90 protein-coding genes, 8 tRNA genes and 1 riboswitch (1 of these 99 cut by a window edge) are annotated in these 92,008 nt (G+C 64.8%); of the genes, 62 read left to right on the top strand and 36 right to left on the bottom strand.

Features of this window, described 5'->3' with window-relative positions; all coding sequences use genetic code 11:
• Positions 1-133 carry the final stretch of a GFA family protein gene (locus ACY34H_RS14970; RefSeq protein WP_464978266.1) on the top strand. Its footprint begins 281 nt before the window's first position, so 133 of the gene's 414 nt are visible here — the last part of the coding sequence; its start codon lies beyond the left edge, outside the window; the stop codon is at positions 131-133.
• A gap of 7 nt (positions 134-140) precedes the next feature.
• Here the strand turns inward: ACY34H_RS14970 and ACY34H_RS14975 are convergent, their stop codons facing one another.
• The 6 genes from ACY34H_RS14975 to ompR form a co-directional block, all read right to left on the bottom strand.
• On the bottom strand, positions 141-1,463 hold the full coding sequence (locus ACY34H_RS14975) for an RNA polymerase sigma factor (protein WP_464978267.1): 1,323 nt from the start codon (positions 1,461-1,463) through the stop codon (positions 141-143).
• Positions 1,460-2,176: a YciI family protein gene (locus ACY34H_RS14980; protein WP_464978268.1), complete on the bottom strand. Its 717-nt coding sequence runs from the start codon at positions 2,174-2,176 to the stop codon at positions 1,460-1,462. Before ACY34H_RS14980 ends, ACY34H_RS14975 begins: the two co-directional genes overlap by 4 nt.
• 27 nt (positions 2,177-2,203) lie before the next feature.
• Complete coding sequence (locus tag ACY34H_RS14985) at positions 2,204-2,626, bottom strand: YciI family protein (RefSeq protein ID WP_464978269.1); 423 nt, start codon at positions 2,624-2,626, stop codon at positions 2,204-2,206.
• A gap of 24 nt (positions 2,627-2,650) precedes the next feature.
• On the bottom strand, positions 2,651-3,136 hold the full coding sequence (locus tag ACY34H_RS14990) for a VOC family protein (RefSeq protein ID WP_464978270.1): 486 nt from the start codon (positions 3,134-3,136) through the stop codon (positions 2,651-2,653).
• A 193-nt stretch (positions 3,137-3,329) separates the two neighbouring features.
• Positions 3,330-4,649, bottom strand: a complete 1,320-nt coding sequence (locus tag ACY34H_RS14995) for an ATP-binding protein (RefSeq protein ID WP_464978271.1) — start codon at positions 4,647-4,649, stop codon at positions 3,330-3,332.
• A gap of 43 nt (positions 4,650-4,692) precedes the next feature.
• Positions 4,693-5,394 carry an osmolarity response regulator transcription factor OmpR gene (gene ompR / locus ACY34H_RS15000; protein WP_464978349.1) on the bottom strand — a complete coding sequence of 234 codons (702 nt, stop codon included), beginning with the start codon at positions 5,392-5,394 and terminating at the stop codon, positions 4,693-4,695.
• 264 nt (positions 5,395-5,658) lie between these two features.
• Between ompR and ACY34H_RS15005 the strand changes: the two genes are divergently transcribed.
• Together ACY34H_RS15005 and ACY34H_RS15010 are read left to right on the top strand one after the other, a co-directional pair.
• Positions 5,659-6,027 carry a hypothetical protein gene (locus ACY34H_RS15005; protein WP_464978272.1) on the top strand — a complete coding sequence of 123 codons (369 nt, stop codon included), beginning with the start codon at positions 5,659-5,661 and terminating at the stop codon, positions 6,025-6,027.
• 359 nt (positions 6,028-6,386) lie between these two features.
• Entirely contained in the window at positions 6,387-6,953 is a 567-nt protein-coding gene (locus ACY34H_RS15010) for a chemotaxis protein CheW (RefSeq protein ID WP_464978273.1), read from the top strand.
• Between the two features lie 83 nt (positions 6,954-7,036).
• On the opposite strand, the gene ACY34H_RS15015 is transcribed toward ACY34H_RS15010, so the two are convergent.
• The 9 genes from ACY34H_RS15015 to ACY34H_RS15055 form a co-directional block, all read right to left on the bottom strand.
• A complete protein-coding gene (locus ACY34H_RS15015) occupies positions 7,037-9,037 on the bottom strand; it encodes an ATP-binding cassette domain-containing protein (RefSeq protein WP_464978274.1) in 2,001 nt (666 codons plus the stop codon).
• Positions 9,038-9,040: 3 nt separating this feature from the next.
• Positions 9,041-9,925 carry a 50S ribosomal protein L3 N(5)-glutamine methyltransferase gene (gene prmB, locus ACY34H_RS15020; protein WP_464978275.1) on the bottom strand — a complete coding sequence of 295 codons (885 nt, stop codon included), beginning with the start codon at positions 9,923-9,925 and terminating at the stop codon, positions 9,041-9,043.
• Between the two features lie 39 nt (positions 9,926-9,964).
• A complete protein-coding gene (dapE, locus tag ACY34H_RS15025) occupies positions 9,965-11,098 on the bottom strand; it encodes a succinyl-diaminopimelate desuccinylase (protein ID WP_464978276.1) in 1,134 nt (377 codons plus the stop codon).
• Positions 11,095-11,454, bottom strand: coding sequence for an ArsC family reductase (locus tag ACY34H_RS15030; RefSeq protein ID WP_464978277.1), 360 nt, complete (start codon positions 11,452-11,454; stop codon positions 11,095-11,097). The genes dapE and ACY34H_RS15030 overlap by 4 nt, the downstream gene beginning before the upstream one ends.
• 98 nt (positions 11,455-11,552) lie before the next feature.
• Positions 11,553-12,689 carry a PilT/PilU family type 4a pilus ATPase gene (locus ACY34H_RS15035; protein ID WP_464978350.1) on the bottom strand — a complete coding sequence of 379 codons (1,137 nt, stop codon included), beginning with the start codon at positions 12,687-12,689 and terminating at the stop codon, positions 11,553-11,555.
• A gap of 147 nt (positions 12,690-12,836) precedes the next feature.
• Entirely contained in the window at positions 12,837-13,664 is an 828-nt protein-coding gene (gene dapD, locus ACY34H_RS15040; protein WP_464978278.1) for a 2,3,4,5-tetrahydropyridine-2,6-dicarboxylate N-succinyltransferase, read from the bottom strand.
• Positions 13,661-14,887 carry a succinyldiaminopimelate transaminase gene (dapC, locus tag ACY34H_RS15045; protein ID WP_464978279.1) on the bottom strand — a complete coding sequence of 409 codons (1,227 nt, stop codon included), beginning with the start codon at positions 14,885-14,887 and terminating at the stop codon, positions 13,661-13,663. The genes dapD and dapC overlap by 4 nt, the downstream gene beginning before the upstream one ends.
• Before the next feature lie 66 nt (positions 14,888-14,953).
• Positions 14,954-15,715, bottom strand: a complete 762-nt coding sequence (locus ACY34H_RS15050) for a Mut7-C RNAse domain-containing protein (RefSeq protein ID WP_464978280.1) — start codon at positions 15,713-15,715, stop codon at positions 14,954-14,956.
• 8 nt (positions 15,716-15,723) lie between these two features.
• Positions 15,724-16,125, bottom strand: a complete 402-nt coding sequence (locus tag ACY34H_RS15055; RefSeq protein ID WP_464978281.1) for a MerR family transcriptional regulator — start codon at positions 16,123-16,125, stop codon at positions 15,724-15,726.
• Between the two features lie 79 nt (positions 16,126-16,204).
• On the opposite strand from ACY34H_RS15055, the gene ACY34H_RS15060 reads away from it, so the two are divergent.
• The 9 genes from ACY34H_RS15060 to ACY34H_RS15100 all read left to right on the top strand — a co-directional run bounded on the left by ACY34H_RS15060 (position 16,205) and on the right by ACY34H_RS15100 (position 24,984).
• Positions 16,205-16,615, top strand: coding sequence for a hypothetical protein (locus tag ACY34H_RS15060; protein ID WP_464978282.1), 411 nt, complete (start codon positions 16,205-16,207; stop codon positions 16,613-16,615).
• A gap of 45 nt (positions 16,616-16,660) precedes the next feature.
• Positions 16,661-17,050, top strand: coding sequence for a VOC family protein (locus tag ACY34H_RS15065; protein WP_464978283.1), 390 nt, complete (start codon positions 16,661-16,663; stop codon positions 17,048-17,050).
• Positions 17,051-17,133: 83 nt separating this feature from the next.
• Entirely contained in the window at positions 17,134-18,387 is a 1,254-nt protein-coding gene (locus tag ACY34H_RS15070) for a DEAD/DEAH box helicase (RefSeq protein WP_464978284.1), read from the top strand.
• A 453-nt stretch (positions 18,388-18,840) separates the two neighbouring features.
• The gene (locus ACY34H_RS15075) at positions 18,841-19,845 is read left to right on the top strand and encodes an ABC transporter substrate-binding protein (RefSeq protein ID WP_464978285.1); all 1,005 of its coding nucleotides are present in this window, start codon (positions 18,841-18,843) and stop codon (positions 19,843-19,845) included.
• Between the two features lie 91 nt (positions 19,846-19,936).
• The gene (locus tag ACY34H_RS15080; protein ID WP_464978286.1) at positions 19,937-20,965 is read left to right on the top strand and encodes an aromatic ring-hydroxylating dioxygenase subunit alpha; all 1,029 of its coding nucleotides are present in this window, start codon (positions 19,937-19,939) and stop codon (positions 20,963-20,965) included.
• The gene (locus ACY34H_RS15085) at positions 20,965-21,789 is read left to right on the top strand and encodes an ABC transporter ATP-binding protein (RefSeq protein ID WP_464978351.1); all 825 of its coding nucleotides are present in this window, start codon (positions 20,965-20,967) and stop codon (positions 21,787-21,789) included. The genes ACY34H_RS15080 and ACY34H_RS15085 overlap by 1 nt, the downstream gene beginning before the upstream one ends.
• A gap of 12 nt (positions 21,790-21,801) precedes the next feature.
• The gene (locus ACY34H_RS15090; protein WP_464978287.1) at positions 21,802-22,596 is read left to right on the top strand and encodes an ABC transporter permease; all 795 of its coding nucleotides are present in this window, start codon (positions 21,802-21,804) and stop codon (positions 22,594-22,596) included.
• A gap of 2 nt (positions 22,597-22,598) precedes the next feature.
• Positions 22,599-23,561, top strand: a complete 963-nt coding sequence (locus tag ACY34H_RS15095) for a PDR/VanB family oxidoreductase (RefSeq protein WP_464978288.1) — start codon at positions 22,599-22,601, stop codon at positions 23,559-23,561.
• 13 nt (positions 23,562-23,574) lie between these two features.
• Positions 23,575-24,984 carry an amidohydrolase family protein gene (locus tag ACY34H_RS15100; protein WP_464978289.1) on the top strand — a complete coding sequence of 470 codons (1,410 nt, stop codon included), beginning with the start codon at positions 23,575-23,577 and terminating at the stop codon, positions 24,982-24,984.
• A gap of 235 nt (positions 24,985-25,219) precedes the next feature.
• On the opposite strand, the gene ACY34H_RS15105 is transcribed toward ACY34H_RS15100, so the two are convergent.
• From ACY34H_RS15105 to ACY34H_RS15120, 4 genes are read right to left on the bottom strand one after another with little or no spacing between them, the layout of a single operon-like run.
• On the bottom strand, positions 25,220-25,879 hold the full coding sequence (locus tag ACY34H_RS15105; protein WP_464978290.1) for a hypothetical protein: 660 nt from the start codon (positions 25,877-25,879) through the stop codon (positions 25,220-25,222).
• Complete coding sequence (locus ACY34H_RS15110; RefSeq protein WP_464978291.1) at positions 25,876-26,844, bottom strand: MlaD family protein; 969 nt, start codon at positions 26,842-26,844, stop codon at positions 25,876-25,878. Before ACY34H_RS15110 ends, ACY34H_RS15105 begins: the two co-directional genes overlap by 4 nt.
• A 17-nt stretch (positions 26,845-26,861) precedes the next feature.
• Positions 26,862-27,695 (bottom strand): MlaE family ABC transporter permease, encoded by an 834-nt coding sequence (locus ACY34H_RS15115; protein ID WP_464978292.1) that lies wholly within the window; start codon positions 27,693-27,695, stop codon positions 26,862-26,864.
• A gap of 29 nt (positions 27,696-27,724) precedes the next feature.
• A complete protein-coding gene (locus tag ACY34H_RS15120) occupies positions 27,725-28,585 on the bottom strand; it encodes a LysR family transcriptional regulator (protein ID WP_464978293.1) in 861 nt (286 codons plus the stop codon).
• Between the two features lie 104 nt (positions 28,586-28,689).
• On the opposite strand from ACY34H_RS15120, the gene ACY34H_RS15125 reads away from it, so the two are divergent.
• The gene (locus tag ACY34H_RS15125) at positions 28,690-30,045 is read left to right on the top strand and encodes an MFS transporter (RefSeq protein WP_464978294.1); all 1,356 of its coding nucleotides are present in this window, start codon (positions 28,690-28,692) and stop codon (positions 30,043-30,045) included.
• Between the two features lie 8 nt (positions 30,046-30,053).
• Here the strand turns inward: ACY34H_RS15125 and ribB are convergent, their stop codons facing one another.
• Positions 30,054-30,701, bottom strand: a complete 648-nt coding sequence (gene ribB / locus ACY34H_RS15130; RefSeq protein ID WP_464978295.1) for a 3,4-dihydroxy-2-butanone-4-phosphate synthase — start codon at positions 30,699-30,701, stop codon at positions 30,054-30,056.
• Between the two features lie 110 nt (positions 30,702-30,811).
• A riboswitch (FMN riboswitch) is annotated at positions 30,812-30,962 on the bottom strand.
• Between the two features lie 105 nt (positions 30,963-31,067).
• Between ribB and ACY34H_RS15135 the strand changes: the two genes are divergently transcribed.
• The 4 genes from ACY34H_RS15135 (at position 31,068) to ACY34H_RS15150 (ending at position 36,850) form a co-directional block, all read left to right on the top strand.
• Positions 31,068-33,887, top strand: coding sequence for a M16 family metallopeptidase (locus tag ACY34H_RS15135; RefSeq protein WP_464978296.1), 2,820 nt, complete (start codon positions 31,068-31,070; stop codon positions 33,885-33,887).
• 376 nt (positions 33,888-34,263) lie between these two features.
• Positions 34,264-34,539, top strand: a complete 276-nt coding sequence (locus tag ACY34H_RS15140; RefSeq protein ID WP_464978297.1) for a hypothetical protein — start codon at positions 34,264-34,266, stop codon at positions 34,537-34,539.
• A 153-nt stretch (positions 34,540-34,692) separates the two neighbouring features.
• Complete coding sequence (locus tag ACY34H_RS15145; RefSeq protein WP_464978298.1) at positions 34,693-35,226, top strand: SRPBCC family protein; 534 nt, start codon at positions 34,693-34,695, stop codon at positions 35,224-35,226.
• Between the two features lie 55 nt (positions 35,227-35,281).
• Positions 35,282-36,850: an FGGY-family carbohydrate kinase gene (locus ACY34H_RS15150; protein WP_464978299.1), complete on the top strand. Its 1,569-nt coding sequence runs from the start codon at positions 35,282-35,284 to the stop codon at positions 36,848-36,850.
• Between the two features lie 192 nt (positions 36,851-37,042).
• On the opposite strand, the gene tssK is transcribed toward ACY34H_RS15150, so the two are convergent.
• Positions 37,043-38,410 carry a type VI secretion system baseplate subunit TssK gene (gene tssK / locus ACY34H_RS15155; RefSeq protein ID WP_464978300.1) on the bottom strand — a complete coding sequence of 456 codons (1,368 nt, stop codon included), beginning with the start codon at positions 38,408-38,410 and terminating at the stop codon, positions 37,043-37,045.
• Between the two features lie 187 nt (positions 38,411-38,597).
• Between tssK and ACY34H_RS15160 the strand changes: the two genes are divergently transcribed.
• The 4 genes from ACY34H_RS15160 (at position 38,598) to ACY34H_RS15175 (ending at position 40,794) form a co-directional block, all read left to right on the top strand.
• A complete protein-coding gene (locus tag ACY34H_RS15160; RefSeq protein ID WP_464978301.1) occupies positions 38,598-39,296 on the top strand; it encodes a type VI secretion system baseplate subunit TssF in 699 nt (232 codons plus the stop codon).
• A gap of 50 nt (positions 39,297-39,346) precedes the next feature.
• Positions 39,347-39,487: a hypothetical protein gene (locus tag ACY34H_RS15165; RefSeq protein ID WP_464978302.1), complete on the top strand. Its 141-nt coding sequence runs from the start codon at positions 39,347-39,349 to the stop codon at positions 39,485-39,487.
• A 150-nt stretch (positions 39,488-39,637) separates the two neighbouring features.
• On the top strand, positions 39,638-39,916 hold the full coding sequence (locus tag ACY34H_RS15170) for a hypothetical protein (protein WP_464978303.1): 279 nt from the start codon (positions 39,638-39,640) through the stop codon (positions 39,914-39,916).
• Between the two features lie 191 nt (positions 39,917-40,107).
• Positions 40,108-40,794: a penicillin-insensitive murein endopeptidase gene (locus ACY34H_RS15175; protein WP_464978304.1), complete on the top strand. Its 687-nt coding sequence runs from the start codon at positions 40,108-40,110 to the stop codon at positions 40,792-40,794.
• A 22-nt stretch (positions 40,795-40,816) separates the two neighbouring features.
• Here the strand turns inward: ACY34H_RS15175 and ACY34H_RS15180 are convergent, their stop codons facing one another.
• The 3 genes from ACY34H_RS15180 to ACY34H_RS15190 all read right to left on the bottom strand — a co-directional run bounded on the left by ACY34H_RS15180 (position 40,817) and on the right by ACY34H_RS15190 (position 43,636).
• Positions 40,817-42,010 carry an aminotransferase-like domain-containing protein gene (locus ACY34H_RS15180; RefSeq protein ID WP_464978305.1) on the bottom strand — a complete coding sequence of 398 codons (1,194 nt, stop codon included), beginning with the start codon at positions 42,008-42,010 and terminating at the stop codon, positions 40,817-40,819.
• Positions 42,011-42,125: 115 nt separating this feature from the next.
• Complete coding sequence (locus ACY34H_RS15185) at positions 42,126-42,587, bottom strand: RidA family protein (protein WP_464978306.1); 462 nt, start codon at positions 42,585-42,587, stop codon at positions 42,126-42,128.
• Between the two features lie 92 nt (positions 42,588-42,679).
• A complete protein-coding gene (locus ACY34H_RS15190) occupies positions 42,680-43,636 on the bottom strand; it encodes a DMT family transporter (protein ID WP_464978307.1) in 957 nt (318 codons plus the stop codon).
• A 219-nt stretch (positions 43,637-43,855) separates the two neighbouring features.
• Here ACY34H_RS15190 and ACY34H_RS15195 point away from each other — a divergent pair, with 219 nt between their 5' ends.
• A complete protein-coding gene (locus ACY34H_RS15195; RefSeq protein ID WP_464978308.1) occupies positions 43,856-45,397 on the top strand; it encodes an aminotransferase-like domain-containing protein in 1,542 nt (513 codons plus the stop codon).
• 69 nt (positions 45,398-45,466) lie between these two features.
• Complete coding sequence (htpG, locus tag ACY34H_RS15200; protein ID WP_464978309.1) at positions 45,467-47,374, top strand: molecular chaperone HtpG; 1,908 nt, start codon at positions 45,467-45,469, stop codon at positions 47,372-47,374.
• 265 nt (positions 47,375-47,639) lie between these two features.
• Here the strand turns inward: htpG and ACY34H_RS15205 are convergent, their stop codons facing one another.
• Entirely contained in the window at positions 47,640-48,245 is a 606-nt protein-coding gene (locus ACY34H_RS15205; protein WP_464978310.1) for a CHRD domain-containing protein, read from the bottom strand.
• Between the two features lie 248 nt (positions 48,246-48,493).
• Here ACY34H_RS15205 and ACY34H_RS15210 point away from each other — a divergent pair, with 248 nt between their 5' ends.
• Positions 48,494-50,092 (top strand): response regulator, encoded by a 1,599-nt coding sequence (locus ACY34H_RS15210; protein WP_464978311.1) that lies wholly within the window; start codon positions 48,494-48,496, stop codon positions 50,090-50,092.
• A 22-nt stretch (positions 50,093-50,114) separates the two neighbouring features.
• On the opposite strand, the gene ACY34H_RS15215 is transcribed toward ACY34H_RS15210, so the two are convergent.
• From ACY34H_RS15215 to kynU, 5 genes are all read right to left on the bottom strand, one after another.
• Positions 50,115-50,573 (bottom strand): response regulator, encoded by a 459-nt coding sequence (locus ACY34H_RS15215; protein WP_464978312.1) that lies wholly within the window; start codon positions 50,571-50,573, stop codon positions 50,115-50,117.
• Complete coding sequence (locus ACY34H_RS15220) at positions 50,567-52,801, bottom strand: ATP-binding protein (protein ID WP_464978313.1); 2,235 nt, start codon at positions 52,799-52,801, stop codon at positions 50,567-50,569. Before ACY34H_RS15220 ends, ACY34H_RS15215 begins: the two co-directional genes overlap by 7 nt.
• 57 nt (positions 52,802-52,858) lie before the next feature.
• On the bottom strand, positions 52,859-53,530 hold the full coding sequence (locus ACY34H_RS15225) for a ribonuclease T2 family protein (RefSeq protein WP_464978314.1): 672 nt from the start codon (positions 53,528-53,530) through the stop codon (positions 52,859-52,861).
• Between the two features lie 73 nt (positions 53,531-53,603).
• Positions 53,604-54,479 carry a tryptophan 2,3-dioxygenase gene (gene kynA / locus ACY34H_RS15230; protein WP_464978315.1) on the bottom strand — a complete coding sequence of 292 codons (876 nt, stop codon included), beginning with the start codon at positions 54,477-54,479 and terminating at the stop codon, positions 53,604-53,606.
• An 11-nt stretch (positions 54,480-54,490) separates the two neighbouring features.
• Entirely contained in the window at positions 54,491-55,735 is a 1,245-nt protein-coding gene (gene kynU / locus ACY34H_RS15235; RefSeq protein WP_464978316.1) for a kynureninase, read from the bottom strand.
• Between the two features lie 599 nt (positions 55,736-56,334).
• Here kynU and flhD point away from each other — a divergent pair.
• The 16 genes from flhD to ACY34H_RS15315 all read left to right on the top strand — a co-directional run bounded on the left by flhD (position 56,335) and on the right by ACY34H_RS15315 (position 70,888).
• A complete protein-coding gene (gene flhD, locus ACY34H_RS15240) occupies positions 56,335-56,652 on the top strand; it encodes a flagellar transcriptional regulator FlhD (RefSeq protein ID WP_131144806.1) in 318 nt (105 codons plus the stop codon).
• Positions 56,653-56,690: 38 nt separating this feature from the next.
• On the top strand, positions 56,691-57,242 hold the full coding sequence (flhC, locus tag ACY34H_RS15245; RefSeq protein WP_464978317.1) for a flagellar transcriptional regulator FlhC: 552 nt from the start codon (positions 56,691-56,693) through the stop codon (positions 57,240-57,242).
• A gap of 40 nt (positions 57,243-57,282) precedes the next feature.
• Positions 57,283-58,047, top strand: a complete 765-nt coding sequence (locus tag ACY34H_RS15250; RefSeq protein ID WP_464978318.1) for an SAM-dependent methyltransferase — start codon at positions 57,283-57,285, stop codon at positions 58,045-58,047.
• Between the two features lie 112 nt (positions 58,048-58,159).
• Entirely contained in the window at positions 58,160-59,020 is an 861-nt protein-coding gene (gene motA / locus ACY34H_RS15255; RefSeq protein ID WP_137313846.1) for a flagellar motor stator protein MotA, read from the top strand.
• A 37-nt stretch (positions 59,021-59,057) separates the two neighbouring features.
• Positions 59,058-60,002, top strand: coding sequence for a flagellar motor protein MotB (motB, locus tag ACY34H_RS15260; protein WP_464978319.1), 945 nt, complete (start codon positions 59,058-59,060; stop codon positions 60,000-60,002).
• Between the two features lie 77 nt (positions 60,003-60,079).
• Positions 60,080-60,628, top strand: coding sequence for a chemotaxis protein (locus tag ACY34H_RS15265; protein WP_131144811.1), 549 nt, complete (start codon positions 60,080-60,082; stop codon positions 60,626-60,628).
• A gap of 104 nt (positions 60,629-60,732) precedes the next feature.
• On the top strand, positions 60,733-61,098 hold the full coding sequence (locus ACY34H_RS15270; RefSeq protein ID WP_131144812.1) for a response regulator: 366 nt from the start codon (positions 60,733-60,735) through the stop codon (positions 61,096-61,098).
• A 46-nt stretch (positions 61,099-61,144) separates the two neighbouring features.
• On the top strand, positions 61,145-63,364 hold the full coding sequence (cheA, locus tag ACY34H_RS15275) for a chemotaxis protein CheA (protein WP_464978320.1): 2,220 nt from the start codon (positions 61,145-61,147) through the stop codon (positions 63,362-63,364).
• Positions 63,365-63,448: 84 nt separating this feature from the next.
• Positions 63,449-63,931 (top strand): chemotaxis protein CheW, encoded by a 483-nt coding sequence (locus tag ACY34H_RS15280; RefSeq protein ID WP_464978321.1) that lies wholly within the window; start codon positions 63,449-63,451, stop codon positions 63,929-63,931.
• A gap of 86 nt (positions 63,932-64,017) precedes the next feature.
• Positions 64,018-65,766: a methyl-accepting chemotaxis protein gene (locus tag ACY34H_RS15285; RefSeq protein ID WP_464978322.1), complete on the top strand. Its 1,749-nt coding sequence runs from the start codon at positions 64,018-64,020 to the stop codon at positions 65,764-65,766.
• Between the two features lie 13 nt (positions 65,767-65,779).
• Complete coding sequence (locus tag ACY34H_RS15290; RefSeq protein ID WP_464978323.1) at positions 65,780-66,640, top strand: CheR family methyltransferase; 861 nt, start codon at positions 65,780-65,782, stop codon at positions 66,638-66,640.
• 27 nt (positions 66,641-66,667) lie between these two features.
• Complete coding sequence (gene cheD / locus ACY34H_RS15295) at positions 66,668-67,267, top strand: chemoreceptor glutamine deamidase CheD (RefSeq protein WP_464978352.1); 600 nt, start codon at positions 66,668-66,670, stop codon at positions 67,265-67,267.
• Positions 67,268-67,291: 24 nt separating this feature from the next.
• Positions 67,292-68,362, top strand: a complete 1,071-nt coding sequence (locus ACY34H_RS15300; RefSeq protein WP_464978324.1) for a protein-glutamate methylesterase/protein-glutamine glutaminase — start codon at positions 67,292-67,294, stop codon at positions 68,360-68,362.
• A 233-nt stretch (positions 68,363-68,595) separates the two neighbouring features.
• Positions 68,596-68,985 (top strand): chemotaxis response regulator CheY, encoded by a 390-nt coding sequence (gene cheY / locus ACY34H_RS15305; protein ID WP_131144818.1) that lies wholly within the window; start codon positions 68,596-68,598, stop codon positions 68,983-68,985.
• 4 nt (positions 68,986-68,989) lie between these two features.
• On the top strand, positions 68,990-69,643 hold the full coding sequence (cheZ, locus tag ACY34H_RS15310) for a protein phosphatase CheZ (protein ID WP_464978325.1): 654 nt from the start codon (positions 68,990-68,992) through the stop codon (positions 69,641-69,643).
• 36 nt (positions 69,644-69,679) lie between these two features.
• Positions 69,680-70,888, top strand: coding sequence for an EAL and HDOD domain-containing protein (locus tag ACY34H_RS15315; protein ID WP_464978326.1), 1,209 nt, complete (start codon positions 69,680-69,682; stop codon positions 70,886-70,888).
• Between the two features lie 118 nt (positions 70,889-71,006).
• On the opposite strand, the gene panC is transcribed toward ACY34H_RS15315, so the two are convergent.
• From panC to ACY34H_RS15330, 3 genes are read right to left on the bottom strand one after another with little or no spacing between them, the layout of a single operon-like run.
• Positions 71,007-71,846, bottom strand: a complete 840-nt coding sequence (gene panC, locus ACY34H_RS15320; RefSeq protein WP_464978327.1) for a pantoate--beta-alanine ligase — start codon at positions 71,844-71,846, stop codon at positions 71,007-71,009.
• A gap of 50 nt (positions 71,847-71,896) precedes the next feature.
• Positions 71,897-72,787 carry a segregation and condensation protein A gene (locus ACY34H_RS15325; protein ID WP_464978328.1) on the bottom strand — a complete coding sequence of 297 codons (891 nt, stop codon included), beginning with the start codon at positions 72,785-72,787 and terminating at the stop codon, positions 71,897-71,899.
• 18 nt (positions 72,788-72,805) lie between these two features.
• A complete protein-coding gene (locus ACY34H_RS15330; protein ID WP_464978329.1) occupies positions 72,806-73,018 on the bottom strand; it encodes a DUF3460 family protein in 213 nt (70 codons plus the stop codon).
• Between the two features lie 132 nt (positions 73,019-73,150).
• Here ACY34H_RS15330 and ACY34H_RS15335 point away from each other — a divergent pair, with 132 nt between their 5' ends.
• Positions 73,151-74,056 (top strand): DMT family transporter, encoded by a 906-nt coding sequence (locus tag ACY34H_RS15335; RefSeq protein WP_464978353.1) that lies wholly within the window; start codon positions 73,151-73,153, stop codon positions 74,054-74,056.
• A 61-nt stretch (positions 74,057-74,117) separates the two neighbouring features.
• The gene (locus tag ACY34H_RS15340; protein WP_464978330.1) at positions 74,118-74,255 is read left to right on the top strand and encodes a hypothetical protein; all 138 of its coding nucleotides are present in this window, start codon (positions 74,118-74,120) and stop codon (positions 74,253-74,255) included.
• Between the two features lie 193 nt (positions 74,256-74,448).
• Here the strand turns inward: ACY34H_RS15340 and ACY34H_RS15345 are convergent, their stop codons facing one another.
• Together ACY34H_RS15345 and metG are read right to left on the bottom strand one after the other, a co-directional pair.
• Positions 74,449-74,925 (bottom strand): GNAT family N-acetyltransferase, encoded by a 477-nt coding sequence (locus ACY34H_RS15345; protein ID WP_464978331.1) that lies wholly within the window; start codon positions 74,923-74,925, stop codon positions 74,449-74,451.
• Between the two features lie 18 nt (positions 74,926-74,943).
• Entirely contained in the window at positions 74,944-77,091 is a 2,148-nt protein-coding gene (gene metG, locus ACY34H_RS15350) for a methionine--tRNA ligase (protein ID WP_464978354.1), read from the bottom strand.
• A 125-nt stretch (positions 77,092-77,216) separates the two neighbouring features.
• Here metG and apbC point away from each other — a divergent pair, with 125 nt between their 5' ends.
• From apbC to ACY34H_RS15365, 3 genes are read left to right on the top strand one after another with little or no spacing between them, the layout of a single operon-like run.
• Complete coding sequence (apbC, locus tag ACY34H_RS15355) at positions 77,217-78,299, top strand: iron-sulfur cluster carrier protein ApbC (protein ID WP_464978332.1); 1,083 nt, start codon at positions 77,217-77,219, stop codon at positions 78,297-78,299.
• 7 nt (positions 78,300-78,306) lie between these two features.
• Positions 78,307-79,377, top strand: coding sequence for a WD40/YVTN/BNR-like repeat-containing protein (locus ACY34H_RS15360; protein ID WP_464978333.1), 1,071 nt, complete (start codon positions 78,307-78,309; stop codon positions 79,375-79,377).
• A gap of 20 nt (positions 79,378-79,397) precedes the next feature.
• Positions 79,398-79,832, top strand: a complete 435-nt coding sequence (locus ACY34H_RS15365; protein ID WP_464978334.1) for a DUF4399 domain-containing protein — start codon at positions 79,398-79,400, stop codon at positions 79,830-79,832.
• A gap of 64 nt (positions 79,833-79,896) precedes the next feature.
• On the opposite strand, the gene ACY34H_RS15370 is transcribed toward ACY34H_RS15365, so the two are convergent.
• Positions 79,897-81,339 (bottom strand): serine hydrolase domain-containing protein, encoded by a 1,443-nt coding sequence (locus ACY34H_RS15370; RefSeq protein ID WP_464978335.1) that lies wholly within the window; start codon positions 81,337-81,339, stop codon positions 79,897-79,899.
• 108 nt (positions 81,340-81,447) lie between these two features.
• Between ACY34H_RS15370 and gltX the strand changes: the two genes are divergently transcribed.
• From gltX to ACY34H_RS15455, 17 genes are all read left to right on the top strand, one after another.
• On the top strand, positions 81,448-82,881 hold the full coding sequence (gene gltX / locus ACY34H_RS15375) for a glutamate--tRNA ligase (RefSeq protein ID WP_464978336.1): 1,434 nt from the start codon (positions 81,448-81,450) through the stop codon (positions 82,879-82,881).
• A 64-nt stretch (positions 82,882-82,945) separates the two neighbouring features.
• Positions 82,946-83,021: transfer RNA gene (locus tag ACY34H_RS15380), tRNA-Ala, on the top strand.
• Between the two features lie 73 nt (positions 83,022-83,094).
• Positions 83,095-83,170, top strand: a tRNA-Glu gene (locus ACY34H_RS15385).
• A 107-nt stretch (positions 83,171-83,277) separates the two neighbouring features.
• A tRNA-Ala gene (locus tag ACY34H_RS15390) sits at positions 83,278-83,353 on the top strand.
• 37 nt (positions 83,354-83,390) lie between these two features.
• Positions 83,391-83,466, top strand: a tRNA-Glu gene (locus ACY34H_RS15395).
• Positions 83,467-83,517: 51 nt separating this feature from the next.
• A tRNA-Ala gene (locus ACY34H_RS15400) sits at positions 83,518-83,593 on the top strand.
• Positions 83,594-83,637: 44 nt separating this feature from the next.
• Positions 83,638-83,713 (top strand) — tRNA-Glu (locus ACY34H_RS15405).
• A gap of 158 nt (positions 83,714-83,871) precedes the next feature.
• Positions 83,872-84,417: a hypothetical protein gene (locus ACY34H_RS15410; RefSeq protein ID WP_464978337.1), complete on the top strand. Its 546-nt coding sequence runs from the start codon at positions 83,872-83,874 to the stop codon at positions 84,415-84,417.
• 13 nt (positions 84,418-84,430) lie between these two features.
• A complete protein-coding gene (locus tag ACY34H_RS15415) occupies positions 84,431-85,555 on the top strand; it encodes a c-type cytochrome (protein WP_464978355.1) in 1,125 nt (374 codons plus the stop codon).
• 175 nt (positions 85,556-85,730) lie between these two features.
• Positions 85,731-87,584 carry a cytochrome c oxidase subunit I gene (ctaD, locus tag ACY34H_RS15420; RefSeq protein WP_464978338.1) on the top strand — a complete coding sequence of 618 codons (1,854 nt, stop codon included), beginning with the start codon at positions 85,731-85,733 and terminating at the stop codon, positions 87,582-87,584.
• Positions 87,581-88,246, top strand: a complete 666-nt coding sequence (locus ACY34H_RS15425; protein ID WP_464978339.1) for a cytochrome c oxidase subunit 3 family protein — start codon at positions 87,581-87,583, stop codon at positions 88,244-88,246. Before ctaD ends, ACY34H_RS15425 begins: the two co-directional genes overlap by 4 nt.
• 11 nt (positions 88,247-88,257) lie before the next feature.
• Complete coding sequence (locus tag ACY34H_RS15430; protein ID WP_464978340.1) at positions 88,258-88,977, top strand: heme-copper oxidase subunit III family protein; 720 nt, start codon at positions 88,258-88,260, stop codon at positions 88,975-88,977.
• A gap of 10 nt (positions 88,978-88,987) precedes the next feature.
• Positions 88,988-89,293 (top strand): cytochrome C oxidase subunit IV family protein, encoded by a 306-nt coding sequence (locus ACY34H_RS15435; RefSeq protein WP_464978341.1) that lies wholly within the window; start codon positions 88,988-88,990, stop codon positions 89,291-89,293.
• A gap of 98 nt (positions 89,294-89,391) precedes the next feature.
• Positions 89,392-89,467, top strand: a tRNA-Glu gene (locus ACY34H_RS15440).
• 84 nt (positions 89,468-89,551) lie between these two features.
• Positions 89,552-89,627 (top strand) — tRNA-Glu (locus tag ACY34H_RS15445).
• Between the two features lie 187 nt (positions 89,628-89,814).
• On the top strand, positions 89,815-90,975 hold the full coding sequence (earP, locus tag ACY34H_RS15450; protein WP_464978342.1) for an elongation factor P maturation arginine rhamnosyltransferase EarP: 1,161 nt from the start codon (positions 89,815-89,817) through the stop codon (positions 90,973-90,975).
• Between the two features lie 67 nt (positions 90,976-91,042).
• Entirely contained in the window at positions 91,043-91,618 is a 576-nt protein-coding gene (locus ACY34H_RS15455; protein WP_137313822.1) for an elongation factor P, read from the top strand.
• The last annotated feature ends 390 nt before the right edge of the window (positions 91,619-92,008 follow it).

Raw genomic sequence — 92,008 nt, forward strand, 5'->3', positions numbered from 1 at the left:
CCTGGACGATCCGGAGCTGGCGCCGCCCGGCGACCATACCTACATGCAAAGCCACCTGCCCTGGCTGCAGCTGGCGGACAGCATGCCGCGCTACCTGCGCACGCGCAGCGAAGGCGCGCGGGAAATTCCCTAGTGACCTGTCAAGTTCCCTGGCCGGCGCCCGGGGTTTCCTGCGCCGGCAGCGACAGGCAGGCCGCTGCGCGCGACAGCAGCAGCGTGCGTTCGCGCTCGTTCTGCGTCAGTTCCGCGGCGCGCAGGAACTCGGCGCGGGCCTCCACGATCCGCCCCAGCTTGAACAGGAAATCGCCGCGTACGCTGGGCAGCAGGTGGTAGTTGCGCAGTACCGGTTCGTCGACCAGCATGTCGGCCACTTCCAGCCCGGCGGCGGGGCCGAATGCCATCGCCAGTGCCACCGCCCGGTTCAGCTCCACCACCGGCGACGGCGCCAGCTGCGCCAGGCCATCGTACAGCGCGGCGATGCGTTCCCAGTCGGTGTCGGCTGCCTTGCGGGCACGCGCGTGGCAGGCGGCGATCGCTGCCTGCAGGCCGTACGGTCCCAGGCTCTTGCCGAGTTGCGTGGCGCGCTCCAGCGCGGCGAGGCCGCGGCGGATCAGCAGCTGGTCCCAGCGTGCGCGGTCCTGGTCCAGCAACAGCACCGGCGCGCCATCCGGCGCGATGCGGGCGCGCACGCGCGACGACTGGATTTCCATCAGCGCCACCAGGCCGTGCACTTCCGGTTCGCGCGGCACCAGGCCGGACAGGATGCGGCCCAGGCGCAGCGCCTCGTCGCACAGGGCGGGGCGCATCCAGTCGGCACCGGCACTTGCCGAATATCCTTCGTTGTAGATCAGGTAGATCACCTGCAGCACGGAAGACAGCCGCTGCACCAGTTCGTGCCCCGCCGGCACCTCGAACGGCACGCGGGCTTCGAACAGGGTGCGCTTGGCGCGCACGATGCGCTGCGCCACCGTGGGCTCGGGCACGAGGAAGGCGCGGGCGATTTCGTCCGTCGTCAGGCCGCCCAGCAGGCGCAAGGTGAGTGCCACGCGGCCCTCGGTGGGCAGCACCGGGTGGCAGGCGATGAAGACGAGGCGCAGCAGGTCGTCGCCGATGCGATCGTCCAGCGCCCGGTCCAGCGCCTGGTCCGCGTTGTGTGCGGCGTCTTCCAGCAGGCTTTCGATTTCGTAGGTGAGCGCGGGTTCCCGGTCCTGTGCCAGCTTGCGGTGGCGCAGGTGGTCGAGCGCGCGGTTTTTCGCGGTGGCCATCAGCCACGCGGCAGGGTTGTCCGGCGTGCCCGTGCCCGGGAAGCTGGCCGGCCAGGTTTCCAGCGCGGCCACCAGCGCTTCCTGCGCCATTTCCTCGGCCAGGCCGACATCGCGCAGCATCCGCGCCAGCGCGGCGATGATCTTCGCCGATTCGATGCGCCACACCGCCTCGACGGTGCGATGGACCCGGTCGTTCAATGCGCGGCGGGGGCGGTCGCGCCGCCCGGCAGGCCGGCCACCGCGCGCAGTTCCAGCGTCACCTGCGGCCAGGGGAACGGGTAGCTTTTCACCCAGGCAATCGCCTCGTCGCGCGAGGCGGCCTGGATCAGCCAGAAGCCGGCAATGAGTTCCTTGATCTCCGTGAACGGGCCGTCGACGACCGATGGCCGGCCGCCCTTGAACTTCACCCGTGCACCTTTCGCGGTAGGCTTCAGCCCGTCGCCAGCCAGCAGTACGCCGGCCCCCGCATCCTGCGCGTTGCGCGCATTCATGCGGGCGATGACCTCGGGCGGCGGGATGTCGTCGGCTTCGAGGCCGGCGCTCGAGCGCAGCAATACAGCGTAGGGTGTCAGGTGCGCCGGCGATTGCGTGTCGATGCCGGCGCAGCCGCCGGAGCAGCCGGTTTCGCGCACCTCCAGCACGACGCCGCCCTCGGCATCGGCCGTGGGCCACTGCAAGGCCCAGGCGATCGCTTCTTCCTTCGACGGCACGTCGACGATCGCGAAGCCGGCCGCCAGCTCGCTCACGGGAAAGGGGCCGTGTTCGATGGTCCAGGCGCCGGCGGAGCGATGCAGGCGCGCAGCCTCGGGATGTAGCCAGCGCCCGGCCGGCACGGCGCTGGTGAGCGGTGCGGGAGGGAAAGCGCCGTTCTCCGAACTGGCGTCGGCGCGCCGGATCACCATGAAATGCATCCCGTTCTCCTTTTCTATCCTGAAAAATCAGGTCGGACTGGAAGCCATGCGCTCGCGCAGCCGGTCCTCCTGTTCGCGCAGCTCCGGGGTGAGTTCGGCGCCGAAGTCTTCCGCCTCGAACACCTGGCGGATCTCGACTTCATCGCCGTCTTCCATCGGGGCGCGCTTAAGCCATTCGATCGCTTCTTCGCGCGACTTTACCTGAATCAGCCAGAATCCCGCAATCAGTTCCTTGGTTTCGGAGAATGGCCCGTCGATCACGGTACGCTCCTTGCCGTGATAGCGGATGCGCACGCCTTTCGAGCTGGGATGCAGGCCTTCGCCGGCCAGCATCACGCCGGCATTGACGAGTTCCTCGTTGTACTTGCCCATTGCATCGAGCAATTCGGTGGATGGCATCCTGCCCGCTTCGCTGTCGGCCGATGCCTTGACGATGATCATGAATCGCATGGTGGTGTCTCCTTGTCGGGCTGCTTATTGGCTCAGTTCCGGGCAGTCCATCGCCGTCTTCGACGCTTCGATGGCTTCCTCTGGCGGCACGTCGCGGATGTGCGTGGCCAGCGACCAGCTGTGGCCGAACGGGTCGCGCAGCACGCCGTAACGGTCGCCCCAGAACATGTCGGCCGGCGGCATCTTGGCGGTGGCGCCGGCATCGACCGCGCGCTGGTATGCGGCATCGACATCCTCGACGTAGCAATGCAGCGTGACGGGGGATGCGGGCAGGTCCTGCGGGCCGAAGCTGCCATAGTCGGGGAATTCGTCGACCAGCATGATTTTCGTGTCGCCGAACTGGATCATGGCGTGCATCAGCTTGCCGCTGCCGTCGGGCACGGGCATTCGCACCAGCTCGACGGCGCCGAAAGCCTTCTTGTAGAACTCGATCGCATCCGCGGCGTTGCGGCAGACGAGGTGCGGGGTCACGGTGGGCATGTCCGCAGGGATTTTTTCGACTTCGCTCATGGCCTATCTCCTTCATGGTGGTTTCAGGGAACACGAACTGCGTTCCCATACTCCCACGACGAACGGCGAAACGCCAGATCGACAAGCCGCTGAAATTTTTTTTCGTGGCGCCGGCCGTCCGCGCGTGGGCACGGTGATGTGCCATGATAGGAGCGGGCGCTGACAGTTCCTGTCAGGAGCGGCGTTGCACGGACTAAGTCGCTTCCATCGTGATCTGGATCGACAGGCCGCCGCCGTCGCGATTGCTCAGGCTGAGCTGCGCATCGTGCCGTTGCAGCACGCGCTCGACGATGGCCAGCCCGAGGCCGGCGCCGTTGGCCTGGCTGCGCGCTTCGTCGAGCCGGGTGAACGGTTTCAGCAGCTCGGCCATCCGTTCTTCGGGCACGCCCACGCCGTGGTCCTGAACGTCGATGACGACCCGCTTCGCGGCATGCGTTCCTTTCACATTGCAGCGAATGTCGATCTCGGCCATGTCCGTGCCGGGCGTCTTGCCGTAGCGGCGGGCGTTCTCGATCAGGTTGTGGAATACCCGCTTCAAGTCGGTGCCATTGCCCATCACCAGGGCAGGGCAGGCGATGTCGGTGGTAACTTTCACGTCCGGCAGGCGGGAGACTTCATGCGCCACTTCTTCCAGCATGGCCGTCACGTCCAGGGGCACGAAGGTGGAGGACTCGGTCGGTTTCGCGTAGTCGAGGAACTGGGCGATGATCGCATCCATCTGCGCCAGGTCGGACTTCATGCCGTCGCGCGCATCCGGCGTCAGGTCGGCCATTTCCACTTCGAGCTGCATGCGCGTCAGCGGCGTGCGCAGGTCGTGCGAGATGCCGGCCAGGATCACGGCGCGGTCCGATTCCACCTGCTGCAGGTCGTCCACCATCTGGTTGAAGCTGCGGTTGGCCTGGCGGATTTCCTGCGGCCCCTTTTCGGGCAGCGGCTCCGGATGCCGGCCCTGCGCGATGGCGCGGAACGCGGCCGTCAGGCGGCGCAGCGGCGCGTTGACCAGGCTGGAAATCGCGGCCGCGCCCAGTAGCGAAACGAGCGATACGACCGCCGCCCAGCCCAGCCACTGGATGCCAAGCCACGGAATCCGCTCGCGCTCGAGCATCAGCCAGTACTGGTCTTCGCCGATGTTGAAGCTGACCCAGAAGCCGCGCATGCCATTCACGCGGGCGGAGAAGCGGGTGGTCCTGCCCAGCTTGGCCTTGACGAGCCGTTCGATGTCCGGCATCAGCGCGATGTCCGGCGGCGGGTCGACCTCGTCGTTCTCTTCCAGGAGGAACACGCGGATGCCTTCGTTCGAGACGAGTTCGAACAGCAGTTCGGTGCGCAGCTCGGGTGCCGAGTGGGTCAGCGCCGCGCGCGTGATGGTGACGACCGAGATCACCTGCGCGGCCAGTTGCTGCGCCTGCGGGCCGCGCTGGACCCAGCTGATCATGCCGGTCCAGGACGCCATCGACAGCGTGGTCAGCACGCCGAGCAACAGGAAAGTGCGCCAGAACAGCCCGCTTTTCATGCGAGCCAGCGTAATGTGACGAAACTTCATCGGACGGCACGCATCAGCGCGGCTGTCCCTCCGGGATGAACACGTAGCCCAGGCCCCACACGGTCTGGATGTAGAGGGGGCTGGAGGGGTCCGGCTCGATCAGCTTGCGCAGCCGCGAGATCTGCACGTCGAGCGAGCGGTCGAACACTTCGTATTCGCGGCCGCGCGCCAGTTCCATCAGCTTTTCGCGCGACAGCGGCTGGCGGGCATGGCGTGCGAACACTTTCAGCACGGAGAATTCGCCGGTGGTCAGCGGCACCGTCTCGCCGTTCTTCTTCAGCGTGCGCGTGCCCAGGTCCAGCACGAACTGGCCGAACTCGAAGGTTTGCGGCGTTTCGGATGGCGCACCGGGGATTTCATCGGGACCCTTGCGGCGCAGCACGGCGCCGATGCGGGCAACGAGTTCGCGCGGATTGAATGGCTTCGGCAGGTAATCGTCCGCGCCCATTTCGAGGCCGACGATGCGGTCCACGTCTTCGCCCTTGGCGGTCAGCATGATGATCGGTGTCTGGTCGCCGGCACCGCGCAGGCGGCGGCAGATCGACAGGCCGTCCTCGCCCGGCAGCATCAGGTCCAGCACCAGCAGGTCGTAGCGCTCGCGCAGCCACAGCTTGTTCATGGCGGTGGCGCTTTCCGCGGTGAAGACGTTGAAACCCTGTTCGGTCAGGTAGCGGCGCAGCAGGTCGCGCAGGCGCACGTCGTCGTCCACGACCATGATCTTGGCCTGGTGGCCGCCATGCGAAACGGTGGAAGAGGAGGTGGTGGCGTTGTTGCCGGTGTCGTTCGATGTGGTCATATTGCTGTCGGAATTGTCAGAAGCATGTCGCTATGGTAACGTCTTAATGCGTTGGGCGGCGCGCACGGACGTACCCATTACAAAGTGTTACAAACTTTACCCAATCACCCTTATACGTATGGGTAAAGGGGCATACACTTCGTCCATCGGGTACAGGTTACCAGACACGAACGAGGACATGGCATGAATGAGCAGGCACACGATCGGAGCAGGGCAGACGCGCGGTGCGCGCGTGCCGCGATCGCGTCCCTTCTTTTCGCGGTGTGTGGCGTGCTGCCTTCCATAGTGCACGCTGGTCCGAATGACGGGCCGCCGCGCCGCGACGAGCAGCAACAGCAGCAATCGCGCCGCGACAGCCGCTGGGGCAGCGCGGCCGACGCGCGATCGTTCGAAGCCCGTGCCGAAGAGCAGCGCCGGATGATGCAGGAAAATGCGAACAACGCGGAGATCTCGCGCCGCATGAGCCGCATGACACCGGACGAACGGCGCGACCTGCGCCGCCAGATCAATGAAGCCGGCATGGAAGTATATTCCGTCACACCGAAGCGCTGACCCTGCCGGCGCGGCAGCATTTCTTTCCCTCGAACGGGCCCGGTATGAAAATACCGGGCCCGTTTTCGCAGGCGGTTCATTCGGTCATCTCGAGTCGGTTGCAATCCCTCCCCATCAGGCCATACCGGCACAGTGACGCAGCGCTTTGCGCCCGATCAAATCAGTTCGCAGTGAACCTGACTCTCCGTTTGCATGCGTCGGATGGCGCGCTCGATTGGTCGTCGGCCCGTTAAGGCGAATCATCCCTGAGTTCGGAATAATCCCAACAGGAAACATTGAGCGTTCTCAAGACCCTTACAGGAGGCGACCTTAGCATGGAAGAAGCCTAAATTTACCGCAAGACGGAAGAAAGGATCACCATGCAACCAGATCACACGCCTGCAACGATCAATGCGCGGGAAGCGCTGCCAGTGCTTCAGGTGCCGGATGGGCCGAAGCCGGCGGCCGGCCCGCAAGGGGACACCGAGGTACGGCAGTATCTCGCTTTCCGCCTCGGCGGACTGGAATACGCGCTGGATTACCGGAACGTGCAGGAACTGCGGCCGTTGCAGGCGCTCGAACGCTTCGCGGCGGATGGGGAAATCATCAGCGGCGTGGCCGTTTCACGCGGCATCATCATGCCGATCGTGGACATGCGCATCGCGTTCACACCCCGGCCGCCGGTGCAGGATCCGCGCACGGACGTGATCATCCTGAAGCTCACCAGCTGCGTGATGGGCATGGTGACCGACGGCGTGACGGACCTCGTCATGCTCGCCGGCCGCGACATCAGGCCGATCCCGAACCTGGATGCGGAGGTCGCGATGAATGTCGACTACCTGATGGGCCTGGCGGAAACCGGCACGCGCCGGCTGATCGTCGTCGACATCGACAAGCTGATGGCCATCCGGCGCGTCAGGCACGACAAGTTCGACGCCGCCGCGTGATGGCGGGCATGAAAAGAAAGCGCCGCCCGAGGGCGGCGCTTTGCTGTCCGCGCAAGCCGCGGCGATAACAGTGCTTTCCTGGCTCAGGCGGCCAGTGCCTCGAGCTGCTCCTGCAAGCCCAGCCATTCCTCTTCCAGCTGTGCCAGGTCTTTGGTATAGAACGCCTGGTCCGCCAGCAGTGTCTTCAGCTTCGCCTTGTTGGCCGCTTCGTAGATCGCCGGATCCTGCAACTGCGTATCGACATCCGCCTTTTGCGCGTTACGCTTGGCGATCTGTTCTTCCAGCCGCTTGATCTTGTTCTCGATCGGCTTTTTCTGGGCCGCCAGGCGCTGGCGCTGCTCCGCTTCCAGCCGCTTCTGTTCGCGCTTGTCGACGGCCGGCGCGGCGGGCGGCGCCGCCACCGGCGACGTCGATGGATACGCCGTCTTGTGCTCCTTGCCTGCCGCCGGCAGCACGTCGGTGCCTTTGCCCAGCTTGGTCTTGAACAGCCAGTCCTTGTAGTCGTCCAGGTCGCCATCGAACGGTTGCAGCATGCCGTCGGCGACGATGATGAACTGGTCGGTGGTCGCCCGCAGCAGGTGCCGGTCGTGCGATACCACCACCAGCGTGCCTTCGAACTGCGCCAGTGCTTCGGTCAGCGCTTCGCGCGTTTCCAGGTCCAGGTGGTTGGTCGGTTCATCGAGCAGCAGCAGGTTCGGGCGCTGCCACACGATCAGCGCCAGTGCCAGGCGCGCCTTCTCGCCGCCGGAGAACGGAGCGATCGAACTGGTCACCATCGTGCCCGGGAAGTTGAAGCCGCCCAGGAAGTTGCGCAGTTCCTGCTCGCGCACCGTTGGCGCGATCTTCTGCAGGTGCCAGAGCGGCGATTCGTCGTGGCGCAGCATTTCCACCTGGTGCTGGGCGAAGTAGCCGATGATCAGGCCCTTGCCGGTGGTCGATGTACCCGCCAGCGGTGCCAGGTCACCCGCTACCGTCTTGATCAGTGTCGATTTACCGGCGCCGTTCACGCCCAGCAGGCCGATGCGCTGGCCCGTCTGCAGGCTGAAGTTGATGCCGTGGACGATGGTCTTTTCCTTGATCTCGTAGGTATCCGGGTCCTCGCTGCGGTAGCCCGCATCCACGTCTTCCATCACCAGCAGCGGGTTCGGCGCCGACAGCGGCTCGCGGAACTCGAACGAGAATTCGGCGGCGGCGCGCAGCGGCGCCAGCTCTTCCATCTTCGCCAGCGCCTTCATGCGGCTCTGCGCCTGCTTGGCCTTGGACGCCTTGGCCTTGAAGCGGTCGATGAACGATTCCAGGTGGGCCTTCTTGCGCGCCTGCTTCTCGGCGGCGCCGGCCATCAGCACCATCTGCGCGGCACGCTGGCGCTCGAAGCTCGAGTAATTGCCGGAGTAGCGCTTCAGCTTGCGGTCGTCGATGTGCACGATCACGTTGACGATCTCGTCGAGGAAATCGCGATCGTGCGAAATGATGATCAGGGTACCGGCGTAGCGCTTCAGCCAGTCTTCCAGCCAGATGATCGCGTCCAGGTCCAGGTGGTTGGTCGGTTCATCGAGCAGCAGCAGGTCGGAAGGGCACATCAGCGCCTGTGCCAGGTTCAGGCGCATGCGCCAGCCACCGGAGAAGCTGGCCACCGGCTGCTGCATCTGGTCCAGCGTGAAGCCCAGGCCCAGCAGAAGCTGTTCGCCGCGCGACTGCACCGTGTAGGCGTCCGCATCGGCCAGCGCCACGTGCGCATTGCCCAGCGCAAGGCCTTGTTCGGCGGAGTCGGGCAGCGCTTCGAGCCGCTCCAGTTCCGCCTGCAGCTTGCGCAGGTTGACGTCGCCGTCGATCGCGTAGTCGAGCGCGTTGCGCTGCAGCGGCGGGGTTTCCTGCGCCACGTAGGCCATGCGCCACTTGGCGGGGAAGTCGATATTGCCCTGGTCCGGATGCAGCTCGTTGCGCAGCATCGCGAACAGGCTGGACTTGCCGGCGCCGTTGGCGCCGATCAGGCCGATCTTGTCGCCGGGGTTCAGCGTCAGGTCGACGTTTTCCAGCAGCGGCTTCACGCCGCGCATCAGGCTTACTTGTTCGAGACGAATCATTCTTTACAGTTTCAGTTGGTCGGCGGTCAGCAGGAACACCATGTCATCACCCTGGCTGGTGGTCAGCCACGTCAGGCCCATGTCGCCGAAGGCCGCTTCCGCGAATGCCTTCTCGTTGCCGATCTCGACGATCAGCAGGCCGTCGTCGGTCAGCCGCTCGGCCGCGCCGGCCACGATCCTGCGCACCAGGTCCATGCCGTCCACGCCGCCGTCCAGCGCGATCTGCGGTTCGTGGCGGTATTCCTGCGGCAGCCGGGACATCGAACCGGAGTTCACGTACGGCGGATTGGTGATGATCAGGTCGTATTTTTTCGCCGGCACGTTCGCGTACAGGTCCGACTGGATCAGGTTTACGCGGTCTTCCAGCTTGTACGTCTCGACATTGCGGCGCGCCACTTCCAGCGCATCCGGCGAAATGTCGACGGCGTCGAGCTGCGCATCCGGGAACGCGTCGGCCAGCATGATGGCCAGGCAGCCGGAACCCGTGCACAGTTCCAGCACGTTGGCGATGCCTTCCGGATTGTTCACCCACGGCGCGAAGTAGTCGGGAATCAGTTCGGCGATGTAGGAGCGCGGCACGATGGTGCGCTCGTCGACGTAGAACTGGTAGGTGCCCAGCCATGCCTCGTTGGTGATGTAGGCGGCCGGCACGCGCTCGGTGGCGCGGCGCTCGATCACGTCCAGCACGCGCTGGATTTCGTCCGGCAGCAGGCGCGCATCCAGGAACGGATCGAGCCTGTCGAGCGGCAGCTTCAGCGTGTGCAGGATCAGGTAGGCCGCTTCGTCGAAGGCTTCGGCACTGCCGTGGCCGAAGAACAGTTTTTCCGTGTTGAAGCGGGTGGTCGCATAGCGCAGCAGGTCGCGCGGCGTGGCAAAGATGGTGGACATGGTATTCGTTCCTTTACGCGGGGAGCTCAGGCAAGCAGATCAGGTGAGTAAATTCGCCAGCGTGCGCCGGTAGATGTTCTTCAGCGGATCGATGAAGCGCACCTCGACATGCTCGTCGATCTTGTGGATGCTGCCGTTCGGCGGGCCGAATTCGATCACCTGCGGGCAGATCTGCGCGATGAAGCGGCCATCCGACGTGCCGCCCGTCGTCGACAGTTCCGTGTCGATGCCGGTCTCGCCCTTGATCGCGTCGCAGAGTGCCGTCGACAGCGTGCCGCGCGGCGTCAGGAACGGGTAGCCGGAAATGGTCCATTTCAGGTCGTACTCGAGGCCGTGCCGGTCGAGGATCGCATGCACGCGCTGCTGCAGGCCCTCTGCCGTGCTGGCGGTCGAGAAGCGGAAATTGAAGTCGATCACCATCTGGCCAGGAATCACGTTGTTCGCGCCGGTGCCGGCCTTCACGTTCGACATCTGCCACGACGTGGGCAGGTAGTACTCGTTGCCCTCGTCCCACACTTCGGCCACCAGGTCCGCCAGCGCCGGTGCGGCCTGGTGGATCGGGTTCCTGGCCAGCTGCGGATAGGCGATGTGGCCCTGGATGCCCTTGATGGTCAGGCAGCCGGACATCGAACCGCGGCGGCCGTTCTTGATCATGTCGCCCAGCACGGCACTCGACGTGGGTTCGCCGACCACGCAGTAATCGATCGCTTCGCCGCGTTCCTTCAGCTTGTTGCAGACGATGACGGTGCCATCGGTGGCCGGGCCTTCCTCGTCGCTGGTCAGCAGGAAGGCGATCGAACCCTTGTGATCGGGATGGGCGGCGATGAATTCCTCGCAGGCCACCACCATCGCGGCGATCGACGTCTTCATGTCCGCCGCGCCACGGCCATACAGCTTGCCGTCGCGGATCGTGGGGAAGAATGGCTCCGACGTCCATTGCTCGACGGGGCCGGTCGGCACCACGTCGGTGTGGCCGGCGAACACGAACACGGGCTGTTCAGTGCCGCGGCGCGCCCACAGGTTCGTCACGTCGCCCGAAACGATCGTCTCGCAGCGGAAACCGAGCGGCTCGAGCAATTCGATCAGCTGCTGCTGGCAGCCTTTGTCCTCGGGAGTGACGGAAGAACGGCCGATCAGTTTTTCAGTCAGCGCGAGGGTACGGGATTCGGTCATTGGTCTTGTTTCGTAAAGATCTGTTGGTACTGTTCCGGCTTGAAGCCCACGTGGCAAGCCTCGGCCGTGCACAGCACGGGGCGCTTGATCACCGACGGGTTCTCCAGCATCAGCGCGGTGGCGCTGGCCGCGTCCGTCACGGCGGCCTTGCGATCGTCGGCCAGGCCGCGCCACGTCGTGCCTTTTTTATTGACGAGGATTTCCCAGTCCACGTGCTTCAGCCAGTGCTGCACGGTGGTCGCGTCGAGGCCCTGCTTCTTGAAATCGTGGAAGGTGAAATCCTGTTGCTGGCCGGCCAGCCAGACGCGGGCTTTTTTCACCGTGTCGCAGTTGGGGATGCCGTAGAGTGTGATCATGGGTATTCGGGAGGGCGCGCGCCGGCGGGCGCCGGCTAAAGTGCGCCATTATAGCCGCAAGGACTGGCGGCGTAGCCGCCTCGGGCGGCCCGGTCGGCTCAAGTATTGAGCGTGAACTCGGTAAAGGACGCCTCGGCCATGGGCTTCGGCTCCGGATCGCTGGCTTGCCGGCTGTCCGGCCCATTGTTCAGCAGCCACAACAGGTTGGTCGCCGAATCGGCATTGGCCAGCGCTTCTTCCTGCGTGATGCGGCCTTCCTGTACCAGCTTGTACAGCGCCTGCTCGAACGACTGCGAGCCGGGCGACAGGCTGCGGTCCAGCGCTTCCTTGATCTGCCCGATTTCGCCTTTTTCCATCAGATCGGACACGTAGCGCGTATTCACCATCACCTCGACGGCCGGTGTGCGCGTGCCGCCGCCGCTCGAGCGGACCAGCCGCTGCGACACGATGGCGCGGATCGTCGACGACAGATCCTGCAGCAGCGCGGGGCGATTCTCGATCGGATAGAAACTGATGATGCGGTTCAGCGCGTTGTAGCTGTTGTTGGCATGGAGCGTGGCCAGCACCAGGTGGCCGGACTGCGCGTAGGCCAGCGCGGCGGCCATCGTCTCGCGGTCGCGGATCTCGCCGATCAGGATGCAGTCCGGTGCCTGGCGCATCGAATTCTTCAGCGCGGTCGCGAAATCCTTCGCGTCGCTGCCGATCTCGCGCTGGTTGACGATCGCCTTCTTGTTCTTGAACAGGTACTCGATTGGATCTTCCAGCGTGAGGATGTGGCCGGAGCGCAGTTCGTTGCGGTGGTCCAGCATCGCCGCGATCGTGGTCGATTTTCCTGAACCGGTGGAACCCACCACCAGCATCAGGCCGCGCTTCTCCATGATCAGTTCGGCCAGGATCGGCGGCAAACTGAGTTCGTCAAGAGCGGGGATATTGGCCGGCACGTAGCGGAACACGGCGGAAATCGTACCGCGCTGGCGGAACGCCGACAGGCGGAAACGGCCAAGGCTGGGCACGGAAATGCCCATGTTCAGTTCATTGCTGCGCGCCAGTTCGCGGATCTGCTCCGTGGAGCAGATCTCGGCCAGCAGCGCATCGATGTTTTCCGGTTCCAGCTTCTGCTGGTTGACCGGAATGAGATTGCCGTTGATTTTCAGGTGCACCGGCGAATTCACGGCGAAGAACATGTCCGACGCGTTCTTCTCTTTCATCAGCTGGAAAAGCCGTTCCATCATGATGCATACCTCGATGAACTTTGGGAATGCTCTGGTATAAGTCCGGAAAACCGTAGCGAGCGGCGGCAGTTCGGGTCGAGGCGCGCAGCCGTACGTAGGTACGGCGAGCACCGCAGGCCCGAAATGCAACGCGCAGTAGGTTTAACGGGCTTATACCCCGCGCAGCAGTTCGTTGATGCCGGTCTTCGCGCGCGTCTGCGCGTCGACGCGCTTGACGATCACCGCGCAGTACAGGCTGTACTTGCCGTCGGCCGACGGCAGCGAGCCCGATACCACCACGGAGCCGGACGGGATGCGGCCGTAGCTGACTTCGCCGGTGGCGCGGTCGTAGATCTTGGTCGACTGGCCGATGTACACGCCCATCGAGATGACCGAGTTCTCTTCGACGATCACGCCTTCGACGATCTCCGAACGGGCACCGATGAAGCAGTTGTCCTCGATGATCGTCGGGTTGGCCTGCATCGGCTCCAGCACGCCGCCGATGCCCACGCCGCCGGACAGGTGCACATTCTTGCCGATCTGCGCGCACGAACCGACCGTTGCCCAGGTATCGACCATCGCGCCTTCGTCCACATAGGCGCCGATGTTCACGTAGGAAGGCATCAGCACCACGTTCTTGCCGATGAACGAACCACGGCGCGCCACGGCTGGCGGCACCACGCGGAAGCCGCCCTTGGCGAAATCTTCCGGCGTGTAATTGGCGAACTTGGTCGGCACCTTGTCGTAGAACTGCATGGTGCCGTCCGATGGCATCACCACGTTGTTCTCGAGGCGGAACGACAGCAGCACGGCCTTCTTGATCCACTGGTTGACCACCCAGGTGCCGGTGTCCTTCTGCGCCACGCGCAGGCTGCCGTTGTCCAGGCCGGCCAGTACGTGGTTGACCGCGTCGCGCACTTCGGCGCTGGCGTTCGACGGGTTGATCTCGGCGCGGTTATCCCATGCCTGTTCGATGATTTGCTGGAGTTGTTGAGTCATGATGCGTCTTCAGTAGTGAGGGATTTGCAGAACTGCACGATGCGCTGCGCGGCTTCCAGCCCTTCGGCCGTTTCCGCCACGAGCGCCATGCGGATGCGATTGCGGCCTGGATTCGTGCCATGCGCTTCGCGCGCCAGGTAGCTGCCCGGCAGGACCGTGACATTATATTCGGCGTACAGGCGCCGTGCGAACTCGGTGTCCGACAGGCCGGTGCGGCTGACGTCGGCCCACAGGTAGAAGCCGGCGTCCGGCAGTGCCACGTCGAGCACTTCGGCCAGCAGCGGCGTGATGGCATCGAATTTCGCGCGGTATTGCGCGCGGTTTTCCGCGACGTGGGACTCGTCGTTCCACGCCGCGATCGATGCGGCCTGCACCGGCGGGCTCATGGCACCGCCGTGGTAGGTACGGTACAGCAGGAATTTCTTCAGCACGTCCGCGTCGCCGGCCACGAAGCCCGAGCGCAGGCCCGGCACGTTCGAGCGCTTCGACAGGCTGGAAAAGACCACCAGCCGCGCATACGGCCTGTCAACCGTGGACAGGCCCAGCATGTGGGCCGCCTGCAGCGCGCCCAGCGGCGGCTCGTCGCCATGGTAGATCTCGGAATAGCACTCGTCGGCGGCGATGATGAAGTCATGGCGCTCGGACAGGGCAAACAGGTTTTCCCAGTCCGTCAGCGACAGCACGGCGCCGGTCGGGTTGCCGGGCGAGCACAGGTACAGCAACTGCACGCGCGCCCACACGTCGGCGGGCACGCTGTCGTAGTCGCAGCCGAAGTTGCGCGCCGCGTCCGAGTTGACGAAATACGGCTCGGCGCCGGCCAGGAACGCGGCACCTTCGTAGATCTGGTAGAACGGGTTCGGGCACACCACGAGCGCATCCGCGGCGGGATCGATGACCGCCTGCGCGAACGCGAACAGCGCTTCGCGCGAGCCGTTCACCGGCAATACTTGCGTGGCCGGGTTCAGCGGCGGCAGGCCATAGCGGCGCTCCAGCCATGCGGCGATCGTGCCGCGCAGCGCTTCGGTGCCGATGGTAGCCGGATAGACGGCCAGGCCGGACAGGCTGTCGGCCAGCGCTTCGCAAATGAACTTCGGGGTAGGGTGTTTCGGTTCGCCGATGCCCAGGCTGATGGCGCGGTGGGCCGGGTCCGGCTTCACGCCGTCGAACAGAAGGCGCAGTTTTTCAAACGGATAAGGGTGCAGCTTGTCGAGTAATGGATTCACGTAGGATCTCAAAAAGGCGCACGTCTGTGCGTGTTTTCTGGTGATGCATGAACGGTCAGCCGGCCATTATAGCCCGCGTGCCGCTGGTGCGCCCGGCGCCGGCGGCGGCCCGGCCGGGTGACCGCACCGTACGCCGTCCAGCAGCGCGCGCATGCGCCGCCAGTGCGAGCCCTGCCAGAACACGCCGCCGCAGCGCGGGCAGCCCAGGAACGTGTCCTGGCTGTCCCGCACCGAGGGCGGCAGCCGGTCCAGTACATCCTCCCTGGCGCGCGGCCGCAGCGGCACATTGCAGGCCAGGCACAGCGAGAACGGCCGCATCGTGTCCCGCAGGCCGAAGCGTGCCACCACCTCGCGCAACTGCTGCTCCGGCTTCAGCGCGCGCACATAGCAGCCGCGCAGCACGCCGCGGCGCTTCAGCAGTTCCCGGTCGCGCGTCAGCGCGATGCGCCCGCCATGTTCCGCGAAGGCTTCCACTTCGCCGTCGCCGATGTCGTTGTCGTACAGCGTATCGAAGCCGGCCATCCGCAGCAGCCGGGCCAGCCCGCCCAAGTGGGCATCGGCCACGAAGCGCGCTTCGTCCGGCGCCAGCACCACCGGCGGCGCAGGCGGCACCACGACATCGTCGCCGTCCTCCAGCAGCAGGTCGAGCGGGGCAGGGTGGCCGTTGACGCGCACCGCGCCCACTTCCGTGTGCGGCACGCCCAGCGCCTCGACCATGTGCTTGACGGTGGCGGCGCGCGCGCATGGCGTGGCCTGCGCATGCCCGCGCTGGACGCGCGGCAGGAAAAAGTCCAGCGCCGGGTCGAAGCGGAAGGTGGCGGTGACCATGGATGGCGTCAGGTGCCGGTCTGAGCGCTGTCGGCCGTCGTGGCAACCCCGGTCGCGGGCCGCAGCGGGCAGTCGATTGCCTCATCGAGCCGGGCGGCCAGGTCCGCGCGCAGGGCCGCCAGGCCGCCGATGCGCCGGTCGATCTCGGCCAGCTTGGCGCGCAGCGCGGCGCGGATCGCGTCGGACGATGCGCCGGGATCGGCCAGCAGCGGCAGGTCCGCCTCGATCTCGGCCAAGGTGAAGCCCAGCGACTGCGCGGTGCGGATATAGCTCAGCCATTGCACCGCCTCGGGCGGGTAGTCGCGGTAACCGTTGCCGCTGCGGCGCGCGGCCAGCAGGCCGCGTTTTTCATAGAAGCGCAGCGTATCCCGGCTGATGCCGGTCGCCTGCGCGATGTCGCCGATCCTCATCACGCTCCCTGGAGAAAATGCTTGACCCTGGAGTGTACTCCAGCCCTCAGGATGCATTCACGACCAATGAGGAGCCGCCATGTACGCCACCACCTATTCACGCATCGTCCGCGCCGGCGGATTCTACGACCTGCTCGTCACCGCGCCGTTCGCCACGCCATGGACGTTCGCCCTGTTGCACGGCCACCTTTCCGCCATCAACGTGGCGCTGGGCGGTGCGCCCTTGCCCGCCTTCGCACCCCTGCACATGCTGTTCGCCTGCCTGATGGGCACGGTGGTGCTGCTGTGGTCCATCCTGCGCATCGGCGACCCGCAACCCCGCTTCGGCCGCTACGACGGCATCGGCCGTTTCGGTTTCAGCCTGTGGATGGCCTGGACGCTGGCGCAGACGGGCATGCCCATGCTGTGGCTGTTCATCGTCCCCGAACTGGCATGGGGCATCGTCCAGTGGCTGCCGGTGCGCCGGATGGGAAACGGACCGCGCGGCTGAGCTGCCCGGTGCTATCCTGTGCCCTCAACTTCACGGGAGACGTCCATGCAAGCGCAACCCCTGATCGCCGTGTCCGACGTGGCGGCCGCCAGCCGCTGGTACCAGGCCGTATTGGGCTGCAAGAGTGCCCACGGCGGCAACGAGTATGAACAATTGACGTTCGACGGCCGCATGATCCTGCAGCTGCACCGCTGGGATGCGCACCACCATGCGCACATCGGCGATCCGGAATGCCGGCCATACGGCAATGGCGTGCTGCTGTGGTTCTGGACCGACGATTTCGACGATGCCGTCGACCGGGCCGCCGATGCGAAGGCCGCGGTGCTGGAAGGCCCGAAGGAAAACCGCAATGCGCAGCACCGCGAGATCTGGCTGCGCGACCCGGACGGCTATGTGGTCGTCATCGCCGGGCCTTACGGCGACGTGGGCATGTAGGCAGCACGGCGAACCCGCGCGCGGCGGCCGCGCTGGCCGCGTGCTTTATACTGCGCGCTCATTCACCTGCCCGTACCCCCCCCATGTCCTTCGCTTCCCTGGGCCTCGCGCCCGCCCTGCTCGATGCCGTGGCCGCCATCGGCTACGACACCCCGACCGCCATCCAGTCGGCCGCCATTCCCGCCGCGCTGCAGGGGAGGGATGTGCTGGGCGCGGCGCAGACCGGGTCCGGCAAGACGGCGGCGTTCGCGCTGCCGATGCTGCACGCGCTGCTGGCGCGGCAGGGCACCCGCCGGGGCCTGCATGGCCTGGTGCTGGTGCCCACGCGCGAACTGGCCGCCCAGGTGGGCGACGCGATCCGCGCGCTGGTGCAGCACCTGCCGTCCACGATCAAGGTGTCGATCGCGTTCGGCGGCGTGTCGATCAACCCGCAGATGATGGCGCTGCGCGGCGGTACCGACATCATCGTCGCCACGCCGGGCCGCCTGCTCGACCTGGCACGCCATAACGCCGTCAAGCTCGACGGCGTCGCCGCGCTGGTGCTGGACGAGGCCGACAAGCTGCTGGATATGGGCTTTGCCGACGAGATCGCGGAAATCCTCGCGCTGCTGCCGGCCCGGCGCCAGAACCTGTTCTTCTCCGCCACGTTCCCTTCCGCCGTCCAGTCGCTCGCCGCGTCGCTGCTGCACGATCCGGTGCGCGCACAGGTGGCAAGCGAGGCCGCGCACGAGCCGGATATCGCCCAGCGCGCCATCGAAGTGGAGGCGCCGCGCCGGGTGCAACTGCTCAGGCACCTGATCAGGGAGCATGGCTGGCAACAGGTGCTGGTATTCGTCGCCACCAAGTACGCATCGGAGCACGTGGCCGACAAGCTGCGCCGCGGCGGCGTGGCGGCCGAAACCTTCCACGGCGACTTCAGCCAGGGCACGCGTACCGAGGTGCTGGCCGATTTCAAGGCCGGCCGCATGACCGTGCTGGTCGCCACCGACGTGGCCGCGCGCGGCATCGACATCGCGCGGCTGCCGGTCGTCGTCAATTTCGACCTGCCGCGCGCCGCGGCCGACTACACGCACCGCATCGGCCGCACCGGCCGCGCGGGCGCCAGCGGCACGGCCGTCAGCTTCATCACGCCGGACGCCGAGGCGCATTTCCGGCTGATCGAAAAGCGGCAGGGCAGGCGCGTGCCGCGCGAGCGCATCGCCGGCTTCGAGCCGTCGGAAGCTGCCGTCCACGTCACGGCAAACGCGCCTGCGGCCGATCCGAACGGCGGCATCAAGGGCAAGCGCAAGAGCAAGAAGGACAAGCTGCGCGAAGCCGCCGTCAAGCAGGCGTCATAGGCTGCACAATAAGCTGCACAATAAGCTGCACAATAACGAAGCGCGTCATCCGCGCTGGTGCCGCAGTGCGCCACGTTGGTGCAGCGTAGTTCGCAACAGGCCCCCTCGGGTCGACAATGCGCACACTGCGCGCTGGCACGGCGTTTGCATAACCTGTTGTATGAGTAGAAGCGGCTAGTGTTTTCCGGCGACGCAATGTCGCCAATGAAAACATGGGGCATTGCTCTTGTGGACACGTCCCTGACGGGATGTGCATCTGGTTTTTTACAGACCTCAAGAGAGAACGCCATGCCGTATCGTTTCATCAGTCCCATTCGCATGATCCGCCGCGGCCGCGCGGCGTTCCTCCCGGTTTCATTTCCCCGCAATGCAATGCCGCGCATGCCCTTCCTCCGGCAGGCCGGCTGCATCCCGCATTGCGTCCCTCAGCCTTTCCAACCCCAGAGAGTGCCCATGAAATCCATCCCAGTCCCGCAACCGGCGCGCCGCGCCGCGCTGGCCTTCTGCCTCGTCACCGCCTTCGGCGCCATCGCCGGCAACGCCGCCGCCGCCGACAAGGTCACCTTCCTCACCTCCTGGTATGCCCAGGCCGAACATGGCGGCTTCTATCAGGCCGTGGCCGAAGGCATCTACCGCAAGCACGGCCTCGACGTCACCATCCGGATGGGTGGCCCGCAGGTGAACGGCATGCAGCTGCTGGCCACCGGCCAGGCCGACTTCTTCATGGGCTACGACCTGCAGGTACTGAAAAGCGTGGAGCAGGGCATTCCCGCCACCACCGTCGCGGCCAGTTTCCAGACCGATGCGCAAGGCATGATGACGCACACCGACGTCAAGGGGCTGGCGGGCCTGAAGAACGGCAAGACGGTACTGGTATCGACCTCGGGCCGCACCACCTGGTGGCCGTGGCTGAAGGCCAAGTACGGCCTCACCGAGGCGCAGGGCCGCCCCTATACGTTCAACCTGCAGCCCTTCCTGGCCGATCCCGATTTCGCCCAGCAGGCCTACCCGTCGTCCGAACTGTTCCAGGCCGCCAAGGCCGGCGCGAAGACCAACTTCTACCTGTTCGCCAACGACGGCTACCCGCCCTACGGCACCACCGTGGTCGCGATGCAGAAGCTGGTCAAGGAAAAGCCCGACCTGGTCGCCCGCTTCGTGCGCGCATCGATGGAAGGCTGGAAGAGCTACCTGGCCAACCCGGCGCCGGCCAATGCGCTGATCAAGAAGGAAAACCCGAACATGAAGGACGACCAGCTGGCCTATGCCGTCGGGAAGCTGAAGGAATACAGCTTCGTCACGGGCGGCGATGCGGCGCAGCAGGGTATCGGCACGATGACCGATGCGCGCTGGCAGCGCACCTATGAATTCATGGTATCGGCCGGCCTGCTGAAGAAGGAAACCGACTGGAAGCAGGCCTACACCACGCAGTTCGTCAGGGACCTGAAAGTGATGCCCTGACCCGCGGTCCACCGCAACACAGCAATAACGTGATACCGGGCGAAGGCGACCATTCCGGCACGCCGGCCAAGCTTAGTAACAGGAGTCAACCATGCTCGTCACCCAACAAAAAGTCCTGCGTAAATTCTGGTACGCGCTGATGCCGATGTCCGCGCTGGATGCCGGACCGCAGCCGTTTACGCTGCTGGGCGAGAACATCGTCGTGTGGAAGGGCGCGGACGGGAAGCCGGCCGCGCTGCGCGACCGCTGCTGCCACCGGACCGCGAAGCTGTCGAAGGGCTTCGTCGAGAACGGCAACATCGTCTGCGGCTACCACGGCTGGACCTATGACTGTTCCGGCACCTGCGTGCGCATCCCGCAAAGTCCCGACTCGAGCATACCTGCCGGCGCGCGTGTGACGGCCTACCACTGCGACGAGCGCTACGGCTATGTATGGGTGGCGCTGGAAGATCCGCTGCAGCCGATCCCTTACTTCCCCGAAGAGGGAGCGCCCGGCTATCGCCGCATCCTGCAGTTCTACGAAGAATGGAAGACGTCGCCGCTGCGCGTGATGGAAAATTCGTTCGACAATTCGCACTTCAGCTTCGTGCACAAGGCGAACTTCGGCATGATCGACAACCCGGTGCCGGCCAAGTACGAGTTCCGGCCGAACGACTGGGGTTTCGAGGCTGAGACCCATGTACCGGTGCGCAACCCGGAGGCGAGCTTCCGCATCACCGGCACCACCGAGCCGGTCACCGAGCGGCACCTGACCAACCGCTGGTACATGCCGTTCTCGCGGCGCTTTGGCTGCGTGTACCCGGCGTCGGGCATCCATCACATCATCTACAACTGCGCCACGCCGATCGACGATGGCAGGCTGATGCTGGTGCAATGGCTGTACCGCAACGACAGCGAGGAAGCCTGCTCGACGCAGGAACTGATCGACTGGGACCGGCCGATCACGTCGGAAGACCGCGACATCCTGGAAGCCACCGATCCCGATGCCTGCGTCGACACGCGGCGCCGCGTCGAGTTCCACATGGAGTCCGACAAGCCGGGCCTGATGATGCGCCGCATGCTGATGGACCTCTTGAGCCGGCATGGCGAGAGCGAAGTGCACAACCCGCCGGAGGCATGATGAAACGCGACGACGATCCACTGCTGGCGCCCGCTGCGCCCGCGGCTTCCCCGGAGCCGGCGGTGCTGTACGCCAACGGCGTGGAAAAAACCTACCCGAACGGCACCCACGCGCTGGACCCGGTGAAGCTGCGCATCGGGCGTGGCGAATTCGTGTCGCTGCTGGGCCCATCCGGCTGCGGCAAGAGCACGCTGCTCAAGATGTTCGCCGGGCTGGAAAGCCCGTCGGCCGGCCACGTGCGCTGGTGGGGCGAGGGCATGGCCACCGTCGACACGCCCGGCCGCACGCTGGCGATGGTGTTCCAGGAAGCGACGCTGATGCCCTGGGCGAAGGTGCTCGACAACGTGCGGCTGCCGCTCGACCTGAAAGGCGTGCCGCGCGACCAGGCGATGCCGCGCGTCGAGCAGGCCCTCGATCTGGTCGGCCTGGCGAAGTTCGGCCACGTCTATCCGCGCGAACTGTCCGGCGGCATGCAGATGCGCGCGTCGATCGCCCGTGCACTGGCCACGGAGCCGAACCTGCTGCTGATGGACGAGCCGTTCGGCGCGCTGGACGAATTCACCCGCAACCGGCTCGATGCCGACCTGCGCGACCTGTGGGCCCGGCGCGACCTGACCGTGGTGTTCGTCACGCACAGCATCTACGAGGCCGTGTACCTGTCGTCGCGCGTGGTGGTGATGGCGGCGCGGCCCGGCCGGGTGATCGCCGACGTGCCGATCGACGGGCCGCGCGTGCGCGACGACGAGTTCCGCATCTCGCCCCGATTCATGGCTTATTGCAAGCAGCTGTCCGACCTGCTGGTCGAGGCCAACGGCCATCACTGAAGGAGACCCGCCATGCTGGAAAAACCCCTGATCGACGATGCGCGCGTACGCCGCGCACTGGCGCCGCTGGCGCTCGGCCTGCTGCTGCTGGCGGTGTGGCAGGCAGTCTGCGTGACGCTGCAGGTGCCGGTCTACCTGGTACCGTCGCCGGCCGCCATCGCCGGCACGCTGTTGGAAGACTGGTCGCTGCTGTTCGATGCGCTGCTCGTTACCCTGCGCATCACGTTCTTCGCGTTCGCGCTGGCCACCGTGGTCGGCGTGGCCGTGGCGTTCCTGTTCGTGCAAAGCAAGCTGCTGGAAGCCTGCCTGTTCCCGTACGCGATCCTGCTGCAGGTCACCCCCGTCGTGGCGATCGCGCCGCTGATCATCATCTGGGTCAAGACGCCGGCGGCCGCGCTGACGATCTGCGCCACGATGATGGCCGTGTTCCCGATCATCTCGAACACGGTGCTGGGCCTGCGCAGCGTGAATCCCGGCCTGCTGAACCTGTTCCGGCTGAACCGCGCCACGCGCTGGCAGGTATTGGTCCGGCTGCGCGTGCCCAGCGCCTTGCCCAGCTTCTTCGGCGGCCTGCGCATCGCCAGCGGACTGGCGCTGATCGGCGCGGTCGTCGCCGAATTCGTCGCCGGCACTGGTGGCAGCAGCACCGGGCTGGCGTACCAGATCCTGCAGGCCGGCTTCGAGCTGAACATTCCGCGGCTGTTCGCGGCGCTGTTCATGATCACCGTCACCGGCGTGCTGCTGTTCGCGCTGATGTCGGCGCTGGCGCGCGTCTCGCTGAAGCACTGGCATGAAAGCGAGGCCTAGGCATGAGCAGGACCTTCATTGTGCGGGTAGCCCGCAAATGGCGCGAGGCCGAACGCGTGCACGCCTTCGAACTGCACGATCCGGACGGCGCGGCACTGCCATCGTTCACGGCCGGAGCCCACGTCGACGTCCACCTGCCGGGTGGACTGGTGCGCCAGTACTCGCTGTGCAACGACCCGCGCGACACAGCACGCTACGTGATCGCCGTGCTGCGGCAGGACGGCGCCGGGTCGCAGGCGATGCATGCGCTGGAGGAGGGCGCGCTCGTCACCATCGGCGCGCCGCGCAACCACTTCGAGCTCGATGCCGGGGCGCGGCGCTCGCTGCTGATCGCGGGCGGTATCGGCATCACGCCATTACTGTCGATGGCGGAACGACTGAACATACTCGACCGGCAGTTCGCCCTGCATTATTGTGTGCGTTCGATGGGTGCCGCAGCGTTTGCCGGGAGCCTGCGCGAGGCGCCGTACCAGCACTGCGTGCACCTGCATGCCGACGATGGCCCCGTGTCGCAGCGCTTCGATCTGCCGGCGCTGCTGGCCGGTGCCGGGACGGAGACACACCTGTATGTGTGCGGGCCGGCCGGCTTCATCGCGATGGTGAAGCAGGCGGCACTGGCGCACGGCGTGGCGGCGCAGCGCATCCATGTCGAGCACTTCGCCAATGCCAACACGGTGATGGACGGGTCGTCGTCGCCGTCCACGTTCCAGGTGCGGGTGGCCAGTACCGGCAGGACGATTGCCGTGCCGGCCGGGCAGAGCGTCGTCGACTGCCTGGCGGAGCATGGCGTGGCGATTCCGGTCTCGTGCCGGCAGGGCGTGTGCGGCAGCTGCCTCACCACCGTGCTGGAAGGTGAACCGGATCACCAGGATTGCTACCTCACCGATACCGAACGGGCGCTGGGCGACCGTTTCCTGCCATGCTGCTCGCGTTCCCGGACGCCGCTGCTGGTACTGGACCTTTGAAGGAGAAGAACCGATGAGCGATTTACTGATCAGGAATGCAGCGGCCATCGTCACCGGCCTGGCTGGCGAGGCGGCGCGCCACCGCGGCCCGGACATCCGCGTCGCGAACGGCCGCATCGCCGCGCTGGGCCGGCTCGATCCGCTGCCCGGCGAACGCGTGGTCGACGCCAGCGGCTGCGTGGTCTATCCGGCGTGGGTGAACACGCACCACCATCTGTTCCAGTCGCTGCTGAAGGGCGACGCGGCCGGCATCGACCTGCCGCTGACGGCGTGGCTGGCCGCCACCCCCTACCGTTTCCGCGCGGCGTTCGACGAACAGCTGTTCCGCCTGGCGGCGCGCATCGGACTCGTCGAACTGCTGCGTTCCGGCTGTACCACGGTGGCCGACCACAACTACCTGTACTGGCCCGGCATGCCGTTCGACGGCTCGGCGATCCTGTTCGAGGAGGCGGAGCGGCTGGGCATGCGCTTCGTGCTGTGCCGCGGCGGCGCCACCCAGACGCGCCAGCTGGAAGCGGAGCTGCCGGCCTGCCTGCGGCCGGAAACGCTGGACGGCTACCTGGCCGACATGGAGCGCATCGCGCGGCGCTGGCACGATCCGGCGCCGGACGCGATGCGCCGCGTCGTGATGGCGCCGACCACGCCGCTGTACTCCATGGCGCCGTCCGAGCTGCGCACCGTGGCGGCCGAGGCACGGCGGCTGGGCATCCGGCTGCACAGCCACCTGTCGGAAACCGTCGAGTACCAGAATGCCGCGCATGGCAAATACAACACCACGCCGGTGCGTTTCGCCGCCGAACAGGACTGGCTGGGCAGCGACGTCTGGTTCGCCCACCTCGTCAAGCTGGACGACGAGGAAATCGCGCTGCTGGGCGCCACCGGCACCGGCGTCGCGCACTGCCCGCAGAGCAACGGGCGCCTCGGCAGCGGCATCGCGCCGATCCGCCAGCTGGAAGCGGCCGGCGCCGCGATCTCGATCGGCGTCGACGGCGCCGCGTCGAACGAGGCGGCCGACATGATCTCCGAAACGCACGCCGCGTGGCTGATGCAGCGCGCACGCGGCGGGCAGGATGCGCGGCCCACGCACCGCGGCGGCAGCTTCGAGGGCGGCGCCGACGCCGCCACCGTCGAGGATGTCGTACGCTGGGGCACCAGCGGCGGCGCGCGGGTGCTCGGCCTCGATGGCCTGGGCACGCTCGAAGTGGGCATGGCCGCCGACATCGCCGTCTACTCGCTCGACGACCCGCGCTACTTCGGGCTGCACGACATCGCCATCGGCCCCGTCGCCTCGGGCGGCCGCCCCGCGGTGCGGCTGCTCACCGTGGCCGGCAAGCCCGTCGTCGAACACGACGCCATCCCCAACCTCGACCTGCGCGAACTCGCCGCCAACGCCCGCACCGCCGTCGCCAGACTGCTGCGCTAGTGTTGTAAAAATTCGGGGACAGTCCCTGGTGTTGTAAAACGATCAGAGTGTTGCCTGAAACCGGGGTCTGACCCCGATTTCAGGCAAGTATTTCCAAAATTCGGGGTCAGACCCCGGTTTTCGGAAATTCGCCGCCGTTTGCGTCGCTGTCATCAGGCTGCTCCGCCAATGCCTAAGGGGCATGCCGAGATATGTTGCCTGAAACTGGGGTCTGACCCCGGTTTCAGGCAATTTTTTAGCGGGGCTGGCCTTCGACCAGCCCGATGCGCCGGCGGATGCGGGTGGCTTCGCCGGTGTCGCCGGCCTTGTCGGCGCGCAGGGCCTGCACGTTCAGCCAGGCGAGCAACGGGCGGCGCCAGCCCTGGTCGGAGGACGTGGCGATGGCCTGGGCGATCAGCTCGGGCGTGGCGCGGTTGGCCTTGAACAGGGCACCGGAGGCGACCAGTTGCGACAGCGGGTCGGCGATGCCTTTCACGGCCGCGGCGGCGGCGCTGTCGGACGCGGCGGCCAGCACGGCGCGCTGCGGTTCGGGCAGCAGCGGCGCGTCCGAAGGCTGTGCGGCGCCGGCGAGGTAGGCGGCGTACGCGCTATCGGCCGGCGTGGCATCGGCGCGCAGCGCGGCGAAGCCGGTGCATTCGTCGAACACCAGCGCGGCGGTGCGCGCGGCGCAGCGGATCAGTTCGGCGCGGATCAGCAGGTCGACCTTGCCGGTGGCGGCGATGTCGTCGCGGGCATGCGCGAATTCGTTCCGTTCGACGAGGTCGCGGCCGGCCATGTAGGCGGCAGTGGACCGTTCCAGCGCGCTTTGCGCATTCATCTTCCAGTCGGGAACGGGCGGTCCGCCGCTGCAGGCGGCCAGGAACACGGGGAAGGCCAGGATGAGGTAAGGCTTCATGGCAGCTTGATCTCCGCTTCGCGCTTGAACGGCCATTTGCGGTTGATCTCGTTGACGAGCTGCTCGATCTTGCGCAGGTTGGCGTCGACATCGGCGCGCAGCGCGCCCAGGTCCTCGGTGGCCACGCGGGCATTCTTGCCGACCGCCTGCGCTTCCTCCAGCACCGCATCCAGCTTCTTCATGCTGGCGCGCGCATCGGCCAGCAAGCCGTCCAGCTGCACGATCGCGGCCTGCGCATCGCTGGCCACGCCCTTGTCGCCGAACACCTTGCTGTCGGCATTGCCCACCAGCCGGTCGGCGCGCACGATCAGCGAATTGGCGTTGGCCAGCAGTTCGCGCGCCTTGCGGTCTTCGCCGGCGATGAGCCCCATCGCGCCGCCCGGGCCGTTCAGCTTCTCGGTCACGCCCTGCACGTTGGCCAGGCTCTGCCCGAGCGACGAATCGGCGGCGGTCAGCGCTGTCACGTTGGTCAGGATGTCGCGCGCGGCGGACAGCAGCCGCGGAATCTCGGCCGCCACGTCGCCCACCAGTAACGCCCGCTCGGCATTGTCCGGCAGGGGCGGATCGGTCGGGATGCCGGTGAACGCGCGCAGTTTCGCGCCGCCGACGATGCCTTTTTCCAAGGTGAAGATGCTGCTCGAGCGCAGCCAGTGCGCATCCTTCTCGGGCACGTCGACCAGCACGCGGGCCTTGCCCTCGCGCGACAGTTCGATGCTGCGCACGCGGCCGATGGGGAAGCCGGCGAACGTCACGTCCATGCCGACGGCGACACCCTCGGAATCGTCGGCCGTCAATACCAGCCGCTGCGTGGGCTCGAACGCGCCGCGCGCATACAGCAGGTACAGGCCGGCGCCGGCGATCAGCGCCACCATCAGGATCAGCAGCAGTGCCGCCTTGATCTCGGCGTTGCGTACCGGTGCCGGTTCCGAAGGGGCGGCCGGGGCGTTGGAAGAAGTGTCAGTCATGGGTCAGTCGAATCGGTTCAGTAGTAATTGCCCATCAGGGAAGCGGCTTCGATCAGCAGGATCACGGAAAACATCCGCACCATGTCCGCCAGCCCGTGCGTGGAACGCAGCCGCGCGGCGAACGGGTTGGCCGCCGCGTCGTAGTACGAGGACGCCAGCGGGATGATGCCGACCGCCAGCGAGAAAAAGAAGATCTTCATCGCCAGGATCAGCGCCACGGCCGGGTTGAAGATCTGCCCGACCACGCGCGTATAGCCCGGCAGTGCATACGGGGTGAAACCGTAGATGATCAGGTAGGCCAGTACCAGCGTGAGGATGCAGCTGACGGCGGCCAGCAGCCACACGGCGAAGATGCCGGCGGAGGCGCGCGGATAGAATTCGCGGCGCAGCGACTCGCCCGGATCGGCGGCCGGGCCGGCCGATCCCGCCGGTGCCGCCGCGGCCGCGGCGAGCCGCCGCTGGGCGAATTCGACGCTGGCCGGCAGCGTGCTGCGCAGCGCCACGAACAGCGCCGCCGTCAGCGGAATCAGCTCCAGCACCAGTACGCGCACCACCATCTCCAGCGCGTAGCCTGACAGGCCGTACGAGGTGGCGGTAACGACGACGATGCGGATGATGACGAGACTGATCAGCGCCGACAGTACGCAAAACCACAGCAGGTTCGGCGCGGTGCCGAGCACCAGGTGGCTGGCCAGCGCGCGGTGGTTGTCGCGGCGGTAGGTGGACGGCGCGGCGCCGCGCGCCAGGATCAGCGCGGCGAACTGCAGCAGGCGCCACCAGCTGGTGAGCCAGATCATCGTGGCGCGGTGCAGCCGCGCCAGCGACGGGAACAGTGATACATGGGTGGACATATTGCGATCTTATCATCCCGCCAGGGTGGTCAAGGCACGGAAGCAACGATCGCATCGGCCACGGCGCGCACCCGCGCGCTGCGATGCAGGTCGCCGTGCATCACCAGGTACATGTCGTACTGGTGCGCGCGGTCCGGGAAGATGCGCACCAGCCGTGCGTCCTGGTCCGCCATGTGCACCGGTAGCTCGGCGATGCCGATGCCGGCGCGCGCCGCCTCCATCAGCATCAGCCCCGTGTTGACCTCCAGCGCGACGCGAGCGCCTGCCACCGGCATGCCGGCCACGTGGGTGGCCTGCCGCGGCGCCACCGAGGCATGGTAGATGACGAGGTCATGGCCAGCCAGCCCGGTCTCGGCCAACGGCATGCCGCGCCTGCGCAGGTAGGCCTTGCTGGCGTACAGGCCGGAGGTTCGCCGCGCCAGGTGACGCGACACGAGATTCGGGTCGGTGGGCTTCAGCGTGCGCACGGCCAGGTCGGCTTCGCGGCGCGTCAGGTTGGTCACCGCCGTCGTCACGTGCAGCACCACGCGGATGTCCGGGTGCTCGGCATGCAGCGTGCGGATCGCATCCATCACGAAGTTCTGCGCCATCGTATCGGTGGTGGCGACCCGCACGGTGCCGGACAGCCGGTTGTCGATGCCCTGCATTTCCCGCTCGAGCTGGTGGGCCGCCTGCTCCATCCGTTCGGCCGGCCGCGCCGCCATCTCGCCGGCCGGCGTGGGCACGTAGCCGGAGGGCGTGCGCAGGAACAGCCTGGCATTCAGCGCGGCCTCCATCGCGGCCAGCCGCCGGCCGGCCGTCGCCTGGTCGATACCGAGTTGCGCGGCGGCCCCGCGCAGCGTGCCGGCGCGATAAATGCCGAGGAAGATGCGGGCGTCGTCCCAGTCCATGCGTGCTCCAGCCATGCAAATTTGCATCAGAGCGCCGATGGTATGCATGTTTACTGCATCGGGCAAGGGGCTTAACCTTCCGGCATTGTCCAGGAGGAGGCACCATGCTGCTGTTTACCCTTGCCATCGGTTTCGTGATGGCGATGATCGACGTGACTGCCGTGAACACGGCCCTGTCCGATATTTCCGCCGATCTTGGCGTGCCGCTGGAAGGGCTGGTCTGGGTCGTCGACGCCTATACGCTGACGTTTGCCGCGCTGCTGCTGGCGGGCGGCGCGCTGGCCGACCGCTACGGCGCGAAACGGGCCTACCAGGGCGGCCTGGCGGTATTCGTGCTGGGTTCCGTGCTGTGCGCCCTGGCGCCGTCCGGTGCCGCACTGGTGGCGGCGCGCCTGCTGCAGGGCAGCGGTGCCGCGCTGTTCATGCCCAGTTCCCTGGCGCTGCTGACGCATGCCGAGGATGATCCGCAACGCCGCGCCAGGATGTTCGCCGGGTGGGCCGCGATCGTCAGCGCGGCGGCCACCATCGGCCCGGTGGCCGGCGGGCTGCTGGTGGAATCGTTCGGCTGGCGCAGCATCTTCTGGCTGAACCTGCCGCTTGGCCTGCTGGGCATCGCGCTGGCCCAGGCCAGGGCGCCATCCCCACGAGGGCAGGCCCGCGCGCTGGGCATGCTGAGCCACGGCCTCGGCGCCGGCGCGCTGGCGGCGCTGGCCTTCGTGCTGATCGAAGGGCCGGTGCTGGGCTGGTCATCGGCGCCGGTGCTCGGCGCGCTTGCCGCGGCGGCGGTGCTGGCAGTCATGCTGATCCAACGCGAGCGGGATGCCGCGCAGCCCATCCTGCCGCGCGCGCTGTACGGCATCGCGCCATTCCGCGCCGCCGTGCTGACGGGCATGCTGATCAATGTCGGTACGTTCGGCCACATGTTCGTGGTCAGCCTGTGGATGCAGGGCGTCCACGGCAGCGGGGCGCTCGGCACCGGGCTGGCGATCCTGCCGATGACGGCCGGGGCGGGCGTGGGCAATGTACTGTCCGGCCGGGCCGTGGCCAGGCATGGCGCGCGGCTGCCGCTGTTGACGGGAATGGGGGGAGGCGCCGTCGCGGCGCTGCTGCTGGCGCAGGCCGGCGCGGACACGCCGCCATGGCTGGTGATCGGCGGCGGCACGCTGATGTTCCTGGCGGTCGGCTACGCGATTCCCGCCATGACGGCGACCGTGATGGGCGCCGGCGGCAAGGACAACGCCAGCGCCGCCGGGGCGGCCCTGAACGCCAGCCGCCAGATCGGCGCGCTGCTCGGGGTGGCGGCGGCCGGCACCATCCTGCATACGGTGCCGGCCTGGGGGACGCGGCTGGCCATCGTCTATGTGGCCATCGCGGCGGCCTATGCACTGGCCTGCGTCGCCATTTTCCGCCATGTCCAGCCGCTCGCCGCCGGCTCGCTGGCGGCCGGCGCGGTGGAATAAACCGGCTGTCAGCCGTGCAGCTTGCGCCAGGCGATCATCTCGGCGATCGTCAGGATCGGCATGCCGTGCTGCGCGGCGAAGCGTTCGATGGCGTCGCCGCGCATCATCGTGCCGTCCGGATTCATCAGCTCGCACAGCACGGCGGCCGGCGCCAGGCCGGCCATGGTCGCCAGGTCCACCGAACCCTCGGTATGGCCGGCGCGGGCCAGCACGCCGCCCGGCGTGGCGCGCAGCGGGAACACATGGCCGGGGCGCACCAGGTCGTGCGGCTGCGCGCCCGGCGCGGTGGCGGCGCGGATCGTGGTGACGCGGTCGGCGGCCGACACGCCGGTGGTCACGCCATGCCGCGCCTCGATCGACACGGTGAACGGCGTGCCGTAGCGGCTGCCGTTCTCGCTGGCCATCGGCGGCAGTTCCAGGTCGCGCACGCGGTCGGCCGTCAGGCACAGGCAGACGATGCCGCTGCATTCGCGGATCATCAGCGCCATCGTCGGCACGGTGAGCCGGTCGCACGCGACGATCAGGTCGGCCTCGTTTTCGCGGTCGAAATCGTCGAGCAGGATGACGGGCACGCCGGCACGCATGGCCGCGAGCGCCGCGCCGATGCGGTCCTGCAGGTGATGGGAAGTAGGGGATTGAAGTTCTTGGACAGACATTGAAACGCTCCTCGCAATGGCGAAAAACGCTCCAGGGCAAAGCGAACACGCACGCACCCGCCACGCGCGGAGCGACAGGCACCCGACGCGTGCAGGCATGCACGTGCAACGCACATCTTCTTTCATCCGGACTATACCGTCGGCCCCGGCTTCTCACCGGATCTGCTGACCCCGCGATGATGAAATCACCACAGGCGCTCGCGGGCTCGGCTTGACAGCCATACCGCCGGTGGGGAATTTCACCCCGCCCCGAAGACGTAGATTAACAGTAGGCCCGGCCGCGGCTTGCGGCGGGCGCGGCGATTGTAGCAGAGCGTTCCGGTTCTGGTGTATCGTGGCGCTTCGCCCACCCGACCGCACCCCTCCATGAAGTTGAGTTCATTCAAGCTTGCCACCGCCGCCGCGCTGCTCGGCGCTTCCCTGCTGGCCCACGCCGCGCCGCTGCCGGCGCCCGGCGACACATTGCCGGTGGCGCCGCATGTCAAGGTCGGCAGGCTGCCCAACGGCCTTACCTACTATATCCAGAAGAACGCGCGGCCGGAGAAGCGGCTCGAGCTGCGGCTCGTCGTCAAGGCCGGTTCGATCCTGGAGGATGAAGACCAGCTGGGCCTGGCGCACTTCACCGAGCACATGGCGTTCAACGGTTCCACGCACTTCAAGCGCCACGAACTGGTGTCGTACCTGCAGTCGATCGGCGTCAAGTTCGGGCGCGACCTGAACGCGTACACCAGCTTCGACCAGACCGTCTACATGCTGCCGATCCCGACCGATTCGAAGGAAGCTGTCGAAAAAGGTTTCCTCGTGCTGGAGGATTGGGCGAGCGGCATCACGTTCAACGACGAGGACATCGAGAGCGAGCGCGGCATCGTGCTCGAGGAGCTGCGCATGGGCAAGGGGGCCAACGACCGGATGAACCAGGTCCTGTATCCCAAGCTGTTCAACGGCTCGCGCTATGCCGAGCGCCTGCCGATCGGCAAGGCCGACGTGCTGCGCACCTTCAAGCCGGAGGCGATCAGGCGCTTCTACCGCGACTGGTACCGGCCCGACCTGATGGCCGTGATGGTGGTCGGCGACATCGATCCGGCCGAGGCGGAAAAGCTGGTCAAGGCGCATTTCGGCAAGCTGAAGAATCCGGAGAATGCGCGTCCGCGCGAGTATGCCGTGATCCCCGAGCGCAAGGCCGACGAGGGCCTCGTGATCACCGACCGCGAAGCCCCGGCCGACGTGCTGTATATCCGCTATCCGATCGTGCCGCATCCGGAAGATCCAACATACGCCGGCTATCGCCGCGACCTGGTCGAAAAGCTGTACGGCGCGATGCTGAGCCAGCGCATGATGGAACTGACGCAGCAGGCCGACCCGCCCTTCATCCAGGGCGGCAGCGGCATGGGCAAGGTGGTGCGCGGCTACCGTTCGTTTGCCGTCTCGGCGCTGCTGGGCAAGGGCGGCCACGTACCGGCGATCAATGCGCTGGTGCAGGAAGACGAGCGCGCGCGGCAGTTCGGCTTCACCGCGTCGGAGCTGGACCGCGCCAAGAAAACCATGCTGCGCAACTACGAGCGCATGTACGCCGAGCGCGACAAGTCCGATTCGTCCGCTTTCGTGGCCGAGTACATCCGCAATTTCCTCGAGGGCGAGCCGATTCCCGGTATCCAGAACGAATATGCGTATGCGCAGGCGCTGGTACCCGGCATCACGCTGGAAGAAGTCAACGCCGCGGTACGCGCGGCCATTCCGTCGGACGACAAGAAGCTGGTGATCCTGATGGGCGCCCTGAAGGACCGCGCGGCGCCCACCGGCACCGAATTGCTGGCCGCCGTCGACCAGGCGCACCGGCAGACCGTGACCGCCCGCGAGGACAAGGCCTATGCCAGCAGCCTGCTGGACAAGCCGCCGGCACCTGGCAGCATCGTGGCCGAGCAGGAAAACAAGGCGCTCGGGACCACCGAGCTGACCTTGTCGAACGGCGTGAAGGTGGTGCTGAAACCCACCGATTTCCGCAACGACCAGGTGCTGATGAGCGCCGTGCGTTTCGGCGGCCAGTCGCTGTTCGGCGACGAGGATATCTTCAACGCCCGCTATGCCAGCGTGCTGGCCGCGCAGATGGGGGCGCTGAACTACTCGCCGGCGGACCTGCAGAAGGTCCTGGCCGGCAAGAGCGTGAGCGCCGGCGTGACGATGTCCGACCTGTCCGACAACGTGGCCGGCAGCGCCGGCAGTGCGGATATCGAGACGCTGCTGCAGCTGACCCACGTGAAGCTCACGCAGCCGCGCCGCGACGAAGTACTGTTCAATTCCTTCATCGCCCGCCAGCGCGACATGGCGCGCAACGCGCTGGCGCGCCCGGAAGCGGAATTCGTCGATACGGTGCGCTCCACCCTGTTCGGCGGCCATCCGCGCGTGGCGCGCACGCCCCGGCCGGAAGACTTCGACAAGGTGCAGCTCGACCGCGTGCAGCAGATCTATCGCGAGCGCTTTTCCAGCGCCAGGGACATGACGTTCTACTTCGTCGGCAGTTTCGACACCGCGAAGCTGAAACCGCTGCTGGCCACCTACCTGGCAACGCTGCCGACGCCGGATATCCCGGTCGCCTTCCGCGATACCGGCGTGCGGCCGGTGCGCGGCGTGGTCAGGAAGGAGGTGCGCCGCGGCGCGGAGCCCAAGAGCAATGTCTCGATCACGTTTACAGGCGATGCCGCGTTCTCGCAGGCCGAGCAGCTGCGCATGCAGGCGCTCGTCGAAGTCCTGAACCTCAAGCTGACCGAAGTGCTGCGCGAACAGCTCGGCCTGATCTACGGCGGCGGTGCCAGCGGCGGCGTCACCAAGCTGCCTTATCCAAACTATTCGGTGTCGCTGGCGCTGCCTTGCGGGCCGGAGAACGTCGACAAGGTCATCGCGGCCGCGTTCGCGGAAATCCGCAAGCTGCAGCAGAACGGCCCGGCAGCGGCCGACCTGGCGAAGGTCAAGCAGAACTGGCTGACCAGCCATCGGCGCGCGCTGCGCGAGAACGGCTTCTGGATGTCCCAGTTGCAAGCTGCGCAACTGAACGGCTTCCCGCCGGAGTCCATCCTGGGCTTCGAGGCACGCGCCGCGGCCGTGATGCCGGCGGACGTGCAGGCCGCCGCGCAACGCTACTTCGACTTCGACAATTACGTGCAGGTCGTACTGTACCCAGAAGCAAAATAAGCCCCGCCGCGGCACCGCCCGCCGCGGCTTTCTTCCCCCAGCCATTCCACCTCCGGCGTGCCTTCCGGCACGCCGGGGGCATGCGCTATTCCTGGCGTCGTTTTATCGCCGCGGTACCGAGATAATGTGTGAGATTTTCCTCGATTCTTTGCTGTATTATCGAATCGATCGATGCATTATTTTCAGGTGCACTTGTGCTCCTTGGTCGGCATATGCCAAGTAGCTGATTCCATGATGTTTTCAACTATCGAAATAACATTTGTGGCTGCGCGCCTCGCTCGAGGAAATATTATGGGTTTATCTGATGCATCGTTCGTTTTATCGTTAATCAAAACGGCTATCGGCTGAGCTTCTGAATATCGGCAGGGAGGGGATAATGATCGGCATTCCTTATGTGACACTTGCCCTGGCGATGCTTGCCGGCCTGCTGGCAGTGATGCTCTCCGTGATGAGCTCGCCGAAGTACCTGGCCGTATTCGTGCTCACGATCGCTTCCGGACTGCTGGCCGCTGCCAGCACGGTGCACTTTTGCCGCACCAGGTCGCCGCTGATGTTCGCGGCACTGCTGCCGGGCCTGTTCGGCGTGTATGCGGTGATCGACGTGTTCACCCGGCTGGTGGCTGGTGTGCGCCTGCTGGATCTGCTGAGCTGAGCTGCCCGGCCGGGGTGTTGCCAGGCCACTGGCCGGGCCGCCGAAGCGGGTTCCGGCTGGCCTGGCGGAACCGCGCGTGAACGCGGCGCGGAACCCCGTGCGCTCTGTGCTAGCCTTGACCCATCGCGCCAAGCGCATCGCTTCGAGGCCGCCATGGGGAAGAGGTTACTGCTCGCCGTCGTCATCATCGCCGCTGTCGTCAGCGGGCTCGCACTGATGCAGCCCGATACGTTCCGGATCGAACGCCACGCCCTGATCAAGGCGCCGCCGGAGCGCGTGTTCGCCTACCTGAACGACTTCCGCCAATGGCCCGCGTGGTCGCCGTGGGAGCGCTTCGATCCGGCGATGCAGCGCGCCTACAGCGGGGCGCCGCGCGGCGCGGGCGCGATCTACACGTGGAGCGGCAACGAAGACGTGGGGCAGGGCCGGATGGAGATCGTCGACAGCGCGCCGCCGAAGTCGATCGACATCCGGCTCGATTTCGTCCAGCCGTTCGAATCGCACAACCAGGTGCGCTTCGTGCTGACGCCCCGTCCTGACGGCACCGAAGTCAGCTGGGCGATGTCCGGCAACCGGCCGTTCGTGATGAAACTGGTCGAAGTGTTCACCAGCGTCGAAGACATGGCCGGCCCCGACTTCGAGCAGGGCCTGGCACAGCTGAAGGAAGCGGCCGAGGCGCCCCGCTGACGATTGCCGCACCATGGCATGATGCCGTTTTGCACTGCCGCCATGCCGCGCTTCCATGACCGACCCCTGCATCCTTGCCATCGACAATGGCACGCAAAGCGTGCGCGCACTGTTGTTCGACCTGCGCGGCAACTTGGTGGCGAAGGCGCAGGTGCCCCTGCAGCCGTACTACGCCGACCGGCCGGGGTGGGCCGAGCACAACGCCGAGGGCTACTGGGACGCGGTGTGCGAAGCCTGCCGCCGCCTGTGGCTGATCGCACCCGCGGCGCGTGCACGCATCGCCGGCGTGGCCGTGACCACGCAGCGCGGCACCGTCGTCAACGTCGATGCGGAAGGCCGGCCGCTGCGCCCGGCGATCACCTGGCTGGACCAGCGCCGCACCGACACGGCGCAGGTGCCGCGGGTCGGGCCGCTATGGCGCGCGGCGTTCCGGCTGGCCCGCGTCGGCGGTACGCTGCGCTATTTCCAGCGCGAAGCCGAAATCAACTGGATCGCGGTGCACCAGCCCGATATCTGGCAACGCACCCACAAGTTCCTGCTGCTGTCGGGCTACCTGAACTATCGGCTGTGCGGCCGTTTCGTCGATTCCACCGGTTCGCAGGTGGGCTATGTGCCGTTCGACTACCGCCACCACCGCTGGGCCGGCGCGCGCGACTGGAAATGGCAGGCGCTGGCGATCCGGCCAGGCATGCTGCCCGAGCTGGCGCCGCCCGGCACGGTCATCGGCGCCGTCACGGCCGCCGCGGCGGCGGCCAGCGGCATCCCGGCCGGCCTGCCGCTGATTGCGGCGGCGGCCGACAAGGCTTGCGAAGTGATCGGCGCCGGAGCGCTGGCGCCGCACGTCGGCTGCCTGTCGTACGGCACCACGGCCACCATCAACACCACCAGCGCCAAATACGTCGAGGTCACGCGCTTCATCCCGCCATACCCGGCCGCGCTGCCGGGCGCCTACAGCACCGAGGTGCAGATCTTCCGCGGCTACTGGATGGTCAACTGGTTCAAGGAGCAGTTCGGCGACCGCGAACTGGCGGCCGCCACGGAACACGGGCTGGCGCCCGAAGCGCTGTTCGACCGGCTGGTGGAAGCGGTGCCGCCGGGATCGATGGGCCTGATGCTGCAACCGTACTGGAGCCCCGGAATCCGCGTGCCGGGCCCCGAGGCGAAGGGAGCGATGATCGGTTTCGGCGACGTGCACACGCGCGCCCACATGTACCGCGCCATCCTGGAAGGCCTGGCATATGCGCTGCGCGAAGGGAAGGAACGCATCGAACGGCGCAGCGGTACCCGCATCACCGAGCTGCGCGTGGCCGGCGGCGGCTCGCAGAGCGACGCGGCGATGCAGCTGACGGCCGACATCTTCGGGCTGCCGGCCGTGCGTGCCCATGTGTACGAAGCTTCCGGCCTGGGCGCCGCGATCGCCGGTGCCGTCGGCCTGGGCCTGCACCGCGACTTCGCCGGCGCCGTGGCCGCGATGACGCGCACCGGGCGGGTCTTCGCGCCGGACGCGGCCAACCGGCGCATCTACGACCAGCTGTACCGGCGTGTCTACCTGCGCATGTACCGGCGGCTGCGGCCGATGTATGAAGAGATTGCGGCGGTTACCGGGTATCCGCCGCGGGGGTGAAGTGCTGCGACGGCATGAGCGGCTCGGCCAGTGGGCTGTTGGCATCCATCTCGGCATCGCGGCAATGAAATGTCGGCTGAAATGCTTGGCCGAATGCGTCTGAACAGTGCACGGCAGCCGGAAAAATCGCAACAGGAATGTCTTGACTTGGCTTCAACGCTCAGTGGCGCGGTGAAGCGCCATCCTGATTGCTTAGTCCATCAAAGCAAACAACTCCAGCTTCAGGTCCTTTATCGTGGACGGGGCGTACACCGTTACCGCGTGGGCCTTCATCATCGATTCATATCGTTCGTCACGATTCTCGATGGAGAAGTAGTACGTGTCGGGGCGAATGGGCACTTCCATCGGCACCTGCGCCATGTGCACCAGCGGTACGCCTGATAGAGACATTTCCACCATCCGCGCCACGTCTTCCGGCGAACCGACCTTCAATTGTCGCGGTATGTCGGCCACCAGATTCAGCGCGGGAATACTCGCGTTCACGGCAAGATATAGGCGCGTCTTGGAATTGGCGATCGAAGCGTCCAGCCGGGCCGTGCGATAGGGGCTGGTTTCGCTCTTGGGCACGAGGGGAAGCCGCACATATTTCGACGAGACGACGGTTTCGAGCAGTTCCGCGATGATCGCCGCGAGTGGCTGGAACGAGTCCGTTGGTGTTTGATGGTCGTATCGGGGCAGGTCACCGACCGCAAATTTCCTAGAGAACGCCATCAGTCCACCGGCCAGCGTCAGCATTTTGTCGAACAGTTGCGCCGGATGCACGTGAACTTCGCTTACACAGTGATTCAGTGCGGCGCTGGCCGTCGTGATGGTGCTGAGCATCCAGAATGACGTCAGGTTACCAACGTGTGCTTCCACGGCGCTGCCTTTTGGCTGCCGCTGCATGAGGTAAAGTTCGTCCGCCTTGGCGCTCATTTTTGCGAGCAGACCGCGCAGCAGGTTCTGCAAGGCGGGCGCTCCGTCGATCGATAGTGCCGGCGGAATGAAGTCGGGATCGATTTCGAAACTATTGTCGGCTTTGCGGCGAATCTTCACGAAGGGGATGCATTCGTACGCATCGCGTACATCCAGGTGCGACAGCAGGCGCAGCGACTTCTTCAGGTAGCGCACCTTGCTGACGAGCGCATCGGTGAAGAGGTCGAGCGTCTGCAGTTCGAGCTGGGTAAACCTGGCGGTATCGTCAGGACCGACTGGTGCGGCCTCGTCGGCCGGAGTCACGTTACCGCCACGCGCTTTCAAGGCCGGCAGTGCCGCGTAGAACACGAAGCTGGCTTCATCCGAGGGCAGGTCATCCAGGTCGATCGCCAGCGGCAGTGGGTCTGCGTAGGGAGCCTGGTAGATCTCGCCGTCCTGGAAGACGAGCGTCAGCGCCTCCGCGCGCAGTTTGCCTCTTTTGACGTCCTCCGTACTCCACCGTGCCGATTGAACGCCCCATGCATTCGGATTCAGCGCGCTGACGAGGTGACTCAAGCGTCCTTCGTGATACCGGTCCAGCTGTTGCAGGTGCTGGGCATCCAGGGCGAGACCTTCCGACCAGAGGATTTTCGACGGCAACGTCATGATGACTCCCACGGATCTGAATGGGGGCAGTATGGGTTTGTCGTTCGGAAACCCTTTGATATTGCTCAATGTCGCTAAGCTTGTGGCGAAAGGGCCGCAATTCGAAAGGGTTTGCGCGAGCTCAAATTGGCGCTGGGCAATTTGTCGATACTGGCCCCTCGGTAACACACCGAGGAGGAGGATGACGATGGATAGTCTGCTGCCGTATTACGAACGTGAACTGGTGTCATTGCGCCGCCTGTGCAGCGAGTTCAACGAGCGGTATCCGAAAGTGGGTGGCCGCCTGCAATTGGGCGCCGATGTCTGCCCCGATCCACACGTCGAGCAGCTTGTCGAGTCCGTCGCGCTGATTGCTGCCCGGGTAGCGAAGCTGCTGGATGATGGCTATCCGCAATTCACCGAGGGGGTGCTTGAATCGCTATTTCCGCACTATCTGCTGCCATTTCCCTCTTGTACGATCGTGCGCGCTACCTATCCGGCCATCAAAGCCGCCGGAGCAATGCCGATATTGAAGATGCCGCGCGGTACCGAGATGCATTCGGAGTCTGTTCACGGCGTGCGCTGCCAGTTCCGGACAGCCTATGACATCACGCTTGCTCCGTTTTCGTTGGTCCGGGCATGCTTCGAGAGCGCGATTCGTGCTCCCGCCGGAGTGGCACTGCCACCGGCAGTCGGTTCCTTGATCAGCATTACGCTGGAGGGCGATGGGCTGGCGCAGCTTGGCCGGACCCGCGTCTACATTGACGGCGAACCGTCGTTCTGCGCGTGCCTGCGCGATGCGCTGTTCATGCGTGCCACTTGTGCGTATATCGAGGTCTCGGCCGGCGCCTGGAAGCAATTGCCCGCGATTCCGTTGTCGCAGGTGGGCTTCGCCGGGCTCGCATAGCTGTAAAGAATCTCGACCATAACGTCGGCAAATACAACAAAGGTCGAGGCATGAGTACGGCCGAGCAATATGCGGCAAAGCTTGCAGGTTGGCCAGCGGAGATTTTTATGCCCGCCGATTTAAGACAAATGTTGGAAGAGAACCCCGTTCGCAGTCCTTACAAAATTGAACGATTTGGTGGCGGTAAATGAAGAAAATCGCGCTTTTCGCAGTGGCTGTCCTTCTGATCGCTTTCGGTAGCTTAATTCCTTTCTTTATGAGAAAAACCATGACCGACAAATCTATATACCGGCTGAAGGAGCCCATGTTAATCGCTACCCCCAAGGGGAGAGCCATACTACATGATACCAACTGGAACTGTACTTCGTTTTCAACAGGGTTTCGCTGAAGGCCATCAGATCTACACGATCAAAGTCCTCGCAAAGGGAAAGCTTCCCGCTGAGCAAATTTCCGAAAAAGAGGTCGAGGCAAGTTGGCTGGATTCTATTGGCGCGGATGACGTTTCGAGAATTTTGCAACAATACCCTCTATCGAAGGATGACCTTGTCCGAATTCTGAAAGGAAGAAAAATGACGCGGGACGACCTTGCGCAGATCGTCCGCGAGTGGAAGGACGAATGATGCGATTGCTCCAACGCTTTTCTTGGCTGATAACAAGCAAGCCGCTCGGCACGCCATCCCATACTCGCGGGCGAGAGTTTCGTTCCGTAAGGCTTGCCGACCAATGGAGGTTCGTCGCAACCCGAGCAGGTCTCCGGGTTTGGCCCCTGGCGTCGTTTCTATTTCTCATGTTCGCCCCGGGCCCGAGCCCGGTGCACGCGAGCACCTGCTTTGGAACTATTGCTGAAGGGCGCTTGAAGGGCGGTGTGCAGCTGCCGCTACGGGGCGAGAACTTCGTCGCGTATAGCCCGATAGGCGTTGAAATGGGACGGACCTATTTACATAGCGTGGTACGCCAGGTAGTGCTGGATGCGTATGCCGAATTAAAAAAGACGGCGCCCAACAAGACATACGTCTACGGTGAGACCGGCTTCGCCCAAGGCGGCAAGATAAAGCCGCATCGTACCCACCAGAACGGCACATCTATCGACTTCATGGTGCCGGCGATGGACGAAGCAAACCAGTCGATACCGCTTCCATCGTCACCATTGAACAAGTTCGGCTATGGTCTAGAATTCGACGATCTGGGCCGCATGCAGGGCATTCGCATAGACTTTGATGCGATGGCTGAGCATCTATATCAGCTTTCAGTTGGAGCTCGTCGGCACAACGTTACCATTGAGCGGGTTATCTTCGATCCGCCCTTGATGGAAAAACTTTTCAGTAGCAGCCGGCGCGGCGCAGAGCTGCCTGATATCTTGCCGTTCATGAAGGGGCGGCCTTGGATTCGGCACGACGAACACTATCACATTGATTTCGGAATCCCATGCTTGCCACTTCGCGAATACCGGGGGGAATCAACCCCAGAAGGACCCGTCATTGCGGCGAAGGGCCCTTGATGTATGGTTTTCGTCTGTGGTCTTACATCCGCGCGGCAATCAGCTTGCCCAGAATCTCGATGCCCTGGCGGATACGCTCCGGCGGCACCGTCACGAACGACAGCCGCAGCGTGTTGGTTTCCGGCTCGTTGGCGTAGAACGGCGCGCCCGGCACGAAGGCAACCTTCTGCTTGATGGCTTCATCGAGCAGTTCCATTGCGTTGATGTGCTTCGGCAGCGTGACCCAGATGAACATGCCGCCTTCCGGCTTGGTCCACGTCGCGCCGGCGGGGAAGTGCTCGGCCATCGCATCGAGCATCGCCTGGCACTGGTTGCCGTACAGTTCACGGATGGTGGGGATGTGGCGGTCGAGGAAGCCGTCCTTGATCACTTCGTGCACCACCATCTGCGTCAGCTGCGCGGTGTGCAGGTCGGCGGCCTGCTTGGCCAGTTCCAGGCGGCGCACCAGCGGCAGCGGCGCCACCACGTAGCCCAGGCGGATGCCCGGCGTCAGCACTTTCGAGAACGAGCCCATGTAGATCACGCCGTCCGGGTTCATCGCCACCATCTTCGGCAGCGGCTCGCCCTTGTACGACAGCGCGCCGTAGGGATCGTCCTCGATCAGCGGCAGGCCGAGGCGGGCACAGGTTTCCACCAGTTCCTGGCGGCGCGCGATCGACAGCGTGCGGCCGGTCGGGTTCTGGAAGTTGGGCAGCGAATACAGCAGGCGCGCGCCCTGCGCAACCGGCCCGATCGAGGCGGGAACCAGGCCGTCGTCATCGGTCTGCACCGATGCGAACTCGGGGCGGTACACGGAAAACGCCTGCAGCGCGCCCAGGTAGCTGGGCGTTTCGACCAGTACGCGGCTGCCTTCGTCGATCAGCACCTTGCCCAGCAGGTCGAGCGCCTGCTGCGATCCGGATACCATCAGCACCTGTTCCGGCACGATCTTCGCGCCATCCTTCGAGAGCGAATCGGCGATCCACTGGCGCAGCGGCATGTAGCCGTCCGTCGGGCCGTACTGCAGCGCGGTCTTGCCGGTGGTCGACAGCACCTTGTCGAACGCCGCTTTCATCTCTTCCACCGGGAACGTGGCCGGCGACGGCAGGCCGCCGGCGAACGAGATGATCTCCGGCTGCTGCGTGATCTTCAGGATCTCGCGGATGAAGGAGCTTTGCAGCTGCTGGGCGCGTTCGGAAAAGCGCCACTGGATGGGATTCGGATTTTCGATTTTCATACGGCTCTCTCGGAGAAGGAGTGGCGGACGGTGCCCGCCTTTAAAACAGCGCGCTTGTGGCGGCTCATGGAGGCGCGGCCGGGTAGGCCGCACCCTTGATTCGATTCGTGCTTGCTTACGCCAGTTCGGCGATCAGTTCGATTTCCACGCAGGCGCCCAGCGGGATCTGCGCCACGCCGAATGCCGAACGGGCATGCTTGCCGGCGTCGCCGAACACTTCGCCCAGCAGTTCGGAAGCGCCGTTGGTGACCAGGTGCTGCTCGGTGAAGTCGGGCGTCGAGTTCACCAGGCTCATCACCTTGACGATGCGCTTCACGCGGTTCAGGTCGCCGCCGCAGGCTTCCTGCAAGGTGCCCAGCAGGTCGATCGCGATCGCGCGCGCAGCCTGCTTGCCTTCGGCCGTGTCGATATTCTTGCCCAGCTGGCCCACCCACACGGCGCCGTCCGGCTTCTTCGCGATATGGCCGGACAGGAACACGGTGTTCCCGGTCTGGACGTGCATGACGTAGGCGGCGGCGGGCGTGGCAGGGGCTTTCAGGGTGATATCGAGCGACTTCAGTTTTTCGTAGACGGACATGGTGTCTCCAGACGGGTTGTAATAAGTTGGGGAAGAAGTGGGAATAAGCGCTGCGGCAATCGGCGTATTGTACGGCCAGCGGCGGGCACCGCTCAATGCGGCCGGCGCGGGGCCTCTCTGCTGATGGCCATCCTGCGGCCCAGCGCCACGGTGCCGATCACGGCCAGGGCGAACAGCAGGTGCGCGGCCTGCAGCGGTTCGCCCAGCACGGCGGCGGCGCCCAGCAGCGTCAGGAAGGGCTGCAGCAGCTGGACCTGGCCGACGCGGGCCACGCCGCCTTTCGCCATGCCGCGGTACCAGAAGATGAAGCCGACGAACATCGAGAACACGCAGGTATAGGCAAAGCCGCCCCAGGCCGCGGGTCCGACGGCGCCCAGCGCGCCGCCATGCCGCCACAAGTCCCAGCCGGCAAGGGGCAGGGCGACCGGCAGCGACAGCAGCAGGGCCCAGCTGATCACCTGCTGGCCGCCCAGCGCCTGCGACAGCCGTCCGCCTTCCGCGTAGCCCAGGGCGGCGGCCAGCACGGCACCCAGCATCAGTACATCCGCCAGGTGCAGCGTGCCGCCGCTCTGGCTCAGCGCGAAGCCGACGACCAGGCCCGATCCGGCCAGCGCCGCGCACCAGAAGCCGGCCGATGGCCGTTCGTGGCCGCGCAGCGCGGCGAACAGCGCGGTGGCCAGCGGCAGGATGCCGACCAGCACGGCACCGTGCGATGCCGGCAGCGTGCGCATCGCGATCGACGTCAGCAGGGGAAAACCGATCACGCAGCCGGCCGCCACGATGGCCAGCCCCGGCAGCGCGCCACGGCCGGGCAGCGGCGCCCGCTGCCACCACAGCCACAGGCCCGCCAGCAGCGCGGCCACGACGGCGCGTCCCATCGTGGCGAATAGCGGGCTCAGCTCGGCCACGGCGAGGCGGGTGAACGGCAGTGTCAGGCTGAAGATCGCCACGCCAGCCAGGCCGAGCAGCATGCCGGTGGTCTCGTCGGAACGGCGCGGGATCTTTGAAGCGCTCGCGGGAATCGGCGTGGCGGTGGATGATCCGCTCATGGCCGTGCCCGGGGCGGGATGTGTGTGGTAGCGGCGTCGATATCGAAGTGTGTGTGTGAAAATTCCGGCAGTGTATTCATGGCTTGGCTTTCTGGTGGATTCACGTGTATCGTAGAAGAATTGGCCAGTACAGTGCCAATACACTGCCACGCATGATTTGAATTACTGTGATGGTCGTTTTCCCGATACACCCTCCGATCCAGCCTTGACCGGTACGCCATGACCACGATGCCCACACCGCCCACGACGGCCGTCGCCACGCTCAGCCGCGCGGCGGGCGAATCCCTGACCGACCAGATCGTGCGCACCGTGGCGGCGCGGATCGACGAGCGCATGCTGCGCAGCGGCAGCCGGATGCCGTCGATCCGGCGCTTCGCGGAAAGCCATGGAGTGTCGCCATTCACCGTAGTGGCCGCCTATGACAAGCTGGTCGCCCGCGGCTACCTGGAATCGCGCCGCGGCGCCGGCTTCTTCATCCGCGAACGCACGCCACTGCGCAGTGCGGCGCCGGCGGCCAGCATGCCGGCGGTCGAGACGGAAGTCGCCGGGCATTCGCTGGACGTGGTCTGGCTGGTGCGTAACATGTTCCGCCAGATGCCCCACCAGCAGATGCCGGGCACCGGCGTGCTGCCCAGCGAATGGCTCGATGGCGACAGCGTGGCCAATGCGCTGCGCGCGATCGGGCGCCAGAACGCCAGCCTGCTGCTGAACTATGGCGTGCCGCAGGGTTTCGTGCCGCTGCGCCAGCAACTGCAGCGCAAGCTGGCCGAACTGGAAATCAGCGCCGCGCCCGAACAGATCGTCACGACGGCCGGCGTGACGCAGGGCCTGGACATGGTGGCGCGCGAGTTCACCCGCCCAGGCGACACGATCCTCGTCGACGACCCGGCCTGGTTCCTGATGTTCGGTTCGTTCGCGGCGCTGGGGGCGCGCGTGATCGGCGTGCCGCGGCTGGCCGACGGGCCGGATATCGCCCGGCTGGCCGAGCTGGCGGCGCTGCACAAGCCGAAGCTGTACGTGATCAATTCCGTGCTGCACAACCCCAGCTCGACGTCGCTGTCGGCCGCCAAGGCTTACCAGGTGCTGCGCATCGCGGCCGAACACGACATCACGGTCGTCGAAGACGACATCTATTGCGACCTGCACCCCGGCAGCGCCGTGCAGCCGGCCACCCGGCTGGCCGCGCTGGATCAGTTGCAGCGGGTGATCTACCTGTCCGGCTTTTCCAAGACGATGGCGGCCAACCTGCGCGTGGGCTTCATCGCCACGTCGCCCGAGCTGGCGCGGCGGCTGGCCGACCGCAAGATGCTGCAGACGCTGACCACCAGCGACATCGGCGAGCGCGCCGTCTACAAGATCCTGTCCGAAGGCGCTTACCGCAAGCACGCCGAGCGCATGCGCACCCGGCTCGACGGCCTGCGCGCGCGCACCGTGCGCCAGATGGAGCGCGTCGGCCTGCAGATCAACATGGCACCGCCGGCCGGCATGTTCGTCTGGGCCGACGCGGGCTGCGATACCAATGTGCTGGCCGAGCGGGCCATGGCGCAGGGCATCCTGCTGGCGCCGGGAAGCCTGTTCTCGCCCAGCCAGCTGCCGTCGACCTTCATGCGGCTGAACGTGGCGGCAATGCAGGATCCGGCGATCTGGCGGTTTCTTGAGAAGGAACTGCGGGAGAAGGAACTGCCGGGCAAGGAGCCAGGAGAAAGGAAACCGCGGGAAGCGCGGGAAAAAGAAGCGGGAGCTTTGTCAAAAAGCTCTTGAAAGATAAAATCACCAGTCCCATATCGGCGAAACTGAAAATTTCCGGCCAACAAGACTATAGAGGTAACGATGTCTGATAATAAAGAAACCCTGGGCTTCCAGGCGGAAGTGAAGCAACTGCTGCAGCTGATGATCCACTCGCTGTACTCGAACAAGGAAATCTTCCTGCGCGAGCTGATCTCCAATGCCTCCGACGCGGCGGACAAGCTGCGCTTCGAAGCCATCAACAACGATGCCCTGTACGGCAACGACCACGAACTGAAGATCAAGGTGGCGTTCGACAAGGCGGCCCGCACGGTCACGATTTCCGACAACGGCATCGGCATGAGCCGCGATGAAGTCATCAGCCATCTCGGCACGATCGCCAAGTCGGGCACCAAGGAATTCTTCGGCAAGCTCTCCGGCGACCAGCAGAAGGATGCGGCGCTGATCGGCCAGTTCGGCGTGGGCTTCTACTCCGGCTTCATCGTGGCCGACCGGATCACGGTGGAAACGCGCCGGGCCGGGCTGCCGCCGACCGACGCGGTGCGCTGGGAATCGACCGGCGAGGGCGACTACAGCGTGGAAGCCATCGAGAAGACCAGTCGCGGTACCGACATCATCCTCCACCTGCGCGAGGGCGAGGACGAACTGCTGTCGGCCTGGAAGCTGAAGTCGATCATCACCAAGTACTCCGACCACATCTCGCTGCCGATCCAGATGGCCAAGGAAGAGTGGGATGAAGAGAAGAAGGAGATGGTCACCAAGGACGAGCCCGAGACCATCAACCAGGCCAGCGCGCTGTGGGCCCGCTCGAAGAGCGACATCACGCCGGAGCAGTACGAGGAATTCTACAAGCACGTGTCGCACGACTTCGGCGCGCCGCTGACCTACACGCACAACCGCGTGGAAGGCCGCAGCGAATACACGCAGCTGCTGTACATCCCGGCCAAGGCGCCGTTCGACCTGTGGGACCGCAACAAGCGCGGCGGCATCAAGCTGTACGTGAAGCGCGTGTTCATCATGGACGATGCCGAACAGCTGATGCCGACCTACCTGCGCTTCGTGAAAGGCGTCATCGACTCGGCCGACCTGCCGCTGAACGTGTCCCGCGAGATCCTGCAGGAATCGCGCGACGTGAAGGCGATCCGCGAAGGCTCGACCAAGCGGGTGATCGGCATGCTGGAAGAACTGGCCAACGCCGACGAGCAGGAAAAGAAGGACAAGTACGCCACCTTCTGGACCGAGTTCGGCCAGGTGCTGAAGGAAGGCGTCGGCGAAGACCACGCCAACAAGGACCGTCTGGCCAAGCTGCTGCGCTTTGCCTCCACGCATACCGACTCCGCCGACCAGACCGTGGCGCTGGCCGACTACGTGGCGCGCATGAAGGATGGCCAGGAAAAGATCTACTACGCGACCGGCGAAAGCTTCACCGCCGCGAAGAACAGCCCGCACCTGGAAATCTTCCGCAAGAAGGGCGTGGAAGTGCTGCTGCTGACCGACCGCGTCGATGAATGGATGCTGTCGTTCCTGACCGAATTCGACGGCAAGGAACTGGTGTCCGTCGCCAAGGGCGGCCTGGACCTGGGCAAGCTGGAAGACGAAGCGGAGAAGAAGGAACACGAGGAAACCGAGGCGCAGTACAAGGAACTCGTCGAGAAGATGAAATCCGCGCTGGGCGACAAGGCCAAGGACGTGCGCGTGACGTTCCGCCTGACCGATTCGCCGGCCTGCCTGGTGGCGGACGAGCACGAACTGTCCGGCAACCTGCTGCGCATGCTGAAGGCCGCCGGCCAGAACGCGCCGGAATCCAAGCCTATCCTCGAGATCAACCCGAACCACCCGCTGGTCACGCGCCTGAAATACGAGAACGAGGAAAGCGGCAAGTTCGGCGACTGGTCGCACCTGCTGTTCGACCAGGCCCTGCTGGCCGAAGGCGGCACGCTGGAAGATCCGGCGGCGTTTGTCCGGCGCATGAACGAGATGCTGCTGAAGTAAGCACTATCGCAAGTACCATCCCGTAAGCCACGATCCGGTCGACGCCGGATCCAACGGCCCGGCCGCGCAAGCGTCCGGGCCGTTTCATTTGCCGGCGGCGCTCATTGCGCCAGCGCCTCCGGCACGTCATACCCGATCGGATGCCGCGCCACCCTGAGCACCGTCTGCGGCGATTTGCCGAAGGTGCGCACGAACTCACCCACCAGGCCGAGCGCCAGGTCGATGCGGGCGCTTCTGGCAAAAGCGCCCCGGTGCCCGCTAGCGCTTACTTGCCGCGCCGCCGCCGGGCCGCCAGCAGCACCAACGGTGCGCCGAGCGCCAGCAGCGCGAAACTGGCGGGTTCCGGCACCGGTTGCAGGAAGCCGCGGATTTCGCCGCCGGGCGCGAATTCCGTATGCAGGTTCAGGTAGGAGGTGCCGGATTCAAGGCCGGCCAGGAAGGCGCTTTCGGCGCCGGCGATGGTGCCGCCGCCGAAATTGGTGATGAAATTGGGATTCCATGTCGCTGCCAGCGACGTATCGAAGGTGTGCTGGTAGGTGCCGGAGGTAACGCCGAGCGGGAATCCGGTAAAGGTCGGCAATTCGGTGGCCACGCCGGCCGTGCCCGTTTCCGGCACCGCGGTGCAGCAATGGATGTGCGCGGCGGTCGTGAGGCCCAGCAGCCCGCTGAAGGCGACCTCGATGGTCAGCGTATGCGCGTCGATGTCGAAGTCCACCATGACAGTGCCGGTGCCGGGCGAAGCATTCGGTGGCGCCTCGATCGCACCGGAGAGGTTGGCGCCATATACGCCCGCATTGGCGGACATTGCCGCAAGGCCCAGCGTGAGGGCCGCGCAGCCCAGTGTCACCCGTTGCAACATTGCAGAGTTCATACGAGTCTCCTTATAAGTGGAAGAAACAAATAAGCAATTCGCGCGCCTGCATGCGCAGTCATCGAAAAATCAAGTACTTGGCCAAGGTGTCCAGCCGTAATCGTGGATGAGCTGTCAATTACCTCGACAGCTTCGGTCCGCCTGGAGCCGCGCACGGTTGAAAGCGCATGCACGGCGTTTTCCTTGGTTATAGTAAAATGCAATCTTGCATTTTGTTCACATAATTACCCAGGGTCGCCGCACGCGCTATGCAATCGAGTTCCTGTTCCGTCCTGCTCATCGACGATGAACCCCTGGCACAGGATTACCTGCTGCATTGCCTGGAAGCACATGCCGATGTCGCCCTGTGCTACGAGCACTGCGCCGAGCGCGCCGTGGAACTGGCGCTGGAAATCGATGCCACCGTGGTGCTGGTGGACCTGCGCATGCCCGGTACCGACGGTTTCGGCGTCGTGCGCAGCCTGCGTGCCGATTCCCGTACCGAGCATATTCCGATCGTCATGCTGTCTTCCGAACACGACGCCCAGGTCAAGGTGCAGGCCTTTGCCGCCGGCGCCAACGATTACCTCGTCAAGTGGCCGGACGCGCGCGAGCTGGTGGCGCGGATGCGCTACCACAGTGCCGCCTGCATGGCGCGCCGCCAGCGCGACGAGGCATTCGCATCGCTGGCGCGAAGCCAGGAGGAATTGCGCGCCAGCCAGGCCGCGCTGCACCAGGCACAAAAGATGGAGGCGATCGGCCAGTTGACGGGCGGTGTCGCCCACGACTTCAACAACGTATTGCAGATCATCGGCGGCAACCTGCAACTGGTGAAACTGATGGGTGGCCTGAACGACAACGCGCGCGGCCGCATCGACGCGGCGCTGGCCGGCGTGGAGCGCGGCGGGCGGCTGGCTTCGCACCTGCTCGCGTTCGCGCGCCGTCAGCCGCTGCAGGCGGTCGTCGTCGATCCGTCGGTGGTACTGGGCGACATGGAGGAAATGCTGCGCCGCGTGCTCGGCCCGCAGGCACGCATCGAGACCGATATCGCGCCGGGCGTGTGGAACACGGCCATCGACCCGAGCCAACTGCACAATGTGATCCTGAACCTGGCGATCAATGCGCGCGACGCGATGCCGCACGGCGGTACGCTGACGCTGCGCGCCCGCAACATGGCGTCCGGTTCAGCCGAAGTCGCCGAGGTCGGGCAGGACGACTACGTGATGATCGAAGTGGCCGATACCGGCAACGGCATGCCGCCCGACGTGCTGCAGCGTGCGTTCGAGCCATTTTTCACCACCAAGCCGACCGGGCAGGGCACCGGGCTGGGGCTGTCGATGGCCTATGGCTTCGTCAAGCAATCCGGCGGCGAGATCGTGCTGAGGAGCGTGCCGGGCGAGGGCACCAGCGTGCGCATCTTCCTGCGCCGCAGCGCCAGCCAGGCCGCGCCGGCCGAATATGACACCGCGGCCACGCCGCTGTTCGGCGGCATCGAGACCGTCCTGCTGGTCGAGGATGAAGACGACGTGCGGGACGCCACGGCGCAGCTGCTGCTGGCACTGGGCTATCACGTGTTGCAGGCGCCGGATGCCGACCAGGCGGCACGCCTGGTCGAGAACGGTGCGTGCATCGACCTGTTGTTTACCGATGTGATCATGCCCGGCAGGATGAGCAGCCTGGAACTGGCCGAACTGGTGCGCCGGCAATGCCCGCATGCACAAGTGCTGTTTACTTCCGGCTATGCGGAAGGCGTGCTGGCGCACGAGGGCAAGATGGACCCGGGCATCAGCCTGCTGCCGAAGCCGTACAACCCGGACGTGCTGAGTGCCCGCATCCGGCACCTGCTGCGGCGGCGCAAGGCCGCCTGACGCAGGCCGGTCCCGCGAGGGATCAGCCTACCGGCCGCACGTAGCGCTGCGAGCCGACCGGCGGTTCGTTCAGCACCGCCCAGAAAATGCCCAGGTCGGAAATCGCCCGCACGAATTCCTTGAACTCGACCGGTTTCACCACATAGGCGTTCACGTTCATCGCGTAACTGCGGATCAGGTCCTGCTCTTCGCGCGACGAAGTCAGCATCACTACCGGCAGGGGCCGCAGGTCCGGCGCCTCGCGGATCTCGCGCAGCACTTCGAGGCCGTCGACCTTCGGCAGCTTCAGGTCGAGCAGCACGACGGCCGGATTGCCTTTCTGCCGCTGCGCATGGTCGCCGCGGCAGAACAGGTAATCGAGCGCCTCGGCGCCGTCGCGCACGACGACCACCTCGTTGGCCAGCTGGCTTTTTTCCAGCGCAATCAGGGTCAGTTCGAGGTCGTGGGGATTGTCTTCCACGAGCAGGATGGGCTTTAACATACGGTCGGTAGCGAGTTGGGAATGGAAAAGGTAAAGATGGCACCCTGGCCAGGGGTACCATTGGCGGAAACCGTGCCGCCGTGGCGCTCGACGATGCGCCGCACATTGGCCAGGCCGATGCCCGTGCCCTGGAAGTCTTCCATCCGATGCAGGCGCTGGAAGACGCCGAACAGCTTGTGCACGTACTCCATATTGAAGCCGATGCCGTTGTCGGCCACCGTGAACACCGTCGCGGCGGCTTCGCGCCGGCCATCGATGCGGATCTCGGCCGGATCTTTCTGGCTGGTGAATTTCACGGCGTTGGACAGCAGATTATACAGTGCCAGCTGGATGAACGTGGGGTCGGCCACGACCGGCGGCAGGCGCCCCACGTGCCACTCGACGCGGCGGCTGCCGATATCGAGCGCCAGCTTGTCGATGCACGACTGGACCAGTTCGTTCATGTCGACATCGACCGGCCGCAGCGACGCCCGGCCCATCTGCGAGAAGCTCAGCAGGTCGTCGACCAGCTTGCCGGCCAGCCGCGCCGATTCCTTGATGTTGGTGAGGAAGCGCTGCTGCTTTTCCGGCGAGCCGCTGCCGGCCGATTCCAGCAGCAGGTCGGAAAAGCCGACGATGTGCCGCAGCGGCGCGCGCAGGTCGTGCGACACCGAGTAGGAAAACGCTTCCAGTTCCTTGTTGGCGCGGCCCAGCTCCTCGGCGAGTTCGGCCATCTGCTCGGCGCGCTCGAGCGCGATACCCAGCAGCGCCGTCCTGAATTCGAGCGCCATTTCGATCTCGCCCGGGTGCCACGGCGCCGACGTGCCGTGCACCGTCTCGCGCCACGAGTCGAAACTGGTGCGCGGGCTGAGCTGGGTGGGCGCGCCGGCGGGCGCTTCCTTCTGGTGCGGATTGCCGGCCCAGTCGATCGTATAGACCAGTTCGGGCCGGAACCACAGCAGGTAATGCTCGTGGATGCGCGAGATCGGCATCGCCAGCAGGCCGCTGGCGGCTTGCCGGTAGGCGCCCGCGGGCGCGAACTCGGTGCCCAGCCGGTCGGTGTAGTACAGGTCTTCGTGGGTATTCAGCTGCAGCCATGCAACCAGCTCGCGCAACTGGGTTTCATCGGGCGTATCGCCATAGCTGACGATGCGATCGTCGACGATGATGGCCGCGCCGCCCGCGCGCGCGAAATGCAGCAATTGCGGGAACACGTTGCCCATGTTCTCGATAAAATCGGCACCCTGCGTGAGGCCGGCCAGCACCGACACCATGATGCGCCGCACGTCCAGCCGGAACTGCAGCTCGTTGCGCACTTCCCGGCTTTCGACGCGCAGCGCCAGAATCTGGCCCAGCTGTTCGCAGGCGGTGCGCTTGTCGAACGTGACGTGGCACGGCGCGGCGTTGTGGCAGGAAATCAGGCCCCACAGCTCGCCCTTGACCATCAGCGAGACCGACATCGATGCCAGCGTGCCCATGTTGCGCATGTATTGCAGGTGCACCGGCGACACGCTGCGCAGCGTCGCGAACGACAGGTCGTTCGCGGCGCCCGTCAGCGGATTTTCCGGCGGCACCAGCCGGGACGGTTCATAGTCCGCATCGTGGATCAGCCGGATGCGGTTCGACACGTACAGCTCCCTGGCCTGCCGGGGAATGTCGGAAGCGGGAAAGCGTTGGCCGAGGTAGGAGGGCAGGGTGCCGTCGCTGCTCTCGGCAAGCACATGGCCATGGCCCTCGGCGTCGAATCGATAGACCAGCACCCGGTTGAAGCCGGTGATGTTGCGGATCTCGTCCGCAGCCCTGGCACTCATCGTTTCGACCGGATCCGTATCGTCCAGCTGCTGGAGGAAATTGCCGACCAGCGGATACAGGTGGCGGAAGTCGGCGGCGCCGGCGCGCTGCACGGCTTCGAACTCCAGCATCAGCAGTTCGTCGTAGCGGTGCGCCAGCACGTCGAAGACGCCGCCGGGCAGCCGCACGGTGGCCGCGAAGGTCGGCCGTTCGCCCGCCGCCGGCAATTCCGGCGCCAGCCGGGCCGCGGCCCCCGCATCGATCACTTCGTGCAGCGGACGACCCAGTGCGGCTGCCGGGGACAGGCCAAGGCAGCGCTCGATGTTGTCGCTCACTTGCACGACGATACCCTGCGGCGACAGCGCCAGCACGCAGCCGTGCGGCTGGATGCTGCCCGGCGTGCGGATCGCTTCGCGGTCGCAACTGCCGAGATCTATCGTGGGGGAGGTCTGTGTCATGGACAGAATTTTACCGGCAAACGCGCTCAGCTGCGCAATATCGAATCGCGATACGCTTCAACGTACGCTTTGCAGCAGGAACGACGGCTGGCCACAGCTCTTCTGCGAGAGTTTCACTTCCGCCTGCCCGCAACCGCGCGAGCTGCCATCCTTGCGGTAGCAGACGCGGATCTCCCGCAAGAAGCGGCCGGCGCCGCCGCAGAACGGCACGATGGCGTCAGCGGCCAGCCCTGGATTGGCGGCGCGGAACGCCTCCTTGAACTGGGCCGTCGTCACGCGCACCGGCTGGTCCGGCGCGCGGTACGCTGCCGGCACCACCACGCCATCCTTCAGCCTGGCCGACAGCACCAGGTATTGTTCCGGACCGAGGCCGGAGCAGGTGCCATGCTTTTTCCATTCGTGCCCGATCAGCTTGGGCGACGGATAAATGCCTTCGTACTTGCGGCGCAGCGGCTCCGGCAGCGGTTCCCGCGAGCAGCTCTGCGGATAGCCGTTCTCGTACTGCGGCCACAGGCCGTGCAGCACGAAGCCGAGCCGCCGGCCGGCGCCGCACTGGTTCGGGTCGCGCCCGCCATTGGTGGCGCAGTAGGATGGCGACCAGGATAGTGCCAGCGCGTAATAATCGAATTCGCCCGGCGTGCCATTGCTCCTGTTCTTTGCCGCGGCGGCGCTGCCGCACAGCAGTGCCGCGGCCAGCAGCAGGGCGGTGCGGGGGATTGCGTGTTTCATCATTGACTCCAGCTGATTCTGGTCTCGGACACCCGCCCAGCCGCGCCGGACGGGTGTTTGACACCGGTTTTACTCATAATTCGGTGCGCAGCGCGAACAGCTCCGGAAACAGCACCACGTCGAGCATCTTGCGCAGGTAGCTGACGCCGGCCGTGCCGCCGGTGCCGGTCTTGAAGCCGATGATGCGCTCGACGGTCGTCACGTGGCGGAAGCGCCAGAAGCGGAATGCCGTTTCCAGGTCCACCAGCTTTTCCGCCAGCTCGTACAGGGCCCAGTGCCGCGCCGGGTCGCGGTACACCTCCAGCCACGCCGCCTTGACCGAGTCGTCCGCCGCGGTCGGCAACGTGGGGTCGGCCGCCAACCGGGCGCCGGAGACCGGCAGGCCGTTGCGGGCCAGCAGGCGGATCGCCTCGTCGTAGACGGACGGTTCATGAAGCGCGCGGTGCAGGATGTCATGCGTGGCAGGCGTGGTTTCATGCACGGCCAGCAGTTGCGCGTTCTTATTACCCAGGATGAATTCGATCTCGCGGTACTGGTAGGACTGGAAACCGGACGAAGCGCCCAGGTAGGGGCGGATCGCCGTGTACTCGGGTGGCGTCATCGTCGCCAGCACGTCCCAGGCGTGCACCAGCTGGTCCATGATGCGGGCCACGCGCGCCAGCATCTTGAAGGCGGGCGGCAGGTCGTCGCGTCGGATGTGCTCGCGCACCGCGTGCATCTCGTGCAGCATCAGCTTCATCCACAGTTCGCTGGTCTGGTGCTGCACGATGAACAGCAGTTCGTTGTGGTTCGGCGACCGGGGGTGCTGCGCGTTCAGGATCTGTTCCAGGCCGAGATAGTCGCCGTAGCTCATCGACTTCGAGAAATCCATCTGCGCGCCGTGCCATTGCGCGTCGCTCGGGTCCTTGTTCCCGTCCTTGTTCTTGTCTTTGTTCTTGTCTTCGTTCATGCGGGAGGCCTTCAGGTGACCGTGCCGCGCGCGGCGTTCACGTCATAGGCATCTTCGTCGAGGATCTGCTTCAGGATGGCGACCGCATCCCATACCTCGGCAAAGCTGGTATACAGCGGCGTGAAGCCGAAACGCATGATGTGCGGCTCGCGGTAGTCGCCGATCACGCCGCGCGCAATCAGCGCCTGCATGACCGCGTAGCCGTGCGGGTGGGTAAAGCTGACATGGCTGCCGCGCCGGGCATGCTCGCGCGGCGTCACCAGTTCGAGCGGATGGCCGGCACAGCGCTGTTCGACCAGCGCGATGAACAGGTCCGTCAACGCCAGCGACTTGGCGCGCAATGCCGCCATGTCGGTTTGCGCGAACACGTCCAGCCCGCATTCGACCAGTGCCAGCGATACCACCGGCTGGGTGCCGCACAGCGCGCGGCCGATGCCGGCGCACGGCGCGAACGAGGGCGCCATCGCGAACGGCGCGGCATGCCCCCACCAGCCGGACAGCGGCTGCGCGAACGCGGCCTGGTGCCGCGCGGGCACCCAGATGAACGCCGGGGCGCCGGGGCCGCCGTTCAGGTATTTATAGGTGCAGCCGACCGCGAAGTCGGCGCGCGCGCCATGCAGGTCGACCGGCACCGCGCCGGCCGAATGGGCCAGGTCCCATACCGTCAGCGCGCCATGTTCGTGGGCCAGCGCCGTCAGCGCCGCCATGTCATGCATGTGGCCGGTGCGGTAGTTTACATGGGTCAGCAGCAGCACGGCCGTGTCGTCACCCAGCGCGGCCGGGATCTCGTCGGGGCTGTCGACCAGGCGCACCGTATGGCCCCGTGCCAGCCAGCCGGACAGGCCCTCGGCCATGTAGATATCGGTAGGAAAATTGCTGCGCTCGGTCACGATCGCCACCCGGCGCGGATCGGCCGATTGCATTGCCAGCGCCCCGGCCAGCGCCTTGAACAGGTTGACCGATGTGGTGTCCGTCACCACGACTTCACCGGCCTGCGCGCCGATCAGCGGCGCCAGCCGGTCGCCCAGCCGCTTCGGAAGGTCGAACCACCCGGCCGTGTTCCAGCTGGTGATCAGGTCCTTGCCCCATTCCTGCGCGATGACATGGGCGGCGCGGGCCGCCGCGGCGCGCGGGCGCGCGCCCAGCGAGTTACCGTCCAGGTAAATGACGCCGGCCGGCAATTCGAACGCATCGCGCAGCGGCGCCAGGGGATCGGCGGCATCGCGGGCGAGGCAATCGTTACGGGAGAGATTCATGGTGCTCTGGCAAAGGGCGCTTGTCGGACAAAGCCGGGAGTGTAACATGGCAGCGATGTCATATAGACATTGCTTATCTCCCGTATAACATGCTGTTTTAAATGGCTGAAATACCAATTGATAAAAAAGCAGTTGATTTAATGTCAGTTGATATTATTGCAGCATGACGTCGGTCCGAAAAAAATGAATAATTTTTTCGAAAGGGCCCTAAAGTTCCCGCCGTCCCCGCCGTTACCCCATCCAGATACCCGGAAAAGCCCTTCTGTTCGTTGCATTGGATGACAGGAAAAAATCTTAAAATTTTTTGCTGTCGACCCTAAAGTTTCCAAAAGGGCTGCCGTTACCGGTTCAGATGTCGCTAAAAAGCGTCAGCCAATCATCTTTATCGGCGCGTGTTCGAGCAGTTTTCCAGCCGCCGCCACAATCCGCAAAGCCGCGCCAATACTGGCGCGCCGCTATGATCGCCCTGCGTTTGTCAGACAAACGCCGACAGGGCGCGATCGTCATTTCCCTACCGCAAATACAGACGGCAGCCTCTTCTCGTGCTCGGGGCCCTACCGCAGAATGTGTCTCAACGGAAACGCTTTGAGGAGCACACAATGACTGCGAACGACATGATGGCCGAGATCCGCGATGCGAATCTTTCCTACCTGATGCTGGCCCAGCAGATGATTCGCGCGGACAAGGTGACCGCCATCTTCCGCCTGGGTATCTCGGCCGACATCGCCGACCTGATCGAAGGTATGAGCAATGCCCAGATCCTGAAGCTCGCCGGCGGCAACATGATGCTGGCCCGCTTCCGCTTCGACGACAGCGCGATCCTGGGCATGCTCACCAATTACAACAAGGACCGTTCGCTGGCCCAGTCGCACGCGGCGATCCTGATGGCTGGACAGGGCGTCGAAGAAATCGCCTGAGCGGTACACTGACCGATAACGTTGGACGGGGAATGAATATGAGCAATGCCGGCAAAAAAAGCGTCGTCAGCGAAGCGCAGGAAATCGGGCTCGCGATCGAGTTGATCAACCTGGGCGCACGGTTGCAACTGCTGGAATCCGAAGTGTCGCTGTCGCGCGAACGCCTGCTGAAGCTGTACAAGGAGCTGAAAGGCGTGTCGCCGCCGAAAGGCATGCTGCCGTTCTCGACCGACTGGTTCCTGACCTGGCAGCCGAACATCCATGCCTCACTGTTCATCAACATCCATGATTTCCTGGTCCGGCATGCTGGCGCCAGCGGCATCCACGCGGTGATGAAGGCCTATCAGCTGTACCTGGAACAGATGCCGCCGGCGCAGGGCGAGGAGCCGCTGCTGTCGCTGACGCGCGCCTGGACGCTGGTGCGCTTCTTCGGCAGCCGGATGCTGGAATTGAAGGCCTGCAAGAAATGTCAGGGCAAATTCATCGTCAACGGCATGGACCTGAACGGCGATTACCACTGCGGCCTGTGCCATATGCCGTCGCGGGCCGGCAAGACCCGGAAAGCCAAAGAAGAGCCAGTCGCCGCGTGATTCGATCACAACGTTCCGTTAAAGAAAGCCGGGGTGGCGCATGACGCCAACCCGGCTTTTTCTTTTGCCGGCGGTGCGCGCCTTGCTGGCGCAACTGGGCGCGCTGCTGCCCACCGCCGCGCTCGGCATTGTGCTCGATACCTTCGGCCATGGCCTGACGTTACTGGAGGCCGCCGCGCTGCAGGGCGCCATGGCCATGCTGATTACGTGGAAAATCGGCCTGGCGCCGTGGTGGCGCATCATCCAGCTGCTGTTCCCGGTCGCGCTGCTGGCGGCGCTGGCGCTGCGCCTGCCGCCGGTGCTGTTCCTCGCCGTGTTCGTCGTGCTGCTGGGCTGGTACTGGTCGACGTTCCGTACCCAGGTGCCGTATTTCCCGTCCAACCCGGCTGTATGGCAGGCGGTCGAAGCCTTGTTGCCACGCCGGCCGGGTGTGCGTGCGATCGATGTCGGCAGCGGTCTGGGCGGCTTCACGCTGCACCTGGCGCGCGTGCGGCCGGATGCCGAATGCGCCGGCATCGAACTGGCGCCATTGCCTTACCTGTATTCGACGTTGCGCGCAAAAATGACCGGCAGCCGCGCACGATTCATCCGCGGCGATTATGAAAAGATTCATTTCGGCGAGTATGACCTGGTGTTTGCTTATTTATCACCAGCGGTAATGACAGGTTTATTTGATAAGGCGCGCCGGGAAATGAAAGTTGGTAGCTTGCTAGTGAGTTACGAATTTAATATCCCGGGTTTCAAACCGGACAAGACCATCTTTACCACAGAGGGGGCGCAACCGCTATTTGTTTGGGTGTTTTGATTGGCTTTCTCTTGCGAGCCCGGCTTTCTCACGCTATTGTAGTTCCCTGTGGAATTATTTTGCCGTGCGCTGATTTGCCGGATGTATGGCCACTTCATAGGAGTTATCAGGCTTGCTAGTTATTATTGGTTACGTTGTCGTCTGTTTCAGCGTATTCGGCGGATTCGTGATGTCGGGCGGACACGTCGCGGTGCTGTTTCAGCCGCTGGAACTGCTGATGATCGGCGGCGCCGCGCTGGGCGCATTCTTCGTCGGCAACAACAGCAAGGCCATCAAGGCCACGCTGGCGGCCCTGCCCACCCTGTTCAAGGGCTCGCGGTACACCAAGGAACTGTACATGGACCTGATGTCGCTGTTGTTCGACATCCTCTCCAAGGTGCGCAAGGAAGGCCTGATGTCCATCGAAGGCGATATCGAAACGCCGGAACAGAGCCCGCTGTTCTCCAAGTACCCGTCGGTGCTGGAGGATCACCACGTCGTGGAATTCATGACCGACTACCTGCGCCTGATGGTGTCGGGGAATATGGATGCGTTCCAGATCGAGAACCTGATGGATAACGAACTGGAAACCCACCACCATGAGGGGGCCGTGCCTGCGCACGTGCTGGCCAAACTGGGCGACGGCTTGCCGGCGTTCGGCATCGTGGCGGCGGTGATGGGCGTGGTGCACACGATGGAATCGGTGGGTTTGCCGCCTGCCGAACTGGGCATCCTGATCGCCAAGGCGCTGGTCGGCACCTTCCTCGGTATCCTGCTGGCCTACGGATTCGTGGGCCCGCTGGCCAATCTGATCGAACAGAAGCTGGAAGAGTCGACCAAGATGTTCCAGTGCGTGAAAGTCACGCTGCTGGCCAGCCTGAACGGCTACGCGCCGGCTCTCGCCGTGGAGTTCGGCCGCAAAGTGCTGTACTCGACTGAACGACCCACGTTCGCGGAGCTGGAAGATCACATCAAGAAGTCCAAGTCCAAATAAGTGATGGGCATGAACATCCTGAGCGGGAGCATCCACCATGGCTGATGAAGGCCTGCGGCCCATTATCGTCAAGCGCATCAAGAAAGGCGGCGGCGGCCACCACGGCGGCGCATGGAAGATTGCGTATGCCGACTTCGTGACGGCGATGATGGCCTTTTTCCTGTTGATGTGGCTGCTCGGTTCGACGACCAAGGGCGACCTGAACGGCATCTCGGAATTCTTCAAGACGCCACTGAAGGTGGCGATGCAGGGCGGCTCGGGCAGCGGCGACAGCTCGTCCGTGATCCCCGGCGGCGGCAAGGACCTGACCCGCAAGGATGGCCAGGTGAAGGGCGGCGACGACCCGGCCACGACGAAGAAGACATTCAACCTGACCGCGGCGAAGCAGGCGATGGAGCGGGAAGAAACGCAGCGCCTGCAGGGGCTGAAGGACAGGCTGCAGCAAAAGATCGAGAATTCGCCGGCGCTGCAGAAGTTCAAGAACCAGCTGCTGCTCGACTTTACCAGCGAAGGCCTGCGGATCCAGATCGTGGATGAGCAGAACCGGCCGATGTTCCCCAGCGCGAAAGCCGAGCTGGCCGGTTATACCCGCGAGATCCTGCAGGAGATCGGCCCGATCCTGAACGATGTGCCGAACAAGATCGGCCTGTCCGGCCATACCGACGCCACGCCGTATTTCTCGGAAAACGGCTACAGCAACTGGGAACTTTCAGCCGATCGCGCGAACGCGTCGCGGCGCGCGCTCGTCCAGGGCGGGATGCAGGACAATAAGGTGATGCGCGTGGTGGGCCTGGGCTCGGCCGTGAACCTGGACCGCAAGGATCCGTTCAACCCGATCAACCGGCGCATCAGCATCATCGTGATGAACAAGAAAACGGAAGAGGGCCTGATGCGCGATGCCGGCAAGCTCGAGATCGGCGCCGGCGCCGAGGCCGCGCAGGACGCGACGGCAGCGCTGGCAGCGCCCCCGGCAGGGCGCTGACGGCACGGCGCCGAAGGTGCGGCGCCGATGCAGCGAACCCGAGCAACCCACGCAACAAGAGTCAACGCGAGAAGCACATGAACAGAAAAAAAATCCTCGGCTCCCACGTGAAGCGCCTGCTGTCCGGTGTGTCGGACCACGGCAAGCGGCACCTCACGGAAGTGGAGACCGACCTGCTGCAGACCAACCTGCTGCTGGAAGAGGCGATCGAGAAACTGTCGCAGAATTTCATGGCGATCCACTCGGCCGTCAACGACCAGCAAGGCACGATCCGCCTGCTGCTCGATGGCGGCACGCCCTCGCTCGACGCCAAGGAAAAGCTCGAGGCGATGAACGATCAAGTCGGCACGTACGTCAACGCGGCGATCACCAGCATGCAGTTCCAGGACATGACGAGCCAGCTGATCGACCGCACGCTGAAACGCGTGACGGGCCTGCGCGAATTCCTGGCCACGCTGGGCGCGCATGGCGCCGAGATGAACCCGGACAGCGACAACGACGAGATGGTGGAACTGCTGGGCAAGGTCAGCATGGCGCTGGCGATCCAGAGCCTGGAATTGCGCAATGTGCTGCGCAAGGCCGTCAGCCAGAAGCATCTCGAGAGCGGCGACATCGAACTGTTCTAGGCGCGCTGTTGCCAGGCGCCTGCCCGGACGATACACAGATAGAAACCACAGTGGGCCGCCAAGTGCCCGACATTCAGCAATCAGTAGATAAGTGAGATAACAACATGGCTAAAACGATTCTTGCGGTTGACGATTCCAGTTCCCTGCGCCAGATGGTGGCATTCAGCCTGAAGGCCGCCGGTTACCAGGTGGTGGAAGCCGTCGACGGCGTGGACGGCCTGGAAAAAGCCAAGCAGGGCGCCGTGGACCTGGTGCTGACCGACCAGAACATGCCGAAGATGGACGGCCTGCAGCTCATCAAGAGCCTGCGCGAACTGCCGGCGTACGCCAAGACGCCGATCCTGATGCTGACCACCGAATCGTCCGACGAGATGAAGGCCAAGGGCCGCGCGGCCGGCGCCAACGGCTGGCTGGTCAAGCCGTTCGACCCGCAGCGCCTGATCGAGGTGGTCAAGAAGGTCATCGGCTGATCATGCGTGCCGCAAGCCTGGCAAACAGCATTCGCGGAGTAGCGCCATGACCATCGATATTAGCCAGTTCTTCCAGGTCTTCTTCGACGAGGCCGAGGAGCTGCTGGCTGAAATGGAACGGCTGCTGCTGGCGGTCGACGTCGAGGCGCCGACCGAGGAAGACCTGAACGCGATCTTCCGTACCGCCCATTCCGTCAAGGGAGGCGCCGGCACGTTCGGCCTGACCGACATGACCGAAGTCACCCATATCCTGGAAACCCTGCTGGACCGGATCCGCAAGGGCGAGATGGCGCTCACGCTCGACCATGTCGACGCCTTCCTGGCCGCCAAGGACGCGCTGAAGATGCAGCTCGACGGCCACCGCCTGGGCACCCCGGTCGACCAGGACGCCGTCGGCGACGTGCGGATGATGCTGCAGCACCTGGCGCAGGACGTGCAGGTGGAAGCGATCGCCCACGTGGCGCCGGCCTTCCAGGGCGCCGCCGCGGAAACCGAGACGGTGGACCACAGCGGCGGGCGCCGCTGGCGCCTCGAGCTGCCGAAGATGGCCCATCGCGAGGTGACGGCTCTGGCGGCCGAGCTGGGCCTGCTGGCCCACGTGGTCGTCACGCCGATCGACAGCGAGCGCAACGCGATGGTCGTCACCACGCATGAAAGCCTGGACGATATCGTGGCGATCTGTTCGTTCGTGCTGAACACGGAAGACATGCATATCGTCGAGCTGCCGCCGCTGACGGACGAGCAGGCGGCGCTGGAGCAGGCCGCGCGCAGGGAAGTGGAGGACGACCTCGGCTACGGCTTCTTCGAACCGCTCACGGGCGCGGAAAAGACCGCCACGCAGGCCGGCGAAGGCTATGGCTTCTTCCAGCCGCTGGAAGAAATCCGCGCCGGCGCCGCCAGCGCCGGCGACGACGCGCGCGGCTACGGCTTCTTCCAGCCGGTCGAGCAGATCCGCGCCGCCGCCGGCATCAAGGACGCCCCGGCGCCCGAGCAGGCGGCCGAGGAACGCAAGGCGCTGAAGAAGGAAGTGGAGAAGGCGGCGGCCGCCGTCGCGCACGGTCCCGGCGCCGAATCGTCGTCGATCCGCGTGTCGATCGAAAAGGTGGACCAGCTGATCAACCTGGTCGGCGAACTGGTGATCACGCAGGCGATGATCGAGCAGCGTGTCGATGCACTGGACCCAATGGTGCACGAGAAACTGCTGGCCTCGGTGGGCCAGCTGACGCGCAACACCCGCGACCTGCAGGAAGCGGTGATGTCGATCCGCATGATGCCGATGGACTTCGTGTTTTCGCGCTTCCCGCGCATGGTGCGCGATCTCGCGACCAAGCTGGGCAAGAAGGTCGACTTCATCACCAACGGCGCGGCCACGGAACTGGACAAGGGCCTGATCGAGCGCATCGTCGACCCGCTGACGCACCTGGTGCGCAACAGCATCGACCACGGCATCGAGATGCCGGAGGTGCGCCGTGCGGCCGGCAAGGCCGACGCGGGCCGGCTGTTCCTGTCGGCCTCGCACCAGGGCGGCAACATCATCATCGAGGTATCGGACGATGGTGGCGGCTTGAACCGCGAACGGATTCTCGCCAAGGCGCGCCAGAACGGCCTGCCGGTATCGGACACGATGCCCGACGCCGAGGTGTGGCAGCTGATCTTCGCGCCGGGTTTCTCGACGGCCGAGCAGGTGACCGACGTTTCCGGCCGCGGCGTGGGCATGGATGTGGTCAAGCGCAACATCACGGCGATGGGTGGCACCGTCGACATCCGCTCGGCGAAGGGTTTCGGCACGACGATCTCGATCTCGCTGCCGCTGACGCTGGCGATCCTGGACGGCATGTCGATCCGGGTCGGCGAGGAGGTGTACATCCTGCCGCTGGGCTTCGTGGTCGAATCGCTGCAGCCCGAGCAGAAGGAGGTGCGCGAGATCACCGGCAAGGGCCGCGTGGTCAAGGTGCGCGGCGAATACCTGCCGCTGATTCCGCTGTACCAGATGTTCGGCATCGTGCCGCGCTTTGCCGAACCGTGGGAAGGGATCCTGGTGATCCTGGAAACGGAAGGCAGGAAGGCCTGCCTGTTCGTCGACGAACTGGTCGGCCAGCAGCAGGTCGTGGTGAAGAACCTGGAATCGAATTATCGCAAGGTGGCCGGCATTTCCGGCGCCACGATTCTCGGCGACGGCGGCGTGGCACTGATCCTGGACGTGGCGGCGCTGATCCGCTCGTCGCGCCAGCTGGTCGGCGAATCCACGCTGAACGCGCTGGGCTGACATGGACGACGGCGCGGGCGACCGCGCGGCTTCCGGCCCTCACCCCAAACCGAATTGAACTACCTGAATAGCAAAGGACACAATATGGCAGACGCAAACCAGCATGCCGACATCGCGGGCCACGAGTTCCTGGCCTTCACGTTGGGCAAGGAAGAATACGGCATCGATATCCTGAAAGTGCAGGAAATCCGCGGCTACGAAGCGGTCACCCGGATCGCCAACGCGCCCGAGTTCATCAAGGGCGTGATCAACCTGCGCGGCATCATCATCCCGGTGGTGGACATGCGCATCAAGTTCCGCCTCGGCGAGCCGGTGTACGACCAGTTCACGGTGGTGATCATCCTGAACATCAACGGCCGCGTGGTGGGCATGGTGGTGGACAGCGTGTCCGACGTGATCACGCTGGAACCGGACCAGATCAAGCCGTCGCCGGAAATGGGCACCGTGTTCTCTTCCGAGTACATGATCGGCCTGGGCACCGTCGGCGAACGGATGCTGATCCTGATGGACATCGACAAGCTGATGTCGAGCCCGGAAATGGGCTTGATGGACAAGACCGCCGCGTAAGCGGACAACACACACATACGACAGGCGGCCAGCGCCCCGCAGAGGGCGCGCAGCACGCAGGGTACATCGAGGGAACGGGGTTTTACATGAACGTACGCAATTTCAAGATTGGTACGCGCCTGGGCATCGGGTTCGGCATCATCCTGCTGATCCTGGTGGCGCTGGTGCTGACCGCCAACGGACTGAATCATCGCAACAAGTCGCAGCTCAACGAAGGGCTGGAGCTGACCAGCGCCAAGACCCGCAATGCGACGGCGATGAAGAGCGCGATGCTGGAATCGGGCATCGCCATGCGCAATATCGGCCTGCAATCGGATGTCGAGCTGATGCAGAAGGAAGAAGCCAAGGTCAAGGCGCAGCAGGTGCGCTATTCGGAAGCGCTGGACAGGCTGGAAAAGCTGGGGCTGGACGACGCCGAGAAAAAGGTGCTGGCCGAGCTGGCGGCGGTGGACAAGGACGTCGATGCCGCGTTCAAGGAAGCGATGGCGCAGGTGATGGCCTTCAATGCCGAGGGCGCGACCAAGATCATCTCGGGCCGCATCGATCCGCTCAACACGCGCTCGCTGACGGACCTCAATCGCCTGCTGGACATGCAGCATGCGGCGCAAAAGGCGTTCCAGCAACGCTCGGTGGAAGCGGACAACGGCGTGCTGATGCTGACACTGCTGCTGGGCGCGCTGGGCGTTGCCGTGGGCGTGGTATGCGCGGTCTTCACCACGCGCTCGATCACCGTGCCGCTGGCCGGTGCCGTCGAAGTGGCGCAGCGTGTCGCCGCCGGCGAACTGACTTCGCGCGTCGTCGTCGAGGGCAGGGATGAAACCAGCGAACTGCTGCAGGCGCTGAAGGACATGAACGACAGCCTGGTAAAGACCGTGGGCCAGGTGCGCAGCGGTACCGAGACCATCGCGCTGGCATCGCAGGAAATCGCTTCGGGCAACGCCGACCTGTCGGCGCGCACCGAAACGCAGGCCAGCTCGCTGGGCGAGACCGCCTCGTCGATGGGCACGCTGACCTCGACCGTGAAGCAGAATGCCGACAACGCGCGGCAGGCTAACCAGCTTGCCGTCTCGGCTTCCTCGGTGGCGGAGAAGGGCGGCCAGGTGGTCTCGCAGGTGGTCGACACGATGGGCTCCATCAAGGCCAGCTCGTCGAAGATCGTCGACATCATCGGCGTCATCGACGGCATCGCGTTCCAGACCAACATCCTGGCGCTGAATGCCGCGGTGGAGGCGGCCCGGGCCGGCGAGCAGGGCCGCGGCTTCGCGGTGGTGGCTTCCGAAGTGCGCAACCTGGCGCAGCGCTCGGCCAGCGCGGCCAAGGAAATCAAGGCGCTGATCGACGATTCCGTGACCAAGGTCGATGCCGGCGGCAAGCTGGTCGACGAGGCCGGCCAGACCATGGAGCTGATCGTCACGTCGATCCGCCAGGTGGCCGACATCATGGGCGAGATCACCGCCGCCACGCAGGAACAGAGCCAGGGCATCGAAGAGGTGAACATGTCGATCGCGCAGATGGACGACATGACGCAGCAGAATGCGGCGCTGGTGGAACAGGCCGCGGCGGCGGCCGAGAGCATGCAGGACCAGGCGCAGCGCCTGGCCGAGGCGGTGGCGATCTTCAAGCTGGGCGGTGAACAGGCCGCTGCGGTGGCGCGCCCGGCGGTGAAGGCGGCCTCGCAGCCGGCAACCCTGGCGGCAGTCAAACCCGCGGCCACGGGGGGAGCCACGGGGGTAGCCAGACCTGCAGTCAAACCCCTTCCTGCCGTGACCATGGCCAAGGCGCCGGCGAAGAAGGCCGCGCCGGCGCCGGCGGGCGACGACTGGGAAGAGTTCTGAGGCCCCGGGAGCAATGATGTCCAGAGATACCGTCAAGGAATTCGATTTCAACGGCCGCGACTTCGAGCGCGTGCGCGGGTTGATCTACAAGCGGGCCGGCATTTCGCTGGCCGACAGCAAGCAGGAGATGGTGTATTCGCGCCTGGCGCGGCGCCTGCGCGCGACCGGCATCACGTCGTTCGCGAAATACCTGGACGACCTGGAAGCGGGGCGCATGCCGGCCGAGTGGGAATCGTTCACCAACGCGCTGACGACGAACCTCACGTCGTTCTTCCGCGAGGCGCACCATTTCCCGCTGCTGGCCGAACACGTGAAGAAGCACAAGGGTGAAACGCTCAACATCTGGTGCTCGGCCAGTTCCACCGGCGAGGAGCCGTACTCGATCGCGATCACCGTATGCGAGGCGCTGAACACGCTGACGCCACCGGTGCACATCATCGCCACCGACATCGACACCAATGTGCTGGCCACGGCCGCCAACGGCATCTATCCGCTCGAACGGATCGAGAAGCTGACGGCCGAGCAGCAGCGCCGCTTCTTCCTGAAAGGGAAGGGCGACAAGGCCGGCATGGTGCGTGCGCGCCCGGAACTGCGCCAGCTGATCACGTATCGCCCGCTGAACCTGCTGGAAGAGCGCTGGGACATCCGCGGGCCGTTCGACGTGATCTTCTGCCGCAACGTGATGATCTACTTCGACAAGGCCACGCAGCGCAAGATCCTGTCGCGTTTCGTGCCGCTGATGAAGCCCGACGGCCTGCTCTTCGCCGGGCACTCCGAGAATTTCCTGTATGTGTCGGACTCGCTGAAGCTGCGCGGGAAAACCGTGTACGAACTGGACACCTCCGCACGGGCGTCCGTGCAGCAGCGGGCGTGATCGGCGCCCGCCATTGAAAGAACCATGATGGACAATGAACACATCGCCACCAACGTCTATTACGACCGCACGTTCGACTGCGAGGCGGCGAAGATCCTGCCGGGCGAGTACTACTTCACGCAGAAGGACATGCTGATCGTGACCGTGCTGGGATCGTGCGTGTCGGCCTGCATCCGCGACCGCGTGACGGGCCTGGGCGGCATGAATCACTTCATGCTCCCGGACGGCGGCGCGGATGCGAACAGCCCCGTGTCGGCATCGGCGCGGTATGGCACGTACGCGATGGAAATCCTGATCAACAGCCTGCTGAAATCGGGCGCCCGGCGCGACAACCTGGAAGCCAAGGTGTTCGGCGGCGGCGCGGTGCTGAAGGGTTTCACGGCGATGAACGTGGGCGAGCGCAACGCGGCGTTCGTGCAGACCTTCCTGCGCAACGAGCGAATCCGCGTGGTCGCCGAGGACCTGAACGATGTCTATCCGCGCAAGGTGTATTTCTTCCCCCGCAGTGGCAAGGTGCTGGTGAAAAAGCTGATGCAGTCGCATAACGACACGCTGGCGAAACGCGAAATCGAGTATGCCAGCCGCCTGAAAAAGCAGCCGGTGGCCGGCGAAATCGAGCTGTTCTGACGAGCGCAGTTTTACGAGGTAACTATGAAGATCAAAGTCGTCGTCGTCGACGATTCCGCGCTGATCCGCAGCGTGATGACGGAAATTATCAACAGCCAGCCAGACATGGAAGTGGTCGGCACGGCGCCCGACCCGCTGGTCGCGCGCGAGCTGATCAAGCAGACCAATCCGCACGTGCTGACGCTGGACGTGGAAATGCCGAAGATGGATGGCCTGGACTTCCTGGAAAAGCTGATGCGCCTGCGGCCGATGCCGGTGGTGATGGTCTCGTCGCTGACCGAGCGCGGCTCGGAAATCACGATGCGCGCGCTGGAACTGGGTGCGGTGGATTTTGTCCAGAAACCGAAGATTTCGATCCAGACCGGCATGCGCGAATATGCCGACCTGATCGCCGATAAAATCCGTGGCGCGGCAAAGGCCCGCATCCGGGCGCGCACGCTGCCCCAAGCGGGCGCCGAAGGGCACGCACCCCTGCCACAATTACGCAACCCGCTGATGTCGTCCGAAAAACTGATCATCGTCGGTGCCTCGACTGGCGGCACGGAGGCGATCCGGGAATTCCTGATGCAGATGCCGTCCGACTGCCCGGGGATCCTGATCACGCAGCACATGCCGGAAGGATTCACGCGCTCGTTCGCCAAGCGCCTGGACTCGCTGTGCAAGATCTCCGTGCAGGAAGCGCAAGGCAACGAGCGCGTGCTGCCGGGCCACGCCTACATCGCGCCCGGCCACTCGCATCTGCTGCTGGCGCGTTCCGGCGCGAATTATATGACCAGGCTCGACGGCGGCGAGCCCGTGAACCGGCACCGGCCGTCGGTCGACGTGCTGTTCAGGTCGGCCGCACAGCACGCGGGCAAGAACGCGGTGGGCGTGATCCTGACCGGCATGGGCAAGGATGGCGCGGCGGGGATGCTGGAGATGAAAGCGGCCGGGGCGTATAATTTTGCCCAGGATGAGGCCAGTTGCGTGGTGTTCGGCATGCCGCGCGAGGCGATCGCCGTCGGCGCCACCCACGAGGTGGGGGCGTTGCAGGCGCTGCCGGGCATGGTGCTGGGTTATCTGGCGCAGCACGGCATGCGAGCCTTGCGCGTGTAAAGAACAGGGCTGTTCGTGCCTGACGGTGGATACTGACCGGGTACGATTGGCGTGACATTGGCGAGATAGATGCGGTTGTGGTTTTTTCAGGTGCCTATGGCTTTTTCAGGTGCATTTGGGGCTTGTTTCATTCCCTAGGGGCAACTTAAATGCTATCCTTCAAAGATGCTGGTGGCGCGACCCAAACCGACACTCATTATTAATAACCGCGTAGAGAAACAACGGAGCAATTCATGGCTGATCCAAAGATGAAATTTCTGGTAGTAGACGACTTCTCGACGATGCGCCGCATCGTCCGGAATCTGTTGAAAGAACTGGGTTATGCCAATGTGGACGAAGCCGAAGACGGCGTGATGGCCCTGGCCAAGCTGCGCTCGGAACAGTTCGACTTCGTCGTGTCCGACTGGAACATGCCGAACATGGATGGCCTGACGATGCTGCAGAACATCCGTGCCGATCCCGCGCTGGCCAAGCTGCCGGTGCTGATGGTGACCGCCGAGGCGAAGAAGGAAAACATCATCGCCGCGGCCCAGGCCGGCGCCAACGGCTATGTCGTCAAGCCTTTCACGGCGGCCACGCTGGACGAAAAGCTGAACAAGATCTTTGAAAAGCTCGGAGCCTGATCCCATGGGTGAGCAAGCCGGCAGCGCCGTTCCGGACGGCGTGGATCCGCATGAAGAGTTCCTGACGCGCATCGGTCACATGACCCGTGCGCTGCACGAGAACCTGCGCGGGCTTGGGCTGGACAAATTGATCGAGAAAGCGGCGGAGGATATCCCGGACGCCCGCGATCGCCTCGACTACGTGGCGCGCCTTTCCGAAACCGCGGCGCAGAAGGTGCTCAATGCCACCGACGAGGCCGGCCCATTGCAGGACCGCATCTGCAGCGATGCAAAGGACCTGTCCGGCGCCTGGCAGGCGCTGCTCGATGGCCAGGCCGGCGATGCAGCCAACGCCGACTGGCGTGCGCTGGCGCAGCGCACCGTCGCCACGCTGGCCGCGACCACCGATGCCACCGGCGCCACCAAGGGCCACCTGATGGACATCATGATGGCGCAGGATTTCCAGGACTTGACCGGCCAGGTGATCAAGCGCGTCACCGCCATTGCGCAAAACCTCGAGCAGCAGCTGGTGCAGACGCTGATCGACTTCGCTCCCGAGCAGTTGAAGAAGGAGCTCGACAACGGTCTCCTCAACGGGCCGCAGATCGACAAGTCGAAAGACGGCGTGGTAGCCGACCAGAGCCAGGTCGACGACCTGCTCGACAGCCTCGGTTTCTGATCCAGGGCGGGCCCGGCCCGCCTTCCCCACATTCCCATGCACCAGACGAATTTTCTCGTTCGCGAGCCCTTGCTGGACCCGCAGCAGCGCGTGGTCGGCTATGAACTCGCATGGCAGCACGACGGCAGTGCCGCGCCCGCGCTGGCCGATCTGGAAGACCTGGTCGGCTTCGTGGCCGGCCACGTCAACGATGCCGAACGCGGCTGGCTGCTGCGCGACAAGACCCTGTTCCTGCAGGCGGTGCCGGGCATGCTGTCGACGGATGCGCTGCACGACCTGCCGCCGGAGCACACCGTGCTGTCGATCCGCACCGCCGAACTGGCCAATCCCGACACGCTGGCCGCCGTCCGCGCGCTGCGTGCCGGCAATGTCGGCATCCTGCTGCGTAACTGCGACCTGGCCCGGGCCGGCAACCGGCTGCCGATGATCGCTTCGTTCGTCGAGGTGCGCTTCACCGGCGCCGACGTGGCCGCGCAGGCACGCGCCTACGCGGCGCTGAAGCAGTCGTCGGTACGCATGGTCGGCAGGCCCGTGGCCACGTGGGAAGATTTCGATGCCTGTGCCGCACTGGGTATCGATGCGTTCGTCGGCAAGCTGCACCTGACGCCGCGGCCGGGCGCCGAGGCCAAGGGGATGAACCCGGCGCAGACGACCATCCTGCAACTGATGCAGATGGTGCAAGCCAATGCCGACGTGGCGAAGATCGAAAGCGTGCTGAAACGCGATGCCGCGCTGTCCTACAAGCTGCTGCGCTACATTAATTCAGCCGGCTTCGGTGCCGGCCGCGAAATCCAGTCGCTCAGGCAGGCCATCGCGCTGCTGGGCTACCAGCCGCTGTATCGCTGGCTGACCCTGCTGCTGGCCACGGCCAGCACGAGCGGCTATTCGCCGGTGCTGCTGGAAACGGCCGTCGTGCGCGGCCGGCTGGCCGAACTGCTGGGCCTGGCCGCGCTGGGCCGCGCCGACGCCGAGAACATCTTCGTGGCCGGCATGTTTTCCCTGCTGGACCGGCTGCTGGGGATTCCGATGAAGGAAGTGCTGGAAACCGTGCCGCTGTCGGCGGAAATCGTTGCCGCGCTGCTGGAGCGGGGCGGGCGTTTCGGCCCCTACCTGGCGCTGGCCGAGGCCTGCGAGCTCAACTCCGGCCTGGTGTCGTCGCTGGCGGCGTCGCTGCACTTGACGCCGGAAGAAGTTAACAAGGCGCACCTGTCGGCGCTGGCGTGGACGCAGAACGTGACCGGTTGACCGGAACACCAGCGCCGTGGCCGGTGTTGTCCCGTCACCGGTAACAGGCTCCAATTGTCTGGAAATATTTCCCGGAAACCGGAGCCTGTCACCGCTTCTGCGTTGCTGCGTTCCCGCGTCAGATTTCCAGGTTGTCGATCAGCCGCGTGGTACCCAGCTTGGCGGCGGCCAGCACCACCAGCGGCTCGCCCTGCGCCAGGTCGCCGGCGTTCGGCGGCTGCAGGTCGATGCGCTTGCGGATGCTGATGTAGTCCGGCTTCCAGCCGCGTGCGGCCAGGTCGTCCATGGCCTTGTGTTCGAGCTGGAATACGTCCAGGTGGCCCGAGCGCACTTCGCTGGCAACCGCGTTCAGCGCGTTGTACAGCGCAGGTGCCTCGGCGCGTTCGGTGGCGGACAGGTACATATTGCGCGACGACAGTGCCAGACCGTCTTCCGCGCGGAACGTTTCGGCGCCGATGATCTGCGTCGGCAGCGCGAACTGGCGCGCCATGTTGCGCACGATCATCAATTGCTGGTAATCCTTCTTGCCGAACACGGCCACCTTCGGCTGCACGCACGAGAACAGCTTGGTCACCACCGTGCAGACGCCATTGAAGAAGCCGGGGCGGAATTCTCCCTCAAGGATGTTGCCCAGGCCGTCCGGCGGCTGTACGCGGTATTCCTGCGGCTCCGGATACAGGTCTTTCTCGGTGGGCGCGAACAGCACGTACACGCCTTCCTTTTCCAGCTTTTCAACGTCGGCCTGGAAGGTGCGCGGGTATTTGTCGAAGTCCTCGTTCGGACCGAACTGCAGGCGGTTCACGAAGATCGATGCCACGACGGGATCGCCATGCTTGCGCGCCAGCCGCATCAGCGACAGGTGTCCTTCGTGCAGGTTGCCCATCGTGGGCACGAACGCGGTACGCAACTGGCCCGAGAGCTGGTCACGCAGTTCTTCGATGGAGGAAATGATTTTCATAATATTGTTCTTGGTTCAGACGAAAAATCGGGCCGCGCATTTGCGCCGCATCATGCCGGAGAATACGCGAGACGCACGTAGATCGGCGCAAACGGTTCGGCCTGGGTAATCTCGATCAGGGTTTCTTTCGCCAGTTCGAGCATCGCCACGAAGTTCACCACCAGGACCGGCACCCCGGCCGCGGCATCGAATAGGTCGGCGAATTCGACAAAGCGATGCGATTGCAGGCGCCGCAGGATAATCGTCATGTGCTCGCGCACCGACAGCTCTTCGCGGGAAATCCTGTGGTGCTGCTTCAGTGTCGCCCGCTTCATCAGGCCGCGCCAGGCTGCCTGCAGGTCCACCGCGCTGACGTCGGGCCATGCCGGCACCAGGCTCTGCTCGATGAAGATCTGCGTACGCACGAAATCGCGGTCGACCTGCGGCAATGTGTTCAGGTCGTAGGCGGCCAGCTTGATCTGCTCGTATTCGAGCAGGCGGCGCACCAGTTCGGCACGGGGATCCTCGGCTTCGATCTCGATGTCGTGCGGGCGCTGCGGCAGCAGCATGCGCGACTTGATCTCGATGAGCATCGCGGCCATCAGCAGGTACTCGGCGGCCAGTTCCAGGTTGGACAGGCGGATCTGATCGACGTACTTCAGGTATTGCAGCGTGACCTGGGCCATCGGGATGTCCAGGATATTGAAGTTCTGGCGGCGGATCAGGTACAGCAGCAGGTCCAGCGGACCTTCGAACGCTTCGAGGAAGATTTCCAGCGCGTCGGGCGGGATGTACAGGTCGTTCGGCAGCTTCAGCAGCGGCTCACCGTACAGGCGCGCGAAAGCGGCGCCATCGGCATCCGCCGCGGCGCTGATGTCAGCCGATACTGCCCCGTTCGGGGCGTCCGGTGCATCCGCGGTGGCAACGCTCTGCGCGTCGTCCACCGCGTCCTGTGGCAGCATGTGTGCCGTCCCGGAGGATCAGAGCTTGTTCTGGTAGACGTAAGGCTGTTGTGCGATGCGGGAATCGCGCTGGCGCGATTGCTCGTCCAGCGAAGTCGGTTCCTTGTCCCACAGCAGCGAGCGGCCTTGCTGCTGGCCGGCTTCGATGGCCGGATTCTTATCCTTGAGAGCCTTGATGAACTGGGTGTGATCGGACTCGTAACCGCGGTGTTGTTTGAACAGGAGTTTCATATCGTGAAAGAAGGGTGAAAACCAGCGGCTATTCTACCGCGCTGCGGCATGCTCAAGGGAATTTCCGGCCGTTCTGTCGTGCATTTCTGGCCTCGCTGCAACGTCTTGCCGGATCGGTTATTCTTTCCTGCAATGAATTCGCGCCTGACACTCCGCACCGCCGGCCTCCTGACCCTCGCGCCCCTGCTATGGGCAGGCAATGCCATCGTTGGCCGCCTGGTGCACGACCTGGTGCCGCCGATGACGCTGAATTTCCTGCGCTGGCTGCTCGCATTGCTGATCCTGCTGCCACTGGCGGGGCCGGTATTTCGCCGCGACAGCGGCTTGTGGCGGCACTGGCGGCGCTATGCCGTGCTGGGCCTCCTGGGTGTCGGCATGTACAACGCGCTGCAGTACCTGGCGCTGCAAAGCAGCACGCCGATCAATGTGACGCTGGTTGCAGCCGGCATGCCGGTGTGGATGATGGCGACCGGCTGGCTGTTTTTCGGTGCCGGCGTATCGCGCAAGCAGATGATCGGCGCCGCGCTGTCGATCGGCGGCGTGCTGGTGGTATTGGCGCGCGGCGAATGGAACCATTTACTGGAATTGCGCCTCGTTGCCGGGGATCTGTTCATGATCCTGGCGACGATTGCGTGGTCCTTATATAGCTGGCTGCTGACGCGAACCGCCGAACCGGCTGAACTGAAGAGTAACTGGGCATCGTTCCTGCTGGCGCAGGTAGGGTTCGGCGTCGCATGGTCGGGATTATTCGCGGCGGGCGAATGGGCATTCATGGATCCCGTCATCCACTGGAATGGCATATTGATTGCCGCGCTGATCTACGTCGCCATCGGGCCGGCAATCATTGCTTTTCGCTGCTGGGGCGCGGGCGTGCAGGAGGCGGGGCCGGCGATCGCCGCATTCTTCAGCAATCTGACACCGCTGTTTGCCGCACTGATGTCTTCCGCATTTCTCGGCGAGGCGCCGCATATGTATCACGGCATTGCGTTCCTGCTCATCGTCGGCGGTATTGTCGTGTCATCGCGCCGCACATCATGAGTGCGCCGGGCATGTTATGGACCTGTTATCTTGGCGCCGTCCCCACGAATGCGGAGGCACCATGTACAAGAAACTCGTTATCATCGCCGCGGCGCAATTCCTATTGATGACATGCCTGACGGCATGCGACCAGTCGGCACCGCCAAAACCGCCAAAACCCATTGCTGAGCAAACCCAGCAACCAGACAGCCGGCCGTGAACGCCGGCTTTTTTTATTTCCTGATAAAAAATTTCCAAAAGACGGGGTCTGACCCCGAAGTGCGGAAACATTGTCGAGACGCTGTTGAAATCGGTGCTTTTTGCCGCGGCCCATGCAAGAAACTGGTTGGATCGCGCCAAATGTTGGCACGTACTCGGCAAAATTCGACGACTGTGTGTGAAACAGGCAACGGCTATCGCAACGTGCGGCGCATGACGAGCGGGGCGGGTTCCAGCGGGTTGGCGTGCGAATATTCGAGCTCTTCTGCAAGCTCGAATTCAAAGGCGGAATAGAAATCCACCAGCTTGCGTTGATCGCTGCGCACGGCGAGACGCAGTTCGCCGATGCCGCTTTCAATGCCGTGGTGAATCACCGCCTCCAGTAAATGCTGGGACAGGTTATTGCCGCGATACCCCGGCAAGATACCCATCCTTAATATCTCCCAGCAATCCAGCTCCGTATCGTGCGGCAGCCAGCGCACGGAACCGATCGGGTCGTTCTCGTTCAACAAAATAAAACCGCCGCCTTGCCGCAGATGTTCTGCGACGAGGACGGCGGTTTCACGGTGGCCGCTGGAGGTGACGCTGACTTTACCGGCCCACGCATGGCGCGTGAGGCCGGCAATTATCGGTGCGTCGGTGCCAGAGGCAGTCCGGACGACGAATTTCATCGGCGAATCAATTCCTTTTTATCGGATGCGCATGCCCGGTTCGGCGCCCGGCCATGGATTGAGGATATAAATACCGGGAGCGGCTTTCTCGTCCGCGGCGGACGCGGCCAATACCATGCCTTCGGAAATGCCGAATTTCATCTTGCGGGGTGCCAGGTTTGCCACCAGCACCGTCAATTTACCGACCAGGTCGGCCGGCTGGTACATCGACTTGATGCCGGAGAAAACATTGCGGTGGCGGCCTTCGCCCACGTCCAGTGTCAGGCGCAGCAATTTATCGGAACCCTCGACGTGTTCGCAATTGACGATCTTCGCGATGCGCAGATCGATTTTCGCGAAATCGTCGATCTTGATTTCAGGCGCCAGCGCTTCGATGGAGCCAGCGGTGTCGGCGGACGGAATGCCTGCAGCGGCCGCCGGAGTGGCGGCGGGCGCTGCGGCCGGCTTCGGCGCATCGAACAGCTCGTCGATCATCTTCGCATCCACGCGGGTCATCAGGTGGCTGTAGGCACCGATCGTGCGGCCCAGCATGGCCGACGAAGCCGCGTGCAGCCCCGTGTCGGCCCAGCTCAGGACCTCATCGTTCAGGAATGCCTTGACGTTCGCGGCCACGCCCGGCAGCACCGGCGACAGCAGGATCGTCAACTGGCGGAACAGGATCAGCGCCGTGGTGCAGACTTCGTGCAGCTCGGCCAGCTTCGTTTCGTCCTTGGCCAGCACCCATGGCTTGTTCTCGTCCACGTACTGGTTCGTCACGTCGGCGATTTCCATGATGTCGCGCAGCGCCTTGCCGAACTCGCGGTTCTCGTAGTTGAGCGCGATCGCGTCGGCGCGCACGTGGCCTTCGGCATTGGTCAGCGCCCGCTCGATCCAGCCCAGCGAAGTATCGGACAGCTGGCTGGCCAGCTTGCCATCGAATTTCTTGGCGATGAAACCGGCGCAGCGGCTGGCGATGTTGACGTATTTGCCGATCAGGTCGGAGTTTACGCGGGCAACGAAATCATCGCCCGTGAAGTCCAGGTCTTCCACCTTGGAATTGAGCTTGAAGGCGATGTAGTAACGCAGCCATTCCGGGTTCATGCCCAGGTTCAGGTAGCGCAGCGGCGAAATGCCGGTGCCGCGCGACTTGGACATTTTTTCATTGTTGACCGTCAGGTGGCCGTGCACATTGACCTTCAGGTTGTCGATCACCGGGTGATCGGCGAATTTCAGCATCGCCGGCCAGAACAGCAGGTGGAACGACACGATATCCTTGCCGATGAAGTGGATCTGCTCGGTGGCCGGATCGCGCAGGAAAGTGTCGTAATCGATGCCCTGCTTGCCGAAGTAATTCTTCAGCGAAGCCAGGTAGCCGACCGGCGCATCCAGCCACACATAGAAGAACTTGCCCGGCGCATCGGGAATCGGGATGCCGAAATAGGGCGCGTCGCGCGAGATATCCCAGTCGGCCAGCTTTTCGCCGGCTTCGCCCAGCCATTCCGATACCTTGTTGACCATTTCCGGCTGCAAGCGGCCCGGCGTGTTCAGCCAGTCGCGCAGGAATTCAAAGCAGCGCGGATCGGACAACTTGAAGAAATATTGTTCGGATGGCTTCAGCACCGGCGTGGCATTGGTGAACACGGAATATGGATTCACCAGGTCGGTCGGCTGGTAGGCGGCGCCGCACACTTCGCAATTGTCGCCATACTGGTCCTTCGCGCCGCATTTCGGGCATTCGCCCTTGATATTGCGGTCGGCCAGGAACATGCCTTTCACCGGGTCGAAGAAGCGGTCGACGGTTTTCGTCTGGATCAGGCCAGTGTCGCGCAGCTTGCGGTAGATACCCTGCGACAGTTCGACGTTTTCCGGCGAATCGGTGGAGTACCAGTTGTCGAAGGCAATATGGAAACCGTCCAGGTACTGGGCCCGGCCGGCGGCGATTTTCGCCACGAATTCCTGCGGCGTGATGCCTTCCTTTTCGGCGGCGATCATGATCGGCGTGCCGTGCGTATCGTCGGCGCCGACGAAATGCACTTCGCGCGGCCGGTTTTCACCATCCACGCTGTCGCGCTGCATTCGCTGGAAACGGACCCAGATGTCGGCCTGGATATATTCCATCATGTGGCCGATATGGAAGGCGGCGTTTGCGTAGGGCAGGGCGGTGGTGACGAACAGCTTGCGAGTCATGGTCAGCGCGAAGAAGTGATATAAAAGGGCCATTTTACCAGCCCATGCGGCGGTGTGCGGCGTTGCGTAGGCTCATGCCCCCGGCCGATTTGCGCTAGACTTCCGCTTCAAACACGGAGATTTACATGAGCATCACAGTCGAAGACGTCAAGGCAGCCTTGTCCAAGGTGGTCGATCCGAATACCACGAAGGATTTCATCGCGACCAAATCGGTCCGCAACCTGAAAGTCGAAAATGGCCAGATCGGCCTGGACATCGAGCTGGGCTACCCGGCGAAAAGCCAGATCGAGCCGATCCGCGCCAGCGTGCTGGCGGCATTGCAAGGCTTCGGGCTGCCGGTCAACCTGAATGTCTACAGCAAGATCATTGCCCACACGGTGCAGCGCGGCCTGAAGCCGCTGCCCAATGTCAAGAACATCATCGCGGTTGCCTCGGGCAAGGGCGGGGTCGGCAAGTCGACCACGGCCGTCAACCTGGCACTGGCGCTGGCTGCCGAAGGCGCCACGGTCGGCGTGCTGGATGCGGACATCTATGGTCCGTCGCAGCCGATGATGCTGGGCGTGTCGGGCCGCCCCGTCACGAAGGACGGCAAGTCGATGGAGCCGATGGAAGGCCACGGCGTGCAGGTCTCGTCGATCGGCTTCCTGATCGATCCGGACGAGCCGATGGTGTGGCGCGGCCCGATGGTCACGCAGGCGCTGCAGCAGTTGCTGGACCAGACCAACTGGCGCGATCTCGACTATCTCGTCATCGACATGCCGCCAGGCACCGGCGACATCCAGCTGACGCTGTCGCAGAAGGTGCCCGTGACCGGTGCCGTCATCGTCACGACGCCGCAGGACATCGCGCTGCTCGATGCACGCAAGGGCCTGAAGATGTTCGAGAAGGTCGGCATCCCGATCCTGGGCGTGGTGGAGAACATGAGCACGCACATCTGCTCGAATTGCGGCCACGTCGAGGAGATCTTCGGTGCCGGCGGCGGCGAGAAGATGACCCAGGACTTCAAGGTCGACTTCCTGGGCAAGCTGCCGCTGAAGATGTCGATCCGCGAGCAGACCGATTCCGGCAAGCCCACGGTGGTGGCCGACCCGGACGGCGCGGTGGCCGGCATCTACCGCGAGATCGCCCGCAAGGTCGCGATCCGCGTGGCGGAAAAGGCCAAGGACATGACCAGCAAGTTCCCGACCATCGTCGTGAAGAACGACTGATCCGGGGATGGCGATCCGATCCATCGCGCTCGCCGTCCTGGCTGTCGCCGCGCCGGGGCTGTCCCTGGCCGATCCTCAGCAGGACGGTGCCCGGCAGGACGCCTGGCAGCCGCAGGCCAGCGGCACGCAGGCGGAACTGCGCGGCCTGTCGGTCGTGAGTTCCACCGTGGCGTGGGCCAGCGGCGCGAAGGGTACCGTGCTGCGCACCGTCGATGGCAAGACCTGGAGCGTGCTGGCCGTGCCGGGCGCGGAGAAGCTCGATTTCCGCGACATCCACGCGGTCGACGCCGATACGGCGATCGCGATGAGCGCCGGCCCCGGTGACGCATCGCGCATCTACCGGACTGCCGACGGCGGCGTTACCTGGCAACTGGCCATCACCAATCCCGATCCGCGCGGCTTCTGGGATGCGATCGCGTTCTGGGATGCGCGCCGCGGCATCCTGTTCGGCGATCCGGTGGACGGCCGCTTCCAGGTGCGCGTCACCGGCGACGGCGGTGCCACCTGGCAGCCGGTGGCCGACGGCGAGGGCCTGCGCGCATTGCCCGGCGAAGGTGCGTTCGCGGCCAGCGGCACCTGCCTGACGGTGGCCGGCAGCGGCGACGCGTGGTTCGCCACCGGTGGCGCGCAGGATCCGCGCGTGTTCCGTTCGAACGATGGCGGACGCACGTGGCAGGCCGCGGCGGTGCCGGTTGCCGCCGGTGCGCCGGCGCGAGGGCTGTTCTCGGTGGGATTCCGGGATGGCCGGGTGGGCATCGCGGCGGGTGGCGACTACAAGGAAGTGAGCCTGGCGGGCGTCAATGGTGCCCGTACCGAGGATGGCGGCGCCAGCTGGACGCCGCTGCAGGTGCTGCCGGCCGGCTACATGTCGGTGGTGGTGCCGGTGCGCGGCGCGCCCAACGCGTTCGTGGCGGCGGGCCTGGCGGGATCGGGGTATTCTGCCGATGCGGGCAAGAGCTGGGAGGTGCTGGACCGCACGCCGCTCAACACGGTCGGCTTCGCGTCGCCGATGGCCGGCTGGGCCGTCGGGCCCAAGGGTCTCGTGATGAAATACACGGGAGCGCCGCTGAACCAGTAACGGGAGGATGGATGAAACGCATGCCGATTCTGATCATGGCCGCGCTGGCGAGCGGCTCGCTTGCGGCGCTGGCGCAGCCGCCTTCCGTGCAGCCATCCTCCACGCAATCCCTCTCCACGCAGGCCTCGCCCATCTCATTCGTCGAACCCCAGGATGGCGCCACGGTGCGCAGTCCGTTCGTGGTGCGGCTCGACGTGGTCGGCAAGGAAGTCACGAAGGCCGGTGCCGACGTGCCGAATGCCGGCCATCATGTCCTGATCGTCAACGGCACCCCGTTCACGAAAGGGCAGGCGATTCCCGCCGATGCCATGCACCTGCACTGGAAGAACGGCCAGGCCGAGGACAAGGTGCGCCTGCCCGCCGGCACCTACCGGCTGACGGCCCAGTTCGCCAATGGCGAACGGCAATCCTATGGTCCTGAACTGAGCAGGACCATCACCGTCATCGTCAAGTAAGAGCGCCTGGCAAGACCTTCATGGCCAGGAGCCGCAACGCCGCCATCGAAGTTTTTGGCGGGAATTATTTCGCCTTCTCGAACACCGTATCCAGCCCCGGCGCGATGACGCGTCCCCGTTCGTTGCTGGCGGCGAAACGCAGTTCCGCCTCCATCGACGTGACGAACCAGCTGCCGTCCGGCGCCGCGTACAGCGGCTCGGCGGCGCCGTCGCGCAGCGCGACAGTCAGGCCGTCGCCGCTGCGGGCGATCGTGAAGTCGCCCAGGCCATCGATCACGTACCTGCCGGGCAACGCGGCCAGCGCGGCGGCGGGCGTGGCGATCGCGCTGCGCACCCTGGCACGCTGCGTCGGCCACGCGTAGGCGCTGGCGACCGCGCGCACGATGGCGCCGGCGAGTTCGCCGCCGCGGTCGCCGTTGGTCATCACGGCCACGCCGTCGCCCCGCTCCGTATAGGCGACGAGCAGGTTCTGGTAGCCCGCGTTGGCGCCGCCGTGGCCGAAGCTCTGTGCCTGCCCGGTGCCGTCGATGCGCCAGCCGAGGCCGAAGTTGTCCAGCACCGGTGACAGCATCAGCTGCGTCATCGATTGCGACAGAACCTTGTTCGACTGGCCCGCCGCCGACAGTTTTACCTCGATCGCCAGCTTCGCCAGGTCCGACGGCGTGCTCCACAGGCCGGCCGCCGCCAGTTCGGGATAGGTATGCGGGCCGCCGGCGATCGGCTTGCCGGCCGCGTCATGCGGCAGGGCGGCGCGCGCCAGCAGCGCGGGCGGCAGCGGTTGCGCGAACGTGCTGTCGGTCATCGCCAGCGGCTTGAGCACCGACTCCTGCGCCAGTTGCGCGAAGCCGTTCCTGGTGCGCTCGCCGATCACGTACTCGATCACTTCATACCCGCCGCCCGAATAGCGCCACTTGGTGCCGGGCTTCGCCGATACATGCACGCCGCGCGAATTCGCCGGGGCGGCGCCGTTCAGCAGCTGCACCAGCGTCGGTACCTTCGTGCCCGCCGCATAGCCGGCGAAGCCGTGCACCGTGGTGCCGGCCGTGTGCGACAGCAGCTGGCGCAGCGTGACCGGGGAATCGTCGATGTTGTTCGGCAGCTTCCACCATTGCGTGTAGCCGTTGATGTTGGCGTCCAGCGCCAGGATGCCGCCTTCCACCAGCTTCAGCGTGGCCAGCGCGGCAACCGGCTTGCTGATCGAGCCGGCCTGGAACAGCGTGCCCGGCGTGACGGCCGCGCCGCCCGGCGTCACCACGCCATATCCCTTTGCCCATTCGATCGCACCGGCATGGATCACCGCGATGCTGGCACCCGGCACGCCAAGCCGGGCCATCTCGTCGGCAAGGCGGCGCTGCACGGGCGGCGCGCCGGCGATCGCGATGGCCGGCTGCAGGCCCGATTCGACGGCGGCGATGCGCGCCGCCAGGCCTGGCTCGCCCGCTGCCAGCGCGGGCAGGGCGAACACGAGGAGGGGAAGGGCTGGCAGCAGGGGCAGGCGGTGGTTCAAGGTCTGGCTCCACGAGTCTCGGTATGCCCGAGTATAAGCGAGGTGGGGGCAGGATTCGGGCGGAGGCGAGTTAAAATAGGCCCTTTACAGCTATTGCCTCAGACCGAAATGACGACTGCACCAGCAACTTCCTCCGCCACCCGGGTCGATACCCCGGTTCGTACCCGGTTTGCGCCCAGCCCGACCGGCTTCCTCCACCTGGGCGGCGCCCGCACGGCACTGTATTCCTGGGCCTACGCGCGCCACTTCGGCGGCACCTTCGTGCTGCGCATCGAGGATACCGACCTGGAACGCTCCACGCCGGAAGCCGTGCAGGCGATCATCGACGGCATGCAATGGCTGGGCCTGGACCATGACGAAGGCCCGTTCTACCAGATGCAGCGGATGGACCGCTACCGCGAGGTAATCGGGCAGATGCTGGAAGCCGGCACCGCCTACCACTGCTACTGTACGCCGGAAGAAGTGGAGGCGATGCGCGAGCGCTTCCGCGCCGCCGGCGAAAAGCCCCGCTATGACGGCACCTGGCGCCCCGAGGAAGGCAAGACGCTGCCGGCCATTCCCGCCGGCCGCAAGCCGGTGGTGCGCTTCAAGAATCCGCTCGATGGCGACGTGACGTGGAACGACGTGGTGAAGGGCCCGATCACGATCTCCAACAAGGAGCTGGACGACCTGGTCATCGCCCGCACCGATGGCACGCCGACGTACAACTTCTGCGTGGCGGTGGATGACTGGGACATGCGCATCACCCACGTGCTGCGCGGCGACGACCATGTCAACAACACGCCGCGCCAGATCAACATCCTGCGTGCGATCGGCGCCCAGCTGCCGGAGTACGGCCACCTGCCGATGATCCTCGGTTCGGACGGCCAGAAGCTGTCGAAGCGCCACGGCGCGGTCAGCGTGATGGAATATCCGGCCCAGGGCTTCCTGCCGGAAGCGATGCTCAACTACCTGGCACGCCTGGGCTGGAGCCATGGCGACGATGAAGTGTTCTCGATGGAACAGTTCTGCGAGTGGTTCAACCTGGAGCACCTGACGGCCTCGCCGGCGCAGTTCAACAACGAAAAGCTGGCGTGGCTGAACAACCACTGGATCAAGCAGGCCGACAATGCCCGCCTGGCCGAACTGGCGCAGCCGCGCATGCTGGAAGCGGGCGCCGTGTTCGACGGTGCTCCGGCGTTGCCGACCGTGCTGGCGCTGCTGAAGGAGCGCAACAATACCGTCAACGAACTGGCCGACGCGGCCATGCTGTTCTACCGCGACCCGCAGCCGGATGCGGCGCTGATGACGCAGCATTTCACCGATGCCGTGAAGCCGGCGCTGGCGCTGTTCGCCGAGCGCATCGCCACGGTCGAGTGGAGCAAGGAAGCGATCGCCGCGATGATCAAGGAAGTGCTGGCCGCCAATGGCCTGAAGATGCCGCAACTGGCGATGCCGCTGCGCCTGATCGTTACCGGCCAGTTGCAGACGCCGGCGATCGATGCCGTACTGCAGCTGTTCGGCCGCGATGTCGTGCTGGCGCGCGTCGGCAAATACCTCTGAAAATCTTTCATCTGGGTATTTGCGTTTTCTCAAACCGCTGCTATACTTCTGTCTCTTCGCAAACGGGGGTATAGCTCAGCTGGGAGAGCGCTTGCATGGCATGCAAGAGGTCAGCGGTTCGATCCCGCTTACCTCCACCAGTTTGGCGAAGTGGTTGTGGCAGCAAATCAGCAGTAAATCAGCTGTAAATAAGCAGCAGCAAGGAAGTTCCGGGTCCCCATCGTCTAGAGGCCTAGGACATCACCCTTTCACGGTGAGTACCGGGGTTCGAATCCCCGTGGGGACGCCAAGGTTTGGTAGTCGAAGTTTGTTGTAACTGTCGCGGCACGTAGTAATGCCAGTCGCGGCAGTGGTAACAAAAGTCGCGTGAGCGGCTTTTATTTTGTCTGTGCCAGCGGGGGTATAGCTCAGCTGGGAGAGCGCTTGCATGGCATGCAAGAGGTCAGCGGTTCGATCCCGCTTACCTCCACCAAGATGGCGCAGGCAGAATGTTGTGGTAGCAGTCCAGGGTCCCCATCGTCTAGAGGCCTAGGACATCACCCTTTCACGGTGAGTACCGGGGTTCGAATCCCCGTGGGGACGCCAGCGGTTTTGGCAGTGGCAGTAAAGCAGTGGCAGTAGATTGTCTGTACCAGAGGGGGTATAGCTCAGCTGGGAGAGCGCTTGCATGGCATGCAAGAGGTCAGCGGTTCGATCCCGCTTACCTCCACCACCGGGCAGACAACAGCAGTAATTCAGCAGTATCGGAAGTTCAAGGTCCCCATCGTCTAGAGGCCTAGGACATCACCCTTTCACGGTGAGTACCGGGGTTCGAATCCCCGTGGGGACGCCAAAGCAGTATCGATGATCAAGCCGCCGCGAGCGGCTTTTTTGTTGTCTGTCCGTCCGTTCCGAAGTTCCTCTTGCAGTTCGAAATTCTCTCCTTGTTCCTGCGCGGTTCCGACCTACACTCAAAGTGTTCCTCGTCGTGAACGCATTGGGGAGGCATATATGGAAATGCATGGTTTTGGCCTGCGTCTGGGTTCGCACCTGCACGCCTATCTTCACCGAATGCGCGTGCAGTCGCATCGCTGGACGGCGCGCGAGCCAGACTGGGCAATCGGCGCGCTGGCCGGCTTCGGTGCCGGCGGCATCGTGATGCTGGTGGAGCTGGCGTTCGCCGCGGCCATCGGCACGGACCCGTGGCGCACGCCGCGCCTGGTCGCCGCAATGGTGCTGGGTTCGCCGGTGCTGCAAGTGGGCGGCTACAGTCTTGAAGTGCTCGTCGCCGCGCTCGCCGTGCATTACCTGCTCGGCACCTTCTTCGGCCTCGTGCTTGCCGCACTCATGGCGCCATTCCATCTCGATTCCAGCGCCGTCATGGCCGTCACCGCCGGCGCCCTGTTCGGCCTGCTGCTGTACCTGTTCAACTTCTACGTGATCACGGGTGTCCTGCCGTGGTTTGCCGAAATGCGCGGATGGGTCACCGTTCTTGGCCACGTCGAGTTCGGCGTGATGGCGGGGCTGATCTACCGGATGCTGGAACGGCGGCGCTGAGGCGGCCATGGCCATCGCGCTGGCAGCAACGCTGGTGTTGATCGCCATTGGCGCGGTGGTGTTCCACTTCGCCAGCCCGTGGCAGCAGTTGCCGATCGCATCGAACTGGCATGCGATGGACGATGCCTTGTGGCTGACGTTCGTGATCACCGGCGTTGCATTCGTCGTGCTGCACCTGTTCGTTGCCTTTGCGCTGGTGCGCTACCGCCATCGCGAGGGCCACCGGGCATCGGCCGAACATGGCAACCGGCGGCTCGAATGGTGGCTGATCGCGGTCACCACGGTCGCCATCATCGGGCTGCTGGCGCCCGGGCTGACCGTCTACGCACGGCTCATCGATCCGCCCGCCAGTGCGCATGTGTTCGAGGTGATGGGCCGGCAATGGCAATGGCACTACCGCTTGCCGGGGCAGGACGGCAAGCTGGGCGCGGCCGGTGCGCGCTTCATCAGCGGTGCGAATCCGTTCGGCATCGATCCGCAGGATGCGCATGGGCAGGACGACGTGCTGGTGCAGGGCCAGGAACTGCATCTGCCGCTGAACCGTCCCGCACTGGCGCAACTGCGCGCGCAGGACGTGCTGCACGACTTCTACGTGCCGCAGTTCCGCGCGCGGATGAACATGGTGCCGGGCATGACCACGCAGTTCTGGTTCACGCCGGAGCGCACCGGCCGCTACGAAGTGATGTGTGCACAGCTGTGCGGCGTCGGGCATTCGAACATGCGCAGCTGGGTCGTCATCGACGAGCCGCGCGCCTATGCCGACTGGCTGGCGCGGCAGCCCACGTTCGGCGGCGGCGACCCTTCCGCATCTGCGGGAGCTTCGGGGCCGGCGGGGGCGCCCGGCGGGCCGGCCGAACCGGGCAAGGTGGGCCGGCTGCTGGCGCAGCAGAAGGGCTGCATCGCCTGCCACAGCCTGGATGGCAGCCGTGGCGTGGGGCCGTCGTGGAAGGGGCTGTACGGCAGTACCGAGGCGCTGGAAGGCGGCGGCACGGTGAAGGTGGACGATGCCTACCTGCGGCAGGCGATCAATGTGCCGCAGGCCAGCATCGTGCGCGGCTACCCGCCCGTGATGCCGCCGGCCGCGCTGTCGGATGAGGAACTGGCGGCCGTCGTCGACTATATCAAGACGGTGCGCTGAGCCGTGCCGCGGGCGGCACGCCGGGCCGCGTACCGGGTCGCGCACCGGGTCGCGCAATGCGCCACGCAATGCGCCGCACACTGAGTCGCGCACTGAGTCGCGCACTGAGTTGCGCAATGAGTTGCGCAATGAACCGAGCACCGAGCTGTTCACCGAGACCGGGACCGGAGGCAAGATGTCCGACGAAATCGAGGAAAGCCATGCCGGCGGCGACGCCGCCGATGAGTCCGGCCACGGGGCGGCGGATGACCATGCCCCGACCAGCTTCCTGCGCCGCTACGTCTGGAGCCAGGACCACAAGGTGATCGCCATCCAGTACACGCTGACGGCGCTGGTGGTGGGCGTGATCGGCATCGTGCTGTCCGACCTGATGCGGCTGCAGCTGGGTTTCCCCGGCAAGTTCGACTTCATCGACCCGGCCAGCTACTACCAGTACATCACGATGCACGGCATGATCATGGTGATCTACCTGCTGACGGCGATCTTCCTGGGCGGCTTCGGCAACTACCTGATCCCGTTGATGGTGGGCGCGCGCGACATGGTGTTCCCGTACCTGAACATGCTCAGTTTCTGGTTCTACCTGCTTGCGGTGCTGATCCTGGTCGCCAGCTTCTTCGTGCCGGGCGGGCCAACGGGCGCGGGCTGGACGCTGTATCCGCCCCAGGCCATCCTGCCGGGCACGCCGGGCATCGAGGCCGGCATCGTCGTGATGCTCGTGTCGCTGCTGGTCTTCATCGCGGCGGCCACCATGGGCGGGCTGAATTACGTGACGACGATCCTGCAGGCGCGCACGCGCGGCATGACCCTGATGCGCATGCCGCTTACCGTGTGGGGCATCTTCATCGCCACGATCCTGGCGCTGCTGGCGTTTCCCGCGCTGTTCGTGTCCGGCGTGATGATGCTGCTCGACCGGGTGCTGGGCACGAGCTTCTTCATGCCGGCCATCGTGTCGATGGGACAGCCGCTGGGCTACAGCGGCGGCAGCCCGCTGCTGTTCCAGCACCTGTTCTGGTTCTTCGGCCATCCCGAGGTGTACATCGTGGCGCTGCCCGCGTTCGGCATCATTTCCGACCTGATCAGCGTGCATGCGCGCAAGTGCATCTTCGGCTACCGCATGATGGTGTGGGCGATCGTGATCATCGGCGCGCTGTCGTTCGTGGTATGGGCGCACCACATGTACGTGTCCGGCATGCATCCGTGGTTCGGCTTCTTCTTCGCGGTCAGTACGCTCGTGATCGCCGTGCCGACTGCGCTGAAGGTGTACAACTGGACGCTGACGCTGTGGCGCGGCGACATCCACCTGACCGTGCCGATGCTGTTCGCCCTCGGGTTCATCAGCACCTTCCTGATCGGCGGGCTGACCGGCCTGTTCCTCGGCAATGTCAGCGTCGATATCCCGCTGTCGAACACGTACTTCGTCGTCGCCCACTTCCACATGGTGATGGGGGTATCGCCCGTGCTGGCAGTGTTCGGCGGCATCTATCACTGGTATCCGAAAGTCACCGGCCGCATGTACCACGAACGCATGGCGCAACTGCACTTCTGGATCACCTTCCTGGGCGCGTATGCGATCTTCTTCCCGATGCACTACCTGGGCCTGCTCGGCATGCCGCGCCGCTACTATGCCTACGATGACTACAACTTCATTCCGCCGTCCGCGCAATCGCTGAATGCCTTCATCACCGTGGCGGCGCTGGTGGTCGGCATCGCGCAACTGCTGTTCCTGGCGAACCTCGCCTGGAGCGCGCGGCGCGGCCAGCCGGCCGGCGCCAATCCCTGGCGCGCCGGCAGCCTGGAATGGCACACGCCGCAGACACCCCCCGCCCACGGCAACTGGGGCGCGCACCTGCCGGTGGTGTACCGCGGACCGTACGGCTATGGCCGCAGCGGGCCCGAGGGCGCCGAGGGTGATTACCTGCCGCAGAACGTCGGTCCCGACGAGCCCGACGAAGCCGATGGCGGCGCCGGACATGGGGGCGTGCCAATGCCGGGCCCGGCAAGCCCGATCGAAGGAGGGGAGCGAACATGACGATGCGCATGCTGTGGTTCTGCGATATGCGGTGCCCGTTCCAGCCGGACGGATACTGGCCCGGCTCCGGCCCCGCACCCTACGGCACCCGCGAAGTGGGCTTGTGGGCGTTCATCGGCGTCGTCTGCACCCTGTTCGCGCTGTTCGGCGCGGCCTACCTGATGCGGATCGGCTACGAGGACTGGCGCCTGCTGCCGCCGGTGCCGTGGCAATTGTGGCTGTCGACGGCACTGCTGGCGGCCGGCGATGCGGCGTGGCTGCTGGCGGCGCGGCCGGCGGCACGGCGCCGGCCGCGGCTCGCGCACCGGCTCGGCTTGCTCGGCTGGATGTTGTCCGCGGCATTCGTTGCCAGCCAGCTGGGCGCCTGGGAGGCGATGGCCGCGCAGCGGATCGTCGTCACCGCGGGGCCGGCCGCCGGGTTCTTCTACATGCTGACGGGCTTGCACATCGTCCACGTGGCGGGCGGCATGCTCGCTGCCGCTTGGGTGCTGGCGCGACGGCGGCCGGATGACGGCCTGCGGTTCGGCGAAAGCCTGGCGCTGTGCGCACGCTACTGGCATGCATTGCTGCTGCTGTGGTGCGCGGTATTCGCCCTGCTGTTCGGCATGACACCGGAACTGGTGCGCGAGATCTGCACCACGCTCGGCATTCCGGCACGTTGACGGGAGGAGCGATGTCCGCGCAAGCCGATGCCCCGGTGCCGAAGCCTCAACATGCCGGCCCGTCCGCGGATTCCGGCCGCCCGTTCGCCGGCACATTCGCCGGCCTCGCCGCCGACCTCGCGGGCGACCGTGCCATGTTCCACGTCCCCTGGGGCAAGGCGATGATGTGGATCTTCCTGCTCAGCGACACGTTCATCTTCGGCACGTTCCTGACCGGCTACATGTCGGTACGGATGGCCACCACCACCGCATGGCCGAATCCCAGCGAAGTTTTCGCGCTGACGATCGGCGGGGTGCACCTGCCGCTGATCCTGATCGCCATCATGACCTTCGTGCTGATCTCCAGCAGCGGCACGATGGCGATGGCCGTCAATTACGCCTACCGGGGGGAGCGCAAGCGCTGCGCGGCGCTGATGGCGGTAACGGCCCTGTTCGGTGCGCTGTTCGTCGGCATGCAGGCATTCGAATGGAGCAAGCTGATCGCCGAAGGGGTGCGGCCGTGGAGCAACCCCATGGGCTCGCCCCAGTTCGGCGCCAGCTTCTTCATGATCACCGGCTTCCACGGGCTGCACGTGAGTGCCGGTGTCATCTACCTGACTCTCGTTGCGCGGCAGGTCGCGCGCGGCGCGTATGAACGCAAGGGTTATGGCATCGTCGAGATCGCCGGCCTGTACTGGCACTTCGTCGACCTGGTCTGGGTCTTCATCTTTGCATTGTTCTACCTGTGGTAGGGAGGGTGCGATGGAAGGGCAGCAACATCCGGTCGGGCTGTACCTGAAGGTGTGGGGGCTGCTGTTCGTGCTCAGCGCGCTGTCGTACCTTGTCGACGTGCTGCACCTGCAGGGCTTCCTGCGCTGGACGCTGATCCTTGTGCTGATGACGGCCAAGGCGGCGCTGATCGTCGCCATCTTCATGCACCTGCGCTGGGAGCGGCTGGCGCTTGTCTGCGTGGTCGTGATTCCGCCGGCGGCGCTGCTGGTGCTGGCAGGGATGATGGCGGCCGAGTCGGATTATGTGTTTGCCCTGCGCAGCCTGTATCCCCGGTAACAGCCCCGAAAAACGGCAACTCGCGTTGCCGGACAGTACGAGTTTCACCCTTGTAACGGCAATAAGGCCGGTGCTATAATGCGCGCACGCTTTTCGACGTCCCCATCGTCTAGAGGCCTAGGACATCACCCTTTCACGGTGAGTACCGGGGTTCGAATCCCCGTGGGGACGCCAGGTTTCGCAGGAAATCGTTTTTACCAGTTTTCATCCCCGGTTCAACGATGTCGCGATGCTTCCAGTCAGTCAAGCCAGTCCAGGGTCCCCATCGTCTAGAGGCCTAGGACATCACCCTTTCACGGTGAGTACCGGGGTTCGAATCCCCGTGGGGACGCCAAGAATATCGAGCCGCACGCGAAACGCCCGTTTCGGTGCGGTTTTTTGTTTTCAGCTCGGGAGCCGGCCGCGTTCACGCCCGCTGTTTTCAAGCCCACTGTTTCTAACCCGCTGTTTCTAGCCTACTGTTAAGTCGCTTTTCGGTTCCACCTTCTCAATCCGGTTTTTTGCACGTCACCGTCCCCGCCATGAACCAATTTCAAACGCTGGCATTGTTCTGCAAGGTCGTCGACAACTATGGCGACATCGGCATCTGCTGGCGGCTCGCGCGGCAACTGGTGCGCGAACACGGTATCGCCGTCACGCTGTGGGTCGACGACCTCGCCAGCTTCGCGCGCATCTGCCCGCAGGTCGATCCGCTGGCTGCAGCCCAGCAGGTGGCCGGCGTTTCCATTTACCACTGGCGCGACCAGGAAGGCACGTATTACCCGGAAGACGTGGCAGACATCGTCATTGAATTCTTCGCGGTCGATATCCCGCCCGGCTACGTGACGGCGATGGCGCAACGGCAGGTCCGGCCCGTATGGCTGAACCTGGAAGGCTTGACGGCCGAGGAATGGGTCGAAGGTTGCCATACGCTGCCGTCAATGCATCCGCGCCTGCCGCTCACCAAGCATTTCTTTTTCCCGGGCTTTACCGGCAAGACGGGCGGCCTGCTGCGCGAAGCGGAACTGTTCGACGAGCGCGACCGGTTCCAGCGGGATCCTGCGGCGCTGTCCGCCTTCCTCGGTGGCCTGGGCCTCGAAGCGGCCGAGCGGGCGGCATGCAAGGTTTCCCTGTTCTGTTATCCGCATGCGCCCGTGGCCGGCCTGTTCGATGCGTGGCAGCGCGGCAGTGCGCCAGTGGTTTGCCTGGTGCCGGAGGGGGTGGTCAAGGATGAGGTGCGCGGCTTCCTCGGCGCCGAACCGGCGAGCGGAGCCTTCCGCACGCAGGGCATGCTGACGGTGCGCGTATTGCCATTCGTGCCGCAAGCCGATTACGACCGGCTGCTGTGGGCCTGCGATGTCAATATCGTGCGCGGCGAAGACTCCTTCGTGCGGGCGCAATGGGCAAATCGGCCATTTGCCTGGCATATTTATCCGCAGGACGAAAACCTGCACCATAAAAAACTGCGGGCTTTTCTCTTGCGGTATTGCGCCGCGCAGTTTGGCGGCAATGCCGCGGCGCTCGAACGATTCACGCTGGCATTCAACGGCGTCGAACAAGATGCGGAATGGCCGGTACTTTGGCAAAGCTTGTCCGGCAGTCTGGATCAATTGGCATGCCGCTCTGCCAATTGGCAAAATGCGCTGTTGGAAAATGGCGACCTGACGGCGAATCTGCTCGCATTCGCCGATTCCACTCGGTAGGCGCCGTATCGAGAACATGGTATGATGAGCGGTTAGTGAAACCCATTTTTAGTAGGTACTCTCTCTTATGAAACCCGCAAAAGAAATTCGTGTTGGCAACATCATCATGGTTGACGCAAAGCCCTTCATCGTGCTGCGTTCCGACGTCAACGGCTCGAGCCGCACGGGCTTCACCTACAAGTGGAAGATGAAGAATCTTCTGACGAACGCTCCGCTGGAGAACGTCTTCCGCGGCGACGACAAGTTCGACGTGGTCGTCCTCGACAAGAAGCCGGTGACCTACTCGTACTTCGCCGATCCGCTGTACGTGTTCATGGATGAAGAGTACAACCAGTACGAAATCGAAGAAGAAAACCTGGGCGACGCGCTGAATTACCTGAAAGACGGCATGGAATGCGAAGCCGTGTTCTATGACGGCAAGGCGATTTCCGTCGAACTGCCGACCACCATCGTGCGCCAGATCGTTTACTCGGAACCAGCCGTCAAGGGCAATACCTCGGGTAACGTGCTGAAGGAAGCCAAGATCGAAAACGCGATCGAATCGAAGCGCCACACCGTGCAGGTTCCGCTGTTCGTCAGCCAGGACGATTCCATCGAAATCGACACCCGCACCAACGAATACAAGCGCGTGGTCCGCAACTAAGCTGTTTGCGCCGCTCGCAAAAAACGCTGCCTCGTGCAGCGTTTTTTTTTGCGGGTGCGCCCAGCATGGGCGCACTCCTGTGGGTGAAAGTCCCGCCGCGAGCTGACCACAGCGAGCGAAGTGAAGCGCAACTGCGGAAGAGTAATCGACCGTGGGAAGGAAGCGTGGAGCGTAAATCATGAGCCGAGGAACACGAATCGCATAGAAGGCGCTGCCAAGCAGGGCGAGCGGGCCCAAGACCGCGAAGCTCTTGTGGTCAAGGCGAAGCGGCGTAGATGCGGCGGTTGTGTGATGAAGGAGTGCGGCCCTTACCTGGGGACGCCCTGCCTCACGTCTGAAAGGACGGCGGCGTTGCCGTAGCAGGGTCTCAGCAGAGGTCATAGTAGTTGG

The organism is Pseudoduganella sp. jia 9 (genome assembly GCF_055502615.1).

Excerpts from the sequence above, each read along its gene's own strand:
- ACY34H_RS14980 (WP_464978268.1), bottom strand. The coding sequence starts at position 2,176 with ATGCATTTCATGGTGATCCGGCGCGCCGACGCCAGTTCGGAGAACGGC.
- ACY34H_RS14985 (WP_464978269.1), bottom strand. The coding sequence starts at position 2,626 with ATGCGATTCATGATCATCGTCAAGGCATCGGCCGACAGCGAAGCGGGC.
- ACY34H_RS14990 (WP_464978270.1), bottom strand. The coding sequence starts at position 3,136 with ATGAGCGAAGTCGAAAAAATCCCTGCGGACATGCCCACCGTGACCCCG.
- ACY34H_RS14995 (WP_464978271.1), bottom strand. The coding sequence starts at position 4,649 with ATGAAAAGCGGGCTGTTCTGGCGCACTTTCCTGTTGCTCGGCGTGCTG.
- ompR (WP_464978349.1), bottom strand. The coding sequence starts at position 5,394 with ATGGTCGTGGACGACGACGTGCGCCTGCGCGACCTGCTGCGCCGCTAC.
- ACY34H_RS15005 (WP_464978272.1), top strand. The coding sequence starts at position 5,659 with ATGAATGAGCAGGCACACGATCGGAGCAGGGCAGACGCGCGGTGCGCG.
- ACY34H_RS15010 (WP_464978273.1), top strand. The coding sequence starts at position 6,387 with ATGCAACCAGATCACACGCCTGCAACGATCAATGCGCGGGAAGCGCTG.
- ACY34H_RS15015 (WP_464978274.1), bottom strand. The coding sequence starts at position 9,037 with ATGATTCGTCTCGAACAAGTAAGCCTGATGCGCGGCGTGAAGCCGCTG.
- prmB (WP_464978275.1), bottom strand. The coding sequence starts at position 9,925 with ATGTCCACCATCTTTGCCACGCCGCGCGACCTGCTGCGCTATGCGACC.
- dapE (WP_464978276.1), bottom strand. The coding sequence starts at position 11,098 with ATGACCGAATCCCGTACCCTCGCGCTGACTGAAAAACTGATCGGCCGT.
- ACY34H_RS15030 (WP_464978277.1), bottom strand. The coding sequence starts at position 11,454 with ATGATCACACTCTACGGCATCCCCAACTGCGACACGGTGAAAAAAGCC.
- dapD (WP_464978278.1), bottom strand. The coding sequence starts at position 13,664 with ATGACTCAACAACTCCAGCAAATCATCGAACAGGCATGGGATAACCGC.
- ACY34H_RS15050 (WP_464978280.1), bottom strand. The coding sequence starts at position 15,715 with ATGGTCACCGCCACCTTCCGCTTCGACCCGGCGCTGGACTTTTTCCTG.
- ACY34H_RS15055 (WP_464978281.1), bottom strand. The coding sequence starts at position 16,125 with ATGAGGATCGGCGACATCGCGCAGGCGACCGGCATCAGCCGGGATACG.
- ACY34H_RS15060 (WP_464978282.1), top strand. The coding sequence starts at position 16,205 with ATGTACGCCACCACCTATTCACGCATCGTCCGCGCCGGCGGATTCTAC.
- ACY34H_RS15065 (WP_464978283.1), top strand. The coding sequence starts at position 16,661 with ATGCAAGCGCAACCCCTGATCGCCGTGTCCGACGTGGCGGCCGCCAGC.
- ACY34H_RS15070 (WP_464978284.1), top strand. The coding sequence starts at position 17,134 with ATGTCCTTCGCTTCCCTGGGCCTCGCGCCCGCCCTGCTCGATGCCGTG.
- ACY34H_RS15075 (WP_464978285.1), top strand. The coding sequence starts at position 18,841 with ATGAAATCCATCCCAGTCCCGCAACCGGCGCGCCGCGCCGCGCTGGCC.
- ACY34H_RS15080 (WP_464978286.1), top strand. The coding sequence starts at position 19,937 with ATGCTCGTCACCCAACAAAAAGTCCTGCGTAAATTCTGGTACGCGCTG.
- ACY34H_RS15085 (WP_464978351.1), top strand. The coding sequence starts at position 20,965 with ATGAAACGCGACGACGATCCACTGCTGGCGCCCGCTGCGCCCGCGGCT.
- ACY34H_RS15090 (WP_464978287.1), top strand. The coding sequence starts at position 21,802 with ATGCTGGAAAAACCCCTGATCGACGATGCGCGCGTACGCCGCGCACTG.
- ACY34H_RS15095 (WP_464978288.1), top strand. The coding sequence starts at position 22,599 with ATGAGCAGGACCTTCATTGTGCGGGTAGCCCGCAAATGGCGCGAGGCC.
- ACY34H_RS15100 (WP_464978289.1), top strand. The coding sequence starts at position 23,575 with ATGAGCGATTTACTGATCAGGAATGCAGCGGCCATCGTCACCGGCCTG.
- ACY34H_RS15105 (WP_464978290.1), bottom strand. The coding sequence starts at position 25,879 with ATGAAGCCTTACCTCATCCTGGCCTTCCCCGTGTTCCTGGCCGCCTGC.
- ACY34H_RS15110 (WP_464978291.1), bottom strand. The coding sequence starts at position 26,844 with ATGACTGACACTTCTTCCAACGCCCCGGCCGCCCCTTCGGAACCGGCA.
- ACY34H_RS15115 (WP_464978292.1), bottom strand. The coding sequence starts at position 27,695 with ATGTCCACCCATGTATCACTGTTCCCGTCGCTGGCGCGGCTGCACCGC.
- ACY34H_RS15120 (WP_464978293.1), bottom strand. The coding sequence starts at position 28,585 with ATGGACTGGGACGACGCCCGCATCTTCCTCGGCATTTATCGCGCCGGC.
- ACY34H_RS15125 (WP_464978294.1), top strand. The coding sequence starts at position 28,690 with ATGCTGCTGTTTACCCTTGCCATCGGTTTCGTGATGGCGATGATCGAC.
- ribB (WP_464978295.1), bottom strand. The coding sequence starts at position 30,701 with ATGTCTGTCCAAGAACTTCAATCCCCTACTTCCCATCACCTGCAGGAC.
- ACY34H_RS15135 (WP_464978296.1), top strand. The coding sequence starts at position 31,068 with ATGAAGTTGAGTTCATTCAAGCTTGCCACCGCCGCCGCGCTGCTCGGC.
- ACY34H_RS15140 (WP_464978297.1), top strand. The coding sequence starts at position 34,264 with ATGATCGGCATTCCTTATGTGACACTTGCCCTGGCGATGCTTGCCGGC.
- ACY34H_RS15145 (WP_464978298.1), top strand. The coding sequence starts at position 34,693 with ATGGGGAAGAGGTTACTGCTCGCCGTCGTCATCATCGCCGCTGTCGTC.
- ACY34H_RS15150 (WP_464978299.1), top strand. The coding sequence starts at position 35,282 with ATGACCGACCCCTGCATCCTTGCCATCGACAATGGCACGCAAAGCGTG.
- tssK (WP_464978300.1), bottom strand. The coding sequence starts at position 38,410 with ATGACGTTGCCGTCGAAAATCCTCTGGTCGGAAGGTCTCGCCCTGGAT.
- ACY34H_RS15160 (WP_464978301.1), top strand. The coding sequence starts at position 38,598 with ATGGATAGTCTGCTGCCGTATTACGAACGTGAACTGGTGTCATTGCGC.
- ACY34H_RS15165 (WP_464978302.1), top strand. The coding sequence starts at position 39,347 with ATGAGTACGGCCGAGCAATATGCGGCAAAGCTTGCAGGTTGGCCAGCG.
- ACY34H_RS15170 (WP_464978303.1), top strand. The coding sequence starts at position 39,638 with ATGATACCAACTGGAACTGTACTTCGTTTTCAACAGGGTTTCGCTGAA.
- ACY34H_RS15180 (WP_464978305.1), bottom strand. The coding sequence starts at position 42,010 with ATGAAAATCGAAAATCCGAATCCCATCCAGTGGCGCTTTTCCGAACGC.
- ACY34H_RS15185 (WP_464978306.1), bottom strand. The coding sequence starts at position 42,587 with ATGTCCGTCTACGAAAAACTGAAGTCGCTCGATATCACCCTGAAAGCC.
- ACY34H_RS15190 (WP_464978307.1), bottom strand. The coding sequence starts at position 43,636 with ATGAGCGGATCATCCACCGCCACGCCGATTCCCGCGAGCGCTTCAAAG.
- ACY34H_RS15195 (WP_464978308.1), top strand. The coding sequence starts at position 43,856 with ATGACCACGATGCCCACACCGCCCACGACGGCCGTCGCCACGCTCAGC.
- htpG (WP_464978309.1), top strand. The coding sequence starts at position 45,467 with ATGTCTGATAATAAAGAAACCCTGGGCTTCCAGGCGGAAGTGAAGCAA.
- ACY34H_RS15205 (WP_464978310.1), bottom strand. The coding sequence starts at position 48,245 with ATGAACTCTGCAATGTTGCAACGGGTGACACTGGGCTGCGCGGCCCTC.
- ACY34H_RS15210 (WP_464978311.1), top strand. The coding sequence starts at position 48,494 with ATGCAATCGAGTTCCTGTTCCGTCCTGCTCATCGACGATGAACCCCTG.
- ACY34H_RS15215 (WP_464978312.1), bottom strand. The coding sequence starts at position 50,573 with ATGTTAAAGCCCATCCTGCTCGTGGAAGACAATCCCCACGACCTCGAA.
- ACY34H_RS15220 (WP_464978313.1), bottom strand. The coding sequence starts at position 52,801 with ATGACACAGACCTCCCCCACGATAGATCTCGGCAGTTGCGACCGCGAA.
- ACY34H_RS15225 (WP_464978314.1), bottom strand. The coding sequence starts at position 53,530 with ATGAAACACGCAATCCCCCGCACCGCCCTGCTGCTGGCCGCGGCACTG.
- kynA (WP_464978315.1), bottom strand. The coding sequence starts at position 54,479 with ATGAACGAAGACAAGAACAAAGACAAGAACAAGGACGGGAACAAGGAC.
- kynU (WP_464978316.1), bottom strand. The coding sequence starts at position 55,735 with ATGAATCTCTCCCGTAACGATTGCCTCGCCCGCGATGCCGCCGATCCC.
- flhD (WP_131144806.1), top strand. The coding sequence starts at position 56,335 with ATGACTGCGAACGACATGATGGCCGAGATCCGCGATGCGAATCTTTCC.
- flhC (WP_464978317.1), top strand. The coding sequence starts at position 56,691 with ATGAGCAATGCCGGCAAAAAAAGCGTCGTCAGCGAAGCGCAGGAAATC.
- ACY34H_RS15250 (WP_464978318.1), top strand. The coding sequence starts at position 57,283 with ATGACGCCAACCCGGCTTTTTCTTTTGCCGGCGGTGCGCGCCTTGCTG.
- motB (WP_464978319.1), top strand. The coding sequence starts at position 59,058 with ATGGCTGATGAAGGCCTGCGGCCCATTATCGTCAAGCGCATCAAGAAA.
- ACY34H_RS15265 (WP_131144811.1), top strand. The coding sequence starts at position 60,080 with ATGAACAGAAAAAAAATCCTCGGCTCCCACGTGAAGCGCCTGCTGTCC.
- ACY34H_RS15270 (WP_131144812.1), top strand. The coding sequence starts at position 60,733 with ATGGCTAAAACGATTCTTGCGGTTGACGATTCCAGTTCCCTGCGCCAG.
- cheA (WP_464978320.1), top strand. The coding sequence starts at position 61,145 with ATGACCATCGATATTAGCCAGTTCTTCCAGGTCTTCTTCGACGAGGCC.
- ACY34H_RS15280 (WP_464978321.1), top strand. The coding sequence starts at position 63,449 with ATGGCAGACGCAAACCAGCATGCCGACATCGCGGGCCACGAGTTCCTG.
- ACY34H_RS15285 (WP_464978322.1), top strand. The coding sequence starts at position 64,018 with ATGAACGTACGCAATTTCAAGATTGGTACGCGCCTGGGCATCGGGTTC.
- ACY34H_RS15290 (WP_464978323.1), top strand. The coding sequence starts at position 65,780 with ATGATGTCCAGAGATACCGTCAAGGAATTCGATTTCAACGGCCGCGAC.
- cheD (WP_464978352.1), top strand. The coding sequence starts at position 66,668 with ATGGACAATGAACACATCGCCACCAACGTCTATTACGACCGCACGTTC.
- ACY34H_RS15300 (WP_464978324.1), top strand. The coding sequence starts at position 67,292 with ATGAAGATCAAAGTCGTCGTCGTCGACGATTCCGCGCTGATCCGCAGC.
- cheY (WP_131144818.1), top strand. The coding sequence starts at position 68,596 with ATGGCTGATCCAAAGATGAAATTTCTGGTAGTAGACGACTTCTCGACG.
- cheZ (WP_464978325.1), top strand. The coding sequence starts at position 68,990 with ATGGGTGAGCAAGCCGGCAGCGCCGTTCCGGACGGCGTGGATCCGCAT.
- ACY34H_RS15315 (WP_464978326.1), top strand. The coding sequence starts at position 69,680 with ATGCACCAGACGAATTTTCTCGTTCGCGAGCCCTTGCTGGACCCGCAG.
- panC (WP_464978327.1), bottom strand. The coding sequence starts at position 71,846 with ATGAAAATCATTTCCTCCATCGAAGAACTGCGTGACCAGCTCTCGGGC.
- ACY34H_RS15325 (WP_464978328.1), bottom strand. The coding sequence starts at position 72,787 with ATGCTGCCACAGGACGCGGTGGACGACGCGCAGAGCGTTGCCACCGCG.
- ACY34H_RS15330 (WP_464978329.1), bottom strand. The coding sequence starts at position 73,018 with ATGAAACTCCTGTTCAAACAACACCGCGGTTACGAGTCCGATCACACC.
- ACY34H_RS15335 (WP_464978353.1), top strand. The coding sequence starts at position 73,151 with ATGAATTCGCGCCTGACACTCCGCACCGCCGGCCTCCTGACCCTCGCG.
- ACY34H_RS15340 (WP_464978330.1), top strand. The coding sequence starts at position 74,118 with ATGTACAAGAAACTCGTTATCATCGCCGCGGCGCAATTCCTATTGATG.
- ACY34H_RS15345 (WP_464978331.1), bottom strand. The coding sequence starts at position 74,925 with ATGAAATTCGTCGTCCGGACTGCCTCTGGCACCGACGCACCGATAATT.
- metG (WP_464978354.1), bottom strand. The coding sequence starts at position 77,091 with ATGACTCGCAAGCTGTTCGTCACCACCGCCCTGCCCTACGCAAACGCC.
- apbC (WP_464978332.1), top strand. The coding sequence starts at position 77,217 with ATGAGCATCACAGTCGAAGACGTCAAGGCAGCCTTGTCCAAGGTGGTC.
- ACY34H_RS15360 (WP_464978333.1), top strand. The coding sequence starts at position 78,307 with ATGGCGATCCGATCCATCGCGCTCGCCGTCCTGGCTGTCGCCGCGCCG.
- ACY34H_RS15365 (WP_464978334.1), top strand. The coding sequence starts at position 79,398 with ATGCCGATTCTGATCATGGCCGCGCTGGCGAGCGGCTCGCTTGCGGCG.
- gltX (WP_464978336.1), top strand. The coding sequence starts at position 81,448 with ATGACGACTGCACCAGCAACTTCCTCCGCCACCCGGGTCGATACCCCG.
- ACY34H_RS15410 (WP_464978337.1), top strand. The coding sequence starts at position 83,872 with ATGGAAATGCATGGTTTTGGCCTGCGTCTGGGTTCGCACCTGCACGCC.
- ctaD (WP_464978338.1), top strand. The coding sequence starts at position 85,731 with ATGTCCGACGAAATCGAGGAAAGCCATGCCGGCGGCGACGCCGCCGAT.
- ACY34H_RS15425 (WP_464978339.1), top strand. The coding sequence starts at position 87,581 with ATGACGATGCGCATGCTGTGGTTCTGCGATATGCGGTGCCCGTTCCAG.
- ACY34H_RS15430 (WP_464978340.1), top strand. The coding sequence starts at position 88,258 with ATGTCCGCGCAAGCCGATGCCCCGGTGCCGAAGCCTCAACATGCCGGC.
- ACY34H_RS15435 (WP_464978341.1), top strand. The coding sequence starts at position 88,988 with ATGGAAGGGCAGCAACATCCGGTCGGGCTGTACCTGAAGGTGTGGGGG.
- earP (WP_464978342.1), top strand. The coding sequence starts at position 89,815 with ATGAACCAATTTCAAACGCTGGCATTGTTCTGCAAGGTCGTCGACAAC.
- ACY34H_RS15455 (WP_137313822.1), top strand. The coding sequence starts at position 91,043 with ATGAAACCCGCAAAAGAAATTCGTGTTGGCAACATCATCATGGTTGAC.